Raw genomic sequence first — 81,257 nt, 5'->3', positions numbered from 1 at the left:
GGCAGGGGTATGGATATCCTGACGATGAGTATTTCTTTTTAAAACTCATTGATATGAGCAGAGTTGATTATGTGAGGAATCCTAAATCCCATAAGTTTTGTGATTGAGCCACAGTTTCACAGTGAAATCAAGACAGATATGGATGTTGAAAGACTTCCATCCGGCAAATTTGATACAAATGAGCTGGTTCTTGAATTAACTGTGCTTGCGTATAATATTTTGCGACTAATAGGTCAGGAGTCGCTAAAAAGCAAGCGAGCTCCTAAAACAAAACACCCTGTCAAAAGAAGACGTATCAGAACCGTGATAGGGAATCTGATTCAAATTGCTGGACATATAACAACCCATGGGCGACGGATTGTCCTGGCAATTGGCTGCAGTAATGTGTGGCGTCATGCCTTTATGGATGTTTATAATCGTTTTGCTCTGGCCTAAAAACATAAAACAGAAAAAGGCTTGTTAAGGTGCGTCATTTTTGCGCTTTATAGGTTGAAAATAGATATAAATTACGCAACAAACAGGAATTGTGTACTTGAATTCGGTGTAAAGCAATGAATTACATCTATTCTAAGCAGTTCCTGTAAAAAAATAACTGTGTTTCACGGATTCAGGATAAAGTATATAAATTCAATTGGAGACGCAAAGATAGACGAAGTGCTGGATGACTATATTGCATTTTACCAAGATAGATTGGACAGAGGGTTACAGGTCGATAGAAGTACCTGTCCGTATAATGATGAGATGCTTAAGGATAGGAAAGCTATATGTAGAAATATGCTTACAAATCCTTTTGAAAAGTTTGAGAGAAAAAGATTTTTGTATTATTCAAAGGATCTGAGTGTTATTTCCATGAACCATGCGTTATATAGCCAGATGTAAGATTCGGACTGGGAGAGAATACGAAATCAATTACAGGAAGATATTAAAAATTACTATTCAGAAATGGGTGGAATCTAAAGGAGGTAGTACCTTTGGCAAATCAATTTTTGACAAATTATACAGAAACGACATTTCTAGACAAAATTAAAGATAATCTGAGACATTGCAAGTCTTTTGATTTTTCGGTTAGCTTTATTAAGAAGGCTGGCCTAGTTTTGTTGTACAAAGATATTGAAGCTGCGGTGGAACGTGGTTGTAAGGGAAGAATTATTACTTCAACATATCAGAATTTTACAGACATTGAGTCTCTTAAAAGCTTCTATTCTTTGATGAGGAGATGTCCAAATTTTCAGTGTCACTTAGATTATGAGAGTTTTCATGATACTGGTTATGCAACACTTGGATATCATTCCAAAGGGTATCTTTTTGAGTTTGATAATCATAGAGAGCTGGTAGTCGGATCTTCTAATATTACCAGATATGCGTTGCTTAAAAATATTGAGTGGGATGTATCTGTGGCAGATAGTTTTGAGCCAGGGGTGTTTGATGAGGCTTTGAAAGAATTTGAAGAGAAGTGGGAAGCAACAGAGCTGCTTAATGCAGAACTTATAAATAAATACGCTACAAAGCTAAATTTTGCGATTGAGCGCTGGGATATGGATTATGATCTGTCCGCATCTAAGATTAAGCCTAATTATATGCAGAAGAAGGCTTTAAAGGAGCTGAACAGATATCGAGCAGTGGGAGTAAATCGAGCTCTTACGATAGCTTCAGCAGGTAGTGGGAAGACATATCTTGCAGCCTTTGACGCACTGAACTTTAATCCAAGGAGACTTTTGTATATTGTTCATGAGGGATCAATTCTAAAGAAATCTTTGGAGACATTTCAGGAAGTGTTTGGAAAGAATGTGTCATATGGTATTTACAGTGGTACAAGCAAAGAGTCGGATGCAGATTTCGTCTTTGCAACGAATATTACTATGTGTAATACTCTGGAATTATTTTCTAGGGATGAATTTGACTACATCATAATCGATGAATGTCATCATGCCACTGCAGAAACATATAAGAAAATAATAGGTTATTTTGAACCGGAATTCTTGCTTGGACTTACTGCTACGCCAGAACGATTAGATAACCAAGATGTTTTCGAGTTATTTGGTCATAACGTGCCATATGAACTGAGACTTCGAGATGCAATTGCAAATGATCTGGTAGTCCCGTTTAAATACTATGGTATTCGAGATAAGCTGGTTGATTACGGTCTGTCTGGAAATGATGAGCGAAGAATGATCGCACAGATGGCAAAAGAGGATCATTGTGATTTCATAGCAGAGCAGATAGAAAAGCATCGTCCACAGGGTAAGCTGAAATGCCTCGCGTTCTGTAGAAATGTTACCCATGCCCGTATGATGTGTGAGGCACTTGGTGAAAGGTATACTACTGCATATCTGACCGGAAAGAATGATATTGGCGAACGTGTACGTGCGTACAATGATCTTCAGAATGATGCGCATGCGCTGGAAATATTGTTTACGGTTGATATTTTGAATGAAGGTGTGGATATACCTGGGGTAAATATGGTCCTGTTTTTAAGACCGACAGAATCTACAACTATATTTATTCAGCAGTTAGGACGTGGACTTCGAAAGTATACGAACAAGGAATATGTGACTGTACTTGACTTTATTGGAAATAGCTACAAGAGAAGTGTTCAGATTGCTTTTGCATTAGGCTCTTTATCAGAGAATTTTGTTATGGAAAAGCGTCTGATGGCCTCTTTGGTAAAAGATGATTTTACAGCACTTGGACTGGAAGATTATGGCGTAGAGATACACATTGATGATTTAAGTAAGGAAGAAATTCTTGAGTATATTGATAAAGAGAATTTTAATGCTATCAAATATCTTAAGCAGGATTATTTTAATTTTAAAAAATATATTGGAGCAGAATTCTATCCTCGCCACGTGGATTATATCAACAATGATTGCGCCCCTGATTTGATTCGGTTTATGAGTGTAAAGATACATGGAAGAAAGAATTGTAGTTACTATAACTTCCTTAAAGGAATTGGAGAGGAAAATTTGCCTATATTCACAGAAGAACAAGTGTCTTTTGCAAACTATTTATCGGGGTTGTTGCCTCTTGTTTGGACTTATGAGTATCAAATTGTATCATGCTTATTACGAAATATTAGTTCTCTAGAACGTGTAAAAGAAGAAGTCGCTAATTCTGTTGGTGAATTTAATGAGATCGAATTTTTTCATGCAATTTCATTTATGCAGTACATAGAAACAAAGAATGATTGCCTTTCTATACAGGTGTCTATGGATGAAGAATTTGCGGAATATTTGGATGATTTGATCAAGTATGGACTAACACAATACACTATTGACAATGGCGAAGAGACAGGGTTCAAATTATGGAAGAATTATAGAATGGATCAAGTGCAGCTTAGATTACTTAAGAACCCTGGCAGTAATCAAAAAGGAACATATTATTATGATGATTTTGGAGTAATATTTGCATCATTAAAGAAAGATCTTGATGAGGCACATAAGCTTAATTATAAAGACAAATTCCTTGAGAAGAATGTATTTCAGTGGGAAACAATTCATGATATTTCAGAATCTGAATTGCAGAAACAAAAGAATTGTAAATATGTTTATTTGTTTGTAAGAAAAGTAGAAAGTGAAAATGGTATTACCTTGCCACATACATACATTGGAAAAGGGGTACTTACAAATCCAAGAAAGACAGATGGAAGTAATGGAACATATATCTACGATATTAAGATGGAAAATGATTTGCCGGAATACCTTCAGTACGATTTTGGATTAACAAAGGAATGAGAATATGAAAACAATTCGAGTAGTGGCTGCGGTGATTTTGTCTGAAGGCAAAATATTTGCAACGCAGCGAGGTTATGGAGATTTTAAGGGTGGCTGGGAATTTCCAGGAGGGAAGATTGAAGATGGTGAAACTCCAGAGGTAGCTCTTAAGAGAGAAATCTCAGAAGAGCTGGAGACAAGAATAAGAGTTGGAGAACTGATTGATACGATTGAGTATGATTACCCGAACTTTCATTTGTCGATGGATTGCTTCTGGTGTGAAATAGTAAGTGGCAAGTTGGTGCTCAAGGAGCATGAAGCTGCAAGATGGCTTGATAAAGAGAATCTATATAGTGTCGAGTGGCTTCCAGCAGATGTATCGCTTATAGAAAAGATAGCAGTAAAACTGTAGGAAGGAGTATGCCAGTGGAAGTTACGGTAATAAAATCAAATAGAAAAACTGTGGCTATCCAGGTGAATTCTGATTTGTCGGTGACACTACGGGTGCCAAGGCAGGCAACTCAGAGGGATATACAGAAAATCCTTAAAGAAAAGGAAACATGGATTTTAAAACATATCGAGGAAATTAAGCAGAAAAAGGCAGCCTTTGATGCTTCTGCTCCAGAGAGACTGACAAATGATGAAATACATGAGCTTGCAGATAAGGCATTAAAATATATCCCAGAGAGAGTGGCATATTTTGCAAAGCAGATAGGTGCCACCTATGGACGTATAACGATTCGTAATCAGAAAACTAGGTGGGGAAGTTGCAGTAGTAAAGGCAATTTGAATTTTAACTGCCTATTGATGCTGGCACCATCAGAAGTTATTGATTATGTAGTAGTTCATGAACTGTGTCATAGGAAAGAGATGAATCATTCCAAAGCATTTTGGAGTGAAGTAGAGAAAGTGCTTCCTGATTACAAAGCTCAGGTAAAATGGCTGAAGGATGAAGGTGGCAATATTATGAGAAGGAATGGGTAAAATGGTTGAGATTTCAAAAGCGGATTGGAAGCTTTTCCGAGAACGAATTGGTAACTGGCAAGAACGCTATATGGAAAAGTTGTCTAAGGAATATGTGAAATTACTTACTTCTCCTGGAAATGCATCAGATCATTTCTGGGAATTAGAGAAAAGAATAAAGCAAGATAAGAAGCATCCAGGTGTATTGATAGAAATGAATAAGGGTGAGGCCATCTGGGATATTGCGATACTTGTAAAGAAGAAGGTAATTACGATGGATGATTTGGAAGGTTTTAGTGAGAATCTGATTGAAGATGTAAAACTTATATTGAGCAGGTGATGAAATGAGACTGAAAAATGTTCTGATTGTAGTTAATGATATGGACAGAGCAATCAGATTTTATAAAGAAATATTTGGTATGCAGGTAATTTTAGATCAGGACGGTAATGTGATTATGTCTGAAGGCCTTGTGCTGCAGGATGCAAATATATGGCAGCAGTTCCTGGATAAAGAGCTAACTCCAAAGAATAATATGACAGAGCTATATTTTGAGGAAAATGACATTGAAGGCTTTGTAAAGAAGCTGGAAGAATCTGATTTTGAAATAGAATTCGTCAACAAGTTGATGACGCATTCATGGGGTCAAAGGGTTGTCAGATTTTATGATCCGGATGGGAACCTTATTGAGGTCGGGACTCCGATGTAGGAAATGTAGTGAGGATAATAATGAAGGCGAGATATATTATTCTAATTATTGTAATTTCTCTAATTGCTGTGGAGGAGGTTTTTGCTACTTTGAATGGTAAGATTATGATTAAGTAATGTTAAAGATGACTGTTACAGAGGTCACAGAAGATTAAATAAAGTTAGGCTGGAATTCATAATTGGATTCTGGTCTTTTTTGTTTTGCAAAAAACGGGGCAAAAACCATGAATTAAAACCTGAAAAACGGGGCAGAATACAATAAAAACAATTGCAAAAACGGGGCAATATGATGTATGATGTATCTGGAGGTGAAGTCTTGTGTTTAGAAAAGATTCAATTGCAGTAAAAGAATGGTTAGAAACTTCGAATAAAGCACTTTTAGTTACAGGTGCAAGACAGATAGGGAAGACTTGGCTTATTAGGGATGAAATAGATAAAAGTGGATATAAACGATTTGAAATCAATTTTATAAATCAGCCCGATATGGTAAAGTATCTCAATGCAGAAATGAGTGCGGAGGATTTTCTTGTAAAGCTTAGATTGATAATGCCTGAGGAATGTAAGCCTCATGAAACAGTTGTATTCTTAGACGAAATTCAGAAGTGTCCAGAAATTATTACAAAAATAAAATTTTTGGTTGATGAGGGAAGCTTTAAATATGCTATGAGTGGATCTTTACTAGGGGTAGAACTAAAGGGTATAGCATCCGCACCGGTTGGATATTTGAGAGTTTTGAAAATGTATCCTATGGATTTTGAGGAGTTTATGATAGCAAATGGGGTTTCGACGACGACTCTGAATATGCTTAAGGATTGCTTTGATGAGTGTAAGCCTGTAGATGATTTCGTTCATGAAAAGCTCATGTCGATGTTTTTTGTATATTTGATTGTGGGCGGTATGCCGGATGCAGTTAAAAAATATATAGAAACAAAGGATATTCGCGAAGTTGATAAAATTCAGAAGGATATCGTGGATTTATATAGAGTTGATTTCTCACAATATGAAGAAGAAGATAAAAAGCTTAAGCTTAAATCTATATATGATATTATTCCGGCAGAGTTAAATAAGCAAAATAAAAGGTTTGTATTTACAATGCTTGATAAGGAATTAAAGTTTGATAGATATGAGAATAGCTTTTTATGGTTAAAGGATGCAGGTGTTGTAATACCGGTCTATAATGCAGAGGCTCCTCTGATTCCTCTTAAGGCAGGCAAGAGTAGTAATGTTTTTAGACTTTTTTCAAGTGATATTGGACTGCTTACAAGTGCTTATCCTGCAGAAACAAAAATGGAACTGATTAGTAAAAATGGTGAGGTAAATAATGGGGCACACTTCGAAAACGCAGTTGCACAGCAATTACTTGCTAATGACTTTGATCCATATTTCTGTAAAAAAAGCAAGGTTGGAGAGTTGGATTTTCTTATTGAACTTAGCGGAAAAGTGGTACCTATTGAAGTGAAGTCTGGTAAAGGGTATAAGTCTCATAAGGCACTGGATAACTATATGAATATAGAGGATTATCATCTTGAAAAGGCATATGTATTTTCTACCTTTAATGTTGAAAAGGAAGGTAAGATTATCTATCTTCCAATTTATATGAGTTATCTTCTTAAAGAGCCTAAAATCGATCAGTTAATAGTTGACTTAGATATTTCCGGGTTATAGATTGTGACAAATAGATTTCGTGAAAAGATAAAATTTTGATTTAAAATAAGCAATGAAGAACTTATAATGTTTATGTAGCATTTTGTCTGTATTTTTTTCGGACAATGCGAAACGTTTATAATTGTCCATGATAGATGTGGAGAAAATGGTTTGCCACAATGAGGACACATCGATTCTATATCATCATGGAGCATCACGGATATCTAAAAAAGCATTTCAGCAAGCCAAAACGATTATCACGGATAATCACGAAAGCAACGATTCTTACTTACTTCTATCCTGAGGTTACTGTGGAGAAGATGAGTTCATATCGGAAGAAGCATTAAATGATATCGCATAGGCACAGGAAATGTGGTATACTGTGCCTATGTAAAAAGAATGTGTTTTACAAATCGGTATTTGTAAAGGAGGACAAGTTAATGATAAAAAAAATAGCCATTGTACCCTATGTAACTAATGGGAGAAATTCACAGGTTGGACATGATGGACATTTTAATATTTTTAAAAAAAAGAGAAGTACTGTATTAAAAGAAAATTTACAGTCTGTAATTAAAGCAAAAAATTGGGAAGCGGAAGTAATTGTTGATGTCAATCACGGAGATTTACAATCGCTAAAATGAGAAGGAGTAAACTTGTTTTTAATTCCAGAAGATGTTGCTAGGTATATAGACTACAGCAGTGTTAGTAAGGATGAGTGTTTCAAATTAACACATGGTGAATATGAAAGCGGAAATATAGATAGAGTAGTGAAATACATAGAAGAAAATTGAAACATAATCTCTTAGAGGAGCTTATCAAATTCAAGTTTGTCTGACTCACAACAATTTAATATCAAACTAATACAAGCACTTTAGCCAATATGGTTAGGGTGCTTTTTGGCGGAGTTTCAGGAGATGCGGATAAAGCAGTAGAAGCTTTTATCAATGATACGCTTGATTATAATCCGGATGTGAAGTGTTCTCACCATGAGCACAACCATGGGGAAGGACATACGTGTGGTGAGCATGGATGCGGAAGCCATAGCTGCCATTAAGAGGAATAAAAAAATACAACACGAAAGGATGCGTCAAGGTAATGCCAGAATTATCGTGATACATCCTTTTGTATTTGGAATGATTATTTTTCTTTCCCTACTTGTCGAAAGTAATGGATGGAATGTATAATATTGTTAATGATCCAGAGATATTTATTTTGGAAACAGCTTAATCAATTTGGAGGTATAAAATGAAAGCACATAAATATTGGTCAATCGGAGCAATAGTTACAATGGTTGGAACTTTTTATACAGGATATAAAGGGTTAAAAGCAGCACACAAATACTTTGCATTTGGCTCTCTGATATGCATGATTATGGCAGTCTATTCTGGTCATAAAATGATTTCATGTAATAAAAGAACAAGAAAACAGGTGGAAAATACAAAAGCGGAGGAATAGTAAATGTTAGAGTTAGGAAAAAAAGCACCGGACTTTGAATTGCCGGATCAGAATGGAGAAATGCATAAATTAAGCGATTATGCAGGAAAAAAAGTAATCTTATATTTTTATCCAAAGGATAATACACCAGGATGTACGAAGCAGGCATGTGGCTTTTCTGAGCGTTATCCACAGTTTACTGAGAAGGGAGCTGTTATTCTCGGAGTAAGCAAGGACTCTGTAGCGTCTCATAAGAGATTTGAAGAAAAATACGGACTGGCATTTACGCTATTAGCAGATCCGGAGCGTAAAGTTATTGAAGCATATGATGTCTGGAAAGAAAAGAAAAATTATGGAAAAGTATCTATGGGTGTAGTAAGAACTACATATCTTATTGATGAGCAGGGAATCATTATAAAGGCAAATGATAAAGTCAAGGCGGCAGATGATCCTGAAAATATGCTTAAGGAATTGACATAATGAAGATTATTTTATCACCTGCAAAAAAGATGATTGTAGATACCGATAACTTAGCACCGGTTGAACTGCCTGTCTATATTGATAAGACAGCAGAAGTATTAAACTGGATGAAAAGCAAATCAAAAGAAGAACTGAAAGCTATCTGGAAATGTAATGACAAAATTGCAGAGCAGAACTTTAACAGATTGAAAAATATGGATCTTTATAACAGGCTTACTCCGGCTGTTTTAGCATATGAAGGGATTGCATTTCAATATATGGCACCATCTGTGTTTGAAATCCAGCAGTTTGAGTATTTGCAAAATCATTTAAGAATCTTGTCTGCGCTTTATGGCATTTTAAAACCAATGGATGGTGTGACTCCTTATCGTCTTGAAATGCAGGCAAAGGTTGGAATTGGAGATGCAAAAAATCTGTATGAGTACTGGGGAGAATTGTTATACCGCTCAGTAATCGATGACAGTAGGATTATCATAAATCTTGCATCAAAGGAATATTCTAAATGTATAGAAAAGTATCTTACACCTAAGGATAAATATATTACAATTTCATTCTGCGAACAGGCTGGAAATAAACTGGTAACAAAAGGTACTTATGCTAAGATGGCTCGTGGTGAGATGGTTCGATTCATGGCGGAAAATGATATTGAAAATCCTGATGATATAAAAAAGTTTGACAGGCTTGGTTATACATTCAGGCCTGATTTATCATCAGATAGTAAATATGTTTTTGAACGCAAAATAGCATAATTATTTTAAGTTATCAAGAGAATATAATTTAAAAATAATAACTATTACTAATTTTATATTATAAGATAACCTGTAATAAAAAAGAGGACATATGGATTTATACATATCCATATGTCCTCTTTTTTATTGATATTAATCTACAAGCTTGTCAAGTTCTTTGATATACTCAGTTTCGCTTGAGGTTTTATGAGTAGACTGTTTTGCATATAATCCGACAGAAGTCTGTGATTTCTTAATTGCCTGCATGGTTCCAGCACCGGCAACACAACCTCCAGGACATGCCATACCTTCAAGTAGATATCCGGGATACTTGCCTAGAGTTGCAAGTTTAAGGAGCTGACGGCATTCCTTTAAACCTTCTGCATTTGCTACCTTTATCTCCTGATCCGGATGATCACGTTTTATAACATTAACAACAGCCTGTGCCACACCTCCTGCGACTGCAAAGTTTCTTCCGTCTGTTGAAGCATCGCTGACACCTGCAGGATCTTCCTCGATGTTTTCAAGGTCCACATGCTTTGCAGAAAAAATACCGGTCATCTCTTCAAATGTGAGGACAAAATCCACTTCACTTCGTACACTGCGTCGCATAGCTTCAAGTTTTTTGGCAGCACATGGTCCGATAAATACCACGCGCGCATCTGGATTATGTTGCTTTATAAGGCGTGCAGTGAGTGTCATAGGTGTAAGTGCCATTGAGATACATTTTGTATGCTCAGGGAAGAGTTTTTTAGCCATGACTGACCATGCCGGACAACATGAGGTTGCCATGAAAGGAAGTTCATCCGGTACCTCTTTTAGGAAGTCCTCGGCCTCCTGCTTGGCGCAGAGGTCTGCACCTATAGCTACTTCAAATACATCTGCAAAACCAAGAGCCTTCATGGCTGCACGTAGCTTTCCGGGAGTAACTTTTGGACCAAACTGTCCAACAAATGCAGGAGCAACTGCAGCATAGACCTTTTCACCGGACTGTATAGCTCTGATAGTCTGGAAAATCTGGGATTTATCAGCAATCGCACCAAAAGGACAGTTGACAAGGCATTGTCCGCACGAAACACACTTGTCATAATCGATATTTGCTTTGCCGTTTTCGTCAGAAGAAATGGCATCCATGCCACAGGCCTTTGCACATGGACGTTCCTGAACAATAATTGCATTATATGAACATACGCTTGCACAGCGTCCACACTTTATGCATTTTTCCTGGTCAATTACAGATTTTCCGGTTGTGCGATCCAGCGATACAGCATCTTTTGGACATACCTCCATGCATGGATGAGCCAGACATCCCTGACAGCCGTCTGTAACATGTACTCTTTTTTCAGGGCATGCATTACAAGCAAATTTTATAACATTGATAAGAGGCGGTGTATAGTAGGTTTCATCTTTGTCGGCAGCCTCTATTCCATCTGATATAGGTGAATGCTCTGCAGCACTGCGGTAAGGCAGACCCATTGCCAGACGAAGCCTCTCTCCGACTATAGCACGCTCCAAAAATACATCGTTCCTGAAATTTCCTTTTTCGCCAGGAATAATCTTGTATGGAAGAGCTTCCATACGTTCTTTAACAGGCCATTCTGTATGATAAGCCATACGTGCAACCTCAGTAAAGATTTTATGTCTGATTTCCTGAATTCGGGTTTCGACACCTCTCATTATTGATTCCTCCTTATAAAATAAAATCTCAATTTTCCTTATTGTATCAGATAAAATAAGCAGTCTCAATAAATAGGCTGTACTTTTTATGATACATAAATACTAGTACAGCGAATAATAAGTAATTGATACATTGACCGGTCTGCGATTCCGATAGCACATGCCAAAAAGCCTTGACGTAGCCCGCTACGCCTGCGTTTTTTGACATGCACTCTCGAAACCGCATCTTCGCTCAATGTATCAACAACTTAATTTTCGCTGTACTAGATAATTAATGAATTTTAAACCTGATTTTTTGCGTTTCCTTGAAAATAAAGGATAATATTAAATTTTTATAATAGGAATGATTGCTGTTTTATATTGACCAAAGTACTATAATACTATATAATAATTATGATCAATTAATCCTAATTAATTAAGAATAAATGGCTATTTAGAGAATATCATTTAAAATAAATGGATAAGATAAAGGGAGAAGATAAAGGGAGGAAAATATGGATAGGAAAGCAATGTATAAGCTGAGTTATGGATTGTTTGTACTGACTGCAAGGGAAGATGAAAAAGACAATGGATGTATTATTAATACAGCCATACAGGCAGCTTCGGAACCAAACCAGTTAAGTATCTGCGTCAATAAGGCAAATTATACGCATGATATGATTCAAAGAACCGGAAAATTTACTGTATCAGTCTTAAGTCAGAAGGCACAATTTGAATTGTTCAAACATTTTGGCTTCCAATCAGGAAGAGATACCAATAAGTTTGAAGCATTTGAGCAGTGTGCCAGGGGCACGAATGGTATTTATTATATTACAGAAGGTACAAATGCATACATTTCTGTGACAGTTACTAAAACAGAGGACTTGGGTTCACATACGATGTTTATCGGTGAGATAACCGATATGGAAGTTTTAAGCAATGTTCCTTCAGTAACATATGATTATTATCAGAATAATATTAAGCCTAAGCCACAGGAGGTTGGAAAAGCAGAGGACGGTCAGACAATATGGCGTTGCAGAATTTGCGGATATGAATATGTAGGCGAGGAATTACCGGATGACTTTATATGTCCTTTGTGCAAGCACCCGGCATCAGATTTTGAAAAAGTAGTAAAGAAAACGGAGGTAAAATAGATGGCAGCAAACAAATATGCAGGAACACAGACAGAGAAGAATTTACAGGAGGCATTTGCAGGGGAATCACAGGCAAGAAATAAGTATACCTATTTTGCTTCTGTAGCGAAAAAGGAAGGTTACGAGCAGATGTCAGCATTGTTTTTAAAGACTGCAGATAATGAGAAAGAACATGCAAAGATGTGGTTCAAGGAATTAGCAGGAATTGGTGATACAAAGGAAAACCTGGCGGCAGCGGCAGAAGGCGAAAATTATGAGTGGACAGATATGTATGAAGGCTTTGCTAAAACAGCTGAGGAAGAAGGATTCCCTGAGCTTGCAGCAAAATTCAGGGCAGTAGGTGAGATTGAGAAGCACCATGAGGAAAGATATCGTGCACTTCTTAAGAATATTGAAACTGCACAGGTATTTGAAAAGAGCGAAGTTAAGGTATGGGAATGCCGTAACTGCGGACATATTGTGGTAGGAACTAAGGCGCCTGAAGTATGTCCGGTATGTAATCATCCACAGAGCTATTTTGAAGTACATGAAGAGAATTATTAAGGAGAAGCGATGGATATCAGTCATGGTATTCCATTTGCGAGTCCGATGAAAATATATGCCGGAGATTATGATGATGTGGCTGATGCTGCAATTGTTGTCATATATGCCGGAGCGGGACAGAAACCGGGAGAGACCATATAAGAAAGGTTTTGTTGATTCTGATATTTCCAGGAAAATTAGGGAATGTTTTGGTGGAATCTAACATTAAAAACGAGAAAATATAGGAAATTCATGAGAAATGCATTTGCCTATTATGAATAGTATTGAACAGGTTCATAAAACAAATAAACTGAAAGTAGGATTAACTTATGTATGAAATGAAACCAGAATATTATATTGGTATAGATATGATAGACGAAGAGCACAAGCAGTTATTTAAATATGCAGATGAGGCATATGAACTGCTTCATGATGAGTTTACACCTGATAAATATGATAGGATTGATATAATATTAGAAAATCTCCGAAATTATACAGTAAAACACTTTAGTGATGAAGAGCAGTATATGGAATCTATTAATTATAAGAAGATATTTACACAGAAAGTTCAACATCAGGAATTTATACATAAACTTGATGAATTTATGGCACATCACAATGATGAGGTAGAGGATCAAAATGAACAGATTATGGGAATTTTAAAATATCTCACAGAGTGGTTAGTTAATCACATTCTGTATGTCGATGGTCAAATTCCAAAAGGCTGATATAGTAATAAAGACTGTTATTTTTTTAGAGAGTAGCAGCCTTTTTTATTTTGAATATAAAATATGACACATATACTTGACAATATGCATACATGGATGAAATAGAGCCTTTATTTGAGGAGCAGGTTGATTTTGATACATTCTCAAAGTCAGACTTCCGTGTTGTAAAGGTAAAAAATTGTGAGGCAGTACCTAAGAGTAAGAAGCTTCTTAGATTTACACTTGATGATGGAACTGAGAATGAGAGAACGATTCTTTCAGGAGTACATGCTTTTTATGAGCCAGAGGAACTTGTTGGAAAGACATTATTGGCAATCGTAAATCTTCCACCAGCATATTAAAGTATTTTGATATCCGCAGCATAAATTCGGCAGATGGTGTGTATTGCGTGGATATAAGTGGAATAATGGCATACAGCCTGAATAAGAATTATGTCTGCAAGGTTACAGGAAAGGATAATGCCTGTATTACAGAGCTGACTTATGGTCCGTTCAGCTATGCGGAGAAGGTGGTTGATAGTGGAAATTCATCCTCTGAATTAAAGAATTTGATGAATGCACTATATTGGTATTGGAATATGGGAGAATCATTGAAAAAAGTATCATAACAGCAAGTTTAGAGAGAAAAGAGGTTTACACTATGGATGTCAGAAAAATGAGAAACGAATTACTGGGAAAGCGTGTTGTAGCGGCACTTGAGTCGCGCAACATGGAGGCTTATTATGTAGAGACAAAGGAGGAGGCTGTTAAGAAGGCTCTGGAGCTGATTCCAAAGGGCAGCTCAATCAATATGGGCGGTGCCACATCGGTGAAGGAGTGTGGTCTGTATGAGGCCCTTTCAAACGGAGAATATCAGTTTTATGACAGGGACAAGGTGTCTACGCAGGAGGAGAAGCAGGAGATAGCGTTAAAGGCATTTACATCGGATTATTTCCTTGGAAGTGTCAATGCGATGAGCGAGGATGGTGTATTTATCAATATTGACGGAAATGCAAACCGCGTGGCAGCATATGCTTACGGACCGAAGCATGTGCTTCTTATAGTAGGCATGAACAAGGTCGTAAAGACCGAGGCAGACGCTATGAGCCGTGCGAGAAATGAGGCAGCGCCTATCAATGCACAGCGCTTTGGAATCGACACACCATGCTCTAAGAACGGCACCTGCTTTGACTGCAAGAGCCCGCAGTGCATCTGCTGCCAGATTCTGACCACACGCTTTTCAAGGGTGAAGGGCCGTTTCCAGATTATTCTGGTGGATGATAATCTGGGCTTTTAATATTTAATGATATGAGGGTCAAAAGGTATTTTGACCCTTTAATCATTTAATGCGCTTGCGGCTTGCAACTGTGGATGTATTGAATAGTTACGAAATAGTCAGAAATTCCGGATATTTTTATGCATTATACGGAAAGAAAACATACGGAAACGGAACATGCGGAAGGAAAGCATATGGAAACGAAATATACGAAAAGGAAGCATACGGAAAGGAATATACGGAAACGAAACATACGGTCAGGAAATACACGGACAGGAAACATATGGATAATAAACATGCAGAAAGGAAGCATACGAAATGGGATATTTAATCAGTGAGACAACAAAAGAGGAGCGCGAGGCAATTGTGGCTGAGTCGCTTGGCAATATCGAGGCCACCTGCGATGGCTGCATGTCGGGGCTTGCCGAGATGTATCAGGACTATATTGACGGAAAGAAGGAGCTTCGTGAGATAAATATGGAGTTCAACGCCAGGTATGTACACGGAGAGGATATGCCGGGGCGAAGCGGCTGCGGATATAAATAAAAAACGTGCAACCCTTTTGGGCTGCACGTTTTTTATTATCCTAAAAGTGCTTTATCAGAAGCAAATTCCTCGCCGGAAACCTCCTCAAACTTCATGAGCAGATCCTCCACAGTGAGGTTTTTCTTTTCCTCGCCTGAGATATTAAGGACAACCTGTCCGTTATTCATCATGATGAGTCTGTTGCCGTGAGCGATGGCATCACGCATGTTGTGTGTGACCATCATGGCTGTCAGGCTGTTCTCCTTGATGATTTTGTCTGTGAGAGTGAGCACCTTCGCGGCTGTCTTAGGGTCGAGGGCAGCGGTGTGCTCATCCAAAAGCAGCACCTTCGGCTTCTGGAGTGAAGCCATAAGCAGTGTAACAGCCTGACGCTGTCCACCTGAGAGCAGACCAACTTTTGAGGTCATTCGATCCTCGAGTCCCAGGTCAAGCTCCTTTAAAAGCTCGTGGAAATGCTCCTTTTCAGCCTTTGTGATGCCCCAACCAAGACCACGGCGCTTTCCGCGGCGCGCTGCAAGTGCGAGGTTTTCATCAATCTGCATGGTTGCGGTAGTTCCTGTCATTGGATCCTGGAACACACGTCCCAGAAATGATGCACGCTTAAACTCAGGAAGTCCTGTGACATCTACTCCATCGATGAGAATTGAACCATCGTCTACAGGCCATGTGCCTGCAACGGCATTGAGCATGGTCGATTTTCCGGCACCGTTTCCACCGATAACAGTGACGAAATCGCCCTCCTCAAGCTTTAGGTTTACACCATTAAGGGCATGCTTTTCATTGATTGTGCCCGGATTGAAGGTTTTATGTACGTTTCTAATCTCTAGCATTTATTTGCCCTCCTTTGCGTTAAGTGCTACGGCAGAGCGCTTACCGGCCTTTTTGAAGGAGGCCTTGCTCTTGCCCTTCAGGTAAGGCACCGCAAGGAAAATTGCCACGATGATTGCAGTGAAGAGCTTTAAGTCATCACTTGGCATCTGCAGCCACAGAACGATTCCGATTACAATGTAGTAAACAATTCCACCAAATATGACAAAGATAAGCCTTCCCATGAAATTCATGTGCTTTCCGAGGATTGCATCGCCTAGCACCTCACCGATGATAACTGCGGCAAGACCGATGACGATTCCACCACGGCCCATGTTTACATCGGAAAAGCCTGAGTACTGTGAAAGCAGGCCGCCTGAGAGCGCTACAATTGCATTTGAAAGCGCAAGACCGATGAGCTTCATGTTGTCGATGTTGATACCCTGAGCCTTGCTCATTGCAGGGTTGCAGCCTGTGGCACGGATAGCAGAGCCCTGCTCTGTTCCGAAATACCAGTAAAGCACCGCGATAATTACAACCGAGAAAATCACACCGACAATTATCGCATGTGTCAGATTACGCGATGAAAGCACCAGATTATATTTATCTGCGCTAAGTGCCTGGTTGGCGTGGCGCTGCATGATATTTAAGTTGATGGAGTATAGCGCTATCTGTGTAAGTATTCCTGCCAGAATCGGAGGAATGCCGAGCTTTGTATGTAAGAGACCTGTGCAGAGTCCTGCGAGCAGACCGGCAATACATGCGCAAAGCAGTGAAACCCAGATATTGTAGCCGTTAATCGTCATCATAACGGTTACGGCACCACCTGTTGCAAATGAGCCATCAACCGTCAGATCTGCGAAGTCCAGCAGTCTGAAGGTGATGTAAACACCGAGTGCCATGATGCCCCATATCAGACCCTGGGCTATATTGCCCGGAAGGGCATTGGTGAATGCAACCGGATTTAAGGTTGCAAAATAATTCATTAGAATCATTTTATTAAATACCTCCATAGTGCAGCTGTTTATTCAGCTGAGATTTCCTCATAGCCGTCCGGAACTGTAATTCCAAGCTCCTTGGCGCGGTCCGGAAGGTACTCCTTAGTGAACTTAGGAGCGCTCTTAACCTCCATAGTTTTGATGTCTGTACCATTTACAAGGATATCGTAAGCCATCTCACCTGTTGTGTATCCAAGGTCATAGTAGCTGATAGAAAGTGTTGCCACACCACAGCCCTTAGCGATTCCTTCCTCGCCAGCGAAGATAGGTTTCTTAGCCTGTGAAGCTACATTGTTGATAGCCTCTGTACATGAAGCAGCAGTGTTGTCAGTTGGGATGTAGATTGCATCAGATGCATCACATGCGCTCTGTGTTACTGCAGCGACATCATTTGAATCAGAGAAGGTGTACTCTTTTACAGTGTATCCCTCGTCCTCAAGGTATTTGGTAATAGTTGTTGACTGGTAGATACTGTTTGGCTCAGATGAGCAGTAGATGATACCGATGTTCTTTGCATCCGGGAAGAGCTCCTTGATGCATTTAGCCTGCTCATCGAGTGGAGCGAGGTCTGTAGTACCTGAAATATTCTTTCCTGTAGTGCCTGACCAGTCTGACATATCAAGAGCTGTAGCGTAGTCTGTGATAGATGTTCCGAGAATCGGAATAGAGTCTGTAGCTGCTGAAGCGGCCTGAAGAGCTGCTGTGGCATTTCCAAGGATAAGGTCATAGTCGTTTGTGACGAACGTGGTGCAGATTGTAGAGCATGTAGAAGCATCTCCTGCGGCATTCTGCTCGTCAAAGGATACCTCGTCTCCGAGCTTGTCCTTTAATGCGTCCTCAAAGCCCTTTGTAGCGGCATCGAGAGCCTCGTGCTGTACGAGCTGGCAGATACCTACCTGATATTTGGCATCTGAGTTCTTACCTGACTGTGTGCCACCGTTTGCTGAACCGGAATCTCCACATCCGGCAAGTGAAAGTACCATTGTTCCTGCGAGAACAAGTGAAGCTAAAATTTTAGATCTCTTTTTCATGATAATACCTCCTTTTGTCAACGCTTTAAAGCGTTGATGTATCAATTAGGTAAATTATATTAACTTATTAATAAGAAGTCAAGGGAAGATGAGGAAAAAGTGGGGCTTATGGTCTCCATTTGTTTGATAGCATCATGAAAATATAAATAACAGGCTATATTTTTGAGCTGATTTGGGAATTTCAGTGGTTTCAGCTACTTTTTCCATGGTCTTTTCCGGATTTTGGGCTAGGTTGGGGAGCTGTTCTGGGAATTTCAGCGGATTCAGCTACTTTTTTATGGATTTTTCTGGCTGTTTCGCTTGGTTAGGGGAGCTGTTTTAGGAATTTCAGCAGTTTCAGCTACTTTTTTATGGAATTTTCCGGCTGTTTTGCTGTGATTAGGGGAGCTGTTTTGGGAATTTTAGTGATTTCAGCTACTTTTTCCAGAAATTTTCCAGCTTTTGGGCTAGGTTGGGGAGCTGTTTTAGGTATTTCAGCAGTTTCAGCTACTTTTTGAGAGAATTTTCCGGCTGTTTCGCTGTGGTTAGGGAGCTGTTTTGGGAATTTCAGTGGTTTCAGCTACTTTTTCCATGGTCTTTTCCGGATTTTGGGCTAGGTTGGGGAGCTGATTTGGGGATTTCAGCAGTTTCAGCTACTTTTTTATGGATTTTTCTGGCTGTTTCGCTGTGGTTAGGGTAGCTGTTTTATGGATTTCAGCGGATTCAGCTACTTTTTTCCAGGAATTTTCCAGCTTTTGGGCTGGATTGGGGAGCTGTTTTAGAAGTTTTATGGATTACAGCTACCCAAGGCCTGCCTGCTATTAACATATGGCTATTGTACATTATGCTAATTTAGTGTGGGGAATATTATGCTAAAGAGTAAAAATGATGGTTCATATTGAATTTGCGGAGAGGGTATTGGAACAGAACAAAAAACGGTTTAAGGGTAAGCTGATTATACGGTTACATGCAGCAGTGAATTTGTGCCGTATGGATTTCCGCAGTAAAATTATTAAAAAACTTCGCATTGAAAGAAATCATCTTAAAATGCGAAGTTTTTTACGTAATTATTCAGCTATAACCTTGGCAAATTTCTTTTTACCACGTCTGATAATGAGACCCTCGCCCTTGAAATCGTCGAGAGTATATTTGGTAGAGATATCAGTTACCTTCTCATCTGAAACGGAAACACCGCCCTGCTGGATATTTCTGCGGCCGTCTCCTCTTGAATCGCAAAGTCCTGCTTTTACGAGAACAGAGATGATATCAAGCTCTCCGTCAGGGAAGTCCTCAGCTGTAACGGTAACGGTAGGCATATTTGCATTGTTGGCTCCGCCTGCGAAAAGTGCATGGCTTGCCTCTTTAGCCTTTGTGGCTTCCTCCTCACCGTGAACAAGCTTGGTAAGCTCGAATGCCAGGATTTCCTTAGCTTCATTGAGCTGTGCGCCCTCCCAGCTTTCCATCTTGTCAATTTCCTCGAGAGGAAGGAAGGTGAGCATTCTGATACATTTAAGGACATCGGCATCAGAAACGTTTCTCCAGTACTGGAAGAACTCGAAAGGAGTAGTCTTGTTAGGATCAAGCCATACTGCACCGGACTGTGTCTTGCCCATCTTCTTGCCCTCAGAGTTTAGGAGCAGATTGATTGTCATAGCGTATGCGTCTTTTCCAAGCTTACGTCTGATAAGCTCTGTTCCACCGAGCATGTTGCTCCACTGGTCATCTCCACCGAACTCCATGTTGCAGCCGTATTTCTGGAAAAGTGTGTAGAAATCGTAGCTCTGCATGATCATGTAGTTAAACTCAAGGAAGGAAAGACCCTTTTCCATACGCTGCTTGTAGCACTCAGCTGTAAGCATACGGTTTACTGAGAAATGAGCACCAACCTCGCGGAGCACATCCACGTAGTTTAAGTTCATCAGCCAGTCAGCGTTGTTTACCATGATAGCCTTTCCCTCGCCAAAGTCGATGAAGCGGCTCATCTGTTTCTTGAAGCACTCTACGTTGTGGTTGATAGTCTCTGTTGTCATCATCTGGCGCATATCTGTACGTCCTGATGGATCACCGATCTGTGCTGTACCTCCACCGATAAGCACGATAGGCTTGTTTCCGGCCATCTGAAGTCTCTTCATAAGGCAAAGCGCCATGAAGTGTCCAACGTGAAGGCTGTCTGCTGTAGGATCAAAGCCAATGTAGAAGGTAGCCTTTCCGTTGTTTATAAGCTCTTTGATTTCTTTTTCGTCTGTTACCTGCGCGATAAGACCGCGGGCAACTAATTCGTCATAAATTGTCATGATTTTCCTCCTGAATAAGTTGAATTTGTATTCTGAAAAATAAAATATCCCCCTCATCCATTTAAGGACGAGGGGGATTTCTCGCGTTACCACCTTAATTTGCATCCTGCTCGCACAGGAATGCCTCCGTGAGTTGTCACACATTATTCGACATAATATATATAGTGAAAATAGCCGATTCTGCTAACACTCCGGCACTATAACGTGTGCCAATACGTTGCAGCTTATTAATCGAACCGGCGATATTTAACCATCCGGTATGACGTTCGGTGCAAAGCTCCGGGATGTATTCCAGATCTGTTTTCCTTGCGCCTCTCACCTGCCGGCAGCTCTCTGTAAGTATTGCAGAAATGTACTTGTTCCCATCAAAGCCTGTTGAAATGTAATTGTGCCTCAATTGACGATATTATAGCCGTTTAAGAATGGATTTGTCAAGTGACAGGTAAGAAAATAAATCGTTGCTGGTCACGCTGTTAGGTGTGAACAGTAACCAGGTTAGCTGATACTTACAAAGATTAGCGGTAAAATACATTGACACAGCCAATGTCATTTGATATATTTTTTAGAAGCAAAGGCGATTAATTAAATACACACTACCTCTGAGGGAGTAGTTCGCGTATTCTTAAATATACGTGGTTTGTCAACAGACCGGTCAATAGACCTGGCAAACATTAAAGAATGAGACTCAAGTATGCAGCACACAATAAAGCTATATAAGCCATAAATTATAGCTTTATAAAGTTTCGTGTCTGCATGCGAGGGTCTCATTTTTTCATAGCTGATCACACTGTTAGGTGTGAACAGTAACGCATTCATATGCTTATCCGGGAGAAATTAATCGCCGCACACTAGGCAAAAGGGAGAAAAATATGGTATTATTTATCGAAATCCTGCTCATAGGAGTAGGTTTGTCAATGGACGCCTTCGCAGTATCCATCTGCAAGGGACTTGGAATGACAAAGGTAAACAGAAAGCAGGCGCTGACAATCGGTCTGTATTTCGGAGGCTTTCAGGCGCTCATGCCGTTTATCGGCTATATGCTTGGCATCCGGTTTGAGAAGTACATCACAAGCATTGACCACTGGATAGCATTCATTCTGCTGGGCTTTATCGGTGGCAAGATGGTTTATGAGGCAGTGAAGGAAAAGGATGATGACGCGGTCGTGGAAAAAGACCTGGCGCTCAATCAGGGAGAGATGCTTCTGCTTGCAATTGCGACAAGCATCGATGCGCTTGCAGTCGGAATTATGTTTGCATTTACCTATGACAGCTTAAACATCTACTGGGCTATTGCAATCATCGGATTTACAACCTTCGTGCTCTCAATCATCGGAGTCATAGTCGGAAACTTTTTCGGCAATAAATATAAAAAGAAATCAGAGATAGCCGGAGGAATCATTCTCATACTCATAGGCGTGAAGATATTGCTTGAGCACCTGGGAATTATAAGCTTTTAATGAGCGTGTTATGATATGACAGAAACTGTGGCTGGGATATTACATTTCAGATACTATAAGAAATGAAATAATATAGAATACAAAAATAAAAAATGGAGGAATCAACATGGAAAATTTCATCAATAATGCACCGTTTATAGTGGTGCTGCTCTGCCTCATAGTGGGCTTTGTGTTTTTGGTAAAGGGCGCAGACCTGTTCGTGGAGGGCAGCTCAAACGTGGCAAAGCGCTTCAAGGTGCCGTCGCTTATCATTGGACTGACAATTGTTGCGATGGGAACCTCACTTCCTGAAACAGCGGTCAGTGTGGCAGCATCAATAGCACACAACAATACGCTTGCAGTCAGCAACGTGACAGGCTCAAACATATTTAACCTCATGGTAGTAATCGGTGTGTGCGCTTTGATGACACCGGTCGTGGTGGACGGAGCATCCTTAAAAAGGGACTTCCCATTCTCGATGATATGTGCCATTTTACTTCTTGTCATGGGAACAATCGGCATGATACTCGGCAGAGCGGACGGAATAATACTGCTCGGCTGCTTTGCAGGATATATTTTCTACCTTATCAGACACACATTAAAGCAGAACAGGCAGTCATCAGATGAGGAGGTCGATGAGATACCTCTCATCTCAATGCCAAAAGCAGTGATTTTCATTCTAATCGGAGCTGTCGGCATCGCAGTAGGTGGAGATGTCGTAGTAGACAGTGCAAGCCGCATAGCGATTGACCTTGGAATGAGCCAGACACTCGTCGGACTAACCATCGTATCTATCGGAACATCACTTCCGGAGCTTGTGACATCAATAGTCGCAGCCAGAAAAAACGAGGTCGATATGGCACTCGGAAATGCAGTCGGCTCATGCATTTTCAACATACTCATGGTGCTCGGAATTGCATCAGCCATCAGCCCGATAGCATTCATACAGGAAAATATCATAGATATTATAGTGCTTGTGGTATTTTCACTCATCGTGTGGATTATGGCATGGACAAAGCGTGAGATAAAAAGAGGCGAGGGCATCATCATGCTGCTAATGTATGCGGCATATACAGCGTATATTATTATACGATAGGGTAAAACAAGATTAAAATAGATAAAAACAGATAAACTTATTCTTGTTGAATTACAACAGTTGACAATTTAAAAGCCACATGCTACTCTAGAAATGTATGAGATAAAAGCGACGAAAAAGAGAGTACTTTTATGGCAGATTTACAGAGAAATCCCACACAGGCTGAGAGGGGATGACCTAAAGTAGGAGGAACATGGCTTTGGAGCAGCAGTATCGAACCATTGGCTAGATACTGACAGGAACCGCCTGTTATAGCGGAAAGAGGCGCAGCAGAGCCGGCAAAAGATGCCGGATGATTTTGATAGCTGCGTGAAGAGAAGTGGTACCACGATATAATCGTCTTCTTGGGAGTTTTCTCCTGAGGAGGCGTTTTTTAGCGTATAAAAGAAGTATGATGAGCATAAAGAATGTGCTTTATGCGAAATCAGACGGCATAAGTTATGTATTTATACGCATTTTGAGAAAAACAGGAGGAAACTAAATTGGCAAACAAAGGTAAATATTACATGACAACAGCCATTGCGTACACATCAGGCAAGCCACATATCGGAAACACATATGAGATCATCCTTGCAGACGCAATCGCCAGATACAAGAGAGCAGAGGGATACGACGTATATTTCCAGACAGGAACAGATGAGCACGGACAGAAAATCCAGGAAAAGGCTGAGGCAGCCGGAATTTCACCGAAGGAGTATGTAGATCAGATTTCAGGTGAGGTAAAGAAAATCTGGGATCTGGTAAATTCATCATATGACAATTTTGTCCGCACAACAGATGAGGACCATGAGAAATGTGTAAAGAAAATCTTCAAGAAGCTTTACGATCAGGGCGACATCTACAAGGGCTCATACGAGGGACTTTACTGTACACCATGTGAGTCATTCTGGACAGAGTCACAGCTCGTGGACGGAAAATGCCCGGACTGCGGACGTGAGGTACAGCCTGCGAAGGAGGAGGCATACTTCTTCAAGATGAGCAAATATGCAGACAGACTCATCGACTACATCAACACACACCCTGATTTCATCCAGCCGGTTTCAAGGAAAAACGAGATGATGAACAACTTCCTGCTTCCGGGACTTCAGGATCTTTGCGTATCGAGAACATCATTCAGCTGGGGAATTCCGGTAGATTTCGATCCAGAGCATGTAGTGTATGTATGGCTTGATGCCCTCACAAACTATATCACAAAAATCGGCTACGATCCTGACGGATCATCAGAGCTTTTCAAGAAAAACTGGCCTGCAGATCTGCACCTTATCGGAAAAGATATCGTGCGTTTCCACACTATTTACTGGCCTATTTTCCTTATGGCGCTTGACCTTCCGCTTCCAAAGCAGGTATTCGGACATCCATGGCTGCTTCAGGGCGGTGACAAGATGAGTAAGTCAAAAGGAAACGTTATCTACGCAGACGATATGGTCAGACTTTTTGGCGTGGATGCCACACGTTACTTTGTGCTTCATGAGATGCCATTCGAGAACGACGGAATCATCACATGGGATCTTGTAATCGAGAGATTCAACTCAGACCTTGCGAACATACTCGGAAACCTCGTAAACAGAACAGTTTCCATGAGCAATAAATACTTTGACGGCATTGTAAAGAGCACAGGCGCAACAGGCGATGCAGATCAGACTGCCATTGACGCAGATCTTAAGGCTGTTGTTACCGGCACAAGAGATAAAGTGGCAAAGAAAATGGAAGGACTTCGTGTGGCAGATGCCATCACAGAGGTATTTGCACTTTTCCGCCGCTGCAACAAATACATCGACGAGACAACACCTTGGGTGCTTGCAAAGGACGAGGCACAGCAGGATCGTCTTGCTGAGGTGCTTTACAACCTTACAGAGTCAATCACAATCGGAGCAAGCCTTCTGCATTCATTCCTGCCGGAGACAGCAGAAAAGATTGTAGCACAGCTTAACACAACACTCCGTGATTTCGATGACCTTGACCAATTCGGTCTCTATGAGAGCGGCACAAAGGTTACAGACAAACCTGAGATCCTCTTCGGCAGATTAAAGGCAGAGGATGTGATGCCTGAGGTAGAGAAAATTCAGGCAGCACAAAAGGCAGAGTTTGAGGCTGAGCAGGCTAAGCTTGCAGCAGTAGAGGGTAAGGAAGCATGTGGCTGTGGCGCAGGTGAAAATGCCGCAGACGGTGCAGACCTTGAGCCGATGGATGTGGAAGCAAAGGAAGAAATCACATTTGATGATTTCGAAAAGCTCCAGTTCCAGGTTGGTGAAATAGTAAAATGTGAGGCAGTTGCGAAGTCAAAGAAGCTTCTCTGCTCACAGGTAAAGATTGGAAACCAGACAAAGCAGATAGTATCAGGTATCAGAAAGTACTATTCTCCTGAGGAGATGGTAGGCAAGAAGGTAATGGTTCTCGTAAACTTAAAACCGGCTAAGCTCGCAGGTGTTTTATCAGAGGGAATGTTACTCTGCGCAGAGGATGCAGAGGGCAATCTCGCACTCCTGACACCGGAGAAGCCAATGCCGGCAGGAGCACCTATCGAATAGGACGTAAGCGACGAGAAGTACAAGATTTAAGGCGAATATGAAATTGTGCTTGCATAATTTCATATTTGGCTAAATCGAAGTTCGGCGACCGCCGAACCATCCCGGAAATTCTTGATTTCCGGGATAGGTACTTCAATCAGAAATAAGCTATCATATATCTCAAAAAATGCACTTTATTGAGCCGGGAAAGGAGTCTCATATGGAATATTTTGATATAGTGGACGAGCAGGGAAATCCAACAGGACAGACCGTAGAGCGCAAGCAGGCGCACAGAAACAATATACTTCATAGGACTGCGCATGTCTGGATAGTCAGACGCTGTGGAAATTCCATACAGATACTTTTACAGAAAAGGTGCATGGAAAAAGACTCCTTTCCGGGCTGTTATGACATATCAAGTGCGGGACACATACCAGCCGGTGTGGACTATATACCGTCTGCGCTCAGAGAGCTTAGGGAGGAGCTGGGCCTGACAATAGAGCCCGAACAGCTTATCGACTGTGGACTGCACAGGCACCATGCAGACGAGGTGTTTCACGGAGAGAGATTCCTGGACAACCAGATAAGCAAGGTATTTCTTCTGTGGCTCGATGTGGACGAAGCGGATATCACGGTGCAGAAGGAGGAAATCGACTCTGTAAAGTGGTTTGACTACGCAGAGTGTAAGCAGGACGTAATAGACGGCACGATTCCAAACTGCATAGATGTGGCAGAGCTTGAGATGCTTGAACCACACTTCGATTCGAAGATGGAATAAATAATGGAATAAATATAGGATAAACATAGCTCTAAATTATATGAATATGCTAGTGTACCGACCTGTTCATATTTAGCCAAATAACTTGCCTGAATTTTCATCTGCTGCGTTGTCATCAATTGCCGTAGCCCGCTACGGCTCATTCTTCCGCCTTGCAGAATGAAAAATTCATTCTGCGTCATTTGACTAAATAGCAACATGCCAGTACACTAGTTACCGGACTCACGAAGATGGGCCGGAATAAAGAATGGGGAGGAAACCATGAAATCAACAAAAGACTCTCTCTTAGAGGATATCAAAGCAGAATTTGCCGAGGTCAATGCCATGATGGAGGCGCTCGAAGCAAAGGAGCCTGAGGATGAGGCGAGTGAAGCCTACGATAAGTGGATTGAGGAGTGTGAGCAGCTCGCCATCGAGTCGGAATCACTCATGACACTTATAGATTACAAGATGACGCAGGGACTTTAGAAATAAAGACCTTTAGAAACCAAATAGAACAAAATCCATGGACACAGCGTACGTTAGATATTGGCTGTGTCCTTTTTAATTTGCCCCGGAGAAGATTTATTTTCAATATAAAGTTTCAAAAGAATCAGCCGATATAATTCCTAGAAAGACAGCATAATGTAACCGTAATGATTCAATTGCACACATATATCACACGGAGGTGTTTAAAATGGCAATAGAAGCAATCAAGGGTGCGGGCATGGTTTATCAGGGAAGTACGTCAACCGCACAGGTAAAGGAAGAGTCGCAGAGCAAGGCGGAGGTGTCCAGCAAAGACAATCAGATAGTATCTGACACCGTAGCCAAAGAGACACAGGCGATGAACACAAAGGAAGCAAGCGGGGACACATCAGGCGAGGCCGGCAGCCAGAGCCAGGCACAGCTTGCTGCACAAAAGCAGAATGAGAAAAACATGCAGCTTAAAAAGGCCGTGGATGACATCAACAAAAGAGCCGTAGACGGCCAGTCAGAGGCAGTGTTCGGCATCCATGACAAGACCAACCGCATCACAATAAAGATAATAGACAAAAATACAAAAGAAGTCATCAAAGAGTTCCCGCCGGAGAAGACACTCGACATGATAGCGAAGGTCTGGGAGATGGCAGGACTCATGGTAGATGAGAAGAGATAGGAGGACATCATGGCAATCAGATTATCGGGAATGAATTCGGGCCTCGATACGGATTCAATTGTCAAAGCACTTGTATCAGGCTATACAACCAAGAAAGAAAAATATGAAAAAGCACAGACAAAGCTTGGCTGGAAGCAGGAATCCTGGAAGTCACTGAATACCAAGGTGTACAGTCTGTATAGTAATATATCAAACCTGCGATTTTCAAGTGCCTACAATCTTAAAAAGACATCGGTTTCAGACATGACAAAGGCCACAGTTACAGCATCATCAACAGCTCCAAATGGCACGCAGTCGCTTAAAATAAAGGAGACCGCAAAGGCAGGCTCGCTCACAGGAGCACAGATAAATGCCTCAAGTTCAAAGACCACACTGGCTCAGCTTGGCTATACAGGTGGAGATGCACAGATAAATGTAAATACAGGCGGCACAACAAAGACTATCACGCTGAGCGCGACATCCACAATGTCAGACGTGGAGAAGCAGCTCAAGGAGGCAGGACTTAATGCCAGCTATGACAGCAACTACAAGCGTTTTTACATAAGCTCAAAGGACACAGGTGTGGAGAATGACTTCACTCTCACAGGAGCAAATGCCGCAGGAGCGAGCGCACTCTATAAGCTCGGAATCGCAGTGGGAGCATCGGCAGACGGAACCAGACCAAACCCATATGGAGAGTACGCAGGCCTGTCCGGTAAAAACAACGGTAGCACAAAAAAACCACACAGCAGAATATAGAAGACGCCAGAAACGCATATGTCACAGCAGCAGACAATGTTGCAAAGTACAATGCGCAGAGCAGCAACCTGCTCAATGCCATAACATATGGCAATGCTTATGCGGATGTTCAGGACTTTTATGCAGCACATAGCAGTGCAGACAAGACAAAGCTTGAAACACTTGCAAAACTTGGCTCAGGAAGAGACTCAGCCGTCATAATGAAAAACAGTGATGACAGCTACACCACATACAGTCTGACAACTGCAAAAGACGCAAAGGGCAATGCGGTATACAAATCAGCAGACGGCAAGTACATCTCAGCAGAAGAGACATATACGGCCGACGGCAAAAAATACAAGAAAGATTCCGACGGCAATTATATCAACGCAGATGATGAAACAGATAAATACAGCGGAGATACAGCAAAGCTGACCAAAAACGTGGCATATTATGAGGTTACAGAAAAAATATCATACACATCCACAACCGGCGAGGGCGATGACGCCAGGGAAGTGTCATACACAAAGGTCGGAGACACTGATGAAAAGCTTAAGGATGCAGGCGAAAAAGTATATACCAAGCGCGCGGACGGCAAATATTATGCAGATGGTGAACTGGATGATTCAAAAAACGGCATAACAATCACATCAAAGGCAGATTACACATCCAATGAAGCGTCGCTTACGAATGCGGAGGCTGCAAACACAGCCTATACAGCTCTCACAAATGGTATATCAGAGGCTGATCTGAACACATACACAGCAAACCTGTCAACAGTCACAGCCTTCGAATCATCAGAGGATACAGTGCTGAAAAAGGATGATGATTACACCATAAGCAAGCTCACAGAGGCTGTCCATAGTGCGTATGCGGACAAAGGCGGAAAAGCCGGAGTGCAGGCACTTATATCAGGAACCGGCGCCTATGCATCAGGCAGTGATGCAGTAGATAACAGCTACGCAGGCAGAGTGTCAGCGCTCACAACAGCAGCACAGACAGCACAGGAGACCGTAGACAAAAACAGCATCGTAAAGGAACTTGCAGCAATAAAGGACACAAACTCAGAGGAGTACAAAGCAGCCCTTTCAAAGCTGGTAGATGAAGTGGATGCAGCGTATGACCTGTCATCAAGTGCACAGTACAATACCGATGCCAGCAAGATAGACGGAAAAGACGCCGAAATTGAGTTAAATGGCGTAAAATACACCGGAGCCAGCAACAGCTTCAACATCAATGGACTGAACATTACAGCACTCTCAAAGACCTCCGGCAATGATGAAATCAGCATCACCACAGCCACGGATACACAGGGCATTTATGACAAGATAAAGGACTTCCTGACAGAGTACAACAACGTCATAAACGAGATGACCAAGCTCTACAACGCAGCATCAGCAGGCAGCTATGAGCCACTGACAGATGATGAAAAGGAAAACTTGTCCGACAAAGAGATTGAGAAGTGGGAGCAGAAAATCAAGGATTCATTGCTCAAAAACGATACAACTCTCAGTGGCGTAATGACAGCCATGCAGTCAGCCATGTCATCAGCAGTGGAGATAAACGGCAAGAAATACTCATTCTCAAGTTTCGGAATCCATACGCTTGGCTATCTCAATGCTGCAGACAATGAGCAGAACGCATACCATATCGACGGAGATGAGGATGACACCAACACCTCAGGCAACACAGATAAGCTCATGGCGGCAATCAATAATGACCCTGACAGTGTCATGACATTTATGCAGCAAATCTCCAACAACCTCTACAAGGCAATCGGAGATAAGATGTCATCAACATCACTGAGCTCAGCGTTTACCATATACAACGACAAGCAGATGAGCACAGAGTACAGTGATTACACAAAGCTTATCAAGGAGTGGGAGACAAAGATATCAGACAAGGAAGACTATTACTATAAAAAGTTCTCCGCAATGGAGAGCTCGCTCGCCAAGCTCAACAGTACACAGAGCTCACTAAGCAGCTATTTCTCATAAAGAATAACCATACATGAGTCAGAATGTGTGAAATATATTGAAAATGTACATTTCAACAAACAGTAAATGTACGAAATCAGGGAGGTAACAAATGTTACAAAGCAAAGGATACGCAGTATATGCAAACAGCAAGGTTCAGACAGCATCGCCAGCGGAGCTGACACTCATGCTCTACGAGGCAGCCATCAAGTTCTGCAACATAGCAGAGATGGCTATAGAGAAAAAAGACATACAGAAAGCACACGATAATATCAAAAAGGTAGAGGCAATCATCGAAGAATTTCAGGCCACACTGAATCACAAATATCCGGTAGCAAAGGACTTCGACAAGGTATATACATACCTCATGCAGAGACTGGTTGAGGCCAATATCAAGAAAGATACAAAGATACTCGATGAAGTGCTTGAGCACCTGCGTACCATGAGAGATGCATGGAAAGAGGTCATGCGTGTCACTTGCAACGGAAGCAAGGTAGGCATGTCGTAAAACAAAAAATAATAACGATAAAAGACAAAAAGGCTATTGCAAAGTTATGGAGCTGGGCAATAGCCTTTTTGAAAGGAGAACACCATGGAACAGACATACATCGCAATAATGATACAAAGCCTGGAGAAAAAAGAACAGGTACTTGACAAAATAATAGAGCTTGACACGGTACAGAAAAACCAGCTCGAAGACCCAAATCTCACACCGGACGATTTTGATGATGTTGTAGAGCAGAAATCAAAGCTCATAGAGCAGCTAGACAACCTGGACAGTGGCTTCGAAAAGCTCTTTGAGCGAGTAAAAGAAGATCTTGAAGGCAACAAAGAGACATACAAAGAAGAAATCCGCATCATGCAGGATCATATCCGTAAAATCACAGACAAGAGCGTGAAAATCCAAAGCCAGGAAGCCAGAAACAAAGCCCTTATGACAAACAAATTCAACGGAATAAAAAAACAGGCCAGACAAGTGCGAAAGGGCGCAAATGTGGCCAGCAAATATTATCAGTCAATGACAAAGACCGGATATGTAGATCCACAGTTCATGGATAATAAAAAGTGAAAATGGGTGGATGAAAATGGCGAAAATGGGTGGATGAAAATGGTGAAAATGGGTGGATGAAATTGATGAAAATGGGTGAACAGCATGAATATACTAATATTTGAATACCACAACTTTGGAATAGAGGACGTAAAAGAAACCCTCACAAAAAACGGACACAAATACAAAGCAATAGAATCAGCCCTGATAAAGGAGCGTAAAAGCACAGAATTTGACAGCATATTTGAAAAAGCATATGAAGAGGGTATAAATGGCAGACCATACGACTGCGTATTCACCTTCAACTATAGCCCGGTAATATCGGTCAACTGTAACAAGGTCAATCTGCCATACATAGCATGGGTGTACGACAGTCCGCATGTGGCACTGTACTCATACACCCTGATAAATCCATGCAATCATGTATTCATCTTCGATAAGATGCAGTATCTGGAGCTGAAAAATGCAGGAATAGACACAGTATATTATGAGCCGCTGGCGGTAAATATAGACCGCATGAAGCGTATGCTCGACAGCAAAAATGACAAAAATGCACAGATTGCAGAGCAACTGAAAAAAACACAGTCATGCGACATATCCTTTGTCGGAGCAATGTACAACGAAAAGCATAACCTGTTTAAAAGGCTTGAGGGAATATCAGACTACACCAGAGGCTATCTGGAATCAATCATGAAAGCACAGCGCAAGGTTTATGGCTATTACTTTTTGCAGGAAATGCTTACACCACAGATAATAGCGGATATGCAAAAAGCATGCCCGCTGGAGCCAAGCCCGGACGGAGTGGAGACTATACAATATCTGTATGCAGATTATTTCATGGCAAGACAAATGGCGAGCGATGAGCGTATCGAAACATTGAAGCTGCTCGGAGAAAAACTGGGCAGTCAGTATAAAATCAATCTGTATACACACAATGCTACACCGGAGCTTGAAAAAATCAAGAACGTCGGCGCAATAGATTACTACGATACCATGCCGTACATATTCAGAAATTCGAGAATCAACCTGAATATCACAATGCGAAGCATAAAGTCAGGCATACCGCTCCGCGGAATGGATATATGTGCAGCAGGAGGTTTTCTGCTGTCAAATTATCAGGAGGATATGTATGACATCTTCGTGCCGGGAGAAGACGTGGTGCTATACGAGTCACAGGATGATTTGCTGGCAAAATGCAGATATTACCTGACCCATGAGTCAGAGAGGCAGCAGATAGCAGCGAACGGATATGGTAAGGTCGCGGAGAAATGCAGCTATGATGTGAGGTTAGAGGAGATGTTTGCAGAGGTGTTTAATCAGTGAAAATAGGAAAAAATTAACATAATAAAGTAAACTCCGGGACAAAAATACCGATATAATCAGTAGAAAAGGCATCATGGAAGATGTTTAAGAGCCAAAGGAGTGGAAGTTTGTGCAGGTAATGGCGCATAATCTGGCAGCAATGAACGCAAATAATTGTCTTGGAAAAGTATCCAAAAGATTATCCAAGACAACAGAAAAGCTGTCATCAGGATATAGAATAAACAGAAGTGCAGATGATGCAGCAGGTCTTGCTATCTCAGAAAAGATGAGATGGCAGATACGAGGCTTGAATGCGGCATCAAGAAATATTCAGGATGGAATATCATACTGTAATGTGGCAGATGGAGCTCTTTCAGAGGTCCATTCCATACTTGATCGTATGAAAGAATTGTCTGTGCAGGCAGCAAATGATACCAACACAGAAAGTGATAGAGCTGCAATAAATCAGGAAATACAACAGTTAAAGGAAGAAACAGACCGTACATTTCAGACAACAGAGTTTAATGGGCAGAAAATCTGGGCAATACCTATGATACCAAGTACCGGAGGGATAGCACATGATTTTTCGTTTTATAATGCAACAGATGATAAAGGCTCATATATTGGTGGAATAGAGTATATGAAGCATCGTTATTCCTGGGAAGATATGGGAATAGGTTATGATAGGAATACCTGTAAATTTACGCAGACAAAAGAAGTAGACAGCAGTGCATTCTTAGCGGATGATGCAAGTACAGTTGCAGATGATTACAATAATAGTATAAAGGCTTCATTTACCGTGAAAGTCAATGCAGGAGAAAGACTTGATCAGGCACAGAAAACATATAGCTGGTCAATGGATAATAATGGAATAAAGATAGATGGTGTTGCATTGGATGGAACAGATCCCAAGAAAGGTAATACAACATGGGCTACTATGGGAATAACACCTGGACAGAGTGTGCCGGGTGGAACATATAAGTTTAATTATTATGGTACAGAAGTGTCATTTGATGTGCCAAGTGGTGGATTGGCATGGGACGAATTTGAATCCCAGATAAATACAACACATGCAAGAGCTGAATGGTACAGTGTCAAATCAGGTGCAACATCCAAAGAATCAGCAGTTATTAAGTCAATGACAAACAAGGTTACAGTCACAAACATTAACAAGGATAAAATCTCAGACAGTTCCAATACAGTCGGAAGTAAAAAAGATTATAATGTTGTTTCGGATCGAAATGGTATGACGGTGGAATATAATAATGGCAAAGTGCAGCAGACCCAGTGGAATGCTATAAAAGATACCACAACAAATGCATATGTAGGAACTTGGGGAGAAAAACAATATGATACAAAAAATAATATTTCCATAGATGAAGAGGCTACATATGGATATGACGATACATCAAAAGGAGGATTCATTAATTTTACATTTGGATTAGACAAGGATGGAGATTCTGATGCGATAACATCCGATTTGAATAGTACTATAATAAGAGGAAGTGTAGTCAGTCCTACAGCAGCATCTGTAAGTAATACAGGAACCGCAAATACAGCGGAGTCAAGAACAGCGGCATCAGCAAGCTGCAACTTTGAATTTTGTGTACAGAGAGATACATTGGGCAGAGCTTACAATAATAATAATGAGGATATTGCAAGTGGAAATGTTACGGAATCAGCCGGTGGAGGATATGATATAACGTTCACAGGAGCTGCAGATGCGACTAAGACACTTACAATGCACACATCAACAGACATTAAGAAAGATATTGTCAATAATTTAAAAAATGCAAAATCAGCATTTGTACAGCGTGTTACATCAAGCGGACAAAGCCTGGCAGATGTAAGCGTATTGAATGCATCAATAGGAGCATCATCAACATCTGCATACTTTACGAAAGCAGGAGCAGCATCTGACTATAACGCTAGGAATAATATGGAAATTTCATATAATCTGAGTAGAATAAACTATCAGGATGTAAAAGACCTGACAACGGATGCTGATTTTGAGACTTTAGCACAGAGCATAATAAATGCTAACTCAAAAGTTACGGCAAAGGGTGCGGGCGATACGTATCAGAATCTCACATACTCGAATGCAGGTAATACCCAAAGTCATGTGGTGAACTCGACAGTAGTAACTGTTAACGCATATGAGGGGCTGAATATTCAGGCCGGAGCACAAAATGGACAGAATATAAATATAAAATATGACCTTATGAGAACAAGTACGCTTGGAATAGCTGGTATAGATACGTTGTCACATGATTCAAGTGAGGCTGCAATAACTCAGATAGACGGTGCAATAGACAAGGTTTCACAGCAGAGGTCTTTATTTGGTGCATACATAAACAGACTTGAACATGCTTATAATGCTGATACAAATACTGCTGAGAATACACAGGCGGCAGAATCAAAGCTTCGTGATTCAGATATGGCAGCAGAGATGGTACAGTATTCACGAGATCAGATATTGATGCAGGTAGGTCAGAGTATATTGGCACAGGCTAATCAGAGCGCTAGTGGTATATTATCGCTGTTGCAGTAGATTATAAATATTGAAACTAAGTGTGAATTAAGCTGACAGATGGAGACAACCAGACGTTTGTGTTAAATCAAAAGATATATTGTGCCGTTCAAATGATTAGGATTTGAATGGCATTGTTATTTATGGAGAATAAAAGATGAAAAACGAGTTAAAAAAAGAAATTGAAAATAATATACAAACTGGAAACATACAAAAAAATTTTGAAATTTTAAATGAGTGTGAACGAAATTGTCCTAAAGACAGGGATTTAAAGTTTTATAAATGCATTTGTATGTTGCAACTGGGGGATATAGAGAAAGCAATAGAAATATCTGAAGAGTGTGTAAGAAAGTTTCCTACAAGCTATGAGGCATATTATTATAATGCTTGTGCGTATCAGGAGATTGGAATGGTGATGGAGGCATTGAGAGCATATAAGATATCTCGCTTTCTATATGATTATATGAAAATTGATAATAAAGATATGTACGATGATATGTGTAAACAGATAGACATATTGGAAGAACAGTTTGTTATGATGACAAATGACTTTATAGACAAAGGTGATATTAAAAATATCTTGAAGGCGGACTCGTTTATAAAAAGAATGAATAACTTTTGGGGAAAAAATGAGATAGCAGCTAGGAATAGTGAAGAGTTAATAGTGGGTACAGAATATTGGGTGACAGATGATGATCTGAGATTTATAGGAATATATAGGAGTCCTGAGCAACTATTTATTGGCAAGGAAAATATGAGTCTTATAAGGACACAAGCAGAATTTTTGAAGTTTATAAATAAGGGGATGGAGACAGAAATTAATAGCAGAGAAGGAGAATACCTGATTCCTATAGCGAGTGCTGAAAGAAATAATATTCACAGTTTTACAAATGAGGATAAAATAAATACTGTTGTACAGAGAGAGGCCAAGCATTTTAACTATTATAGGGTAAAAAATGGAACACAAATAATTTCAAAGCATAAAGCATATTATGGATATCCGATTCCGCTAAAACATGATGCAAAACGAAAAAAACTTGTCTTGAGCTTTTTTGTTGATGGATTGTCGCAGGAGGTTATTAATGGAGAAGATTTTAGAAGACTTATGCCAAATACATACGATTTCTTTAAAAAAGGTACTGTATGTACAAATGCTTTTAGCTGTTCTGAATGGACATTTCCAAGCTTAGCTACATATGAAAGTGGTTTGGACACATTAGGACATATGATGTTTCATAACATAATAGATGGTGAATTACCGCGAGATGTACCAACATTGACTGAATACATTAAGGAAAAAGGCTATTTTACAAGTAAATTAGATGGCGATTGGAGATGTATATATTCATACGGATTTGCAAGAGGGTGCGATCAGTATGTATATCAAATTCAACCTATGGGGGCAAGAGCTGAACAGGAGATCATTAATATAATTGAACATCTTGAGACATTTAAGGATACGGATCAATATTTATGGATGACAGTTGGTGATTTGCATGATATTGCAGATGGATATGATTTGTCACTTGCAGTACAAAAAAATCTTACGCTTGATGAACTGGAATATGAAGATGTTGGAAAGACATCTGTTAAACAAAACTATAGCTGGGGAAAAAGTCAGAGATATAAAAAGACTATTCAGTACTTTGATATGTTGTTTGGAATTTTATATAACTATATCGAGAAGAATTATAAAGATGATGAAATAGTTATAAGCCTTTTTGCGGATCATGGACAGGGGTATTTGGTTCCAAATGATAAACATTTTTTGTCAAAGGAGAGAACCAAGGTAGCTTTTATGTTTCGTGGAAGCAATGTGGATGAAAAAATGTCAGATGAAATTATTTCAACGGCTGATTACTTGCCTATAATGTGTAAATTGTGTGATATACCAGTTGATTATGAGAAAATAAATGGTAGGCTTCCACTCAGTTTCGGAGGTGAAAAAGAGAGAGAATATGCTATAACAGAAAGTATTCATCCTGGAGATAAATATTGTGCGGTAGCAAATGCCAATGACTATGAAATATATTTTGATAATCAGGCTCTAACTGATGAAGAGGGAAGATTTGAATTAAAAGATTACAAGGTGTATGGGTACTATAAAGATGGTACAAATATCGAAGATAAGGCTTTATTGGATAAATATGAGAAGATCTTTCTGGAAAGAATAGCAGAGCATGTAATATATGATTAGATAATGAGGAGGAATATTTATGCAGGCAATAATTCTTGCTGCAGGAATGGGAAAGCGATTAAAACATTTAACAGAAAACAATACTAAATGCATGGTGAAGGTTAATGGCATATCTATAATAGAGAGAACATTGAGAATACTGGATAGGAAAGCATTAAATAAAATCGTAATTGTTGTGGGCTATGAAGGACAAAAGCTTGTAAATTATATTGAATCATTAAATGTAGCTACACCGATTACATACATATGGAATAATGACTATGAAAAAACTAATAATATTTACTCTTTGTCATTAGCTAAAGAACATTTATGTGAAGATGATACAATTTTACTTGAATCAGATCTTGTATTTGATGAGGCTATTATAGATGGGGTGTTGACTGATGAGAGGAAATCGCTAGCTGTTGTTGATAAGTTTGAAAGCTGGATGGATGGCAGTTGCATGATTATAGATGATGATGACAGAATAGTAGATTTTGTGCCGGGTAAATATTTTAATTTTAATGATAAAGAAAAATATTATAAGACGGTAAACATATATAAGCTGTCGGTAGATTTTTCAAGTAACATATATGTGCCTTTTCTGGCTGCCTATGAAAAAGCGATGGGTGAAAATGAGTATTACGAGTCTGTGATAAAGCTAATTGCGATGCTGGAGACTAATGAAATACGGGTTAAACGTATAGATAATCAGAAATGGTATGAAATTGATGATATTCAGGATTTGGATATAGCGGAATCACTGTTTACAGATGATCCGGCAGAAAGATATCGTAAAATAATGAGCAGATATGGGGGATTTTGGCGATATCCTCATATGACGGACTATTGTTATCTGGTAAATCCGTATTTTCCATCCAAAAGGTTATTAGATGAGATGGAGTCAAATTTTAAGACATTGCTAACGCAATACCCTTCTGGACAGAAGGTTGATTCAACGATATCTTCAAATATATTTGGAGTAAAAGAGGAATATATTATATTAGGGAATGGCGCGGCCGAATTAATAAAGGCTTTACTTGATATACAAACTGGGACAATGGGCATTATAGAGCCGTCATTTAACGAATATAAGAACAGATATTCAGGAAATGTGGAAATATATCATCCACATATAAATGAAAAAGGATATAACGCAGATGATGTGATAAATTATTTTGATGATAAAAGTATAGGCTCTTTGGTTCTGATAAATCCGGATAATCCAACAGGTAATTATATACCGATACATGATGTACTAAAGCTTATACAATGGGCTGAAAAGAGACAAATAAAGTTTATTTTAGATGAGAGCTTTGTCGATTTCGTCGATTTGCAGGAGAATGAGAGCATTGAAGATATTACTTTGATAAAAGACGATATATTGGAAAAACATACAAATTTATATATCATAAAAAGTATTTCCAAATCGTATGGCGTGCCGGGTGTTAGATTAGGGGTTTTGGCTTCAGCAGATAAGAAAGAAATGGGGGTGATAAGAAGCACACTGCCGATTTGGAATATAAATTCTTTCGGAGAGTTCTTTATGCAGATATTTAACAAATATAAAAAGAACTATATAGAAAGCATGGAAAAATTTAGAAATACAAGACGAAGGTTCTTGAGGGACTTGCAGGAGATAGATTATCTAAAGGTGTTGCCAACTCAGGCAAATTATGTAATGTGCGAGGTAATTGGTATAGATAGTGAACAGTTGTGCTTTAGATTGTTTGAAGAAGGCATATTAATAAAAGATATTTCCGGCAAGATATCCAACAGAAAAAGTTATATTAGAATCGCGGTTCGTACAGAGAAAGAAAACAATATATTGATTGGATATCTTAAAAAGGTTTATAATGATTTGCAAAATTTTTAAAAAATTTTATTTTAGGTATAAAGTATAGGAAAACAAGTCCGATATAGATAATAAGTAAGCAAGATATTACTTAATAGTAGCAAGCCAAACGAAGCGTACGGTCGGGCGGCGAACTACAATGATCAAACAGACTGAAGCATGGACGCTTCACTTAATTCAAGGAGGAAACAAATATGGTAGTACAGCACAACATGGCAGCAGCCAATGCGAACAGACAGTTAGGAATTAGCACAGGTTCACTCAGCAAATCAACAGAGAAATTATCTTCTGGCTATAGAATCAACCGTGCAGCAGATGATGCAGCAGGACTCTCAATTTCAGAGAAGATGAGAAGCCAGATCAAGGGCCTTAACAAAGCTTCTTCAAACGCTCAGGATGGTATCTCAGCTATACAGACAGCAGAGGGCGCTTTAAATGAAACACATTCAATTCTTCAGAGAATGAATGAACTTGCAACACAGGCTGCAAATGATACTAATACATCTGTAGATAGAACTGCTATTAAGTCTGAAATTGAGCAGCTTTCACAAGAAATTGACAGAGTACAGAGCACTACACAGTTTAATACACAGAATCTTCTTAATGGTTCATTTACTGGAAAGAAACTTCAAGTTGGTGCACTAAACAATCAGACAATAACTATTTCAATAAATGCAATGAATTGCAGTAATTTGGGATTAGGAACTACAGGCTCAAAGCTTGGAGTTGATTCTAATGCTTCAGCGGGAAAGACAATGTCTTACGTGCAGGCGGCTATTAAGGGAGTTTCAAAGCAGAGATCGTATCTTGGTGCAATACAGAATAGACTTGAACATACTGTTAATAATCTTGATAATATTGCAGAAAACACACAGACAGCAGAGTCTCGTATTCGTGATACAGACATGGCTTCAGAGATGGTACAGTACTCAGCTACTTCTATCATCCAGCAGGCAGGTCAGTCTATGCTTGCTCAGGCAAACAGCCAGACACAAGGCGTACTTTCACTTATTCAGTAGGCAAAATAAAAAAAGAAAAAGCGACTCGTATGGGCCGCTTTTTTTATATAGGCAAAACATATGATTAATTATATAAATGATATAATAAAAAAAATATATAATATTAAACATATTTTATATGTAGACAATAAAATATATGATAAAGAAAAAAAAGATATACTTATACTAATAAATACAGTTTATGAAGAATGTGCAAATTGTTGTGATAAACAAGTTATTATAGAAATAAATGAAAATGGAAAGCATATTATAGAGGCACTGACATATAAAGATGAATTGCAATTAATAGATATTTTGGAAAATGAAACAATTAATATTATGAAAGAATTATTGAATATCATAGTAGGTTATAAATATGAAGAATAGCATTAAAAAAATTGGACAAATATATGATTGTTACAGTGAAAAAGATGATATAAAACTTATTCAATATACTACAATTGATGGCATGCGTACATTTGGAATAGAGAAAAATTCACATGTTTATAGAATGACTAGTTTAATAAATGCAAAAGAGCAAGTAGAAAACTGGTTAGATAACTATAAGGACTTGAATCCGTATGCTGTATTTATTATATTTGGGTTGGCAAATGGAATGTATCTCGAAAAGTTGTTTAGATTATATCCTAATGCTGTTTTTATAATTTATGAACCATCTGTTGAAATTTTTAAATATTATTGTAAGAATTGTGGTAAATGGAACATTTTAGAAGAAGATAATGTATATTTGGGTGTGGGAATAAAAGGCAAGTCTTTTGTGTATAGAATGATGCTGAATTTTATTACTACAAGTAGTTATAGATATACATATTGGATAGTGTTGCCTAATTACAATAATATATGGAATGAAAATATTTTGGAAATATATAGGCAATATTATTATTTTTTAAATCAAATTGGGATGGAAGCAAGAACAAAGATAAAATATGGTAATAATTGGGCGGAAAGTTATTTGAAATCTTTTTCAGATATAATTACACAATATTCGGTAAGGGATTTGTTTAAGAGCTCGAAATCAATAGTAAACTCTGACAGTGTTGCTATAGTAGTTGCAGCAGGTCCATCGTTGGATAAAAATGTAGGGGAATTAAAAAGAGTAAAGGGAAAAGCCTGTATAATTGCTGTTGATACGGCCCTTAAACCATTACATAAGCGTGGTATTATTCCAGATATAGTGATAACAATTGATAATAAAAAGCCTTTATCATTTTTTGATACACCAGAATTTAAAAAAATACCATTAGTTATGGAAACGAATGGAAATTCGGATTTAATAAAAATACATAATGGAAAGAGATTTTATGCTTCGTCTGGGGAAAATTTTACGGATTTTTTGTTAGAAATTGTAGGGAAGAAAAATGATGCCATTCCTACAGGAGGATCGGTTGGTAATAGTGCGTTCTTTTTGGCTCTCAAAATGGGATTTAATAAAATAATAATGGTGGGACATGATTTAGCTTTGACAAATGGAAACATACATGCTAAAGGTATTCATAGTATCGAGTCAGAAAATATATCGAACGAGAAAGGTGTTTATAGATATGTTGACGGATATTATGGGGGTAAAGTTAAAACAAGAGAGGATTATCATTCGTATTTAAAATGGTTTGAATTACAGATGGAATGTGCTGATGAACTAAATGTTGTTAATGCAACAGAAGGTGGTGCTAAGATACATGGTATGAGAGAAATACCTCTTAAAGATATAATTGGTGAGTGGTGTACTCCGGAAATATCTTTTGATATAAATAATGTTGTAGATGATATTCCACAAATATGTAATGAAGAGGAACAAAGGATAATATGGGAGTACATTAGAAAATTACCGCAAAGATTAAAACGCTATAGGAGAAGATTAAATAAAGGGATTGATTATTATAATATACTTGATAGATTAAAAATGGAGGGCAAAGAAGATACAGAAGAGTTTAAAAATAATTTTAAAGAGATAAAAAAAATAAATAAATGGTTGAGTTCAATCAAAGAGAATTATCTTCTTTCAATGTATGAAGGAGAATATGAAAATTCTATTGAGATAGGTGTATATGATGTCTATAAAGATATTAATGAAGAATGGAAAGCTAATATAAATCTTGGAATTAATACATATAAATTGTATATAAAAAGAATAGATGATTTTTTGAATGATTTTAGTTTATTATCAGTAGAAAAGCAAATTTAAGATCAATATAACAAATAGTAGATTTATTATGGAGGATAAATTGTTGACATGGAGGTGTCTTTATGGAAATGCGGGAATTAGATAAATATCTAATTTCTCCTAATAGTACGGTTGTTGAAGCGATGCGAAAAATTGATAGTAATTCGAAGGGGATTTTATTTGTAGTAAATGATATAAATAGATTGCTAGGAGTAGTTACAGATGGAGATATTAGAAGGTGGTTAATTCGTACAGGGCAATTGAAATCACCAATACGATATATGATGAATATTAATCCAATAACAATTTTACAAAATGAGAGTTCTTTTGCCGTTAGGTTAATGGAGAAAAAATCGATAACGGCCATTCCTGTAGTGGATAAGGATTTCTATGTCCAGAGTATTATTTTTCTAAATAGTAAGACGAAGTCAAAGAATTACGGAGAAGGCTTGTTAGAAAAAGTTCCAGTAGTAATCATGGCTGGTGGCAGAGGAACTCGTCTGTATCCATATACAAAGATACTTCCTAAGCCGCTTATTCCGATAGGAGATATCCCAATAATGGAACGTATAATTAGCAAATTTAGAGATGCTGATGTAAAAGTATTTTATGCAACGGTTAATTATCGAAAAGGTATGATTAAGTCTTATTTTAATGATATGACAAAAGACTACACTATTAATTATGTAGAGGAAGATAAACCTTTAGGTACGGCAGGAAGCCTTAAGTTATTGCCAAAGAGATTTGATAAACCTTTTATAGTGACAAATTGCGATATTTTAATCAATGCTGACTATAATGATATTTATAAATATCATATGGATTCCGGAAACGAGCTTACAATAGTTTCAGCGTTGAAAAATATTGTTGTGCCATATGGAGTTATTCATTCTAGTGAAAATGGTGCTGTTGAATCTATGGAAGAAAAACCGAAGTTATCTTATTTTGTAAATACTGGTATGTATATATTAAATCCAAATCTGGTGGATGACATTCCAAAAGATGAGTTTTTCCATATGACGCATTTAGCAGATAAACTTATGAAAGAGGGACGTCGAGTTGGAATGTATCCTATTTCAGAGGATTCGTTCCTTGATATGGGAGAGTTTGAAGAGATGCATCGCATGGAAGAAAAACTGAATTTGAAATCATAAATTTTATTAAGAGGGATATATATGTTTGAACTAAGTAGTTTTATATCAGAATATGTTACAAAACGTCAGGAAAGCATGTTCTTAAAAGATATAGAGAATAATAATGAAGCGCTAAAGAAAAAGATAGAGGAAAAATCTGTACTTGTAATCGGTGGAGCCGGAAGTATTGGAAGCTCGTTTATCAAGGCAGTATTGCCATTTAAGCCAGATTCACTTGTGGTGGTGGATATAAATGAGAATGCCTTAGCTGAGCTTACTAGAGATTTGCGAAGTACGAAAGATATGTATGTACCGGATGATTACATCCCATATCCTATGGATTTTGCGTCGTCAGTATTTGAGAAAATGTTTCGAAATAGAAAAGGCTTTGATATAGTTGCAAATTTTTCAGCTCATAAGCATGTTAGAAGTGAGAAAGATATATATTCTGTTGAAGCACTTATTCAGAATAATGTTCTTCACGCAAAGAAATTATTGGATTTATTGGCAGAGTTTCCGCCGGATGAATATTTTTGTGTATCAACTGACAAGGCTGCTAATCCGGTTAATATAATGGGGGCAAGCAAACGGTTAATGGAAGATGTTATTTTCACATATTCAGACAAGTTTCCGGTTAAAACAGCAAGATTTGCAAATGTTGCATTTTCAAATGGTTCGCTTCCGGCAGGATTCCTTGCGAGAATTTCAAAATTACAGCCACTTAGTGCACCATCAGATGTAAGAAGATATTTTGTATCACCCGAAGAAAGTGGACAGATTTGTATGCTTGCCTGCATGTTAGGAAATAATAGAGAAATTTTTTTTCCTAAATTAAAAGAAGCTCAGATGATGACATTTGATACCATTGCCACAGCTCTTTTGAAAGAGTATGGTTATGATATTCTTGAATGTGATTCAGATGAAGAAGCAATAGAAAAAGCAGTAGAGCTGAAAAAAGGCAGTATGGTATACCCGGTTCATTATTCAAAGTCGAATACATCAGGTGAAAAGGAATATGAAGAGTTTTTTACCAATCAGGAAAATGTTGATATGAAGCGTTTTGACTCGTTGGGGGTGATTACCGATAAAAGAATTCCTGATAAGGACAAAGCACATAATATATTGACTGAGCTTGATGAGGCATTTGAGAGAACCATGCTGACTAAAGATGATGTTGTGCAGATAATAAAACGATATTTGCCTGAATTTGAACATATCGAAAAAGGAAGATCACTTGATTCGAAGATGTAATTATACACAGGGAGGCTTGTCATGGATAAATTTATTCCATTATCAATTCCTAATTTTGAAGGGAATGAAAGAAAGTATGTAGATGACGCAATTGATCAGGGCTGGGTGTCTACAGGTGGAGCTTATATTACAAAGCTTGAGCAGATGATGACAGAATACCTGAATATAGAGAATGTCGCAGCCTGCCAAAGTGGAACCGCGGGATTACATCTTGCACTTGTATCATGCGGTGTGCAGCCAGGGGACATGGTTATTGTACCTACGCTTACGTTTATTGCAGCAGTGAATCCGGTTAAATACCAGCTTGCAGATCCTGTATTTATGGATTGTGATGAGAGCTTATGCATGGATCCTGTAAAGCTGCGTAAATTTTGTGAACAGGAATGCAGGATAGAAAATAATGAGCTTATTCATTGTGCAACGGGAAAGAGAGTTAAGGCTATAATAGTGGTTCATGTTTTTGGAAACCTGGCAGATATGGAATCTATAATGCAGATTGCAACAGAATTTCATTTGAAGGTGGTTGAGGATGCAACAGAAGCACTTGGATCAAAATATATATCAGGAATATTTAAAGGAAAGTATGCTGGTACAATTGGTGATTATGGAGCATATTCTTTTAACGGAAATAAGATAATTACCACAGGTGGAGGTGGCGCTGTAACGGCAAAAAATCCACAGGAGGTGGATCATATTAGATATTTGTCAACGCAGGCAAAGGATGATCCACATTTTTATATACATAATGAAGTTGGATATAATTACCGTATGACAAATGTTCAGGCTGCACTTGGTGTTGCACAGATGGAGGAATTACCTGAATTTATTAATCGAAAGCATAAAAATTATTATTTGTATAAGAGTTTATTTAATGGAGTAGAACATGTTAAGCTATTGAAATTTAGAAACGGAACATATTCAAATCAATGGTTTTATTCGTTGGAGCTGGATATGGATTATTTGAAGTGTTCAATGCGAGATGTGGTTTTAAAGTTACAGGAGCAGGGAATACAGACAAGAGCTATATGGGGGCTCATACATGAACAGAATCCATATAAAGATTCGGTGACTTATGATATAAAAAAGGCTTTGTACTATAGTGATTGTATTTTGAATATTCCTTGTAGTACGCAGATTACTGAAGAGGAGATTATGGCAGTGGGGGATGCGATTAAAAAATTGTTAGCAGGTGAGAGTAAATGACAGACATTGTTTTGATTGGCGCGGGTGGCTGTATGAGAGAACTTGCATGGCAAATCATAGAAAGCAACAAGGTTAAAAAAGAGTGGAATATTGTTGGATATATAGATAAGTTAGAAAATTGTGGGGGGTATTCAGTAAGAGTATCAGATACAAAGATTGATTATCTTGGAGATGATGATTATATAGTCAATATTGATGAAGATATTAATGTTATTTTAAGTATTGGTAATCCGAGCATTAGAAAAAACATATATGAGATGTATAGTAAAAACTCACATATTTTATTTCCTAATATTGTATTAGGGCATACTGTAGTCTGTGATGATATTATTATGGGGCAGGGGTGTATAGTGAGTATGAATGCTAAGATATCAACAAATGTAATAATAGGAGACTTTGTATTTGTTAATATGGATGTTACTATATGTCATGACGGAAGAATAGGAGATTTTGTTTCATTAAATCCTGCAGTTAAATTGGCGGGAAAAGTAACGATAGGTGAGAAAACTGAAATTGGAATGGGATCTAATATTATTCAAGGTATAAATATTGGAAATAATGTTGTAATTGGTGCGGGATGTGTTGTTATAAGTGATACAGAAAGCAATTGTACGATGGTTGGAGTACCAGCCAGAAAAGTGAGATGAGAATATGGGTGTATTAGTTATTGCAGAAGCTGGTGTAAATCATAATGGAAGTTTACTCCTTGCGAAGAAATTAGCGGACAAGGCAAAAGAAGCAGGGGCAGATTATGTGAAATTTCAAACTTTTAACCCAGCAAATTTGGTATGCAAAACGGCTACAAAAGCGGATTATCAAAAGAAGACTACAGATTCACAACAGGGGCAATTAGAAATGCTTCAAGATCTCATGTTGACATATGATGAGTTTGTAGAATTAAAGAATTATTGTAATGGCATAGGAATAGGATTTTTGTCTACATCATTTGATATCGATAGTATAGAATTCTTATCAGCTCTTGGGTGTGATATGTGGAAAATTCCATCAGGAGAGATAACAAATTATCCATACCTTGTAGACATTGCAAAAAAACATCAGCCGATTATTCTTTCTACAGGAATGTGTACTAATAACGATATAGTAGAAGCATTAAAAGTATTGAAGGAAAAAGGTGCGGGTAAAATTAGTTTGCTTCATTGTACTACTGAATATCCAACACCTTTCTCAGATGTTAATTTAAAAGCAATGTGTGCTATGGGTGATACGTATGGATTGGATGTAGGATATTCAGATCATACAGAAGGAATTGAAGTTCCAATTGCAGCGGTTGCAATGGGGGCTAAAATAATAGAAAAGCATTTTACTTTGGATAGAAATATGGAAGGACCGGATCATAAGGCGAGTTTGGAACCTGATGAGTTAAAACAGATGGTATGTGCTATCAGAAATATTGAAAAAGCATTGGGAACAGGAATTAAGCAGCCGGCTGAGTCAGAAAAGAAAAATATAAATATAGTAAGAAAAAGTATTGTTGCAAGTACAAAAATTAAAAAAAATGAAGTTTTAACAGAAAAAAATATTACGACAAAAAGACCGGGAAATGGTATTTCACCTATGAGATGGAATTCTGTAATAGGTACAAAGGCAATCAAAAATTTTGAAGAGGATGATTTGATAGAGATATGAAAAATCTTGCAGTTGTTTTAGCTAGAAGTGGTTCAAAGGGGCTTCCAAATAAAAATATTATGAATATGGCGGGAAAACCATTGCTGGCATATACAGTAATGGCAGCATTTGAGTCAAATATGTTTGATAAAGTACATGTATCAACGGATAGTCAGTATTATGCAAATATTGCAAAAAGATATGGTGCAGATGTTCCGTTTTTAAGGGAAAAAGCTTTGGCAGATGATAATTCGAGCAGTTGGGATGCGTTGAGATATGTTGTTATGGAATACAGAAAAAGAGGAGTGGTATTTGATACTGTTACTCTTTTGCAACCTACATCTCCATTAAGAGATGCAATAGATATACAGAACGCATTTAAAGTATTTGAAGAAAGGAAAGCTTTAGCAGTTGTTTCGGTATGTGAAGCAGAATATTCTCCATTGCTTTGTAACACTTTACCAGATAATAATTCTTTAAATGGTTTTATAGATATTAATAAAGTTGGACGTCGTCAGGATATGAAAACTTTTTATAGATTAAATGGAGCTATATATATTCAAAAGACGGAGTTGTTAATGAATAGTGGCAATATTTATGGCGAAAAGACATATGCTTATATAATGGATAAATATCATTCTATAGATATAGATGATGAAATGGATTTTTATATAGCAGAGAGTATTATTAGGAAAATGAGTAATATGTAAAGAGGTGTTTATATTTTGAAAAAAATCGTAATTTTAACAGCTACAAGAGCCGAATATGGTTTGCTTTCACCTATAATAAAAAAGTTAAATAAAGAGCCGGAAATTGATGCGCGAGTTGTTGCGACAGGTGCACATCTGTCACCAGAGTTTGGAATGACAGTTAATGAAATAAAAAAAGACGGTATAGCAATCGACAAGGAAATTGATATTTTATTAAATTCAGATACTCCAGTGGCGATATCGAAGACGATGGGCTTGGCAATGATTGGATTTGCAGATTATTTTTCTGAGTGCATGCCAGATGCCATAATGGTTTTAGGTGATAGATATGAAACGTTAGCAGTATGTGTAGCTGCTTTAAATGCGCAAATACCGATAATACATTTGCATGGAGGAGAAGCAACAGAAGGATCAGTTGATGAGGCGTTGAGAAATGCAATAACTAAGCTGAGTTATCTGCATTTTACAAGTACTGATGAATATAGGAACAGAGTTATTCAAATGGGGGAGGCTCCGGAAAGAGTTTTTTGCGTTGGAGCTTTGGGTGTAGAAAATGCCTTACATACGTCATTCTTATCAAAAGCTAAGTTGGAGAATTCATTAAAATGCCATCTTGGAGATAAAATTGCGATTTTAACATTTCATCCAGTAACATTGGAAGAAAATACGGCAGGTATTCAAATAAGTGAGATTATAAATGCCATAATACAACATCCTGAAATAACATTTATATGTACTAAGGCAAATGCAGATGTAGGTGGGCGTATAATAAATGAACAATTAAAGATTTGTTCAGATGAATTTGAAAATGTAGTTTTATTTGATTCGTTGGGTATGCAGAGATATATGTCAATGTTGGCAATTGCAGATTTTGTAATTGGAAATTCTTCGAGTGGAATAATAGAAGTGCCAAGTTTTAAAATTCCAACAATAAATATTGGGGATAGGCAAAAAGGGAGAATTCAGGCATCAAGTGTAATTAATTGCGAACCAAATAAAAATGATATTTTAGAAGCAATAGATAAGGCATTATCAAGTGAATTTAAAAAAAAGGTTAAGATGTCATGCAATCCATATGGAGACGGAAATACTTCTAATAAAATTGTAGAAATAACCAAAAAATTTTTACTTGAAAATATGTTGCAAGTACATAAGAAATTTTATGATATTAAGTGAGAATGAGAATATTATATACAGGTTGTGTTATTTCTTCATATATATTTTTGAATGCCTTGATAAAAAGTGGTGATGAAATTTGCTGAGTAATTACAAAGAAAAACTCATCAATTAATTCAGATTTTAAGGGAATTGTACCATTATATAAAATGAATAATATTCTATATATTAGAAATATAAATGATGATGAAGCAATTGAGTTTATAGATGAAGATAATCCAGACATATGGTGTTGTTTAGGTTGGTCACCGCTCATCAATGAAAATATATGATACAGAACTAGGTGAACAATCATTTCCTTGGAACTGGGAAGCCATAAGGTAATTGACTTTATTAAGGGCTGGAAATTCAGGGGTAGATATGTTGAGGCATTTAAGATGATAAAGCAATTGAGATGTAAGGCGTAGTCAGATGAAAAAAATTTTATTTTATAAGTGGTATTCATTTATGAATGCAGGAATCGAAAGAGCATTTAGGCAGTTAAACATAGAATATGATATTTTATATTATCAGCAGACCGATTGGGAGCAGGATCCGGTATTCGAAGAAATGGTTCAAAAACAACTTAAAAATAATATATATGCTGCAGTTTTTTCTGTAAATTTTGCTCCAATTGTATCAAAAGTTTGTCAACAATATGGGATTGAATATATTTCATGGGTTTATGATTCTCCTATGCATATAAGAGATAACAGTATGATGAAAAATTCATGTAATAAAATTTATATGTTTGATTGGGGACAGACTCAAGAGTATCAAAAACAGGGAATAATTATGGAACATTTGCCATTGGCAGTAGATCCAGAAGTTTTTAATTTGAGAATTAACAATAATGCTGTAAATGAATATTCTTCTCAAATCAGTATGGTAGGAAAATTATATAAGACAGATTATCCAATATATACTAACCCATTAAGTAATAATATAAAGCAACTATTAAATGATATGATAGTAAAGCAAAGGGATATGTATAATAATTGTTTTATTCCGGAATTTCTAACAGATGAATTGTTAAAAACTATTAATGAAGAGTATATAACTGCGGGATTAGATTTTAGAATTGAAAAAAGAGAACTTGAATATATGATGTTGTGTGAGACAACAAATAGAGAAAGGATAATTATATTGTCATTACTTGCAAATCATTTTGACACGCATTTATATACAACAGAAAAAATACCTATAAGCAATTTAAATATACATGGTCCTGTTGATTATTATAAACAAATGCCATACATATTTAAATTAAGCAAAATAAATATGAATATTTCGTTAAAGGCAATAAGAACTGGTATTCCATTGAGATGTGTAGATGTATTAGGATGTGGCGGCTTTTTGCTGTCAAATTATCAAGAAGAATTAGTTCAGGACTTTATTGTGGGCAATGAATGTGAAGTATATGGAAGCTTTGAAGAAATGTATGATAAAGCTAATTATTATATTAAACATGATGATATTAGAAAGAGAATTGCTAAAAATGGCTTAGAGAGAGTTAAAAAGTCGTTTACTTTTAGGGATAGAATACATAAAATGTTTGTACACTTAATTTAAACTGTTAGCTAATGAATTTTACAAGAAAAGCCATTCAAACAATTAAGTTTTGAGTGGCTTTTATGGATGAAGTAATAGATTGCATTTCGCTTTATAATATTAATGCATGGAGGCATAAGGGAATAGAATATGACAAAGGTTATAACGTATGGAACATTTGATTTGTTCCACGAGGGTCACTACAAACTTTTACAGCGAGCAAAAGAGCTTGGTGATTATCTGATAGTCGGAGTTACTACAGAACACTTTGACGAGGCTAGAGGAAAGGTGAATGTAGTTGACTCTATTATGGAGCGAATTGAAAATGTCAAAAAGACCGGATTTGCAGATGAGATTATCATAGAAGATCATGATGGACAAAAGATAGAGGATATTCAGAAGTATGGAGTGGATATTTTTACGGTAGGTTCAGATTGGATAGGTACGTTTGATTATCTCAAGCAGTTTTGTAAAGTGGTTTATTTGGAACGAACGCCAGACATTTCATCCACAATGATTAGGAAAAATAGATTTAAGATTGTGAATTTAGGAATTGTAGGGACAGGTCGGCTTTTGCCTAGATTTATAGCAGAATTAAAATATGTTAGTGGTGTAAATTTGTGTTGTACATATAATCCTGAAGTTCATAGCAAATATGCATGGAATAACAGACATGACTTACCTAACTATCATGGGGATTATGAGAAATTTTTGGAGGAGGTAGATGCCGTATATATAGCATCTCCGAATGAGACCCACTACGGATACGCTAAGCAGGCATTAGAGCTGGGAAAACATGTTTTGTGTGAGAAGCCGGCAGCGTTTACAAAAAGAGAGGCAGAGAGTCTTTACGAATATGCAAGGTTACATGATTTAGTACTGATGGAAGCAGTAAAGACAGCATACTGTCCGGGCTTTGGACAGCTCCTCAACGTGGCAAATAGTGGCAAAATAGGTGAAATCCGTGATGTGGAGGCCTGTTTCACGCGATTGGCAAATAAGGAATCCAGAGAAAGAACGGACGCCAGTTACGGAGGCAGCTTCTTAGAGTTCAGCAGCTATACGCTTCTTCCTGCGATTAAACTCCTGGGTAATGACTACAAGAGTTTGCATTTTGACATACTGTATGATGAGACAGGGGTTGATGTGTATACAAAGGTATCGCTTAAATACGATAATGCGACAGCATTAGCCAAAAACGGTGTGGCTGTCAAATCAGAAGGACAGCTTGTCATAGCAGGAACCAACGGATACATTCTCGCGCCGTCACCATGGTGGCTCACCAGAAGGTTTGAGGTGCATTATGAGGATCCGGGTAAGGTGGAGGTCTATGAGCCGACATTTCAGGGAGAGGGCTTTCGTTATGAAATCAGCGATTTCGTGTCAAAGGTCAATGGAATAGACAGGCATGGGTACAAGCTGACAGCGGAGGAAGCAATCGCGATGGCAGGTATCACCGAGGAGTTTATGAAGGAGAAGAACAAAACGCATAATAATATTAGAAATTAAAATAATCAGGCATATTATAGAGACATAGGTACATAGATATGGAAAAGAAAAAAATCAAAATAGGCATAATCGGCACAGGAAGAATAGCTCACCGTTTTGTGCAGGATCTCAAAATGGTAGAGGAAGCCACTTTATCCAGTGTATACAATCCGCACAGCAAAAGTGCAGAGCGCTTTGTAGAAGGTATTTGCACAGATGATAAAAATGTAGACAGACCAATAGCAACCTCAGACCTCGCACAATTATTCGAAGCATGCGATGCCGTATATATAGCATCCCCTCATGCGACACATTATGAGTATGTAAAGAAGTCACTTGAAGCCGGAAAACATGTACTTTGTGAAAAACCGATGACGCTGGTGCTAAGAGAGGCAGAGGAGCTGTTTCAGATTGCAAAAGAGAGAAAGCTGATACTTCGCGAGGCAGTCAAAACCGCGTACTGTCCGGGCTTTTTGAAGCTTTTAGAGGTTGCAAAAAGCGGAGTAATAGGAGAGATATGCGATGTGGAAGCAGCCTTTACAAAGCTGGAGAGCACCTGTGGCCGGGAACTCACGGATATAGAGAGCGGAGGCAGTGTCACAGAGCTTGGCACTTATTGCATGCTTCCGATATTTAAACTGATGGGCTGTGACTATATAAATCTGCGGGTTCAGGCAATCAATGCGCCGAACGGTGTGGACAAATACACCAAGCTGTACTTTACATATGAAAACGGCATGGCAACAGCCAAGATGGGACTCGGTGTGAAGTCTGAGGGGCAGCTATTGATATCAGGAACTAAGGGCTATATTCTGGCAGAATCACCATGGTGGCTTACAAAGAAATTTGAAGTGCGCTATGAGGATCCGACAAAGAAAGATGTATATGAGGATGACTTCATAGGAGCAGGGCTGGTATATGAAATTGTAGGTTTTATAGAGGATTGCAAGGGTGATCCGATAGGAGCAGGCGTCACAGAGGAAGAGACACTTGCCACGATAGATGTCATGGAGCAGTTTTTGGGCACAAGCGTGGCAACGAGAAGAAAAGCAACAGAAAAAGAGCGCGAAAGTGTCGGAATATGGGCACATAGAGGCCTCTCCACAGAGTATCCTGAGAACACACTGCTTGCATACGAAAAGGCGGCGCAGGTTCCGGGAATAAAGGGAATCGAGCTTGATGTGCAGCTATCAAAGGACGGAGAAGTCATGGTATTTCACGATGAGACGCTTGACCGCGTGACAGATGCAAAGGGCAGGCTGACAGACTATACACTTGATGAGCTAAAGCATATAGCGATACGTGACACGAAAAAATTCAATTGTGATAGAAAATATATACAGATACCAACCTTTGAAGAGGTGCTCGAGCTGTTAAAGCCATACTGTGAGAAAGATGGCCTGAAAATCAATGTCGAGCTAAAAACAAGCGTAATTCACTATGAAGGCATAGAGCAGAAAACCTATGACCTGGTCAAAAAGCACGGAATGGAAAAATACATAGTGTACTCATCCTTCTGGGCAGAATCCGTAAAGAAAATGAAGGAAATAGACCCGGCATGTGAGACGGGAATGCTGGCAGGAAGGCTCAGTGATTGCATCAAATGGGGCGATTATGCAAAGGCAGATGCGCTGCACCCGGATATAGGAGAGCTGGATTGCGAACTGCCTGAGCGCTGGCAGGGAAAGCCGGTCAGGGCATGGAACGGAATAGAAAAGCTGTATCACAACAATAACAGAACGACTAAACAGGATTTGAGAGAGTTTGCATTGTGGGGTGTGACAGACATCTTTATCAATGTGGCAGACAAATATTTGTAAGGAAACAGGAGAAAAAAATGCTAAAAGGAATACAATACCGAGCACCGCTTAGCCTGGAGGCAATTGCAGAGGGAGGCTTCTCATATGCAGAGATACCATATGAGGTGCTTGCAAATAATGCACTGCCCACCTATAAGAAAAAGGCGGGAGACAACCGCATTCTGATGGTATCGGGACTGATATGTGAGCTGCACGGACTGACACCGGACAAGCTGTACGATGTGCTGGAAATCTGCAGGAAATATCAGGGGCACTATGTAGTGCTGTCTACCATGAACTGCGAGCCGGAGGTGCTCGAAAATGTAGTCGAGGAATGTGCCATGATGATATCAGACTACAAGATACCAATATTTCTGGAAAACGGCTGCAGAGGCGATGATGAGATCGGATATATACACAACACATACTCGGACGTATCAGACCTGATGAAAACAGCACAGTATTGCAATCGCCTGTGCGAAGAGCCGATGGTTGGAATATGCTATAACATAGGCTATGGAAATCTTCTGGCAAAAAATATCAGGAGTCAGATATATCAGTGCAAGGATTATCTGTGTGCGATACATGCTAATGATAACGGCGGCACAAGGAATGATAAGCAGATGCCATATACCTTCACCAAAGGCAGAGGTGACCTCGTGACAGACTGGTATCACATAGTGCAGGAGCTGATTCACATGGAATTTGGCGGCTGGCTGATATTTGATACAACAGGCCTGTTTGGCAGATGTCCGGAAAAATTGCAGGCACAGTATATACGTCTGATGCATGCGATTGCAGAGGATTGGGAGAGTCAGTATACATTTGCGGAGAGAGTGCTTAATAAGCCGGACAAAAAGCTCATACTCTTTGGAGCAGGCCAGATGCTCACCGACTATATGCGTGTGTTCGGGGAGAAATATCCACCATATTTTGCTGTGGACAACGGACAGAGCAGATGGGGCACCAAAGTGTTCGGAGTGTCTGTCAAGAGCCCGCAGGAGATACTGACAGTCCCGGCAGGGGAACGGAATGTAGTGATATGCTGCATGTATTACGATGCAATCGGTGCACAGCTTCGCGAGATGGGTGTAGAATACGAAGAATTTCACGACCAATATTTTGTATAGATTAAAGGGCTTTATTAGGATATACAGACATTATACAGTATGGCATATGCTTTTATAAGAAAGAGTGTATGATAAAAAAGATCTGACCGGAATTATGACAGATAATTGATATAGATGAGGAAACACATTATGATAAAAGTAGGAGTACAGACAAAAGGAATATTACCCGAAATGGGACTGGAAAAGGGTGTAGCACTCATAGCTGCAGCAGGCTTTGAGAGAGTAGACTTTAATCTGGATACATTTCTCAAAAACTCAGACGTGTACGCAGGCCGAATCAACACATTCTTTGATAATGACTTAGAAAGCCTGCTTTCATATTTTGAGGAATACAGAAAGATGTTTGAGAAATACGGCATAAAGCCATCACAGATGCACGCACCGTACCCGATTCTGGTACCAACAAGAGCAGATGTGACTGACTACATGCAAAAGGTCGTAATCCCAAAGAGCATAGCAATCGCAGGCCGGATGCAGATACCGTGGGTGGTAATGCACCCCTTAAAGCTTCAATACAAATACGATCTTGAAGCAGAGCAGGCGATGAACCTGCAGTATTTCCAATCCATTATCCCTATGCTAAAGGAGCACCATGTGGGCGTTTGTGTGGAAAACCTGTATGAGAGTGTCGGTGCCAGAATCACAGAGGGAACCTGCGCCAATCCGACAGAAGCCGCGTGGTACGTGGACGTGCTCAACCAACTGGCAGGCGAAGAGTTGTTTGGCTGCTGTCTGGATACAGGCCATATGGAGCTGACACACAGAGAACCGGCCGACTATATCAGACAAATCGGCAGCAGGCTTAAAATACTGCATATGCATGAAAATGACGCAATCGGTGACCTGCACCAGATGCCGTACACCTTCGGTACAAAGCCGGATGACGGTGTGGACTGGGAGGATTTCTGCAAAGCTCTGAGTGAGATAGGTTTTGATGGAACACTGAGCTTTGAGACATTCCCTTGTGTGAACAGTTTCCCTAGAGGAGCAAGAGAGGAAGTGCTTCGGACGATTAGGGCGATTGGAGAGGATATGGTGGTAGCAATAGAAAGGTGGTGGAAAATACTATGGAAGAGATTATAGTAGGAAATGTAGAGGAATTATGTGACAAGGTTAAGGGAAAAATGGTATATATATATGGAGCAAAGTCAGTAGCATTGAGGGTATGGAAAACGCTTGAATTATCAAAAAATGGGGGGACGGAAGTCGTTGGTTTTTTAGTATCAAATAGATACGATAATCCAAAGAAACTCTATGGAAAAAATGTATACAGGATCGAAGAAGAAAATAAGCATTTTGATTGTGTTATTCTTGCAGTTAATGGGGGAATATTATGGCATGTAAGGGATGAAATAGAACAATATGATATAGATAGACTTATTTTAATTAGTCCATTAATGGATGATATGTTTGAGAAAACCGCAAATAGTGTTTTAAATAAAAATTGCAAAATATCTGATAAGGCATATATTGATAATAATGTTCAGATTGTAGCGGATGAAACTTCTATTATAGAGATAGATGATAATGTTATTATTGGGGAAAAAACCATTTTAATAGCAGTAGAGCATTCACATATACATATTGGTGAGAGAAGTTGTATAGGATGTAGTGTTAAAATCATTGCAGAAAATGGATCATTTGTAAATTTATATGAAAGAACTTCAATAGGAGAAAATAGCGAATTACTGGCAAAAAAAGACTCTGTGATACGCTTGTCAAGAGAATGTAGTATTGGCAAAAAGATATCAATAAGTTCACAGAATACATCAATAATTCAAATATCAAATATATGTGTCGTAGGGGATTATGGAAAAATAGGATTAAATAAAGGAAGAATTTTAATTGGTGAAGGTACGACTTTTGGAACAAATCTTTATCTTGTTTGTGAATATTCTGATGTGATAATAGGGAAAGAGTGTATGTTTTCATTTTATGTAAAAATTAATGTTGGAAGTCATCAAATAATAGACAAAAGTACAGAAGAAAATATTACAAACCGCAATGCAATAAGGATAGGAAATCATGTGTGGTGTGGAATGGGATGTATAATATTGCCGGGATGTGATGTGGGAGATGGCTGTATTGTAGGGGCAGCTTCAGTTGTAAATAAAGTGATATTACCGGATTGTACATGTGCAGGTAGTCCGATTAGAATACTAAGAAAAAATATAGAATGGAAAAGATAGGATGTCTAATTAGATATCAAAAAGGTATTTGTATTAATGTGAATAATAAACTAGTTCGTTTGTAAATAGTATTAAGTAAATCAGAAAATTGACCGATATAAACAATAGTTAAATGGATTTAATTGCTAACGTGCGAATGGAGTCGCTTAAAAGATATATCGGAGAATCAGAAACGGTTGGTGTATGAGCCCTGCATTTGTGCAGGGCTTTTATTATATCGAAAGATAATTATAGAGGATAAAATGAGTTTTGAATATAATGATGATGTGTTAAAAAAAATACAGAATATAGAATTAGAAATGCTTAAGGAAGTGGATAGAATATGCCGTAAATATAGCATAGTATACGAATTAGATGGTGGTACTTTATTGGGGGCAGTTCGTTATGGCGGGTTTATTCCATGGGATGATGATATTGATATTCGTATGCTAAGAAAAGATTACGACAGATTTTGTGATGTGTGCCAAGATGAATTTGGTGATAAGTATTTTTTGCAGACATACCATACGGATCCTGAATATAGATGGGGATATGGCAGAGTATTAAAAAATAATACGGAATATTGCAGAGCAGATCACGAGATGATTAATAGCAGAAATGGTATATTTCTAGATATTTTCCCTTGCGACAATATGCCTGAAAAAGGGGTTCAAAAGCAGATATACAATTTTAGATGTTATATAGCTCGAAAAATAGGATATTCTGTTGTAGGGGCAATATATGAAAAAAATTATGCTAAAAGAATGGTATATAGAGTTTTGTCATTGATTCCGATTAAAGTAGCAGCAAATGAATTTGATAGATTGGCTTCTAAATACAATAATAAACAAACAAAATATGTACGAACACCGGGATGGCATTGGAAACAGGAAAGCAAAGGATATTTACGTTCGTGGCTCACTGAGTATAAAGAAATTAAATTTGAAGATATGGTAGCATATGCACCAAAAGATACAGATGGATTTTTAAGATATATGTATGGAGATGATTATATGACACCGCCACCGGAAAATGAAAGAAATCCACAACACACTGCAACAATGATAGATTTTGGGGAGGAATAAATATGACAAATGAAGAATTTAATATTTTGAGAGATAAAGCAGAAATAGAAGGAGAGAATGCTCTTACATCGAAAGAAAAAACACTACTTGAACCATACAAGGTTGATAACGCAATAATAATGGCTGCAGGATATAGTGCAAGGTGTATGCCATTATCAAATATTCTTCCTAAAGGGCTTTTTCGAGTAAAGGGCGAGGTACTCATTGAAAGAGAAATACGTCAGCTTAAAGAAGCCGGAGTTGAAGAAATTGTAGTTGTAACAGGATTTATGAGTGAGAAATTCCAATACTTGAAGGACAAGTATGGTGTAATTCTCGTTCATAATGAGGACTACGACAAGTACAATAATATTGCGTCTTTATATAGAGCACAGGAGTATATGAAGAATTCATATATTCTATGTTCAGATAATTATTATACTGACAATGTATTTCATTCATATGTGTATTCTCCGTATTATTCATGTGTCTATTCAGAAAAATATTGTGATGAGTTTTGTGTACTCGAAGAGGATGAAGAGGGTATTATAACAAACATTCACAGAGGTGGAGCTAAGGCATGGTACACAATTGGCGATTGCTTTTTTGATAAAAAATTCTCTGATACATTTGTAAAATATATGAATGCTGAGTGGAATGATGAGAATACAAGAAATATGCTTATGGATGATTTCCATATTCGTCATATTGATGAACTCAAACTTAGAAAAGTAGAACGTGAAAATGATAAAGTATTAGAATTTGATACACTGGAAGAATTTAGAACTTTTGATGATACATTTGATGAATTTATGAACAAAAACCTAGATCAATCAAATGAGGTAATAAAGGTATTTTCTAAGTATTCAGAGGTGAAATCATATCATTCGGTTCCAACAGTTCAGAAGAATGGTAGATTGCATTTGAATGAAAATCTCTTCAAACCCTCACCAAAATGTTTGGAAGTATTAAAAGATATAACGATGGAAGATTTATATCTTTATGATTTGGGACGTAATGATGAATTAGTCGAAGCATTGGCAGAATCGACAGGTATTTCAGATAATAATATATTTGTTCACAATGGTTCGGCAGAAGTTATCAAATCAATTGGAAGTATTTTGTTAAACGAAGGAGATATGGTCTTAATTCCAGCACCGGGATGGAGCTATTACAAGAGTGTAGCGGATGCAAAATTTGCTAAATGTGTAACCTATGAGGTTTGTGAAAAAGAGGATACATACGAGTACAATATTGATGATATCCTACAGAAGGCAAAAGAAAATCATCCAAAAGTGATTATTATTACATCACCACAGATGCCTACTGGATGTGGAATTGATTATGATGACATAGAGAGAATAATAAAAGAAAACGAAAACTCCATAATCCTCCTTGATGAGGCTTATTGGGGATATGGTAATGATGATAACAAATTCGAGAAAAAAATTATTACTAAGTATAGTAATGTTGTAATTACAAGAACATTTTCTAAGTTTTATGGATTAGCAGATATTCGTATAGGATATGGATTGTGTAGCTATCCGCTCCGTAGAACTATTTGCTTAGATTTACCATTGTTCCGTGCTTGTGGAATTAGCAGGAGAATTGCTATCGCCGCTATTAAAGATAAAGATTATTATCAGGCAATGAAAGCGAAGTCAAATTCAGTGCGAGAATGGTTTTCTGATGAGCTTAATAAGATACCGGGAGTTAGAGCATATAAATCAGAATCTAACTTTGTATTTATTAAGTTAGATAATGCAGATGCTGATAAAGTAAGGGCATATATGGAAGAGAATGGATTGCTTATTAGACTATTTACCGATAAGGATGCACTAAGACTTAGAATTACAATTGGACCTAAGGATATTATGGAGAGAGTTATTTATCAGTTGAAGAGAGCATTGGGATAATAATAAGGAGAAAATGATATGTTACAAGAATTACAGGAATTTAGAGATAAATTAGATGCGGTAATGCATAAATGTATGGGTAAGAGAATTGTAATCTATGGGTATGGATATTCAGGGAGATTTGTGGCTTGGTATGGAAAGTACTATCATAGCATTAAGCCGGATTATATAATCACGCAAGAGTATTCTAATACTATACCATATGAATTCGAATTGTATAGGGAATCATTATTTGATTTTGGGTACAAAGATGTAAAGAATGCTATCGTATGGTTGTGTACAGCAGAGACTGCTGAGGTACGTGAAAGGCTTGTGTCGCATGGTTATGTGAAAAATAAAACTTATTTTGATATGAATGAAGTGATTTATGGGGCAGAGTATGATAAAGATGCTGCTGATACTAATGTACAATTTATGAGATATTTGGAAAAAATATGTGGATGTGATTTAGTTGAACCTATAAAGGTTGATGATTTTGTGAATTCAATTAAAGGTATGCGTCCATGTGTAAACTCATCACAAAAGGAAATTTTTCCATTGTTAGATAAGTGCCATATTATACCAAATGAAAAAGATGCAATATTTGATTTTGGATGCGGAAAGGGAACTGCATTAATTTCTTTTTTAGATTATGGTTTTTCAAAGGTTGGTGGGGTAGAATATGCAGATAATGTGTACGATATTTTATGCTCAAATTTTAATAAATTGGGGAAAAAATATGTAAGCAAGGAAATAAAGTGTATTCATGAGAATGCAATTAATATAAAATATGAATTGGATGAATACAATTGGTTTTATTTTTTTGATCCTTTTTCTATAGATATATGTGAGAAAGTTATAGAAAATATATGTGATAGTATAGATAGAAAACCGAGAAAAATAAATATTATAAGTATATTACCTTGGTGTCACAATAAGATTATTGAGACAGAAAAATTTGTTTTAACTAATCAGTTTGATATTATGACACGACAAAGAGTAGTTAATATTTATGTAACAAAAAAAGGAGAAGAATATTGAACAGTATAAAAATATCTGTAATTATTCCAGTATATAATGTTGAAAAGTATATAAAAAAAGCTATTGAAAGTGTAATTGAGCAAACATATAAGGATTTAGAGATTATTTTAATTGATGACGGATCTACTGATGCTAGTGGTATAATATGTGATAATTATGCAAATATAGACGAACGGATACGCGTTATTCATAAGGTGAATGGGGGTATTGTAAGTGCTAGAAAGGCCGGAATAAATATTGCAACTGGTAGTTATGCTGTAAATTTGGATCCTGATGATTGGATTGAAAGCAATGCATATGAAAATGTTGTAGAAATTATTAAAAAATATAGCCCTAATATTATTGCATTTGGAATGAAAAAGGAATTTAGGGGGTTTATAGAAGAACAACCAGTTCAGTTAAAACAAGGTATGTATGATAAAGAAAAGTTTTGGAGAGATTTTTGTGTAAAAGTATCACAGCAACCATTCTTCTTACAGCCATTGGTTATGTCACAGTGCGATAAAGTGGTCAAAACCGAATTATTTAGAAAACATGAGTTTAATTGTAGTGAGAATCTGAAGAAAAATGTTGATGATGCTGTTATTTTCCCCATGTTGTTAGATATGGAGAGTATATATATTGATTCTAGATGTTGGTATCACTATTGTGTAAGAAAAAATTCAATATTATGGCAGACAAAAAAGAAAGATGATGCTAGGTATAAAATTTTAGCATTACATTTGATTGATTCATTTAAGAGATTTGGTAATGATGCGGGATGCTCAAAGGATTTTTTATTATATAAATTAGTACATCATTTGATGCTGGATACACCTGAGATGTTATTCGAAAATGGAAAATGCAATATTTATCCGGAAATGTCACGAGGAAGTCGAATTGTAGTATATGGAAAAGGTGTATTTGCTAATCGTTTTATGAACAGTTTAAAAGAACAAGATTATTGCTATATTGTAGCAAATGTAGATTCAAGTGATGTTGAAAGATTAAATTTAATAGATAGTAAAAGCTATGACTATATTGTTATTTCCATATTTAATTCCAAAATAGTTCTTTCTGTGTTGGATTTATTATCAAGTATGAAAATAGATAGAAGAAAAATATTAATTATAGAAAAAGAAAATATTACACCAGATTTTTTGCCAAAAGAAATAAAAGAAGCTTTTTACAATTTATAAGAGATTATGAGTGAAAGATGGAGTAGATATGTCAATATGTAGTAGATTAATAAATAAAAAAAATAAATTGGCTGTTGTGGGCTTGGGATATGTAGGAATGCCAATTGCTGTTGCGTTTGCTCAAAATGGACTAGATGTAATAGGGTATGATTTGAGCAAAACCAAAATTAACTTATATAAGAATGGAATTGATCCAACGAATGAGGTCGGAGATGACGTTATTCGAACGACAAAAGTAGAATTCACAAATGACGAAACACGATTAAAAGATGCAAGTTTTATAATAATAGCTGTGCCAACTCCTGTTAATTCAGATCATACTCCAGATCTTTCACCTGTGATTTCAGCTTCTGAGATAGTAGGTAAAAATATGATGAAGGATACCGTTATAGTATATGAATCTACAGTATATCCAGGGTGCACAGAGGATGTATGCATTCCGATATTGGAGAAAAAATCGGGAATGACCTGCGGCGTAGACTTTAAAGTGGGATATTCACCGGAACGTATAAATCCAGGAGATAAAAAACATAGACTAGAGAATATTAAAAAAATAGTATCTGGAATTGATAAGGAAACGTTAAATGATATTAAAGGAGTGTATGACATTGTAATAAAAGTAGGAACGTATCCTGTATCATCAATTAAAACAGCGGAAGCAATTAAGGTTGTAGAAAATAGCCAAAGAGATATAAATATTGCATTTATGAATGAACTGGCAATGGTATTTGATAAAATGGGAATTGATACGAATGAAGTAGTAGATGGAATGAATACTAAGTGGAATGCACTTGGATTTAGACCGGGACTAGTAGGTGGACATTGTATAGGAGTCGATCCATATTATTTCACTTATGAAGCTGAGCGGTTGGGATATCATAGTCAGATAATTTTAAATGGTCGTATTGTGAATGATAGTGTCGGACGGTACATTGCAGATAAAGCTGTTAAGAAAATGGTAGAATCGGGAATGGCACCCAAAACGGCAAATGTTGTAATTTTAGGTTTGACATTTAAGGAAGATTGTCCAGATATACGAAATAGTAAGGTAATGGATATAATTAAGCATTTACGAACTTATGGTATTGAACCGAAGGTTATTGATCCATGGGTAAAATCAACTGAAGCAGAATTAGAATATGGAATTAAACTTTTTTCAATTAATGAAATAAAATCTGCAGATTGTGTTATTGTAGCAGTAGCACATAGACAATTTATAGATATGGGAATTAATGGATTAAGAATTTTATATGGAAAATGTTTAAATAAAAATAAGGTGCTGATTGATGTAAAGGGAATTTATGATATAGCTGATTTGGAAGAAACAGGATTGAGTTGGTGGCGTTTATAAGGATGGAGATAACAATATTGGAAAGTATAAAAGTTAGTGTAATTATACCTGTATATAATACAAAACAGTATTTACAAGAGTGTGTTGACAGTATTATTAATCAGTCATTGAATCAGATAGAAATAATCCTTGTTGATGATGGCTCTACAGATGGTAGTATTGAAATTGTAAAAGAATATGAAGAATCATATGAAAATATAATTGCGATTTATCAGGAAAATCAAAGGCAAGGTGCTGCAAGAAATAATGGATTAAAAATAGCTCGAGGAGAGTATATTTATTTTATTGATTCGGATGATGTGTTGGAAATCAATTCACTTGAATATTGTTACAATTTGGCAGTAAATGATAATTTGGATATGGTAGTTTTTGAGGCTGACATTTTTGGAAATATTAATGGAAGAAACAGGAATGAATATGTCTTTCATGAAAGATTAAATGAAATACCATTATGCATAAATGGAATAGAATTTGTAAATAAATACTACAATAGGATTTCATTATTAAATATACCATTTACATTATTTTCGAGGGAATTTATCAAGAAGAATTATATATTATTTTTGGAAAATACAATATATGAAGATGTTGCATTTTATTATAAAGTTATTCAATGTAATCCGAAAATAATGATAATTGATAAGATATTTTATCATCGTAGATATAGAAATAATTCAACCATGACTTCCAGAATAAATGAAATATCTATATTTAATAAAATAAATGTATATAATAATGTATTTGTTGAAAGTGCTGAAAGGACTAAAAATTTGTATAGTATTATAGCAATGCATGGCATTAGAAAAGCTCTGCAAGATGTTATAAGGTTTAATTTATGTATGGGATCAGATTTTAAAAATTATATTATAGAGATTTTAAATTTTTTTTCAAAACAAATTAAATGTATATCTTCTTTGTTAGATATTCAATATTGTTATTTGAGTGTAAATAAGCTATATAATATAGATATTTCTAATGAAAATATAGAACAATTAGTATATAACTATTTACAGAAAATAAAAGAACAATTAAAATTATACAATAAAAATACAAAAATAGGGATATATGGAAGCGGACAGGATTGTACAGCCTTTTTAGATTTGATCAGGTATTTTTGGGGTGAATTTAAATGTAAAATTTTTTATATTCAAACGGAAAAAGTTCTAGATTGTGAAAAAAATTTATATAGTGTAGACGATATTAATGATTTAAATTTAGATTGTGTTTTTATTGGTTCATATTATTATGAAGAAGAAATGCTGGAGAATATAAGTAAAATGAGTGATGGTCGGAGATATAAAGTATACTCTATGAGAAAAGATTTCCATTACTATGATGTCAATTATTGAACAAATATTTGTAAAAGAATCAAGTTATATTTTAAAGAGGAAATATTATGTCCAAAATCAGTGTTATTATTCCAGTCTATAATGTTGAAAAATATTTAGATAAGTGTATATCTAGTGTTTTAAAACAGAATATGACGGATTTTGAAATTATAATATGTGATGATGCGTCAACTGACGGATCGTTAAAGATAGTTGAAAACTATAAGAAAAAAGATAGTAGAATAAAATCGATTACACATAAAGAAAATCAAGGTCTGTCAGTATCACGCAATGATGGTATGGAAATAGCATCTGGAGAATATATCTTTTTTTTGGATTCAGATGATTATATTAAGCAAAATGTTCTAACAACTTTATATCAAAAAATAAAGAATGTCGATGCTGATGTGTTATATTTTGGATATGAGGAACATGGTGTTGGTAATCAGGATAATATAAAAAGATACAGACATAAAAGTATTTATCCTAACGTCGAGAATGGACCGGATTTTTTCTGCGGAGCTGTTTCTGAAGGGAATATGTGTGTTACATCATGGAGTGCAATATACAAAAATCAATTTTTAAAGGAAAACAATATTAAATTTAAACCACATATAATACACGAGGATAACTTGTTTTACTATGAAGTCCTAATGAAAGCAAATTCGGTGACGAGTGTAGATGATTTTTGTTATGAATACATTAGAAGAAATAATTCTTTATCTTTATCTCAAAGAATATATCATGAAAAAATAGGATCACTTTGCTTTATTATTGCTGAGATAATTAATTTTAATAAAAATAATAAGCATGAATGTAAATATTATACTAATGAGTATGTTTCGAATTTAAATAGACAATTAATTACTTATTATAAAGAATTAAATTATTTCAGTTGGAATAAGTTGCCGTTTACAGAAGATGAAGAACTTATTTTAAGACTTGCAACAGGCGCATTTTATAATGGTTTTTTTACATACAAGTTACCGGATAATGTAATTTCAGAAATAAAAAAATACAAAGATATAATTATATATGGTGCTGGAAAGGTTGGAGTAGGATTAAAAGAATTATTATCCGAGTATGACATACATATAAGGGCATTTGTACAAACAAATCTTAAGGATACTGAAAAGAAGAACGTATCAGGAATCCCTTTGAAAAGTATAGATGAAATAATGAATGATGATGGGGGAGTTTTACTCATTGCGTCAAAGAATTATTCGGTACAAATGATTGAGATAGCAAAGCAAATGAAATTTAAAAATATAATAGATGTGAGTAAATACATTTAGCCTAATTGTAGAGGGATATTATGATAGATATTTTGATTAGTGTAGTAGTTCCGGTGTTCAATGCTGAACATTTTTTAACTGAATGCATAGAAAGTATAGTTAACCAAACATATAAGTATTTGGAGATAATATTAGTAAATGATGGCTCAACAGATGATAGTTTAAAGATATGTAATCAATTTGCACAAAAAGATAAAAGGGTGACCGTTATTAATCAACAAAATAAGGGTGTTGTGCTTGCAAGGAAACAAGGTGTAAAGAATGCACATGGAAAATATATTGCATTCATTGATTCGGATGATTATATTGCGCAGGAATATATGGAGACAATGCTTAATAATATAGGTGATGCAGATTTAGCTACCTCAAGTTTGATAATGGATAACAGGGTATGGGAAGATTCACTTGATGAAGGAGTATATGATGTATTTAAAACAATTGAAGTGGTAAGGAACCTAATATACAAAGAAGATTTTTCATGCAATGGGTTTGTAACAAGTATGTCAAATAAATTATTTAAAACAGACATTGTCAAAAGGGTTATAGATGAAGTTGATGAACAAGTATATTATGGAGAAGATGCAGAGTTTGTATATAAATATATATTAGCTTGTAAAACTGTAGCTATAACCAAATACAAGGGCTATTTTTACAGACAAAATGATTCTTCAATAACACATGCAGTTCATGATGACTTTTTAATTAGTGTAAATAGAATGTACCTTTCTTTAAAAAAAGATTTTGAAAAAAGTCAATATAGAGATATATTAATGCCACAATTAGAAAAATGGATTGCTATGCATATAAAGATAGCACCGGAGAAAATGGGATTTGGATTTAGTAATATAAATTATGTTATTTCGTGCAAAGCGAAAATATGTAATAAAAAGATAGTCGTTTATGGTGCTGGTAATGTTGGAAAAGATTACATAAGACAAATACAGAAGGAGAATCTTTGTGAAGACTACATATGGGTAGATAAGGGATATAAGTTGAAAGATAATTATATGGGAGTAGAAGTTCTCTCCCCGGCTGAGATGATGGAATATCAGTTTGATTATGTAATTATTGCTGTCAATAATGAAAAAGTCATGAATGAAATCAAGAATGAATTAGTTGAACTGGGAATTGGTAATAAAAAGATTATTTGGACAAAACCATTAACAGTAGAGGAATTTTATTCATGATTTTTAGAAGAACGAGGTATGAGTAAATGAATAAAAGGCTATCGTCCATGTCTGTTTTTTTAAATGAAATTAACAATAAAAATTTATTTTGCTATGGTGCAGGAAAAGTGTTTGAAGATTTTTTGAATTCACATCCTGACATTAAAATAGTGGCTGTTATAGATAAAAATTATAGAAATGGCTGTATAGAAGTAGGAAACCAAAGAATACCAGTAATATCAGTAGAAATGTTTTTAAAAGAAGCAGATAATGCAATATTGTTAATTACATGTTTTGATTATTCTGAAGTTGAAAAAGAATTAGGCTCTTATACAGAGTTAGAAAAATTACCTTTTTATGTGTATTGCCAGATGAATGCTGAAAGTCATTTTGATTTTGCATCATCCTCAGGAAAATATCAGATTACTGAGTTTAGAATGCAGGATTATAATGCAGGATACAAAGCAACGTCAGACGTTGCTACAATAGCAGCAGACAATGGATATAAGATTTTATCAATTGTTCGTGGAACAGTAAGATATGGGCAGAGACAGACGGAAGCCGAATGGATTAAAGCGTGTGAAGAAATAGCAGATAATGCAGTGGTTTTGGTACAATTTCCTATTGTTGATATCTCTGGTGGTATATACAGACTTAATGAATTAAAAGATAAAAAACATATTAATATTATATGCGTCGTACATGATATAGAGATTTTAAGAAGGAATGTCAGGGATGATTATATCGAGCAATACAATATGTTACAGACATTAGCAGATATTTGGATTGTGCATAATACAAAAATGAAAGAATTTCTTGTATCTAAAGGATTTCCGGAGGATAAAATAGTATCATTGGAAATATTCGATTATTTAATAGGCGATTCACCGGAAGTAAAAAAAGATAGTGGAGTAATTGTTGCAGGAAATCTTGATATTGGGAAGTCTGAATATATTTATCATTTAAGTGAGATTGGTGATGTAAAATTTAATTTGTTTGGAGCAAATTATAGTGATAATGATCATTATGATAATATTAGCTATTTTGGAACGTTTTTGCCTGATGAATTGATTAAAAAACTGCAGGGAAAATATGGTTTGGTATGGGATGGTAACTCATTAGATACTTGTAGTGGTCTTACAGGAGAATATCTAAAGATTAATAATCCACACAAATTATCTTTATATCTTGCAATTGGTTTGCCTGTCATTATTTGGGACGAGGCAGCAGAAGCTGATTTTGTTTTGAAAGAGCATGTGGGTATAACTGTAAAGTCTTTATATGAATTGTCAGACAAGTTGTCAAAAGTAAGCGATAGTGATTATGAGAATATGAAACATAATGCCCAGATTGTTGGTGCGAGACTCCGAAATGGAGAGTATATGACTAAGGCAATAAAGAAGGCAGAAGAAAAGATACAAGAGATGAGAAAATAGAACCTTACCATGTCGAATAGCAGCATGTATAGCAACTATAATGGTGATGATATATGGGGCAAATTTTATAATCAGCCGGAAGAGTATTCTCTTGATGAGGTAATGCATAGCAGGAATGTTTATTTTAGTCCGAGGCTATATAATGGAAGCGTTCAGAGCAATATAATGAATGAATATAGCAAATCGACAACTTTATCCTGGCCGATGGGGAAATACAATAAGAAGGTTTGTGATTACATTGAGTCACATGAATCAGCATTTTTACCTTATCCGGATAGGACACTTGGAGTTTTGGCAAGAGGAACAGATTACGTTAATACACATTTGAGTAATCATCCGATCCATGCATCTTTAGATATGTTATGTGATAAAATAGATTGGGCTTTAAAGGAATGGAAGCTGGATTATATTTATGTTTCTACGGAGGATAAGTCTTATTGTGACGCATTAATGAGAAGGTATGGCGATCAGGTGACATTTACAGACCAAAAGCGCTATACTGTAAGAGAAGGTGAGATGCTTACACAGATGCATTCGAGGGAAGAAAAACGAGATGGATATTTATTGGGAATTGAATATATTTTATCGATTAATCTGCTTTCAAAGTGTCATTCACTGATAGCTTCAGGTTATTGCGGAGGAGTGGATGAGGCATTAAAAGAGAATCAGGGACAGTACAAGAATGTATTTATTTTTGATTTGGGTGTAAATTCGTAGCTCATTGCGAAAGTTAAATGAAAAATATAATAATCTTGATTTAATAAGATATATATGGTACAGTTCATGCAGAACAAATGTTTTGCGCTTGGAAAGGCTGTGTAATGAAGGACATACATTATTGTTTAAAGGATGATGTTAAATATCCAACTGTATTGAAGAATATAAAAGGTGCACCAGATATTATTTATTATAAAGGAAATATTGAAATAGCGACGGAATATAAGAGTGTTGCTGTTATAGGAAGCAGAAAATGTTCTGCTCGTGGTATGCAATTAGCATATGATACAGCAAAGTACCTGGCAGGAAGACGAATTAACGTGGTTAATGGCTTAGCATTAGGATGCGATTCTGCTGCAATAAGGGGAGCTTTAGACAATAATGGAAAATGTATAGTGTGGTTACCATGTGGATTAGATAATATTCAACCCAAGAGTAATAGAAAGCTTGCAGATGAGATTGTGGATAAGGGTGGATGTCTTGTAAGTGAATATCCGGAAGGAACTGAGCTGAGAAAATATAATTATGTTGAGAGAGATAGGTTGCAGAGTGGAATAAGTCAGGGCGTAATTGTAATAGAGGCAGATAGAAATAGCGGGACAATGCACACAGCAGATTTTGCTATTCGTCAATATAAACATTTGGCATGTTACTATTACAAGATGTTGGAAAATTCTACAGGCAATAAATATTTGGAAGAAAATAAGGAGACTATAGTTTTAAAACAATTATCTAATCTTGAAGAATTTACGGATGATATACTTCATGAAGTTCAGTATGAACAGATGACTTTGCAATTATGAAGGGTAAGCCGTCGGATTTATTAAAAAAAGGACAACAATATGGAAACATTAACTAAAGATTTTTCAACAGGAGCAATTGTCTGGTACAATTTTAAGTCACCATGCAATATTTTATATTTATATTCAGGCAGACAGGATGACTCTGTCTGTTCTTTTCTTAAAGGAAAAGGATGTGTTAATTCCTGTAATATAACACAGTTAAAGGATTTAAAATCAGTCGGTCGCGGGTATGATTACATAGTCGGTATTGATATTCTTGAGGAAACCAAATCGCCGGTTGAGTTATTAAAACAGTGTCACAAACTGTTAAGCTCTACGGGGCGTTTTTTGTTAGGTACAGAAAACCGTTATGCAATAAAGTATATTTGTGGAGACCGGGATCCGTACACAAATCATAGCTTTGATGGAATAGAGAACTACAGGAGGCTGTCGGATGCAGACAGGGGTATGATTGCGGGCAGATGCTATTCTATGGCGGAGCTTACGGATATGCTTGATGCAGCAGGCTTTTCACACAATAGATTTTATTCAGCGATGCCTTCTTTGCAGGAAACTCAGCTTGTTTATGCGCAGGATTATGAGCCGGTTGAGGAGCTGGCTATGAGGTATTTTCCTCTGTATAATTATCCCGACAGTGTGTTTCTTGAGGAGCAGTTTTTATATACTGATTTGATTAAAAATGGCATGTTTCACAAGCTGGCAAATGCATATATTATTGAGTGCAGTCTGGACGGAGCGCATGATGATACGCTTCATGCCACTATTTCGCTGGACAGAGGACCGGAGAATGCGCTGGTGACGAGCATCTGTGAGCGGGATGGAGTGAAGACTGTATCTAAGAGAGCTGTTTACGGTGAGGGCACAAAGAAGCTGAAGGAGATGCAGGACAATCTTAAGGATTTACGTGACAGGGGGATTAATGTAGTTGACTCATATATTGATGGAGATTGCTTTGTGATGCCGTTTGTCAATGCCCCTATTGCGATGAATGCATTGAAGGAGCTTGCTAAAAGAGACAAGGATTCTTTTTTTAAGGCTTTGGATGATATGTATGAGCTTGTTCTTCAATCATCTGATTATACATATGAGATTCCGCAGAAGGATAGAAACAGCGCTAACGGAAGAGATTTGGGAGTGATTCTTGAAAGAGGCTATATTGATATGGTTCCGCTGAATTGCTTTTATGATGCATCCGTTTCAGATTCAAAAAGCAGGTTTATATACTATGACCAGGAGTTTTATGTCAGAAATTGTCCCGCAAAGGCCATAATGTATCGCTCTGTTTCCATTATTTATGATGGTACTGATAAAGAGTTTGAGCGGCTCGTGCCAAGAGCTGAGGTATTGGAGCGCTATGGACTGGCAGAGTGTGAGGATATCTGGATGCGTATGTCTTCCAGATTTACTGAGACTCTCAGGAATCAGAAGGAGCTCAGACCGTATTACGAGAACAGGAGAGTTGACGGCAGGATTCTTTATACCAATCGTGAGAAAATAAATTATAGCGCTGCAGAATATCAGAGGATTTTTGTGGATATTTTTGATGGGCTTGAAGATGGTATATCAGGTAAGGAGAAGAAACTCATTTTGTTTGGCTCCGGCAGATTTACTGAGAGGTTTCTTTTCCAGTTTACGGGAGACTATGAGGTTTACTCTATCATTGATAATAACAGCTCAAAATGGGGCACCATGATGCATGATATACCGATTAATTCACCGGATATTTTAAAGGATATTCCGGAGGAGGAGAGGCATATTATTATCTGTATTAAGGGCTACAATGGTGTGGTAAATCAGCTCAAAGGTATGGGAATCGCTGATTATCATATTTATGATCCTGGCAATGATTATCCAAATAAACGAAAGGAGCGCGTTGCGGCGAGACTGGCGGCCGAAACCGGTACTGGTACTCGTGTGGCCTGTCGTGGGACAACTATCTCAGATGATAATTCAGGAGTGGTAAATGAATCATCTGATGATAAGCCATATAATGTTGGATATATTGCAGGTGTTTTCGATTTGTTTCACATTGGTCATCTCAATATGTTTAAGCGAGCAAAGGAGCAGTGCAGGTATCTCATAGTGGGTGTGGTATCTGACGAGGGTGTGCGTCTGAATAAGCAGGCTGAGCCTTTTGTGCCTTTTGAGGAGCGTATTGAGATGGTCCGCTCCTGCAGATATGTGGATGAGGCTATTAAGCTTCCGCTAGATTTCTGCGGCACCAGGGATATTTTCAAGCTGTATCACTTTGATGTGCAGTTTTCGGGAAGTGACTATGAGCATGATCCGGCATGGCTTGCGGAGAAAGAGTTTCTGGAGAAAAATGGGGCGACTATGGTGTTTTTCCCATATACAAAGAGCACCAGTTCGACTAAGCTTAAGAGAGCTATTGAGGGCAGGATAAATGGTTGAATTTAACGAAGCTTATTTTAAACCTGAATATAGAGAGGGTTTCTATATTGAGGAGAAGATGAAAAGGGCCTGGGCGGCTCAGATAGAGGTTTTAGAAGAGATACGAAGGATATGCGTGAAGCATGGTATCACGTTCTTTGCGGATTGGGGCTCTTTGCTGGGCGCGGTTCGTCACAAGGGCTTTATTCCGTGGGATGATGACCTTGATATAGGAATGCTTCGTGGTGATTATATGCGTTTTCTGGAGGTGGCACCGTTAGAGCTTGGTCAGCCTTTTGAGATTAAAAGCTTATATAATGATCCGGAGCATGATAATGTGAAATGTCGTGTGATCTCAGGACGGCATATGAATTTTGACAGGAAATATCTGGATATGTTTCACAATTGTCCTTATGTTGTCGGAATTGATATTTTCCCTATTGATTATATTCCCAAAGATGCTTCCAAGATGAATGAACAGACGAAAATGATTGAGCTCGTTATGTCAGTGGCGGCAAGTGTTCCACCGGAACCACCATATTCTGATGAGGTTCTGGAACTGGCTGCCAAGCTTGAAAGGACCTTTGGTGTCAGCTTTGATAAGAATAACAGATTATTTCATGAGCTTAAAAAGCTGGTAGATATTCTTTCGGCTTTGTATGATGAGAGTTGTTCAAAAGAGGTCTGCTCCATGATAGATCTGGCAGGAGGATGGGATTATCATGTGCCTGTTTCGTGCTATTCAAAGAGTATGGAGCTGCCATTTGAGAATGTTACAATCCCTGTTCCGATAGGATATGATACTATTCTTAGGATAAAGTATGGTGATGATTATATGACACCAAGACAATGTTCGAGCTCGCATGATTATCCGTTTTATGCAAAGCAGGAGAAGGCATTGAAGGATGTTTTAGAACGTGAGTATGGACGAGAGTTCACGGATGATGAGTTTCAGAAACTACTGGCAGAGGAAATAAAAGGATGAGGATATTATATTATGACTGGCACTCAAACAGTACCGCTGATATTTGTCAGGGATTTGAGGCATTAGGTTTTTCTTATGATATATGGCATCATGAACTGAGTAATTATGAGCACGATGAGATTTTTCAAAGGGATTTGTGTAACCGGTTGAAAAGCAATGTATATGACTGTATTTTTTCCTTTGATTATATCCCATTGCTTTCGTATGTAGCGATGCAATGTGGTATTTTATATTATTCATGGATTTATGACTGTCCACAGCTTACGCTGTTTTCTGATTCCGTATACAACGATTGCAACAGAATTTTCTGCTTTGACAGACAGCAGTGCTTGTATTTTGCAGACAGAGGTGTGAAGCATGTGTTTCATCTGCCACTTGCAGTGAATGTAAATAAGTTTCGCAATATACACAGCTTGGCGCAGCAGGCTTCGCTTTCTTCTTTGCATCTGGCTGATGAAGAATTTGAAGACGGTTTTCGGCATGATGTGAGTTTTATTGGCAGCCTCTATAATGACAATATGTATAATCGTGTGGGTTTTCTTCCACAGTATCTGAGAGGTTATCTGGACGGAATGATTCATAGTCAGCTTAATGTTTTTGGATATGACTTGATTAGAGAGCTTTTAAGTCTAGATGTTGTTGAAGCGTTGGACAAATATATTTTGCTGGATGATAGTGTAGATATTAAGCTGCCTCACGATGTAGTTTTTCACAGTATGCTGTACAGCAGGCTTGCGGAGCTGGAACGAAAAGAGGTTTTGTTTAGATGCAGTAAGCATGCAGAGGTCGCGCTTTATACAGGTTCACAGACGGATGATAGTTTGCGGATGAATGGTAATATCAAGGTGATGCCTCCGGTTGATTATGATACGGGTTTGCCGCTACTTTATAGGCATTCAAAGATTAATTTGAATATAACATGCAGATCTATTACCTCGGGCATGCCGCTTCGTGTTCTGGATGTCATGGGAAGTGGAGGTTTTCTGCTTTCGAATTATCAGCCTGAGCTGGCAGAATTTTTTGTGCCTGGGGAGGAGCTTGTGCTTTATGATAGCATGGCGGATTTGGAGGACAAGGTCTGTTATTATCTGGCACATGATGAGGAGAGAAGGCGCATTGCCTTAAATGGGTATAGGAAGGTATGCGAGCAGTTTTCTTATGAGAAAAAGCTTAAGGAGATGTTTGAATTAGGGATGAGATAAGCTCCACCCTTTTTTCATACGTATGGTATTCCAGTGTTTTTTCAAATGCATTGTGCGCTATTTCTTTTCGTTCGTTTTCATGGCGCAGATAGTAGTCAGTCTGCTCCAGCAGTGTCTCAGGGCTGTCATACAGCACGATGTCTTCACCGGGCACAAAGTATTCAGGTATTTCCGATTGATAATTTGATATAAGAAATCCCTCTGAACCGAACACATCCCATATGCGCTGCGGTATTCCGGTGCGAATTGGTTTTGCGGTCATATTCAGATTGATTTTGGCTTCATGGAATATGATTGGCATTTCAGTCAGTGTTTTGGCAAAGCCGCGGTTATGTATGTGCGGAAGAGAGGATGTATCACTTCCGGTGTAGAGGTCCACATCATATTTTTCGGACAGCAAAGAAAGCATGCGCTGTCTCTCCACGGCTGCTATTTTATTGCCCATGTAGTACTGCGCGATTGTGGCGCGGTCTGTGATATATGAGCCTTGTGGCTGTGTGTAGAAATCTGGCATACATTGTTTGAATTCTTCTATTATGTTTTCTGTCAGTGCTTCCTGCACAAAGTAGTATCCATAGACTTTAAGCTGGGCTTCAATGAGTCCGTCCATGTAGCCGTTGAAAAAATCGCTGGTATTGCGCAGGCTGTCGTATGGATTTTTCTCTGTATAGAGGGAGCCTATAAAGGCTATATCACTTTTATATTGACAAAGCTTCTTGATAAAATCCGGGTTTGAGACATCAGGCATCACGTAGCCTGATTTTTTTGCCTGTTTTATGACCTGCTGTTTGGCTTTTACATTGGTCGCAAGAGGCAGATAATATATGCAGTCCGGGTTTAGAGGGGCAAATTCCTGATAGAGTGTGTTGTCAAACAGGAACACGCGATTCCACGGATTGGTGATTGATTTGGTGTAAAGCTCCATCACCGGGGAGTCCACTATCCAGCACACATAAGGAAGGTGATATATGTTGCATACCTCTGATATTGCAGGATAGAAGTTTATGGAAAATACTATGTTGCTGTTTGTTTTTTCAAGTGCGTTTGACACCAGATGAACACATTCGGATGGTGTGACGGCTTTATTTGTCATTTCTTCACGGATTTCGCACACGCTGTATCCGAGTTCTTTGAATGCCTGTATTACATCCGGCTCGCAGATGCTGTTGTATCGGTAAAATAGAATTTTCATGTGGGAGTCCTTTGCACTTACTGCCATGTGATTTTCTGCTCTTTTTTCGATACTCCTATTATACCACAAAGAGCATTGAAAAAGAAGGAGAAATGCCAGCATCTAGCAAACATAAGTATAGTAAAACACTAGCATTTCCTGATACTTATTTTGCTTAATATGTCTCAAAAGGAGATAATAAGAAGAAACATATTGTGCGCAGCTCATCCATAGAATAACACGCATAAAACCGGCAAGCTATCAGCGAACACTAATTATTCTTGCCATCCTACAGCCACAAATAGTATAATAAAAATAAATCAGCAATGATTATCTGCGTTGAGATATATGGGAGGCGGGAGTGTGCAGCAGCATATCAGTATACTGAACTGTTTTTTTAATGAAATATGAAGGTAAAAGTGTCCTGATTGCAGGGCAGAGGGGATAATTATGGAAGCATTAATGAAGTGGAGGACAAACAATGGGCATATATCTGAATCCGGGAAATGATGAATATAAAAAAGCGGTCAATTCAGAAATTTATGTTGATAAAACGGGATTAATTGCTTTTACTAATCGGATTTTAAATACGGAGCAGCGGAATATTTGTGTCAGCCGTCCTCGCCGTTTTGGTAAATCTATGGCCGCCAATATGCTTGTCGCGTATTATGATAAGAATTGCGATTCCAAAGAGTTATTTTGTGGATTAAATATTGCAGATGATGAATCATTTGAAAGGCATATTAATAAATATAATGTGATTCATATCAATATGATAGATATAATTAGCAGAGTCAGTTCAATGGATGAAATGATAGATTATCTTCAAAGACGTATACTATGGGATATAAAAAAAGAGTATGCAGATTTGGATTGCTTTGATTGGAATGATTTGGTGGAAGTTATGTCTACCATATATAGTGAAAAGAAGCAGTCATTTATAATCATAATTGATGAATGGGATTGTATTTTCAGAAAATTTCCGGATGATTATGATGAGCATAAGAAGTATCTTGATTTTTTGAGATTTTTTATAAAGGGAAAGTCATATGTGGCGTTAGCATATATGACAGGTATCCTGCCAATCAAGAAGTATGGAGAGCATTCGGATCTAAATATGTTTGATGAGTATTCCATGACCAATCAGCGCGAGCTTGCGGAGTTTACCGGTTTTACAGGCGAGGAGGTGCAGAAGCTCTGTGTGCAATATGATATGTCGTTTGACAATATGAAGCAGTGGTATGACGGATATGATTTAAAGGGTGTTCAGGTTTACAATCCGCGTTCTGTTGTTATGTCACTTTTAGGGCACGATTTTGACAGCTATTGGACAAAGACGGAGACCTATGAAGCTCTGAAAAAATATATACAGCTTGACATGTATAATCTCAAGGAATTGGTCACAAGGCTTATTGCAGGGGAAAGTGTTCCTGTCAATCCAAATAAATTCCAAAATGATATGACGACTCTTGAGAGTGCAGATGATGTTTTGACTCTTCTTGTTCATTTGGGGTATCTCACATATGATTTCTACAATGAGACTGTTTCTATTCCAAATCAGGAGGTGCAGAAGGAGTTTATTAATTGCATAGAGGATGGTGGTTGGGAGTCGGTGATGGATGCAATCAGAAGCTCAGATAAATTGCTTGATGCTACATTGAATGGCGATGAAAAAATAGTAGCATCTATGATAGAGCACGCACATCAGGAGAATGCTTCAATACTCAAATATAATGATGAAAATGCTTTGGCATGTGTGGTATCACTGGCATATTATTCAGCAAAAAAAGATTATTTGATATACCGTGAGCTTGCCGGTGGAAAGGGCTATGCAGATATGGTGTTTGTGCCTAGAAATGGAGTAAATAAATCTGCAATAGTGGTTGAATTAAAGTATAATAAAACGGCAGATGCGGCGATAGAGCAGATAAAAGATAGACAATATGTTGAAGGTCTTAAGGCTTATAAAGGTGAGGTTTTGCTTGTTGACATTAATTATAATGCAGACAGTGATTCAGTCAATTATAAAAAACATGAGTGCATAATAGAGAAAATCAGAATTCAGTAAGATATTGGAGGTATGATGTCGGCAGGCTTAAAAGATATATCATGCTGTTGTATTAGTATTGTATAGCATATGCTTTTATAAAAGGCCTGCATAATCAAAAACCACCGCAGGAATTTAACTCTCTAACTAAGCTAAATTCTGCGGTGGTTTCTTTTATGCTTACTTGTTTACAATGCTTACCGTCCGGCTATACGGAAGCTGCTCTTGCGGTAGCAAGTCTTTTGAACTGTGGAGCAATCTGCGCCACCACGATAACCTTGACGAGATCAAGTCCGATAAATGGTACAAAGCCGGCTAAAAATGCAGCCTGTAATGTCATATGAGAGCTGAACATGAGCCAGAGAGAGCCGATTGCGTCAACGAGTACTGCTGACAGAATAGCCACGATGGTGTAGCGGATGCGGTTGTAGTTCTTGCCTCGGCAGAGTGGAAGGAGAACTGCAATAAGCAAAAATGAGAAGTTGAATCCGCCGAATGGTCCGAAAAGATATGCAACTCCGGCATTTCCACCGATAAAAATCGGAATTCCGACCATACCGAGAAGCATCCATACAAGTACAATAAGGAAGGACTGGCTTACTGAAAAGACCATTCCAATAAGTGTTACCACAAAGTTGAGCAGTGTGATGTGGGAACCGTTTGGAAGCGGGATGCTTATATAAGCCGATATGCAGAGTATTGCTGTAAACATTGCCATCATTACGAGTGAATGTACATTAAAAGTTGATTTTGTGTTCATTTTCATTACCTCATTTTGTTGTTTTATTTTTAATTCTCAATTAGTATAGCCAAGTGTTAACCTAATGTCAACCATAAATATTAATAAGGTTAACAATTAACCATGAAATAGCATTGACTACACATATGAAGCAGTCTATAATTCTAAGAAAGGCCAAAAATCGAGCGGGAGAAAACCCGAACGGGTATAAGCATGTTTGGGTGGTTTATGATACAGATGATTTCCCGGCAGATCATGAAATGTACTAGGTGTCAGGCACTCGAAGAATTCCTGCTGGAGATTCCCATAGCACGGCACTCTATAAACTACTACTTTATTTATGCGAGGTAAAAATGCAGAAGTTAGATTTTTTACGAAACAAGTTAAAGCGGTCATCCATTGTTGTGATTGGAATAGGCATTATAACGCTTCTGGCGGTTGCCTTTTTGCTGATAAAAAGCAATCAAAGCAAACAGTCAACCATGGCACTTCCGTTGGCTGTAGCATTTCAAGGTGATTACAAAATTGATGACGGGGAATGGCACCCCATAATCGAAGGAGAACATATTTCTGCATTGCAGGGCGATGTTACGCTGCGGGGAATGTTTCAGCTTATGTCACCGGACAGGTCAGAAACCATAGGCGGTCTTTCTAATGGGACACCAATTGCTTTGTATTTTAATCACATAGGAGCAACCATACATGTTCCCGGACAGGAACCGTATGTTTGTGACATTGAGAATCCTGAGTTTGACGACAGTGTTTGTGGAAAAATATGGGCGGAATACTATTATACAGGAACGGAAACAGATACAATTGAAATTGTCTTGAAAAACAATCACAATTTTGGAAATGAAAACGCAGTAGACGACTTCCTGGATTCCATGTATATTTATGGAGGAGAGGGTGGCGTTGTCTTCAAAGAAGCGATAAAATACGAAGGGGATTTTGAAAGAACACTCGGTATTGTGGCAATGGTCATATCATTTGTGATTCTTGGCGTTTCCCTGTTCTCCTCTTTGATGCGTATCCCCAAAAATGAGATCATGTGGATGATAGGTTTCATGATGCTTTTTGGCGGAGGATATTTTATATTGGAGTCACCGTATATTTCATTATGGAATGACCACTACCGATTCAATACAATTGCATCAGAGCTATGTATGATGCTCTATATGTTGAGTATGACTGTTTTTGTTGTGGAGTGCCTTAGCAAAAAGGCAAAAAACATTGGGTATGTTCTGACTGGAGTTTCATGGGTGATCCTGGCAATCATAATGGGCATATCTTTTTTTGGCAGTATTGAAATTTACGATACCAATCTGGCATGGTCAGTATCACAGTCTTTGATTACCCTGATTTTGCTTGGCTGTGTGATCTACAGTCTGATTCATGCTGAAAAATATAACCGGATTCTACTGATATTGTCTATTTTCATAATTGCCGCATTTCATGTTGATTTTGCAGCAACTGCTATCGGATGGTGGCAGGGAGGTCTTATCTCGAATATTGTGTTTATTCTTATGTTTTTTATTATCATCTTTATGATACTGCTTGTAATACCCAAAAATTTTCGTGCGGCAATGCGTGAAAAGAAGATGAGAGCAGAATTTGAAAACAACCGGGTCGCCATTATGAGAAGTCAGATACAGCCGCATTTTATATATAATACCCTTGGCACAATTGAGCATTTCTGTTCTGAAAAGCCGCAGATGGCTGCAAAGCTTGTACATGATTTTTCGTTGTATTTACGAGGAAATTTCAGTGAGCTTGATAATTATGCGCCAATTCGTCTTTCGAAGGAAATTGCACATGTAAAGCACTACGTAAATATAGAGAAGGTCAGATTTCCAGATATGAC

70 protein-coding genes, 4 pseudogenes and 2 other annotated features (1 of these 76 only partly in view) are annotated in these 81,257 nt (G+C 37.6%); of the genes and pseudogenes, 67 read left to right on the top strand and 7 right to left on the bottom strand.

Annotation, left to right across the window (positions count from 1 at the left end; genetic code table 11):
- Nucleotides 1–111: 111 nt before the first annotated feature.
- The 13 genes and pseudogenes from ACTQ1L_RS09890 to yaaA form a co-directional block, all read left to right on the top strand.
- Nucleotides 112–435 (top strand): annotated as a pseudogene (locus ACTQ1L_RS09890) (transposase); the annotation flags it as partial.
- 159 nt (nucleotides 436–594) lie between these two features.
- Entirely contained in the window at nucleotides 595–879 is a 285-nt protein-coding gene (locus ACTQ1L_RS09885) for a hypothetical protein (RefSeq protein WP_441366873.1), read from the top strand.
- A 92-nt stretch (nucleotides 880–971) separates the two neighbouring features.
- Nucleotides 972–3,731, top strand: coding sequence for a DUF3427 domain-containing protein (locus tag ACTQ1L_RS09880; protein WP_441366871.1), 2,760 nt, complete (start codon nucleotides 972–974; stop codon nucleotides 3,729–3,731).
- A 4-nt stretch (nucleotides 3,732–3,735) separates the two neighbouring features.
- On the top strand, nucleotides 3,736–4,122 hold the full coding sequence (locus ACTQ1L_RS09875) for a (deoxy)nucleoside triphosphate pyrophosphohydrolase (protein ID WP_441366869.1): 387 nt from the start codon (nucleotides 3,736–3,738) through the stop codon (nucleotides 4,120–4,122).
- A 14-nt stretch (nucleotides 4,123–4,136) separates the two neighbouring features.
- Nucleotides 4,137–4,694 (top strand): M48 family metallopeptidase, encoded by a 558-nt coding sequence (locus tag ACTQ1L_RS09870; protein WP_441366868.1) that lies wholly within the window; start codon nucleotides 4,137–4,139, stop codon nucleotides 4,692–4,694.
- Nucleotides 4,687–5,013, top strand: coding sequence for a multidrug transporter (locus tag ACTQ1L_RS09865; RefSeq protein WP_441366866.1), 327 nt, complete (start codon nucleotides 4,687–4,689; stop codon nucleotides 5,011–5,013). Before ACTQ1L_RS09870 ends, ACTQ1L_RS09865 begins: the two co-directional genes overlap by 8 nt.
- A 4-nt stretch (nucleotides 5,014–5,017) precedes the next feature.
- Nucleotides 5,018–5,380, top strand: a complete 363-nt coding sequence (locus ACTQ1L_RS09860; RefSeq protein WP_441366865.1) for a VOC family protein — start codon at nucleotides 5,018–5,020, stop codon at nucleotides 5,378–5,380.
- Nucleotides 5,381–5,697: 317 nt separating this feature from the next.
- Nucleotides 5,698–7,044, top strand: a complete 1,347-nt coding sequence (locus ACTQ1L_RS09855) for an ATP-binding protein (protein ID WP_441366863.1) — start codon at nucleotides 5,698–5,700, stop codon at nucleotides 7,042–7,044.
- Between the two features lie 419 nt (nucleotides 7,045–7,463).
- The gene (locus ACTQ1L_RS09850) at nucleotides 7,464–7,664 is read left to right on the top strand and encodes a hypothetical protein (RefSeq protein ID WP_441366861.1); all 201 of its coding nucleotides are present in this window, start codon (nucleotides 7,464–7,466) and stop codon (nucleotides 7,662–7,664) included.
- 251 nt (nucleotides 7,665–7,915) lie between these two features.
- Nucleotides 7,916–8,077: pseudogene (locus ACTQ1L_RS09845) on the top strand (DNA-binding protein); the annotation flags it as partial.
- Between the two features lie 191 nt (nucleotides 8,078–8,268).
- The gene (locus ACTQ1L_RS09840; RefSeq protein WP_441366860.1) at nucleotides 8,269–8,478 is read left to right on the top strand and encodes a DUF6219 family protein; all 210 of its coding nucleotides are present in this window, start codon (nucleotides 8,269–8,271) and stop codon (nucleotides 8,476–8,478) included.
- Nucleotides 8,479–8,481: 3 nt separating this feature from the next.
- Nucleotides 8,482–8,937, top strand: a complete 456-nt coding sequence (gene bcp, locus ACTQ1L_RS09835; protein WP_441366858.1) for a thioredoxin-dependent thiol peroxidase — start codon at nucleotides 8,482–8,484, stop codon at nucleotides 8,935–8,937.
- Nucleotides 8,937–9,686, top strand: coding sequence for a peroxide stress protein YaaA (yaaA, locus tag ACTQ1L_RS09830; protein WP_441366857.1), 750 nt, complete (start codon nucleotides 8,937–8,939; stop codon nucleotides 9,684–9,686). Before bcp ends, yaaA begins: the two co-directional genes overlap by 1 nt.
- A 132-nt stretch (nucleotides 9,687–9,818) precedes the next feature.
- Here yaaA and ACTQ1L_RS09825 read toward each other — a convergent pair whose 3' ends face one another.
- Entirely contained in the window at nucleotides 9,819–11,342 is a 1,524-nt protein-coding gene (locus tag ACTQ1L_RS09825; RefSeq protein ID WP_441366855.1) for a 4Fe-4S dicluster domain-containing protein, read from the bottom strand.
- A gap of 494 nt (nucleotides 11,343–11,836) precedes the next feature.
- On the opposite strand from ACTQ1L_RS09825, the gene ACTQ1L_RS09820 reads away from it, so the two are divergent.
- The 8 genes and pseudogenes from ACTQ1L_RS09820 to ACTQ1L_RS09785 all read left to right on the top strand — a co-directional run bounded on the left by ACTQ1L_RS09820 (nucleotide 11,837) and on the right by ACTQ1L_RS09785 (nucleotide 15,525).
- Entirely contained in the window at nucleotides 11,837–12,475 is a 639-nt protein-coding gene (locus ACTQ1L_RS09820; protein WP_441366853.1) for a flavin reductase, read from the top strand.
- Nucleotides 12,476–13,018, top strand: coding sequence for a rubrerythrin (rbr, locus tag ACTQ1L_RS09815; RefSeq protein ID WP_117947600.1), 543 nt, complete (start codon nucleotides 12,476–12,478; stop codon nucleotides 13,016–13,018).
- Nucleotides 13,019–13,153: pseudogene (locus ACTQ1L_RS09810) on the top strand (lactate/malate family dehydrogenase); the annotation flags it as partial.
- A 173-nt stretch (nucleotides 13,154–13,326) separates the two neighbouring features.
- A complete protein-coding gene (locus ACTQ1L_RS09805; protein ID WP_441366851.1) occupies nucleotides 13,327–13,725 on the top strand; it encodes a bacteriohemerythrin in 399 nt (132 codons plus the stop codon).
- Nucleotides 13,726–13,823: 98 nt separating this feature from the next.
- Nucleotides 13,824–14,057, top strand: a pseudogene (locus tag ACTQ1L_RS09800) (methionyl-tRNA formyltransferase); the annotation flags it as partial.
- A gap of 56 nt (nucleotides 14,058–14,113) precedes the next feature.
- Complete coding sequence (locus ACTQ1L_RS09795) at nucleotides 14,114–14,332, top strand: hypothetical protein (RefSeq protein WP_441366849.1); 219 nt, start codon at nucleotides 14,114–14,116, stop codon at nucleotides 14,330–14,332.
- A 32-nt stretch (nucleotides 14,333–14,364) separates the two neighbouring features.
- Entirely contained in the window at nucleotides 14,365–15,000 is a 636-nt protein-coding gene (locus ACTQ1L_RS09790) for a lactate utilization protein (protein ID WP_441366848.1), read from the top strand.
- A gap of 297 nt (nucleotides 15,001–15,297) precedes the next feature.
- Nucleotides 15,298–15,525, top strand: coding sequence for a hypothetical protein (locus ACTQ1L_RS09785; RefSeq protein WP_012741106.1), 228 nt, complete (start codon nucleotides 15,298–15,300; stop codon nucleotides 15,523–15,525).
- Between the two features lie 35 nt (nucleotides 15,526–15,560).
- Here ACTQ1L_RS09785 and ACTQ1L_RS09780 read toward each other — a convergent pair whose 3' ends face one another.
- The 4 genes from ACTQ1L_RS09780 to tyrS all read right to left on the bottom strand — a co-directional run bounded on the left by ACTQ1L_RS09780 (nucleotide 15,561) and on the right by tyrS (nucleotide 20,634).
- Nucleotides 15,561–16,355, bottom strand: coding sequence for an ABC transporter ATP-binding protein (locus ACTQ1L_RS09780; protein WP_015567990.1), 795 nt, complete (start codon nucleotides 16,353–16,355; stop codon nucleotides 15,561–15,563).
- Complete coding sequence (locus ACTQ1L_RS09775; protein WP_441366880.1) at nucleotides 16,356–17,318, bottom strand: ABC transporter permease; 963 nt, start codon at nucleotides 17,316–17,318, stop codon at nucleotides 16,356–16,358. It abuts the gene before it with no gap.
- Between the two features lie 38 nt (nucleotides 17,319–17,356).
- Complete coding sequence (locus tag ACTQ1L_RS09770; RefSeq protein ID WP_441366846.1) at nucleotides 17,357–18,361, bottom strand: ABC transporter substrate binding protein; 1,005 nt, start codon at nucleotides 18,359–18,361, stop codon at nucleotides 17,357–17,359.
- 1,046 nt (nucleotides 18,362–19,407) lie between these two features.
- Nucleotides 19,408–20,634, bottom strand: coding sequence for a tyrosine--tRNA ligase (gene tyrS / locus ACTQ1L_RS09765; RefSeq protein ID WP_441366845.1), 1,227 nt, complete (start codon nucleotides 20,632–20,634; stop codon nucleotides 19,408–19,410).
- Between the two features lie 60 nt (nucleotides 20,635–20,694).
- Nucleotides 20,695–21,012, bottom strand: a binding site (T-box leader).
- Between the two features lie 491 nt (nucleotides 21,013–21,503).
- On the opposite strand from tyrS, the gene ACTQ1L_RS09760 reads away from it, so the two are divergent.
- The 44 genes from ACTQ1L_RS09760 to ACTQ1L_RS09545 all read left to right on the top strand — a co-directional run bounded on the left by ACTQ1L_RS09760 (nucleotide 21,504) and on the right by ACTQ1L_RS09545 (nucleotide 75,439).
- Nucleotides 21,504–22,091, top strand: a complete 588-nt coding sequence (locus ACTQ1L_RS09760) for a manganese efflux pump MntP (RefSeq protein WP_055224271.1) — start codon at nucleotides 21,504–21,506, stop codon at nucleotides 22,089–22,091.
- Between the two features lie 106 nt (nucleotides 22,092–22,197).
- A complete protein-coding gene (locus ACTQ1L_RS09755) occupies nucleotides 22,198–23,166 on the top strand; it encodes a calcium/sodium antiporter (protein ID WP_441366843.1) in 969 nt (322 codons plus the stop codon).
- A gap of 102 nt (nucleotides 23,167–23,268) precedes the next feature.
- Nucleotides 23,269–23,513, top strand: a binding site (T-box leader).
- Between the two features lie 159 nt (nucleotides 23,514–23,672).
- A complete protein-coding gene (gene metG / locus ACTQ1L_RS09750; RefSeq protein ID WP_441366878.1) occupies nucleotides 23,673–25,694 on the top strand; it encodes a methionine--tRNA ligase in 2,022 nt (673 codons plus the stop codon).
- 199 nt (nucleotides 25,695–25,893) lie between these two features.
- The gene (locus tag ACTQ1L_RS09745) at nucleotides 25,894–26,451 is read left to right on the top strand and encodes an NUDIX hydrolase (protein WP_441366842.1); all 558 of its coding nucleotides are present in this window, start codon (nucleotides 25,894–25,896) and stop codon (nucleotides 26,449–26,451) included.
- A gap of 261 nt (nucleotides 26,452–26,712) precedes the next feature.
- A complete protein-coding gene (locus ACTQ1L_RS09740; protein ID WP_015515874.1) occupies nucleotides 26,713–26,919 on the top strand; it encodes a hypothetical protein in 207 nt (68 codons plus the stop codon).
- A 208-nt stretch (nucleotides 26,920–27,127) separates the two neighbouring features.
- Nucleotides 27,128–27,589: a flagellar protein FlaG gene (locus ACTQ1L_RS09735; protein WP_441366841.1), complete on the top strand. Its 462-nt coding sequence runs from the start codon at nucleotides 27,128–27,130 to the stop codon at nucleotides 27,587–27,589.
- A gap of 9 nt (nucleotides 27,590–27,598) precedes the next feature.
- Nucleotides 27,599–28,327: a flagellar cap protein FliD N-terminal domain-containing protein gene (locus tag ACTQ1L_RS09730; protein WP_441366839.1), complete on the top strand. Its 729-nt coding sequence runs from the start codon at nucleotides 27,599–27,601 to the stop codon at nucleotides 28,325–28,327.
- A 200-nt stretch (nucleotides 28,328–28,527) separates the two neighbouring features.
- A complete protein-coding gene (gene fliD / locus ACTQ1L_RS09725; RefSeq protein WP_441366838.1) occupies nucleotides 28,528–30,303 on the top strand; it encodes a flagellar filament capping protein FliD in 1,776 nt (591 codons plus the stop codon).
- A gap of 91 nt (nucleotides 30,304–30,394) precedes the next feature.
- Nucleotides 30,395–30,790: a flagellar export chaperone FliS gene (gene fliS / locus ACTQ1L_RS09720; protein ID WP_441366837.1), complete on the top strand. Its 396-nt coding sequence runs from the start codon at nucleotides 30,395–30,397 to the stop codon at nucleotides 30,788–30,790.
- 84 nt (nucleotides 30,791–30,874) lie between these two features.
- Nucleotides 30,875–31,351 carry a flagellar protein FliT gene (locus tag ACTQ1L_RS09715; protein ID WP_441366834.1) on the top strand — a complete coding sequence of 159 codons (477 nt, stop codon included), beginning with the start codon at nucleotides 30,875–30,877 and terminating at the stop codon, nucleotides 31,349–31,351.
- Between the two features lie 84 nt (nucleotides 31,352–31,435).
- Nucleotides 31,436–32,653 (top strand): CgeB family protein, encoded by a 1,218-nt coding sequence (locus tag ACTQ1L_RS09710; protein WP_441366832.1) that lies wholly within the window; start codon nucleotides 31,436–31,438, stop codon nucleotides 32,651–32,653.
- Between the two features lie 118 nt (nucleotides 32,654–32,771).
- Nucleotides 32,772–35,183 (top strand): flagellin N-terminal helical domain-containing protein, encoded by a 2,412-nt coding sequence (locus ACTQ1L_RS09705; RefSeq protein WP_441366877.1) that lies wholly within the window; start codon nucleotides 32,772–32,774, stop codon nucleotides 35,181–35,183.
- A 136-nt stretch (nucleotides 35,184–35,319) separates the two neighbouring features.
- Nucleotides 35,320–37,359 carry a sulfatase-like hydrolase/transferase gene (locus ACTQ1L_RS09700; protein WP_441366831.1) on the top strand — a complete coding sequence of 680 codons (2,040 nt, stop codon included), beginning with the start codon at nucleotides 35,320–35,322 and terminating at the stop codon, nucleotides 37,357–37,359.
- A 19-nt stretch (nucleotides 37,360–37,378) separates the two neighbouring features.
- Nucleotides 37,379–39,214: an aminotransferase class I/II-fold pyridoxal phosphate-dependent enzyme gene (locus tag ACTQ1L_RS09695; RefSeq protein WP_441366829.1), complete on the top strand. Its 1,836-nt coding sequence runs from the start codon at nucleotides 37,379–37,381 to the stop codon at nucleotides 39,212–39,214.
- 173 nt (nucleotides 39,215–39,387) lie between these two features.
- Nucleotides 39,388–40,212, top strand: a complete 825-nt coding sequence (locus ACTQ1L_RS09690) for a flagellin N-terminal helical domain-containing protein (RefSeq protein ID WP_441366827.1) — start codon at nucleotides 39,388–39,390, stop codon at nucleotides 40,210–40,212.
- A gap of 60 nt (nucleotides 40,213–40,272) precedes the next feature.
- On the top strand, nucleotides 40,273–40,578 hold the full coding sequence (locus ACTQ1L_RS09685) for a hypothetical protein (protein WP_441366825.1): 306 nt from the start codon (nucleotides 40,273–40,275) through the stop codon (nucleotides 40,576–40,578).
- Nucleotides 40,568–42,394, top strand: coding sequence for a motility associated factor glycosyltransferase family protein (locus tag ACTQ1L_RS09680; RefSeq protein WP_441366824.1), 1,827 nt, complete (start codon nucleotides 40,568–40,570; stop codon nucleotides 42,392–42,394). Before ACTQ1L_RS09685 ends, ACTQ1L_RS09680 begins: the two co-directional genes overlap by 11 nt.
- 62 nt (nucleotides 42,395–42,456) lie before the next feature.
- Nucleotides 42,457–43,527, top strand: a complete 1,071-nt coding sequence (locus tag ACTQ1L_RS09675; RefSeq protein ID WP_441366823.1) for a nucleotidyltransferase family protein — start codon at nucleotides 42,457–42,459, stop codon at nucleotides 43,525–43,527.
- 21 nt (nucleotides 43,528–43,548) lie between these two features.
- The gene (locus tag ACTQ1L_RS09670; RefSeq protein ID WP_441366822.1) at nucleotides 43,549–44,757 is read left to right on the top strand and encodes a polysaccharide biosynthesis protein; all 1,209 of its coding nucleotides are present in this window, start codon (nucleotides 43,549–43,551) and stop codon (nucleotides 44,755–44,757) included.
- A gap of 21 nt (nucleotides 44,758–44,778) precedes the next feature.
- A complete protein-coding gene (locus ACTQ1L_RS09665; protein WP_441366820.1) occupies nucleotides 44,779–45,960 on the top strand; it encodes a LegC family aminotransferase in 1,182 nt (393 codons plus the stop codon).
- Nucleotides 45,957–46,607: a PglD-related sugar-binding protein gene (locus tag ACTQ1L_RS09660; RefSeq protein WP_441366818.1), complete on the top strand. Its 651-nt coding sequence runs from the start codon at nucleotides 45,957–45,959 to the stop codon at nucleotides 46,605–46,607. The genes ACTQ1L_RS09665 and ACTQ1L_RS09660 overlap by 4 nt, the downstream gene beginning before the upstream one ends.
- 4 nt (nucleotides 46,608–46,611) lie before the next feature.
- The gene (gene neuB / locus ACTQ1L_RS09655; protein WP_441366816.1) at nucleotides 46,612–47,607 is read left to right on the top strand and encodes an N-acetylneuraminate synthase; all 996 of its coding nucleotides are present in this window, start codon (nucleotides 46,612–46,614) and stop codon (nucleotides 47,605–47,607) included.
- Complete coding sequence (locus ACTQ1L_RS09650) at nucleotides 47,604–48,296, top strand: acylneuraminate cytidylyltransferase family protein (RefSeq protein WP_441366815.1); 693 nt, start codon at nucleotides 47,604–47,606, stop codon at nucleotides 48,294–48,296. Before neuB ends, ACTQ1L_RS09650 begins: the two co-directional genes overlap by 4 nt.
- 15 nt (nucleotides 48,297–48,311) lie before the next feature.
- Nucleotides 48,312–49,472, top strand: a complete 1,161-nt coding sequence (gene neuC / locus ACTQ1L_RS09645; RefSeq protein ID WP_441366813.1) for a UDP-N-acetylglucosamine 2-epimerase — start codon at nucleotides 48,312–48,314, stop codon at nucleotides 49,470–49,472.
- 447 nt (nucleotides 49,473–49,919) lie between these two features.
- A complete protein-coding gene (locus tag ACTQ1L_RS09640) occupies nucleotides 49,920–51,023 on the top strand; it encodes a glycosyltransferase family protein (RefSeq protein ID WP_441366811.1) in 1,104 nt (367 codons plus the stop codon).
- Between the two features lie 129 nt (nucleotides 51,024–51,152).
- Entirely contained in the window at nucleotides 51,153–52,511 is a 1,359-nt protein-coding gene (locus ACTQ1L_RS09635; protein ID WP_441366809.1) for a Gfo/Idh/MocA family oxidoreductase, read from the top strand.
- A gap of 38 nt (nucleotides 52,512–52,549) precedes the next feature.
- Complete coding sequence (locus tag ACTQ1L_RS09630) at nucleotides 52,550–54,310, top strand: glycerophosphodiester phosphodiesterase family protein (protein WP_441366808.1); 1,761 nt, start codon at nucleotides 52,550–52,552, stop codon at nucleotides 54,308–54,310.
- Between the two features lie 17 nt (nucleotides 54,311–54,327).
- Complete coding sequence (locus ACTQ1L_RS09625; RefSeq protein WP_441366806.1) at nucleotides 54,328–55,419, top strand: sugar phosphate isomerase/epimerase family protein; 1,092 nt, start codon at nucleotides 54,328–54,330, stop codon at nucleotides 55,417–55,419.
- Between the two features lie 129 nt (nucleotides 55,420–55,548).
- Nucleotides 55,549–56,502 (top strand): sugar phosphate isomerase/epimerase family protein, encoded by a 954-nt coding sequence (locus tag ACTQ1L_RS09620; protein ID WP_441366804.1) that lies wholly within the window; start codon nucleotides 55,549–55,551, stop codon nucleotides 56,500–56,502.
- Nucleotides 56,487–57,608, top strand: coding sequence for an acyltransferase (locus ACTQ1L_RS09615; protein ID WP_441366802.1), 1,122 nt, complete (start codon nucleotides 56,487–56,489; stop codon nucleotides 57,606–57,608). Before ACTQ1L_RS09620 ends, ACTQ1L_RS09615 begins: the two co-directional genes overlap by 16 nt.
- Before the next feature lie 242 nt (nucleotides 57,609–57,850).
- A complete protein-coding gene (locus ACTQ1L_RS09610; protein WP_441366801.1) occupies nucleotides 57,851–58,672 on the top strand; it encodes a LicD family protein in 822 nt (273 codons plus the stop codon).
- Between the two features lie 2 nt (nucleotides 58,673–58,674).
- A complete protein-coding gene (locus ACTQ1L_RS09605) occupies nucleotides 58,675–60,567 on the top strand; it encodes an aminotransferase class I/II-fold pyridoxal phosphate-dependent enzyme (RefSeq protein ID WP_441366799.1) in 1,893 nt (630 codons plus the stop codon).
- A gap of 18 nt (nucleotides 60,568–60,585) precedes the next feature.
- A complete protein-coding gene (locus ACTQ1L_RS09600) occupies nucleotides 60,586–61,587 on the top strand; it encodes a hypothetical protein (RefSeq protein WP_441366798.1) in 1,002 nt (333 codons plus the stop codon).
- Nucleotides 61,584–62,765, top strand: a complete 1,182-nt coding sequence (locus ACTQ1L_RS09595; RefSeq protein ID WP_441366796.1) for a glycosyltransferase family 2 protein — start codon at nucleotides 61,584–61,586, stop codon at nucleotides 62,763–62,765. The genes ACTQ1L_RS09600 and ACTQ1L_RS09595 overlap by 4 nt, the downstream gene beginning before the upstream one ends.
- Before the next feature lie 28 nt (nucleotides 62,766–62,793).
- The gene (locus tag ACTQ1L_RS09590) at nucleotides 62,794–64,116 is read left to right on the top strand and encodes a nucleotide sugar dehydrogenase (protein WP_441366875.1); all 1,323 of its coding nucleotides are present in this window, start codon (nucleotides 62,794–62,796) and stop codon (nucleotides 64,114–64,116) included.
- A gap of 2 nt (nucleotides 64,117–64,118) precedes the next feature.
- The gene (locus ACTQ1L_RS09585; RefSeq protein WP_441366795.1) at nucleotides 64,119–65,465 is read left to right on the top strand and encodes a glycosyltransferase family 2 protein; all 1,347 of its coding nucleotides are present in this window, start codon (nucleotides 64,119–64,121) and stop codon (nucleotides 65,463–65,465) included.
- A 47-nt stretch (nucleotides 65,466–65,512) separates the two neighbouring features.
- Nucleotides 65,513–66,739 (top strand): glycosyltransferase, encoded by a 1,227-nt coding sequence (locus ACTQ1L_RS09580; RefSeq protein WP_441366793.1) that lies wholly within the window; start codon nucleotides 65,513–65,515, stop codon nucleotides 66,737–66,739.
- A gap of 20 nt (nucleotides 66,740–66,759) precedes the next feature.
- Entirely contained in the window at nucleotides 66,760–67,926 is a 1,167-nt protein-coding gene (locus tag ACTQ1L_RS09575; RefSeq protein WP_441366791.1) for a glycosyltransferase family 2 protein, read from the top strand.
- Nucleotides 67,927–67,952: 26 nt separating this feature from the next.
- Entirely contained in the window at nucleotides 67,953–69,341 is a 1,389-nt protein-coding gene (locus ACTQ1L_RS09570) for a hypothetical protein (RefSeq protein ID WP_441366790.1), read from the top strand.
- A 9-nt stretch (nucleotides 69,342–69,350) separates the two neighbouring features.
- Nucleotides 69,351–70,058, top strand: a complete 708-nt coding sequence (locus ACTQ1L_RS09565; RefSeq protein ID WP_441366788.1) for a hypothetical protein — start codon at nucleotides 69,351–69,353, stop codon at nucleotides 70,056–70,058.
- 104 nt (nucleotides 70,059–70,162) lie between these two features.
- Nucleotides 70,163–70,861: a DNA-processing protein DprA gene (locus ACTQ1L_RS09560; RefSeq protein ID WP_441366785.1), complete on the top strand. Its 699-nt coding sequence runs from the start codon at nucleotides 70,163–70,165 to the stop codon at nucleotides 70,859–70,861.
- A 39-nt stretch (nucleotides 70,862–70,900) separates the two neighbouring features.
- Nucleotides 70,901–73,273, top strand: coding sequence for an adenylyltransferase/cytidyltransferase family protein (locus ACTQ1L_RS09555; RefSeq protein WP_441366783.1), 2,373 nt, complete (start codon nucleotides 70,901–70,903; stop codon nucleotides 73,271–73,273).
- Entirely contained in the window at nucleotides 73,266–74,237 is a 972-nt protein-coding gene (locus tag ACTQ1L_RS09550; protein WP_441366781.1) for a LicD family protein, read from the top strand. Before ACTQ1L_RS09555 ends, ACTQ1L_RS09550 begins: the two co-directional genes overlap by 8 nt.
- Complete coding sequence (locus ACTQ1L_RS09545; protein ID WP_441366779.1) at nucleotides 74,234–75,439, top strand: CgeB family protein; 1,206 nt, start codon at nucleotides 74,234–74,236, stop codon at nucleotides 75,437–75,439. The genes ACTQ1L_RS09550 and ACTQ1L_RS09545 overlap by 4 nt, the downstream gene beginning before the upstream one ends.
- On the opposite strand, the gene ACTQ1L_RS09540 is transcribed toward ACTQ1L_RS09545, so the two are convergent.
- A complete protein-coding gene (locus ACTQ1L_RS09540; protein ID WP_441366778.1) occupies nucleotides 75,408–76,658 on the bottom strand; it encodes a CgeB family protein in 1,251 nt (416 codons plus the stop codon). The genes ACTQ1L_RS09545 and ACTQ1L_RS09540 overlap by 32 nt on opposite strands.
- 433 nt (nucleotides 76,659–77,091) lie before the next feature.
- On the opposite strand from ACTQ1L_RS09540, the gene ACTQ1L_RS09535 reads away from it, so the two are divergent.
- Nucleotides 77,092–78,678 (top strand): AAA family ATPase, encoded by a 1,587-nt coding sequence (locus ACTQ1L_RS09535; RefSeq protein ID WP_441366776.1) that lies wholly within the window; start codon nucleotides 77,092–77,094, stop codon nucleotides 78,676–78,678.
- Between the two features lie 187 nt (nucleotides 78,679–78,865).
- Here the strand turns inward: ACTQ1L_RS09535 and ACTQ1L_RS09530 are convergent, their stop codons facing one another.
- The gene (locus ACTQ1L_RS09530) at nucleotides 78,866–79,417 is read right to left on the bottom strand and encodes a biotin transporter BioY (protein ID WP_321110260.1); all 552 of its coding nucleotides are present in this window, start codon (nucleotides 79,415–79,417) and stop codon (nucleotides 78,866–78,868) included.
- Nucleotides 79,418–79,749: 332 nt separating this feature from the next.
- Between ACTQ1L_RS09530 and ACTQ1L_RS09525 the strand changes: the two genes are divergently transcribed.
- Nucleotides 79,750–81,257, top strand: partial view of a sensor histidine kinase gene (locus ACTQ1L_RS09525; RefSeq protein WP_441366774.1) — the 5' portion only. Its footprint extends 343 nt past the window's final position; the window shows 1,508 of its 1,851 coding nt (coding positions 1–1,508); it begins with the start codon at nucleotides 79,750–79,752; its stop codon lies beyond the right edge, outside the window.

It is taken from the genome of Agathobacter sp. LCP21S3_B2 (assembly GCF_052118705.1).
Taxonomy (GTDB): domain Bacteria; phylum Bacillota; class Clostridia; order Lachnospirales; family Lachnospiraceae; genus Roseburia.
The sequence above is the reverse complement of the archived record's forward strand: the minus strand, read 5'-3'. Positions and strand labels throughout refer to the sequence as shown.

Bases quoted from the DNA above. Each gene is read 5' to 3' on its own strand.
- ACTQ1L_RS09560 (WP_441366785.1), top strand. From the start codon at position 70,163: ATGAAGGACATACATTATTGTTTAAAGGATGATGTTAAATATCCAACT.
- ACTQ1L_RS09545 (WP_441366779.1), top strand. From the start codon at position 74,234: ATGAGGATATTATATTATGACTGGCACTCAAACAGTACCGCTGATATT.
- ACTQ1L_RS09685 (WP_441366825.1), top strand. From the start codon at position 40,273: ATGATTAATTATATAAATGATATAATAAAAAAAATATATAATATTAAA.
- ACTQ1L_RS09760 (WP_055224271.1), top strand. From the start codon at position 21,504: ATGGTATTATTTATCGAAATCCTGCTCATAGGAGTAGGTTTGTCAATG.
- ACTQ1L_RS09600 (WP_441366798.1), top strand. From the start codon at position 60,586: ATGTTACAAGAATTACAGGAATTTAGAGATAAATTAGATGCGGTAATG.
- ACTQ1L_RS09695 (WP_441366829.1), top strand. From the start codon at position 37,379: ATGCAGGCAATAATTCTTGCTGCAGGAATGGGAAAGCGATTAAAACAT.
- ACTQ1L_RS09665 (WP_441366820.1), top strand. From the start codon at position 44,779: ATGGATAAATTTATTCCATTATCAATTCCTAATTTTGAAGGGAATGAA.
- ACTQ1L_RS09670 (WP_441366822.1), top strand. From the start codon at position 43,549: ATGTTTGAACTAAGTAGTTTTATATCAGAATATGTTACAAAACGTCAG.
- ACTQ1L_RS09650 (WP_441366815.1), top strand. From the start codon at position 47,604: ATGAAAAATCTTGCAGTTGTTTTAGCTAGAAGTGGTTCAAAGGGGCTT.
- ACTQ1L_RS09825 (WP_441366855.1), bottom strand. From the start codon at position 11,342: ATGAGAGGTGTCGAAACCCGAATTCAGGAAATCAGACATAAAATCTTT.
- ACTQ1L_RS09605 (WP_441366799.1), top strand. From the start codon at position 58,675: ATGACAAATGAAGAATTTAATATTTTGAGAGATAAAGCAGAAATAGAA.
- ACTQ1L_RS09715 (WP_441366834.1), top strand. From the start codon at position 30,875: ATGGAACAGACATACATCGCAATAATGATACAAAGCCTGGAGAAAAAA.
- ACTQ1L_RS09850 (WP_441366861.1), top strand. From the start codon at position 7,464: ATGATAAAAAAAATAGCCATTGTACCCTATGTAACTAATGGGAGAAAT.
- ACTQ1L_RS09575 (WP_441366791.1), top strand. From the start codon at position 66,760: ATGATAGATATTTTGATTAGTGTAGTAGTTCCGGTGTTCAATGCTGAA.
- ACTQ1L_RS09785 (WP_012741106.1), top strand. From the start codon at position 15,298: ATGGGATATTTAATCAGTGAGACAACAAAAGAGGAGCGCGAGGCAATT.
- ACTQ1L_RS09730 (WP_441366839.1), top strand. From the start codon at position 27,599: ATGGCAATCAGATTATCGGGAATGAATTCGGGCCTCGATACGGATTCA.
- rbr (WP_117947600.1), top strand. From the start codon at position 12,476: ATGGCAGCAAACAAATATGCAGGAACACAGACAGAGAAGAATTTACAG.
- ACTQ1L_RS09710 (WP_441366832.1), top strand. From the start codon at position 31,436: ATGAATATACTAATATTTGAATACCACAACTTTGGAATAGAGGACGTA.
- ACTQ1L_RS09530 (WP_321110260.1), bottom strand. From the start codon at position 79,417: ATGAACACAAAATCAACTTTTAATGTACATTCACTCGTAATGATGGCA.
- fliD (WP_441366838.1), top strand. From the start codon at position 28,528: ATGAAAAACAGTGATGACAGCTACACCACATACAGTCTGACAACTGCA.
- ACTQ1L_RS09745 (WP_441366842.1), top strand. From the start codon at position 25,894: ATGGAATATTTTGATATAGTGGACGAGCAGGGAAATCCAACAGGACAG.
- ACTQ1L_RS09735 (WP_441366841.1), top strand. From the start codon at position 27,128: ATGGCAATAGAAGCAATCAAGGGTGCGGGCATGGTTTATCAGGGAAGT.
- neuB (WP_441366816.1), top strand. From the start codon at position 46,612: ATGGGTGTATTAGTTATTGCAGAAGCTGGTGTAAATCATAATGGAAGT.
- ACTQ1L_RS09640 (WP_441366811.1), top strand. From the start codon at position 49,920: ATGAATGCAGGAATCGAAAGAGCATTTAGGCAGTTAAACATAGAATAT.
- ACTQ1L_RS09580 (WP_441366793.1), top strand. From the start codon at position 65,513: ATGTCCAAAATCAGTGTTATTATTCCAGTCTATAATGTTGAAAAATAT.
- tyrS (WP_441366845.1), bottom strand. From the start codon at position 20,634: ATGACAATTTATGACGAATTAGTTGCCCGCGGTCTTATCGCGCAGGTA.
- ACTQ1L_RS09565 (WP_441366788.1), top strand. From the start codon at position 69,351: ATGTCGAATAGCAGCATGTATAGCAACTATAATGGTGATGATATATGG.
- ACTQ1L_RS09840 (WP_441366860.1), top strand. From the start codon at position 8,269: ATGAAAGCACATAAATATTGGTCAATCGGAGCAATAGTTACAATGGTT.
- ACTQ1L_RS09875 (WP_441366869.1), top strand. From the start codon at position 3,736: ATGAAAACAATTCGAGTAGTGGCTGCGGTGATTTTGTCTGAAGGCAAA.
- ACTQ1L_RS09625 (WP_441366806.1), top strand. From the start codon at position 54,328: ATGCTAAAAGGAATACAATACCGAGCACCGCTTAGCCTGGAGGCAATT.
- ACTQ1L_RS09705 (WP_441366877.1), top strand. From the start codon at position 32,772: ATGGCGCATAATCTGGCAGCAATGAACGCAAATAATTGTCTTGGAAAA.
- ACTQ1L_RS09865 (WP_441366866.1), top strand. From the start codon at position 4,687: ATGGGTAAAATGGTTGAGATTTCAAAAGCGGATTGGAAGCTTTTCCGA.
- ACTQ1L_RS09740 (WP_015515874.1), top strand. From the start codon at position 26,713: ATGAAATCAACAAAAGACTCTCTCTTAGAGGATATCAAAGCAGAATTT.
- ACTQ1L_RS09590 (WP_441366875.1), top strand. From the start codon at position 62,794: ATGTCAATATGTAGTAGATTAATAAATAAAAAAAATAAATTGGCTGTT.
- bcp (WP_441366858.1), top strand. From the start codon at position 8,482: ATGTTAGAGTTAGGAAAAAAAGCACCGGACTTTGAATTGCCGGATCAG.
- fliS (WP_441366837.1), top strand. From the start codon at position 30,395: ATGTTACAAAGCAAAGGATACGCAGTATATGCAAACAGCAAGGTTCAG.
- ACTQ1L_RS09550 (WP_441366781.1), top strand. From the start codon at position 73,266: ATGGTTGAATTTAACGAAGCTTATTTTAAACCTGAATATAGAGAGGGT.
- ACTQ1L_RS09780 (WP_015567990.1), bottom strand. From the start codon at position 16,355: ATGCTAGAGATTAGAAACGTACATAAAACCTTCAATCCGGGCACAATC.
- ACTQ1L_RS09535 (WP_441366776.1), top strand. From the start codon at position 77,092: ATGGGCATATATCTGAATCCGGGAAATGATGAATATAAAAAAGCGGTC.
- ACTQ1L_RS09680 (WP_441366824.1), top strand. From the start codon at position 40,568: ATGAAGAATAGCATTAAAAAAATTGGACAAATATATGATTGTTACAGT.
- ACTQ1L_RS09805 (WP_441366851.1), top strand. From the start codon at position 13,327: ATGTATGAAATGAAACCAGAATATTATATTGGTATAGATATGATAGAC.
- ACTQ1L_RS09675 (WP_441366823.1), top strand. From the start codon at position 42,457: ATGGAAATGCGGGAATTAGATAAATATCTAATTTCTCCTAATAGTACG.
- ACTQ1L_RS09585 (WP_441366795.1), top strand. From the start codon at position 64,119: ATGGAGATAACAATATTGGAAAGTATAAAAGTTAGTGTAATTATACCT.
- ACTQ1L_RS09755 (WP_441366843.1), top strand. From the start codon at position 22,198: ATGGAAAATTTCATCAATAATGCACCGTTTATAGTGGTGCTGCTCTGC.
- ACTQ1L_RS09860 (WP_441366865.1), top strand. From the start codon at position 5,018: ATGAGACTGAAAAATGTTCTGATTGTAGTTAATGATATGGACAGAGCA.
- ACTQ1L_RS09540 (WP_441366778.1), bottom strand. From the start codon at position 76,658: ATGGCAGTAAGTGCAAAGGACTCCCACATGAAAATTCTATTTTACCGA.
- ACTQ1L_RS09555 (WP_441366783.1), top strand. From the start codon at position 70,901: ATGGAAACATTAACTAAAGATTTTTCAACAGGAGCAATTGTCTGGTAC.
- ACTQ1L_RS09635 (WP_441366809.1), top strand. From the start codon at position 51,153: ATGACAAAGGTTATAACGTATGGAACATTTGATTTGTTCCACGAGGGT.
- ACTQ1L_RS09570 (WP_441366790.1), top strand. From the start codon at position 67,953: ATGAATAAAAGGCTATCGTCCATGTCTGTTTTTTTAAATGAAATTAAC.
- ACTQ1L_RS09615 (WP_441366802.1), top strand. From the start codon at position 56,487: ATGGAAGAGATTATAGTAGGAAATGTAGAGGAATTATGTGACAAGGTT.
- yaaA (WP_441366857.1), top strand. From the start codon at position 8,937: ATGAAGATTATTTTATCACCTGCAAAAAAGATGATTGTAGATACCGAT.
- ACTQ1L_RS09700 (WP_441366831.1), top strand. From the start codon at position 35,320: ATGAAAAACGAGTTAAAAAAAGAAATTGAAAATAATATACAAACTGGA.
- ACTQ1L_RS09775 (WP_441366880.1), bottom strand. From the start codon at position 17,318: ATGAATTATTTTGCAACCTTAAATCCGGTTGCATTCACCAATGCCCTT.
- metG (WP_441366878.1), top strand. From the start codon at position 23,673: ATGACAACAGCCATTGCGTACACATCAGGCAAGCCACATATCGGAAAC.
- ACTQ1L_RS09630 (WP_441366808.1), top strand. From the start codon at position 52,550: ATGGAAAAGAAAAAAATCAAAATAGGCATAATCGGCACAGGAAGAATA.
- ACTQ1L_RS09790 (WP_441366848.1), top strand. From the start codon at position 14,365: ATGGATGTCAGAAAAATGAGAAACGAATTACTGGGAAAGCGTGTTGTA.
- ACTQ1L_RS09620 (WP_441366804.1), top strand. From the start codon at position 55,549: ATGATAAAAGTAGGAGTACAGACAAAAGGAATATTACCCGAAATGGGA.
- ACTQ1L_RS09820 (WP_441366853.1), top strand. From the start codon at position 11,837: ATGGATAGGAAAGCAATGTATAAGCTGAGTTATGGATTGTTTGTACTG.
- ACTQ1L_RS09770 (WP_441366846.1), bottom strand. From the start codon at position 18,361: ATGAAAAAGAGATCTAAAATTTTAGCTTCACTTGTTCTCGCAGGAACA.
- ACTQ1L_RS09610 (WP_441366801.1), top strand. From the start codon at position 57,851: ATGAGTTTTGAATATAATGATGATGTGTTAAAAAAAATACAGAATATA.
- ACTQ1L_RS09660 (WP_441366818.1), top strand. From the start codon at position 45,957: ATGACAGACATTGTTTTGATTGGCGCGGGTGGCTGTATGAGAGAACTT.
- ACTQ1L_RS09690 (WP_441366827.1), top strand. From the start codon at position 39,388: ATGGTAGTACAGCACAACATGGCAGCAGCCAATGCGAACAGACAGTTA.